Annotated in this window: 92 protein-coding genes, 1 other RNA gene and 4 pseudogenes (1 of these 97 running past the window's edge); 39 read left to right on the forward strand and 58 right to left on the reverse strand. The window is 42.9% G+C overall.

Annotated features, from left to right (window positions below):
- Both prpC and prpB read right to left on the reverse strand, forming a co-directional pair.
- Positions 1-193, reverse strand: the 5' end (the start) of a protein-coding gene (gene prpC, locus KUG37_RS01925; RefSeq protein ID WP_216934202.1) for a 2-methylcitrate synthase. 947 nt of this gene lie to the left of the window's left edge; 193 of the gene's 1,140 nt are visible here — the first part of the coding sequence; the start codon lies at positions 191-193; the stop codon falls past the left edge of the window.
- Between the two features lie 4 nt (positions 194-197).
- Positions 198-1,082, reverse strand: a complete 885-nt coding sequence (prpB, locus tag KUG37_RS01930) for a methylisocitrate lyase (RefSeq protein ID WP_216934204.1) — start codon at positions 1,080-1,082, stop codon at positions 198-200.
- A 231-nt stretch (positions 1,083-1,313) separates the two neighbouring features.
- Between prpB and KUG37_RS01935 the strand changes: the two genes are divergently transcribed.
- Together KUG37_RS01935 and argF are read left to right on the forward strand one after the other, a co-directional pair.
- Positions 1,314-1,961 carry a TetR/AcrR family transcriptional regulator gene (locus tag KUG37_RS01935; protein WP_216934206.1) on the forward strand — a complete coding sequence of 216 codons (648 nt, stop codon included), beginning with the start codon at positions 1,314-1,316 and terminating at the stop codon, positions 1,959-1,961.
- Between the two features lie 112 nt (positions 1,962-2,073).
- Positions 2,074-2,994 (forward strand): ornithine carbamoyltransferase, encoded by a 921-nt coding sequence (gene argF / locus KUG37_RS01940; protein WP_216934208.1) that lies wholly within the window; start codon positions 2,074-2,076, stop codon positions 2,992-2,994.
- Positions 2,995-3,045: 51 nt separating this feature from the next.
- On the opposite strand, the gene KUG37_RS01945 is transcribed toward argF, so the two are convergent.
- Positions 3,046-4,338 (reverse strand): MFS transporter, encoded by a 1,293-nt coding sequence (locus KUG37_RS01945; RefSeq protein ID WP_216934210.1) that lies wholly within the window; start codon positions 4,336-4,338, stop codon positions 3,046-3,048.
- A 349-nt stretch (positions 4,339-4,687) separates the two neighbouring features.
- Between KUG37_RS01945 and KUG37_RS01950 the strand changes: the two genes are divergently transcribed.
- The gene (locus KUG37_RS01950; RefSeq protein WP_254202566.1) at positions 4,688-5,164 is read left to right on the forward strand and encodes a hypothetical protein; all 477 of its coding nucleotides are present in this window, start codon (positions 4,688-4,690) and stop codon (positions 5,162-5,164) included.
- Between the two features lie 97 nt (positions 5,165-5,261).
- Here KUG37_RS01950 and KUG37_RS01955 read toward each other — a convergent pair whose 3' ends face one another.
- The 7 genes from KUG37_RS01955 to rpiA form a co-directional block, all read right to left on the reverse strand.
- The gene (locus tag KUG37_RS01955; protein WP_216934213.1) at positions 5,262-5,615 is read right to left on the reverse strand and encodes a YnfA family protein; all 354 of its coding nucleotides are present in this window, start codon (positions 5,613-5,615) and stop codon (positions 5,262-5,264) included.
- A gap of 93 nt (positions 5,616-5,708) precedes the next feature.
- The gene (clpA, locus tag KUG37_RS01960; RefSeq protein WP_216934214.1) at positions 5,709-7,985 is read right to left on the reverse strand and encodes an ATP-dependent Clp protease ATP-binding subunit ClpA; all 2,277 of its coding nucleotides are present in this window, start codon (positions 7,983-7,985) and stop codon (positions 5,709-5,711) included.
- Between the two features lie 9 nt (positions 7,986-7,994).
- Positions 7,995-8,408 (reverse strand): ATP-dependent Clp protease adapter ClpS, encoded by a 414-nt coding sequence (gene clpS, locus KUG37_RS01965; RefSeq protein ID WP_216934216.1) that lies wholly within the window; start codon positions 8,406-8,408, stop codon positions 7,995-7,997.
- Positions 8,409-8,426: 18 nt separating this feature from the next.
- Positions 8,427-9,176: a DUF6776 family protein gene (locus tag KUG37_RS01970; protein WP_216934218.1), complete on the reverse strand. Its 750-nt coding sequence runs from the start codon at positions 9,174-9,176 to the stop codon at positions 8,427-8,429.
- Between the two features lie 77 nt (positions 9,177-9,253).
- Positions 9,254-10,309 carry an N-acetyl-gamma-glutamyl-phosphate reductase gene (gene argC, locus KUG37_RS01975; protein WP_216934220.1) on the reverse strand — a complete coding sequence of 352 codons (1,056 nt, stop codon included), beginning with the start codon at positions 10,307-10,309 and terminating at the stop codon, positions 9,254-9,256.
- Positions 10,310-10,498: 189 nt separating this feature from the next.
- On the reverse strand, positions 10,499-11,173 hold the full coding sequence (locus KUG37_RS01980; RefSeq protein WP_216934222.1) for a M48 family metallopeptidase: 675 nt from the start codon (positions 11,171-11,173) through the stop codon (positions 10,499-10,501).
- Positions 11,174-11,275: 102 nt separating this feature from the next.
- On the reverse strand, positions 11,276-11,947 hold the full coding sequence (gene rpiA / locus KUG37_RS01985) for a ribose-5-phosphate isomerase RpiA (RefSeq protein WP_216934224.1): 672 nt from the start codon (positions 11,945-11,947) through the stop codon (positions 11,276-11,278).
- Positions 11,948-12,051: 104 nt separating this feature from the next.
- Here rpiA and ilvA point away from each other — a divergent pair, with 104 nt between their 5' ends.
- From ilvA to KUG37_RS02000, 3 genes are all read left to right on the forward strand, one after another.
- Positions 12,052-13,590, forward strand: a complete 1,539-nt coding sequence (gene ilvA / locus KUG37_RS01990; protein WP_216934226.1) for a threonine ammonia-lyase, biosynthetic — start codon at positions 12,052-12,054, stop codon at positions 13,588-13,590.
- A 169-nt stretch (positions 13,591-13,759) separates the two neighbouring features.
- Positions 13,760-14,416: a TrkA family potassium uptake protein gene (locus tag KUG37_RS01995; protein ID WP_216934228.1), complete on the forward strand. Its 657-nt coding sequence runs from the start codon at positions 13,760-13,762 to the stop codon at positions 14,414-14,416.
- Positions 14,413-15,753, forward strand: a complete 1,341-nt coding sequence (locus KUG37_RS02000; protein ID WP_216934229.1) for a TrkH family potassium uptake protein — start codon at positions 14,413-14,415, stop codon at positions 15,751-15,753. The genes KUG37_RS01995 and KUG37_RS02000 overlap by 4 nt, the downstream gene beginning before the upstream one ends.
- 73 nt (positions 15,754-15,826) lie before the next feature.
- On the opposite strand, the gene KUG37_RS02005 is transcribed toward KUG37_RS02000, so the two are convergent.
- The 3 genes from KUG37_RS02005 to KUG37_RS02015 all read right to left on the reverse strand — a co-directional run bounded on the left by KUG37_RS02005 (position 15,827) and on the right by KUG37_RS02015 (position 20,548).
- Positions 15,827-16,969, reverse strand: a complete 1,143-nt coding sequence (locus KUG37_RS02005; protein WP_216940128.1) for a phospholipase A — start codon at positions 16,967-16,969, stop codon at positions 15,827-15,829.
- 21 nt (positions 16,970-16,990) lie between these two features.
- Complete coding sequence (locus KUG37_RS02010) at positions 16,991-19,930, reverse strand: insulinase family protein (RefSeq protein ID WP_216934233.1); 2,940 nt, start codon at positions 19,928-19,930, stop codon at positions 16,991-16,993.
- A 165-nt stretch (positions 19,931-20,095) separates the two neighbouring features.
- Positions 20,096-20,548: a GNAT family N-acetyltransferase gene (locus KUG37_RS02015; RefSeq protein ID WP_216934235.1), complete on the reverse strand. Its 453-nt coding sequence runs from the start codon at positions 20,546-20,548 to the stop codon at positions 20,096-20,098.
- A 279-nt stretch (positions 20,549-20,827) separates the two neighbouring features.
- Between KUG37_RS02015 and KUG37_RS02020 the strand changes: the two genes are divergently transcribed.
- From KUG37_RS02020 to KUG37_RS02030, 3 genes are read left to right on the forward strand one after another with little or no spacing between them, the layout of a single operon-like run.
- Positions 20,828-21,832, forward strand: a complete 1,005-nt coding sequence (locus KUG37_RS02020; protein WP_216934237.1) for an adenosine kinase — start codon at positions 20,828-20,830, stop codon at positions 21,830-21,832.
- A gap of 14 nt (positions 21,833-21,846) precedes the next feature.
- On the forward strand, positions 21,847-22,155 hold the full coding sequence (locus KUG37_RS02025) for a Rieske (2Fe-2S) protein (RefSeq protein ID WP_171486361.1): 309 nt from the start codon (positions 21,847-21,849) through the stop codon (positions 22,153-22,155).
- A gap of 20 nt (positions 22,156-22,175) precedes the next feature.
- Positions 22,176-22,790: an OB-fold-containig protein gene (locus tag KUG37_RS02030; protein ID WP_216934239.1), complete on the forward strand. Its 615-nt coding sequence runs from the start codon at positions 22,176-22,178 to the stop codon at positions 22,788-22,790.
- 61 nt (positions 22,791-22,851) lie between these two features.
- On the opposite strand, the gene KUG37_RS02035 is transcribed toward KUG37_RS02030, so the two are convergent.
- Together KUG37_RS02035 and KUG37_RS02040 are read right to left on the reverse strand one after the other, a co-directional pair.
- The gene (locus KUG37_RS02035; RefSeq protein ID WP_216934241.1) at positions 22,852-23,532 is read right to left on the reverse strand and encodes a YidB family protein; all 681 of its coding nucleotides are present in this window, start codon (positions 23,530-23,532) and stop codon (positions 22,852-22,854) included.
- Positions 23,533-23,637: 105 nt separating this feature from the next.
- Positions 23,638-24,108, reverse strand: coding sequence for a DUF6231 family protein (locus KUG37_RS02040; RefSeq protein ID WP_216934243.1), 471 nt, complete (start codon positions 24,106-24,108; stop codon positions 23,638-23,640).
- A 34-nt stretch (positions 24,109-24,142) separates the two neighbouring features.
- Between KUG37_RS02040 and KUG37_RS02045 the strand changes: the two genes are divergently transcribed.
- On the forward strand, positions 24,143-25,012 hold the full coding sequence (locus KUG37_RS02045; protein WP_216934245.1) for a DUF2797 domain-containing protein: 870 nt from the start codon (positions 24,143-24,145) through the stop codon (positions 25,010-25,012).
- Between the two features lie 61 nt (positions 25,013-25,073).
- On the opposite strand, the gene KUG37_RS02050 is transcribed toward KUG37_RS02045, so the two are convergent.
- The 3 genes from KUG37_RS02050 to KUG37_RS02060 form a co-directional block, all read right to left on the reverse strand.
- Positions 25,074-26,939, reverse strand: coding sequence for a SurA N-terminal domain-containing protein (locus tag KUG37_RS02050; RefSeq protein ID WP_216934247.1), 1,866 nt, complete (start codon positions 26,937-26,939; stop codon positions 25,074-25,076).
- A gap of 130 nt (positions 26,940-27,069) precedes the next feature.
- On the reverse strand, positions 27,070-27,342 hold the full coding sequence (locus tag KUG37_RS02055) for an HU family DNA-binding protein (protein ID WP_004786051.1): 273 nt from the start codon (positions 27,340-27,342) through the stop codon (positions 27,070-27,072).
- A 157-nt stretch (positions 27,343-27,499) separates the two neighbouring features.
- On the reverse strand, positions 27,500-27,979 hold the full coding sequence (locus tag KUG37_RS02060; protein WP_216934249.1) for a phasin family protein: 480 nt from the start codon (positions 27,977-27,979) through the stop codon (positions 27,500-27,502).
- 203 nt (positions 27,980-28,182) lie between these two features.
- Between KUG37_RS02060 and KUG37_RS02065 the strand changes: the two genes are divergently transcribed.
- The 8 genes from KUG37_RS02065 (at position 28,183) to fdx (ending at position 34,360) form a co-directional block, all read left to right on the forward strand.
- A complete protein-coding gene (locus KUG37_RS02065) occupies positions 28,183-28,833 on the forward strand; it encodes a hypothetical protein (RefSeq protein WP_216934252.1) in 651 nt (216 codons plus the stop codon).
- A 112-nt stretch (positions 28,834-28,945) separates the two neighbouring features.
- Positions 28,946-29,419, forward strand: a complete 474-nt coding sequence (locus tag KUG37_RS02070; protein WP_216934254.1) for an Rrf2 family transcriptional regulator — start codon at positions 28,946-28,948, stop codon at positions 29,417-29,419.
- A 1-nt stretch (position 29,420) separates the two neighbouring features.
- A complete protein-coding gene (locus tag KUG37_RS02075) occupies positions 29,421-30,638 on the forward strand; it encodes an IscS subfamily cysteine desulfurase (protein ID WP_216934256.1) in 1,218 nt (405 codons plus the stop codon).
- Positions 30,639-30,742: 104 nt separating this feature from the next.
- Entirely contained in the window at positions 30,743-31,129 is a 387-nt protein-coding gene (gene iscU, locus KUG37_RS02080; protein ID WP_005107158.1) for a Fe-S cluster assembly scaffold IscU, read from the forward strand.
- A gap of 34 nt (positions 31,130-31,163) precedes the next feature.
- Positions 31,164-31,484, forward strand: coding sequence for an iron-sulfur cluster assembly protein IscA (gene iscA, locus KUG37_RS02085; RefSeq protein ID WP_005107159.1), 321 nt, complete (start codon positions 31,164-31,166; stop codon positions 31,482-31,484).
- 103 nt (positions 31,485-31,587) lie between these two features.
- Positions 31,588-32,103: a Fe-S protein assembly co-chaperone HscB gene (hscB, locus tag KUG37_RS02090; RefSeq protein WP_216934258.1), complete on the forward strand. Its 516-nt coding sequence runs from the start codon at positions 31,588-31,590 to the stop codon at positions 32,101-32,103.
- 41 nt (positions 32,104-32,144) lie between these two features.
- Positions 32,145-34,004, forward strand: coding sequence for a Fe-S protein assembly chaperone HscA (hscA, locus tag KUG37_RS02095; protein WP_216934260.1), 1,860 nt, complete (start codon positions 32,145-32,147; stop codon positions 34,002-34,004).
- A 17-nt stretch (positions 34,005-34,021) separates the two neighbouring features.
- On the forward strand, positions 34,022-34,360 hold the full coding sequence (gene fdx, locus KUG37_RS02100) for an ISC system 2Fe-2S type ferredoxin (RefSeq protein ID WP_064096075.1): 339 nt from the start codon (positions 34,022-34,024) through the stop codon (positions 34,358-34,360).
- 90 nt (positions 34,361-34,450) lie between these two features.
- On the opposite strand, the gene KUG37_RS02105 is transcribed toward fdx, so the two are convergent.
- The 5 genes from KUG37_RS02105 to KUG37_RS02125 form a co-directional block, all read right to left on the reverse strand.
- The gene (locus tag KUG37_RS02105; protein WP_216934262.1) at positions 34,451-35,896 is read right to left on the reverse strand and encodes an adenylate/guanylate cyclase domain-containing protein; all 1,446 of its coding nucleotides are present in this window, start codon (positions 35,894-35,896) and stop codon (positions 34,451-34,453) included.
- Positions 35,897-35,954: 58 nt separating this feature from the next.
- Complete coding sequence (locus KUG37_RS02110) at positions 35,955-36,389, reverse strand: HIT domain-containing protein (RefSeq protein ID WP_216934263.1); 435 nt, start codon at positions 36,387-36,389, stop codon at positions 35,955-35,957.
- Positions 36,390-36,618: 229 nt separating this feature from the next.
- On the reverse strand, positions 36,619-40,077 hold the full coding sequence (mfd, locus tag KUG37_RS02115) for a transcription-repair coupling factor (protein WP_216934264.1): 3,459 nt from the start codon (positions 40,075-40,077) through the stop codon (positions 36,619-36,621).
- A 123-nt stretch (positions 40,078-40,200) separates the two neighbouring features.
- Positions 40,201-40,560 (reverse strand): hypothetical protein, encoded by a 360-nt coding sequence (locus KUG37_RS02120; RefSeq protein WP_216934265.1) that lies wholly within the window; start codon positions 40,558-40,560, stop codon positions 40,201-40,203.
- 134 nt (positions 40,561-40,694) lie between these two features.
- Complete coding sequence (locus KUG37_RS02125; protein ID WP_254202574.1) at positions 40,695-42,137, reverse strand: aspartate ammonia-lyase; 1,443 nt, start codon at positions 42,135-42,137, stop codon at positions 40,695-40,697.
- Positions 42,138-42,558: 421 nt separating this feature from the next.
- Here KUG37_RS02125 and KUG37_RS02130 point away from each other — a divergent pair.
- Positions 42,559-43,023 (forward strand): annotated as a pseudogene (locus tag KUG37_RS02130) (sodium:proline symporter); the annotation flags it as partial.
- A gap of 35 nt (positions 43,024-43,058) precedes the next feature.
- Positions 43,059-43,202, forward strand: a pseudogene (locus tag KUG37_RS02135) (ISNCY family transposase); the annotation flags it as partial.
- A gap of 64 nt (positions 43,203-43,266) precedes the next feature.
- Here KUG37_RS02135 and KUG37_RS02140 read toward each other — a convergent pair.
- Positions 43,267-43,434, reverse strand: a pseudogene (locus tag KUG37_RS02140) (Lrp/AsnC family transcriptional regulator); the annotation flags it as partial.
- Between the two features lie 118 nt (positions 43,435-43,552).
- Here KUG37_RS02140 and putA point away from each other — a divergent pair.
- From putA to KUG37_RS02160, 4 genes are all read left to right on the forward strand, one after another.
- Positions 43,553-47,308, forward strand: coding sequence for a trifunctional transcriptional regulator/proline dehydrogenase/L-glutamate gamma-semialdehyde dehydrogenase (gene putA, locus KUG37_RS02145; RefSeq protein ID WP_216935837.1), 3,756 nt, complete (start codon positions 43,553-43,555; stop codon positions 47,306-47,308).
- A gap of 184 nt (positions 47,309-47,492) precedes the next feature.
- A complete protein-coding gene (trmA, locus tag KUG37_RS02150; protein WP_216935839.1) occupies positions 47,493-48,575 on the forward strand; it encodes a tRNA (uridine(54)-C5)-methyltransferase TrmA in 1,083 nt (360 codons plus the stop codon).
- A 243-nt stretch (positions 48,576-48,818) separates the two neighbouring features.
- Positions 48,819-49,043, forward strand: coding sequence for a hypothetical protein (locus KUG37_RS02155; protein ID WP_216935841.1), 225 nt, complete (start codon positions 48,819-48,821; stop codon positions 49,041-49,043).
- A gap of 404 nt (positions 49,044-49,447) precedes the next feature.
- Entirely contained in the window at positions 49,448-50,008 is a 561-nt protein-coding gene (locus tag KUG37_RS02160) for a lecithin retinol acyltransferase family protein (RefSeq protein ID WP_216935843.1), read from the forward strand.
- Positions 50,009-50,090: 82 nt separating this feature from the next.
- Here the strand turns inward: KUG37_RS02160 and KUG37_RS02165 are convergent, their stop codons facing one another.
- Both KUG37_RS02165 and KUG37_RS02170 read right to left on the reverse strand, forming a co-directional pair.
- Positions 50,091-51,002, reverse strand: a complete 912-nt coding sequence (locus KUG37_RS02165; RefSeq protein ID WP_216935845.1) for a bestrophin family protein — start codon at positions 51,000-51,002, stop codon at positions 50,091-50,093.
- A gap of 69 nt (positions 51,003-51,071) precedes the next feature.
- A complete protein-coding gene (locus KUG37_RS02170) occupies positions 51,072-52,799 on the reverse strand; it encodes a glutamine--tRNA ligase/YqeY domain fusion protein (RefSeq protein WP_216935849.1) in 1,728 nt (575 codons plus the stop codon).
- A gap of 423 nt (positions 52,800-53,222) precedes the next feature.
- Here KUG37_RS02170 and KUG37_RS02175 point away from each other — a divergent pair, with 423 nt between their 5' ends.
- Positions 53,223-53,732 (forward strand): peptidylprolyl isomerase, encoded by a 510-nt coding sequence (locus KUG37_RS02175; protein WP_216935851.1) that lies wholly within the window; start codon positions 53,223-53,225, stop codon positions 53,730-53,732.
- Positions 53,733-53,821: 89 nt separating this feature from the next.
- Entirely contained in the window at positions 53,822-54,541 is a 720-nt protein-coding gene (locus tag KUG37_RS02180) for a UDP-2,3-diacylglucosamine diphosphatase (RefSeq protein ID WP_216935852.1), read from the forward strand.
- Between the two features lie 29 nt (positions 54,542-54,570).
- Here the strand turns inward: KUG37_RS02180 and KUG37_RS02185 are convergent, their stop codons facing one another.
- Positions 54,571-54,789, reverse strand: coding sequence for a transposase (locus KUG37_RS02185; protein WP_216935853.1), 219 nt, complete (start codon positions 54,787-54,789; stop codon positions 54,571-54,573).
- Positions 54,790-55,428: 639 nt separating this feature from the next.
- A complete protein-coding gene (gene hpaI / locus KUG37_RS02190) occupies positions 55,429-56,223 on the reverse strand; it encodes a 4-hydroxy-2-oxoheptanedioate aldolase (protein WP_216940129.1) in 795 nt (264 codons plus the stop codon).
- A 244-nt stretch (positions 56,224-56,467) separates the two neighbouring features.
- Here hpaI and nfsB point away from each other — a divergent pair, with 244 nt between their 5' ends.
- Complete coding sequence (nfsB, locus tag KUG37_RS02195; protein WP_216935855.1) at positions 56,468-57,121, forward strand: oxygen-insensitive NAD(P)H nitroreductase; 654 nt, start codon at positions 56,468-56,470, stop codon at positions 57,119-57,121.
- A gap of 104 nt (positions 57,122-57,225) precedes the next feature.
- Entirely contained in the window at positions 57,226-57,453 is a 228-nt protein-coding gene (locus KUG37_RS14665; RefSeq protein WP_254202567.1) for a hypothetical protein, read from the forward strand.
- Here the strand turns inward: KUG37_RS14665 and KUG37_RS02205 are convergent.
- The 4 genes from KUG37_RS02205 to KUG37_RS02220 all read right to left on the reverse strand — a co-directional run bounded on the left by KUG37_RS02205 (position 57,416) and on the right by KUG37_RS02220 (position 61,132).
- The gene (locus KUG37_RS02205; RefSeq protein ID WP_216935857.1) at positions 57,416-58,270 is read right to left on the reverse strand and encodes a DMT family transporter; all 855 of its coding nucleotides are present in this window, start codon (positions 58,268-58,270) and stop codon (positions 57,416-57,418) included. The two genes, KUG37_RS14665 and KUG37_RS02205, sit on opposite strands and share 38 nt — an antisense overlap.
- 85 nt (positions 58,271-58,355) lie before the next feature.
- On the reverse strand, positions 58,356-59,393 hold the full coding sequence (gene fba, locus KUG37_RS02210) for a class II fructose-bisphosphate aldolase (protein WP_216935860.1): 1,038 nt from the start codon (positions 59,391-59,393) through the stop codon (positions 58,356-58,358).
- 119 nt (positions 59,394-59,512) lie between these two features.
- Positions 59,513-59,791 (reverse strand): hypothetical protein, encoded by a 279-nt coding sequence (locus KUG37_RS02215; protein WP_216935862.1) that lies wholly within the window; start codon positions 59,789-59,791, stop codon positions 59,513-59,515.
- Between the two features lie 153 nt (positions 59,792-59,944).
- Complete coding sequence (locus KUG37_RS02220; protein ID WP_216935864.1) at positions 59,945-61,132, reverse strand: phosphoglycerate kinase; 1,188 nt, start codon at positions 61,130-61,132, stop codon at positions 59,945-59,947.
- 139 nt (positions 61,133-61,271) lie between these two features.
- On the opposite strand from KUG37_RS02220, the gene KUG37_RS02225 reads away from it, so the two are divergent.
- The 3 genes from KUG37_RS02225 to KUG37_RS02235 are packed head-to-tail and all read left to right on the forward strand — an operon-like array spanning position 61,272 to position 63,444.
- Positions 61,272-61,655: a DUF2237 family protein gene (locus KUG37_RS02225; RefSeq protein WP_004279857.1), complete on the forward strand. Its 384-nt coding sequence runs from the start codon at positions 61,272-61,274 to the stop codon at positions 61,653-61,655.
- Positions 61,655-62,248, forward strand: a complete 594-nt coding sequence (locus tag KUG37_RS02230) for a nucleoside triphosphate pyrophosphatase (protein ID WP_216935867.1) — start codon at positions 61,655-61,657, stop codon at positions 62,246-62,248. Before KUG37_RS02225 ends, KUG37_RS02230 begins: the two co-directional genes overlap by 1 nt.
- 26 nt (positions 62,249-62,274) lie before the next feature.
- On the forward strand, positions 62,275-63,444 hold the full coding sequence (locus KUG37_RS02235; protein WP_216935869.1) for a cupin domain-containing protein: 1,170 nt from the start codon (positions 62,275-62,277) through the stop codon (positions 63,442-63,444).
- An 84-nt stretch (positions 63,445-63,528) separates the two neighbouring features.
- Here the strand turns inward: KUG37_RS02235 and KUG37_RS14670 are convergent, their stop codons facing one another.
- From KUG37_RS14670 to KUG37_RS02255, 6 genes are all read right to left on the reverse strand, one after another.
- Positions 63,529-63,705 (reverse strand): hypothetical protein, encoded by a 177-nt coding sequence (locus tag KUG37_RS14670; RefSeq protein ID WP_254202568.1) that lies wholly within the window; start codon positions 63,703-63,705, stop codon positions 63,529-63,531.
- A 15-nt stretch (positions 63,706-63,720) separates the two neighbouring features.
- The gene (locus KUG37_RS14675) at positions 63,721-64,104 is read right to left on the reverse strand and encodes a hypothetical protein (RefSeq protein ID WP_254202569.1); all 384 of its coding nucleotides are present in this window, start codon (positions 64,102-64,104) and stop codon (positions 63,721-63,723) included.
- Positions 64,094-64,651: a hypothetical protein gene (locus tag KUG37_RS14680; RefSeq protein ID WP_254202570.1), complete on the reverse strand. Its 558-nt coding sequence runs from the start codon at positions 64,649-64,651 to the stop codon at positions 64,094-64,096. Before KUG37_RS14680 ends, KUG37_RS14675 begins: the two co-directional genes overlap by 11 nt.
- 298 nt (positions 64,652-64,949) lie before the next feature.
- Entirely contained in the window at positions 64,950-65,732 is a 783-nt protein-coding gene (locus KUG37_RS02245; RefSeq protein WP_216935871.1) for a glutathione S-transferase N-terminal domain-containing protein, read from the reverse strand.
- Positions 65,733-65,839: 107 nt separating this feature from the next.
- Positions 65,840-66,352, reverse strand: a complete 513-nt coding sequence (rraA, locus tag KUG37_RS02250) for a ribonuclease E activity regulator RraA (protein WP_216935873.1) — start codon at positions 66,350-66,352, stop codon at positions 65,840-65,842.
- 11 nt (positions 66,353-66,363) lie between these two features.
- Positions 66,364-67,029: an NAD(P)H-binding protein gene (locus KUG37_RS02255; RefSeq protein WP_216935875.1), complete on the reverse strand. Its 666-nt coding sequence runs from the start codon at positions 67,027-67,029 to the stop codon at positions 66,364-66,366.
- A gap of 214 nt (positions 67,030-67,243) precedes the next feature.
- On the opposite strand from KUG37_RS02255, the gene rpsT reads away from it, so the two are divergent.
- On the forward strand, positions 67,244-67,513 hold the full coding sequence (rpsT, locus tag KUG37_RS02260) for a 30S ribosomal protein S20 (RefSeq protein ID WP_216935878.1): 270 nt from the start codon (positions 67,244-67,246) through the stop codon (positions 67,511-67,513).
- A gap of 280 nt (positions 67,514-67,793) precedes the next feature.
- On the opposite strand, the gene KUG37_RS14805 is transcribed toward rpsT, so the two are convergent.
- From KUG37_RS14805 to KUG37_RS02280, 5 genes and pseudogenes are all read right to left on the reverse strand, one after another.
- Entirely contained in the window at positions 67,794-67,919 is a 126-nt protein-coding gene (locus KUG37_RS14805; RefSeq protein WP_302052324.1) for a hypothetical protein, read from the reverse strand.
- A gap of 239 nt (positions 67,920-68,158) precedes the next feature.
- A complete protein-coding gene (locus KUG37_RS02265; RefSeq protein ID WP_216935880.1) occupies positions 68,159-68,899 on the reverse strand; it encodes a phosphoglycerate mutase family protein in 741 nt (246 codons plus the stop codon).
- A gap of 60 nt (positions 68,900-68,959) precedes the next feature.
- Positions 68,960-69,811 carry a 3'(2'),5'-bisphosphate nucleotidase CysQ gene (locus tag KUG37_RS02270; RefSeq protein WP_216935882.1) on the reverse strand — a complete coding sequence of 284 codons (852 nt, stop codon included), beginning with the start codon at positions 69,809-69,811 and terminating at the stop codon, positions 68,960-68,962.
- A 375-nt stretch (positions 69,812-70,186) separates the two neighbouring features.
- Positions 70,187-70,518, reverse strand: a pseudogene (locus tag KUG37_RS02275) (hypothetical protein); the annotation flags it as partial.
- 68 nt (positions 70,519-70,586) lie between these two features.
- Positions 70,587-70,826, reverse strand: a complete 240-nt coding sequence (locus KUG37_RS02280; RefSeq protein ID WP_216935884.1) for a hypothetical protein — start codon at positions 70,824-70,826, stop codon at positions 70,587-70,589.
- An 801-nt stretch (positions 70,827-71,627) separates the two neighbouring features.
- Here KUG37_RS02280 and KUG37_RS02285 point away from each other — a divergent pair.
- From KUG37_RS02285 to KUG37_RS02300, 4 genes are all read left to right on the forward strand, one after another.
- Complete coding sequence (locus KUG37_RS02285; protein WP_216935886.1) at positions 71,628-72,302, forward strand: HAD-IA family hydrolase; 675 nt, start codon at positions 71,628-71,630, stop codon at positions 72,300-72,302.
- A complete protein-coding gene (locus KUG37_RS02290) occupies positions 72,295-72,735 on the forward strand; it encodes an RNA-binding S4 domain-containing protein (protein ID WP_216935888.1) in 441 nt (146 codons plus the stop codon). Before KUG37_RS02285 ends, KUG37_RS02290 begins: the two co-directional genes overlap by 8 nt.
- A gap of 145 nt (positions 72,736-72,880) precedes the next feature.
- Positions 72,881-73,918 carry a recombinase RecA gene (gene recA / locus KUG37_RS02295; RefSeq protein ID WP_216935889.1) on the forward strand — a complete coding sequence of 346 codons (1,038 nt, stop codon included), beginning with the start codon at positions 72,881-72,883 and terminating at the stop codon, positions 73,916-73,918.
- Between the two features lie 90 nt (positions 73,919-74,008).
- Positions 74,009-74,620 carry a regulatory protein RecX gene (locus KUG37_RS02300; protein WP_216935890.1) on the forward strand — a complete coding sequence of 204 codons (612 nt, stop codon included), beginning with the start codon at positions 74,009-74,011 and terminating at the stop codon, positions 74,618-74,620.
- 214 nt (positions 74,621-74,834) lie between these two features.
- Here the strand turns inward: KUG37_RS02300 and ffs are convergent.
- Positions 74,835-74,931, reverse strand: an RNA gene (gene ffs / locus KUG37_RS02305) — signal recognition particle sRNA small type.
- Positions 74,932-75,225: 294 nt separating this feature from the next.
- On the opposite strand from ffs, the gene KUG37_RS02310 reads away from it, so the two are divergent.
- Positions 75,226-76,023, forward strand: coding sequence for a YbgF trimerization domain-containing protein (locus KUG37_RS02310; protein ID WP_216935891.1), 798 nt, complete (start codon positions 75,226-75,228; stop codon positions 76,021-76,023).
- Positions 76,024-76,097: 74 nt separating this feature from the next.
- Here KUG37_RS02310 and lpxA read toward each other — a convergent pair whose 3' ends face one another.
- The 12 genes from lpxA to rimO all read right to left on the reverse strand — a co-directional run bounded on the left by lpxA (position 76,098) and on the right by rimO (position 88,541).
- Positions 76,098-76,886 carry an acyl-ACP--UDP-N-acetylglucosamine O-acyltransferase gene (gene lpxA, locus KUG37_RS02315; RefSeq protein WP_216935892.1) on the reverse strand — a complete coding sequence of 263 codons (789 nt, stop codon included), beginning with the start codon at positions 76,884-76,886 and terminating at the stop codon, positions 76,098-76,100.
- Positions 76,883-77,368 (reverse strand): 3-hydroxyacyl-ACP dehydratase FabZ, encoded by a 486-nt coding sequence (gene fabZ / locus KUG37_RS02320; RefSeq protein WP_216935911.1) that lies wholly within the window; start codon positions 77,366-77,368, stop codon positions 76,883-76,885. Before fabZ ends, lpxA begins: the two co-directional genes overlap by 4 nt.
- A 5-nt stretch (positions 77,369-77,373) precedes the next feature.
- Entirely contained in the window at positions 77,374-78,444 is a 1,071-nt protein-coding gene (gene lpxD, locus KUG37_RS02325; RefSeq protein WP_216935893.1) for a UDP-3-O-(3-hydroxymyristoyl)glucosamine N-acyltransferase, read from the reverse strand.
- Positions 78,445-78,447: 3 nt separating this feature from the next.
- Positions 78,448-78,945 carry an OmpH family outer membrane protein gene (locus KUG37_RS02330; RefSeq protein ID WP_216935895.1) on the reverse strand — a complete coding sequence of 166 codons (498 nt, stop codon included), beginning with the start codon at positions 78,943-78,945 and terminating at the stop codon, positions 78,448-78,450.
- A gap of 82 nt (positions 78,946-79,027) precedes the next feature.
- Positions 79,028-81,604 carry an outer membrane protein assembly factor BamA gene (gene bamA, locus KUG37_RS02335; RefSeq protein ID WP_216935897.1) on the reverse strand — a complete coding sequence of 859 codons (2,577 nt, stop codon included), beginning with the start codon at positions 81,602-81,604 and terminating at the stop codon, positions 79,028-79,030.
- 39 nt (positions 81,605-81,643) lie between these two features.
- The gene (gene rseP, locus KUG37_RS02340; RefSeq protein WP_216935899.1) at positions 81,644-82,999 is read right to left on the reverse strand and encodes an RIP metalloprotease RseP; all 1,356 of its coding nucleotides are present in this window, start codon (positions 82,997-82,999) and stop codon (positions 81,644-81,646) included.
- A 3-nt stretch (positions 83,000-83,002) separates the two neighbouring features.
- Positions 83,003-84,199: a 1-deoxy-D-xylulose-5-phosphate reductoisomerase gene (gene ispC, locus KUG37_RS02345; protein ID WP_216935900.1), complete on the reverse strand. Its 1,197-nt coding sequence runs from the start codon at positions 84,197-84,199 to the stop codon at positions 83,003-83,005.
- Positions 84,200-85,024 (reverse strand): phosphatidate cytidylyltransferase, encoded by an 825-nt coding sequence (locus tag KUG37_RS02350; RefSeq protein ID WP_216935901.1) that lies wholly within the window; start codon positions 85,022-85,024, stop codon positions 84,200-84,202.
- Between the two features lie 3 nt (positions 85,025-85,027).
- Positions 85,028-85,780, reverse strand: a complete 753-nt coding sequence (uppS, locus tag KUG37_RS02355) for a polyprenyl diphosphate synthase (RefSeq protein WP_216935902.1) — start codon at positions 85,778-85,780, stop codon at positions 85,028-85,030.
- Between the two features lie 7 nt (positions 85,781-85,787).
- Positions 85,788-86,342: a ribosome recycling factor gene (gene frr, locus KUG37_RS02360; protein WP_216935903.1), complete on the reverse strand. Its 555-nt coding sequence runs from the start codon at positions 86,340-86,342 to the stop codon at positions 85,788-85,790.
- 80 nt (positions 86,343-86,422) lie between these two features.
- Positions 86,423-87,151, reverse strand: a complete 729-nt coding sequence (gene pyrH, locus KUG37_RS02365; protein WP_216935904.1) for a UMP kinase — start codon at positions 87,149-87,151, stop codon at positions 86,423-86,425.
- Between the two features lie 46 nt (positions 87,152-87,197).
- The gene (gene rimO, locus KUG37_RS02370; RefSeq protein WP_216935905.1) at positions 87,198-88,541 is read right to left on the reverse strand and encodes a 30S ribosomal protein S12 methylthiotransferase RimO; all 1,344 of its coding nucleotides are present in this window, start codon (positions 88,539-88,541) and stop codon (positions 87,198-87,200) included.
- 341 nt (positions 88,542-88,882) lie between these two features.
- On the opposite strand from rimO, the gene glnL reads away from it, so the two are divergent.
- On the forward strand, positions 88,883-89,992 hold the full coding sequence (glnL, locus tag KUG37_RS02375) for a nitrogen regulation protein NR(II) (RefSeq protein WP_216935907.1): 1,110 nt from the start codon (positions 88,883-88,885) through the stop codon (positions 89,990-89,992).
- The gene (gene glnG / locus KUG37_RS02380; protein ID WP_216935908.1) at positions 89,979-91,454 is read left to right on the forward strand and encodes a nitrogen regulation protein NR(I); all 1,476 of its coding nucleotides are present in this window, start codon (positions 89,979-89,981) and stop codon (positions 91,452-91,454) included. The genes glnL and glnG overlap by 14 nt, the downstream gene beginning before the upstream one ends.
- A gap of 50 nt (positions 91,455-91,504) precedes the next feature.
- Here the strand turns inward: glnG and KUG37_RS02385 are convergent, their stop codons facing one another.
- Entirely contained in the window at positions 91,505-91,831 is a 327-nt protein-coding gene (locus KUG37_RS02385; RefSeq protein WP_216935909.1) for a hypothetical protein, read from the reverse strand.
- Positions 91,832-91,964: 133 nt separating this feature from the next.
- A complete protein-coding gene (gene mhpT / locus KUG37_RS02390; RefSeq protein ID WP_216935910.1) occupies positions 91,965-93,170 on the reverse strand; it encodes a 3-(3-hydroxy-phenyl)propionate transporter MhpT in 1,206 nt (401 codons plus the stop codon).
- Between the last annotated feature and the right edge of the window lie 434 nt (positions 93,171-93,604).

Below are 93,604 nucleotides of genomic sequence, written 5' to 3' on the forward strand. Positions count from 1 at the left end.
GCTCTGAAGTAGGCAATTCTCCAAAGAAAATCAGATAAGCGACTTCTTCAAACTGGCAATGTTCTGCCAGATCCTGCACGTCATAACCGCGATAGGTCAGACCTGCGCCACTTTTACCAACTGTTGAGAGTGAGGTTTTACCTGCCACTTGTCCACGCAATCCTGCGCCGGTGAGTACTTTTCCTTCAGCCATTTTTTTAATTCTCCTGTTTAAACAGTTTATCTAATGTGTCTTCGAAGCTGTGATAATCTAAAAATTCATAGAGTTCTTTGCGTTGCTGCATGAGATCCAGCACATTCACCTGAGTCCCGTGTTCGCGAACCGAACGCATCACTTCAAGGGCTGCTTTTTGCATAGCACGTGTCGCTGACAATGGATATAGCACCATGCCAATGCCCTGCTCCGCCAGTTCATCAACCGTATAATAAGGTGTATCACCAAATTCGGTAATATTCGCCAGAACTGGCACACCTACCGCATCGCAAACTGTACGGTACATAGTGATATCGGTCATCGCCTCAGCAAAAATTGCATCCGCGCCAGCTTCAACACAGGCACAAGCACGGTCGATCACCGCTTGCAGACCTTCTTTTTGTAGCGCATCGGTACGTGCCATCACCACGAAGTTTGAATCGGTTTTCGCATCTACAGCGGCTTTAATACGATCAACCATTTCCTGCTGCGATACGATTTCTTTATTTGGACGATGACCACAACGCTTTTGTGCCACCTGGTCTTCAATATGAACTGCAGCGACTCCTGCTGCTGTCATCTGTTTTATCGTGCGGGCAATGTTTAATGCCCCGCCCCAACCGGTATCGATATCAACCAATAAGGGTGTATCAACACGTTCTGTGATCCTGCGTACATCTTCAAGAACATTATCCAGACTGGTCATACCCAGGTCAGGCAAACCATAAGAATAGTTCGCGACACCTGCACCTGATAAATAAATGGCTTTATAACCGACTTGTTTGGCCATCATGGCAGCATAGGCATTTACCGTACCCATAATTTGCAATGGTTTCTCGACTTCAAGTGCTTGTCTAAATCTTAGACCTGCAGACATTTGTTCTGTCATCTTCCTTTTCCACAGTCTTGGCTATAATTATTGAATTTCGAGTATACTCATTTGGCTTGCTCATTCCATAACCCGATAGAACAAATACTCTAAAACTTTAGTCAAATTTTTAAGTTTTGCTTTACCTAATCCGGCAAATACTGCACTTATGCGGTGCGATTATGAAATATCTACATATATTTGCTATGATGGCGCTTCAATCTTTATTGACATGTTGATGTATTATCTCCTATGCAAGACCTCGCACTAGAACCGCTCGCCAAAGACCTGCCGCAGACCAAACGTGGCCATGAGCGCTGTATTGCACTGCTGAACAGTGCAACCGAGCTGTTTCTGGAACGTGGTTATGATGCTGTTTCTCTCGATGATATCGTTCAGCATGCTGGTGGTTCCAAAGCTTCCATTTATAAGTATTTTGGCAATAAAGAAGGCTTGTTTAAGGCCATCTGTGATTATCGTCGTATCAAGTTTTTCGAAGATATCAGTATTCCAATCGAACTGAGGGCACTGGATTTTCGTAGTTATTTGGTACACACGCTGCTCAATTTTTATCACCAGATCATGCAACCTGAAAATTCGGCCTTTATGCGTCTAGTCCTGGAACAGAGTCAGCGTAATCCAGAGCTCGCCCAGCATATTCACGAGCGTGGCCCGGTGCATGTGCAAAGTGCCATTGCAACGGCTTTAGAACAGGCCAATGCCCAAGGTTTATTGCATTGCGAGAATCCACAATATTCGGCCCAGCTATATTTTGGTATTTTGCGTAATCTGGAATGGCGCATCCTGATGGGAATTCCGGTACAGGAAGATGATCAGGAAATCGACAAATACATTAATTATTGTGTGGATCGCTTTTTAGACGGTCATCAAAAAGTCTAGTTTTTTTGCATTTTTCATTGCTTATAGTATATTAACCGATTCCGTATTTTTCTTAAACTAACCAACAACTGATTGTTGATCGAGTTTTTCGGCAATTATTGTGGAGTAACGAATGGCTCTCCGTCACTTTCTCACCTTACGCGATTTATCAACTTTAGAACTTAACCAGATTTTACAACGCGCAATAGAGCTTAAGCGCAAACAGCATAACAATGAAGTGTTCCAACCATTTGTTGGTAAAGTGATGGGCATGATTTTTGAGAAATCCAGTACCCGTACGCGTGTTTCGTTTGAAGCTGGCATGAGCCAGTTTGGTGGTAGCGCAATTTTCCTGTCTTCACGCGATACCCAGTTAGGTCGTGGTGAACCGATTGAAGATTCTGCACGCGTGATTTCAAGCATGCTGGATATCGTGATGATCCGTACTTTTGGTCATGATATCGTGGAACGTTTTGCATCTTACTCAAAAGTTCCGGTCATTAATGCTTTAACAGATGATCACCACCCTTGTCAGTTACTTGCTGACATGCAGACCTATGTAGAGCAACGTGGCTCAATCGAAGGTAAAACTGTTGCCTGGATTGGTGATGGCAACAATATGTGTAATTCTTATATTGAGGCTGCGCATATGTGGGGCTTTAATCTTAAAATTGCAGCGCCAAAGGGCTATGAGCCACAGGAAAGATTCCTGTCTGAATTTGCGCATTGTGTGGAACTGGTCCCTTCTGCTGAAGATGCAGCCGTGAATGCTGACCTGATCGTCACTGACGTGTGGGCAAGCATGGGCCAGGAAGAAGAACAGAAAATCCGTGAAAAAGCATTTGCAGATTATCAGGTAAACGAACGCCTGATGGATCTTGCGCATCCGGATTGTTTATTCATGCACTGTTTGCCTGCACATCGTGGAGAAGAAATTTCAGAAAATCTGCTTGACCATAAAAATGCCGTGGTTTGGGATGAAGCTGAAAATCGCCTGCACGCGCAAAAGGCCCTGGTTGAATTTCTGCTCAACGAAAACCTGAAAAAAGACTGATAATCTATAAAAAAGCACCTCCCTTGAGGTGCTTTTTTAATTTTCCACTTTTTAAAGATCATCCTTGAGATACGGGGCTTCTTTTGGAAGTTGCCAGCTGCAGAAGAAACATATAATCAGCATCACGGTCACATAGACAAAGAAACTGTTTTCTATTCCTGCTGCCTTAAACTGTAGTGCAATAGAGGGTGCCGAGCCACCAAAGACAGCATTCCCGACCGCATAAGAAAAACCCACCCCAAGAGCACGCACATAAGGCGGAAATAGTTCCGCTTTTACAATCCCGCTAATTGAGGTATATAAACTTAGTATCATCATTAGAAAAATCAGTAGAAGAGCCACAATAAATGGAGAGCTGCTGAAAGCCCGCATACCTAATACCATGACGGGATAAATCGTAATAGCCATCAGACTGCTAAACAGTAACATTGAATTTCTTCGTCCGATACGGTCTGACAGCATGCCAAAAAATGGCTGTGCGATCATGAGAATAAAGATTGATGCTGTCATAATCAGCGCTACAGCTTTGGCATCAATTCCAATATTTGTCAGATAAGTTTTTGAGTAGACAGTGATCACGTAGAAACTCAAAGAACCTGCTGAAGTCAAACCAACGACCAGCAAAAAAGTTTTCCAGTGGTTTCTAAATAGCTCTTTAAGTGTTCCAGATTCCTGCTTTTCACTATCTTTATGCGATAAGGTTTCTTCAAGCCGACTACGTGCAAGTAAAGAAGCAAGTGCAGCTAAACCACCTATAACAAAAGGAATTCGCCAGCCTCCATCTTGTAACTGCTGTTCTGTCATAATATTCAAAAAAATTACGCCTAACAAACTTGCTAAGAGTTGACCACCCGTTAAGGTCACATATTGAAAAGAAGAAAAGAATCCACGCTGGCCCTTGAGGCCGAGTTCACTCATATAGGTTGCGACTGCGCCATATTCCCCGCCTACAGACAAACCCTGTAGCAGACGTACGAGTAATAAGAGAAATGGTGCTATCACTCCGACCACTGCATAGGTAGGTAAGGCTGCAAATAGGAAAGAACTCAATGCCATTAAACAGATTGAAATAATCATAGATTTCTTTCGGCCATACTTATCAGCAATACGCCCAAATAACCAACTACCAATTGGACGCATGAAAAAACTGGCTGCAAATACCCCCCAAACATAAATTGCCTGAACAGAACTGTCCAAGTCGGGGGCAGTTAAGGCATGGGTAAAATACACTGCAAATACAGCATAAATATAGAAATCAAACCATTCGACCAGGTTCCCGGATGCCGCTCCCACGATACCTTTGATTCGTCCAATTTTTTCTTGTCTTGTATAAGTTGGGTTCAAAATATGACATCCTTATTTTAATTATTTGGATTAAAACTTTATAGGTGGTCGGAATACCTCTCCCTACACGCTCTTTCTTAAGAGGATTTGTCCAATCAAGAGTTATTACTTTTTATTGTAAATAAGTTACTCTAAATATAATCTTTGCAAAATTTTCAGACAAAATAATAAGTGTAATTTTTGATAAGTTTTTTGAAGCTAAACTATGAGAATTTTAATACTCATAGGGGAATATTGTTATTGAAACTTATCGCTTAGGTATTCGCTATGAAATTACAGTTGTGTGTTGATTCTATTCATGTCATGTTTCTATTTTCCCCATAAAACTAACGTAATTTCTGTGATTTATATGAAATATTATATTAAGCTACTCGGCATTTTAGGATTCGGTCTCAGTATCTTGGCTACAAATGTAAATGCTTCCGAATTTGACCAATATCTTCAAGAAAAAAATATTCTCGACAGCAAATTTAAAATTCAGAAAAAAGCTGAACTGAATGAGTTGCTCACAGTGCTCAGTGCAGAAGATTCCAGAACTTTACCTTTGCAGATCGATCAGAATACGATTATTGAACAATTACAGTTAAGTGCTAATAAAACCACGCTAAAAGGTATGATCACTACGCCCGATTTCAGCCAATTTGAAAAAGACCTGGGTCGTAAAGAAGTGATGACAGTAATTCGAAATAATCTTTTGAATAATTGTGAAATTTTCTTTGAACATCGCTACCAGATAGAAAACCCATACAAGGTCGAGCTAAATCTGAGCTCGCCAACACAAACCTATAAAACTGATATTTCCCAAAAAGATTGCAAATTGAAATAGTCTAAATACATAAGAAATCGGGTGTGATGCTATTACAGAGTTTTAAAAAAGGTAGCTATAGCTACCTTTTTTTGATGAATGTCGCTCTTATACCCTGTTAGCGCACCAGGCCTTGCGGCTGCAAAATAATAATCAGTGCGCCCAGGATGACCACCATCCCGCCCAGTAAATCCCAACGTGACAACGTCACTTGATCAACGAAGCGCAACCACATCAGTGCCGAAAAGATATAGATCCCGCCATAAGCGGCATAGATCCGTCCTGAAGCAGCCGGATGTAAGGTGAGTAACCAGACGAAAGCCGCCAAAGCCAGAACTGTCGGAATCCACAACCAGTGACTTTTTCCCTGATTTAAAATCAGGTATGGGAAATAACAGCCTAAAATTTCCATCAATGCCGTGACCAAAAACAGGCAAAAAGTGGTGAGCAACTTGGTAATTTGAATATCCATGATTTATCTTTTATATGAATGAGTATGCTTGTTTAAACAACACGATTACATGAAAAAACCCGTGCAAGCACGGGTTTTATTTTTTTATATAGATTAAGCTGGTTCAGCCGTCTGGTCTTCAAAGACTTCAAGTTTTAAGCCAACCGCTTTACCATTTTCTTTTTTCACCGATACTGAAACGTTACCACCATTTTCAGCCAGTTCTCCAAACAGGATCATTTCTGCCAATGGTTTTTTCAGGTGCTCCTGAATCAGACGCTGCATTGGGCGTGCACCCATTAAACGGTCATAGCCATGCTCGGACATCCATTCACGCGCACTCTGATCCACTTCCAGCATGACTTTTTTGTCATCCAGTTGTGCCTGAAGTTCGGTCAGGAATTTATCCACCACGTTTTCAATGATGCTGCTTGGCAATGCTTTGAACTGAATTACACCATCGAGACGGTTACGGAATTCTGGAGAGAAAGCTTTCTTCATCGCTTCCTGGTTATCATTGCTATTGTCCTGTTCCATAAAGCCAATGCTGACACGTGAAATACTTTCAGCGCCAATATTGGTGGTGAGAACCAGTACCACGTTACGGAAATCAGATTTACGTCCGTTATTATCAGTCAATGAACCATGATCCATAATCTGTAATAACAGGTTAAAGACATCCGGATGGGCTTTTTCGATCTCATCGAGCAACAGCACACAGTGCGGATTTTTGTGGATCGCATCGGTGAGCAAACCACCCTGATCAAAACCGACATAACCTGGAGGGGCACCAATCAGACGAGACACCGCGTGGCGTTCCATGTACTCGGACATATCGAAACGAACCAGCTCCACACCCATCTGTTTAGCGAGCTGCTTGGTCACTTCCGTTTTACCGACACCCGTTGGGCCAGCAAAAACAAAACTGCCCACAGGTTTATCTGGAGATTTCAAACCGGCACGTGACAATTTAATCGCCGATGCCAAGGCTTCAATAGCTTCATCCTGACCAAAAACCACACGTTTCAGATCACGCTCAAGATTTTCCAGCACACTCCTGTCATCTTTAGAGACAGTTTTCGGCGGAATACGGGCAATCTTGGAGACGATGTCTTCAATATTTTCCACAGTAATCAAACTGTCATCTTGTTCAGCTTTCAGGCGGCGCTGCGCACCGGCTTCATCAATAACGTCAATCGCTTTATCTGGCAAGAAACGGTCATTGATAAATTTCGCAGAAAGCTCTACTGCAGACACCAAAGCTTGATCGTCATATTGCACATGATGGAAATCTTCAAACTTCGATTTTAGTCCACGTAAGATATCAATTGTTTCAGAAATAGATGGCTCATTCACATCAATTTTCTGGAAACGGCGTGATAAAGCATGATCTTTCTCAAATACCTGACGGTATTCCTGGAAAGTGGTTGAACCAATGCAACGTAAAGTACCATTCGCCAACGCCGGCTTGATCAGATTTGATGCATCCATGGTACTACCCATACTGGAGCCTGCACCAATAATCATGTGAATTTCATCAATAAATAGCACCGCTTCAGGTTTCTTTTTCAGGGCATTTAAAAGCTGTTTCAAGCGTTTTTCAAAGTCACCACGGTATTTTGTTCCTGCAACCAACGCTCCAATATCCAAGCTGAAAATTTCAGCATTTTCCAATGGTTTTGGTGCTTTACCATTTACGATTAACCAGGCCAGACCTTCAGCAATTGAGGTCTTACCAACACCTGGATCACCTACAAGCAGCGGGTTGTTCTTACGACGGCGGCAAAGAATTTGCGCGGCACGCTCAATTTCTTTTTCACGACCAATCAGCGGATCAGTCTTGCCCTTTTGCGCTTCAATATTCAGGTTGGTCGTATAAAGTTCAAGTGGACCTGAACTTGCTGAAGATGCCGATTCACCATCGAGGTCTTCGATCTCTTCTTCAGATTGTACGTCTTCTTTACGCGTACCATGAGACAGGTACTGGGTCAGAGTCAGACGGTTAATTTGATGACGTTTTAGCAGATAGACTGCAAATGAGTCACGCTCAGAATACATGGCAACCAGAATATCGGCACCTTCTACAGTACGATCACCGCCACTTGATTGCACGTGAAAAATCGCGCGTTGCAAGATCCGGTCAAAGCTTTCTGTCGGGTGTGGTGCCTGATCACTATTTTCACCAAGTTTAGGGGTATGTTGTTCGACGTACTCTTCTAATTCCTTACGCAACACGATGATGTCCGCACCACATGCTTTGAGAGCATTCACGGCGGAATCATTGTCGAGTAAGGCTAACAATAAATGTTCTACGGTCAGGAACTCATGCCTCTTTTGACGAGCCATGCTGACAGCCAAACGTAGTGATACTTCTAATTGACGACTGAGCATGTAACCCCCTTAATCTTTAGGCTCTATTTGGCAAAGTAATGGATGACCTTGTGATCGAGCATAATTATTGACTTGGTTCGCTTTGGTCTCCGCAATGTCTCGAGGATAGACCCCAGCTACACCCTTTCCTTCATAATGTACAGTTAGCATTACTTGTGTAGCTTGGTCAAGATTCATTGCAAAGTATTGTTGTAAAATTTCAATTACAAACTCCATCGGCGTATAGTCGTCGTTCATTAAAACAACAGCATATAGCGGCGGGCGCTTCAGTTCGGGCGGTGCAGTCTGTACAGCCAAATCAGAATCACCCTCTTCAGAGGGTTCATTTGCTAAACGCGGGCTAATATGCCAATCAACAATTCCAGACTCAGAAAAAGAATTTTTGATATCACTTAAACACATTTGACGTTTATTGCTTGGCATAAGATTTATATTTCACACTTAATTTGCATTTGCTTCGGTTTTCGGAATTTCTGACAAAGAAGCAGACTGATTTTCTACTGCTTTGCCCTGTTCCCAGCTAAAACGACGAATCACAGGCTTGGCCCCGGTGAGACGCACTTCAATAAATTCTGGCGTAAAGCCTTTAGGCATGGTCCAGCGACCAGTCAAGCGCTCATAATTTTCAAAATTAAAGTTTTTGTCTTCCAGTGGTACCACCAGAATTTCAGTCCCTTTAATCAAGCGTAATTCCACACTGCCTGAGGCACGACTTTTACCTGGACTCACCTGAACCAGATCAATCTGATATTCAAAGGCATTTTCGGGTAAAGGCTTAATAGACAGGTTTTGAACTGCCAATGCCAAACCGCCACGCTGACGCAAGATCTCGCGATAAATAGTTCCTACACTTTCAGCCTGAACCTGTTCATCACGTGCCTTAATCATGGCCAGATACAGATCATTGGCATTACTGACGGCCAGATCACGCTCCTGAATTGCAGTATTCAAAGTCTTGTTCAATGTTTCCAGACTGGCTTTCTGAGTCTGTACTACATCGACCAGCTGCTCTGCATCTGCATCATAACCCGCCGCAGTCAAACCCTGACGATGTCCTACGGTATATCCAAGTACGCCACTACTTAAGATCAATACAGCCGCACCAATGACCAAGGGCGTATTGCCTTTCATAAATGATTTTTTTGCCCCGGGTTCCTGAGGAAGCGTCGTATTTGACTCGTTATTCAGCATTTTGATCTCTTGTTTGCTTTAATCAAGACACACATTTAAATCCAAATCTAAATGTGTGTGAAGCTCTAATACGTTTTTTATGGTAATAAACCAATATTATTTAAGCCAGCATCTTCAGCAAAACCAAACATCAGGTTCATGTTTTGTACGGCCTGACCTGCGGCACCTTTCACCAGATTGTCTTGTGCAACCAGTACAACCAGTTTCGTAGGCTGTGGCTTGTACAAGGCAATACGCAACTGGTTGGCGCCACGCACTGAACGAGTTTCAGGTGAACTGCCTGCCGGCATGACATCGACAAATGCTTCATTGGCATAGAACTGTTCATACAATGCCTGTAAATCTGCAGCTTGTCCTGTTTCGGTTAAATCGATGTAGATGGTCGACAACATACCACGAATCATTGGCACCAAATGCGGTACAAATAAAATATGATCAAAGACATTTTTTTGACCTGAAATATTTTCCAGTGCTTCGACAATTTCAGGGTGATGGCGATGGCCTGCTACACCATAAGCTTTAAAGTTATCGGCATTTTCAGAATAAATCATGCCCAGGCTGGCTTTACGCCCTGCACCTGATACACCAGATTTGGCATCGATAATAATGCTTTCAGGCTTCACTAATGCTTCAGCAGCTTTTAAAACTGGCGCCAGACCCAACTGAACTGTAGTTGGATAACAGCCCGGGTTCCCGATGACATTGGCTTTTTTAATTTCTTCACGATTCAATTCAGATAAACCGTAAACAGAATCTTTTAACAGTTCTGGACAAGCATGCTGCATGCCATACCATTTTTCAAACTGTTCAAGATCTTGTAAGCGGAAATCTGCAGCCAGATCGATTACTTTGGTATTTGCAGCCACAAGCTCTTCGGCATGTTTCATTGCGACACCGTGCGGAGTTGCAAAAAATACTACATCGCATGATTTCAATAAATCCAGACTTAAATCGGAAAATTTAAGATCGGTATGGCCGCGTAAGCTTGGGAACATGTCGTCGACACGACGCCCTGCTTCTGTACGTGATGTCAGTGCCTTCACTTGTACATTTGGGTGTCGCAGTAAAAGACGCAAAAGTTCAACGCCTGTATAACCTGTACCACCGACAATACCAACTGAAATCACGATCATTACCTCAAATATATGTTTCCTTTATGCTGCCTAGTATGACAGGAAGTTCAGGTTTTCTAAACCATTTCACTGGGGATTGCTGGTTTTTTAGTTGCAAGACTTTCTTAGATCAGCTTTGATTTTAAAATAACCGTATTGCTTAGGCTATTTTAAAAGGATAATCTTGCTATATTGAATACGGTTTTAGACTTACCACCAATACGGCAACGGCGTATTTTTCAGCATTTTACGATGCTGTTGGTAATGCTGATCATGTTTGGCGACTTCTGCCCAAAAGTACGGACTATGATCAAAATGTCGGGTATGTGCCAGTTCGTGCACAGTAACATAACGTGTTACTTCTTCTGGAAATAAAACCAAAGCACTATTCAGCATAATGTCATGTTTGGCAGAGCAACTACCCCATCGGGTTTTAGGCTGTCGAATGCTGCAGTTGTTAAAAGACAGATAACATTGCTGTGCGACAAGATTTAAATATAGCGGAAGCTGTTCTTTTGCGTAGGCGATTACAAAGGCTTTTAAATATTCTTCAGGATGTCGATCGCTGATCCATAACTGTAAATTCTCGCGATCAAAAATAAAGTTGTTTTTTTGGTTTTGATAATGAATATGAATAGGCGCTGTTAAATTAAATAGCTGTAGTTCACTGGGTAGCGTCCGGTCAATATTTTCGACTTTTTCCTGCTGAGATTGCCAAGTTTTGAGCAACCAGCTTTCAGATTGTTCAATAAAATGCTGTATCTGTTTTTTGCTGCAAAAAACTGGCGCTGTCAGGCGAATCTGGGTGGCATCAACGCGTAAACGCAAGCGAGTTGAACGAACATTGCGAGTGATTTGAATTTCGGGTAGGTCGGATAAGGTCATTATAGTTTTTTCAATTTTCCCCCCCTCTTTTTCAAAGAGGGGGTTTTAAAAGTCTCCCTTTAAGAAAGGGAGACTTAGAGGGTTTTTTTCTAGAAAGTTTAATTAAATCGCAGTACGCTCTTCAATTCCGTTATCAGTCGCGACAATTGCGATATCCGCTTTATTGATCGCAAAGATCCCATTACACACCACACCCGGAATGTCATTGATGGTCTTTTCAAGTTCAAGCGCATTCAGGATATTGAGGTTATACACATCTAAAATCACGTTACCGTTATCGGTCACCACACCTTCACGGTACGCAGGATCACCACCTAAAGCGACCAGTTTACGTGCCACGGCAGAACGTGCCATTGGAATGACTTCCACAGGAAGCGGGAAATCACGGCCCAACTGCTCTACCCATTTCGAGTCATCTACGATGCATACAAATTTCTTCGCAATTGAAGCAACGATTTTTTCACGTGTCAGCGCAGCGCCACCGCCTTTAATCATATGCATATGACGGTCGATTTCATCTGCACCGTCAACATAAGCATCTAGACCACCCACACTGTTCATATCTACAACTTCAATGCCCAGTTTTTTCAGGCGCTGTGCAGTCGCTTCAGAACTTGCAACCGCTGCTTCCAGCTGAAGCTCTGGTAAAAGGTCAATTAGAAAATTAACGGTACTACCTGTACCTACGCCTAAAATGCCCCCTTTCGGCAAGTGTTTTAAAGCCGCTTTGGCTGCAGCTTGCTTTTTCTCATCTTGGGTTGCATATAGACTCATGGCTTCACTCAACTATTTTGGACTTTTGCAGTATTTTCGAACCGCAAAGCCGTATGGTTTGTTACAATAAGCCCCTATTTTAAACTGTTAGATGGAAAATTAACATGCTGTCTCGTTTGGTTCGACAAATTTTACAAGCAACGGTCTACGATGTTGCAATCGAAACCCCACTCGAAGCAGCGCCACGAATTAGCGAGCGATTAAATAATAACATTCGCTTTAAACGTGAAGATCTCCAACCTGTCTTTTCCTTCAAATTACGCGGCGCCTATAACCGTATTAGTCAATTACCGAAATCACAAATGGAACGTGGCGTTATTACTGCTTCAGCCGGTAACCATGCACAAGGCGTGGCGCTTTCAGGCAAAAAGCTGGGTATTCGCGCGATTATTGTAATGCCAAAAACCACACCTGATATTAAGGTACAGGCAGTTAAACGTCTCGGTGGTGAAGTGGTTTTACATGGCGACTCATTTGATGTGGCCAATAAATATGCGATTCAACGTGCCCAAGAAGATGGTATGACCTTCATTCCGCCTTATGATGATGAACTGGTGATTGCTGGCCAAGGCACGATTGCCAATGAAATTCTGCGTCAATGGCGCGATGTGGATTATGTCTTTGTGGCTGTCGGCGGTGGTGGCCTGATCGCAGGTGTCGCAGCGTATTTAGGTGATGTTGCCCCACATGTTAAAGTCATTCCGGTAGAATACGACGAATCTGCCTGTTTAAAAGCAGCATTAGAAGCCAATGAACGTGTGATTCTTCTATCTGTTGGTCTATTTGCCGATGGTACAGCGGTGGCGCAAATTGGTGAAAAACCATTTGATGTGATCCGTTTGCAAAAGTCTGACAATTCTGGCCCAATTGTGGAACCGCATGTGGTGCTAGTGAATACTGATGAAGTCTGTGCCGCCATTAAAGATACCTATGATGAATGCCGCAGTATTGTCGAGCCATCTGGCGCCATGGCACTGGCCGGAATTAAAAAATACGTTGAAGAACATAAAATCGAAGGCAAAAATATTGTCTCGATTGTTTGCGGTGCCAACATGAACTTCGACCGCTTGCGTTATATCGCCGAACGTACCGAACTGGGTGAACGCAAAGAAGCGATTTTTGCCGTGACCATTCCGGAACAGAAAGGTTCGTTCCTCAAATTCTGCCGGGCTTTGCAAGGTCGTAATATTACTGAATTTAACTATCGTGCCAGCGACGTTTCTGCGGCTCAGGTCTTTGTCGGGATTAGCCTAAAAAATGGCGAGAAAGAACGTCAGGAAATTTATGAAACTTTAAAATTCCAGTATGACGTTGATGATCTTTCTGATGATGAAGTAGCGAAACTGCATATTCGCTACTTGATCGGTGGTCATGCCGATATTGAAAATGAACGTCTGTTCCGCGTGGAATTCCCCGAGCGTCCAGGTGCCCTATTGATGTTCCTGGAACGTCTTGGTCCAAATCATAACATTACCCTATTCCACTACCGTAACCACGGTGCGGCTGAAGGACGTGTTTTGGTGGGTCTTGAAGCGATCGATGCACAACAGAATCCGGATGGCTTGATTGAAACCCTCGAAACCATTACCTATCCTTATCAGGAAATTACTAATAACCTGGGTTATCAGCGTTTCCTGAAGTAATTTTTACAAATTTGAGACCGCCTTTCGAGGCGGTTTTTTTATGGCCAGATCGAAACAATCATGAGCACAAAATTTATATCATTCTTTCTCGCTGAATATCAGAGCAATCTTTAAGATATTCTCTTACACTAGAATAAATAAGCAATAAAAAAGAGTTAAGGAAATATCCATGGCATTATTTGCAGTCATCGGGCTTGGCAGTTTCGGTGCAACCGTGGCCACGCAGCTGATCAGTCTGAATCATGAAGTGATCGGGATCGATCTGAATAAAAAATATGTAGAAAATATTTCTGATCAACTGACTCATGCCGTCATTGCCGATGCAACCGATGAACATGTACTGGATGAGCTGAATATTCAACGCTGTGATGCTGCGGTCGTTGCAATTGGGGAGGATATTGAAGCCAGTATTCTGTGTGTATTGCATTTAAAAAATATGGGCGTCAAGAAAATTTGGGCAAAAGCCAAGTCCAAATCCCATCACATGATTCTGACCCATCTCAATGTTGAAAAAATCATTCACCCTGAAGAAGATATGGGCGTTCGGGTGGCCCAGTCATTAAGCTATCCGATGGTCAGTCGCTATATGGCGCTTGAGGATGATCACTATATTGTCAAAATTGAAATTCATGCTGAACAGCATGGTATGCCATTAAATCAATTGATGAAGCATGGGCCTGAAATTACTACTTTATTACATAAACGCGGATCTACACTGCAATATCACGTAGATGCCAATCAGATTCTTCAGAAAGGCGATATTCTTGTGGTTGAAGGATTATTAGAGCCTTTACGCCGCCTTTCTAAATACTTTAGACATCTATGAAAAGTTCTGACTTAAAGCAACACAGGACGATTAATCTCAGTCCTCCAAGCTTACTCGCTTTAGGATTTCTCGGATTAATTCTGATCGGTTCGCTGCTATTGATGCTGCCTATTGCACATCATGGGGAAATCAGCTGGCTAGACGCTATTTTTACAGCAACCTCGGCAGTCACCATTACCGGACTATCGGTGGTGAATGTCGGTGAGGCATATACGGTATTCGGACAGATCGTCATTATGTTTTTGTTGCAATGCGGTGGTTTGGGTTTTATGACTTTTGCCATTCTGGCAGTGATGAGTCTGGCACCAAAAATGGGACTAAAACAGCAAGTCATGGCGCAGGAATCCATCGGACAAACCAGTCTAAAAAAAGTCAGCTTTACCATCAAAGCCGTGTTTTTATATTCACTGTTTTTTGAAGCAATCGGCACGCTAATTCTGACCTTGTCCTGGCTCAAAGAATATCAGTTTAGCGATGCATTATTTTACGCGGCCTTTTATAGCGTTTCAGCTTTTAATAATGGTGGGTTTTCACTTTTCCCAAACAGCTTGATGGGTTTTTCCGGACAGTATTTAATTACTTTCACCATCAGCATGTTATATATCATTGGTGGTGTTGGCTTTTTGGTGTTGATGGATGTTAAAAAAAACAAGCGCTGGCGCAAGTTAAGTCCCAATAGCAAGCTGATCCTCTCTACGATTTTAGGTCTGAACCTGATTGCATTTATTGTAATCTGGCTATTAGAGGCGTCTAATCCACAAACTTTGGGTCTGATGAGTTTGGGTGATCAGGCCGTAAATGCCTGGTTTCATGCTACCGTTCCACGCTCTTCCGGCTTTCATAGTCTGCCAATGGAGCAAATGAGCGATGCATCCACTTTAGTGACCATGCTACTCATGTTTATTGGTGGCGGCTCTTTAAGTACGGCGGGCGGAATTAAAGTTGGTACTTTTATTATTGTGGTGATTAGCGTGATCAGTTTTTTAAGGCGCGAAGATGAAATCCGTCTGTTCAATCATTCTATTCCTGAAAAAACCACATTTAAGGCGCTGGCCGTGGTCTGTATTACAGCAGCACTAATCGCAATGGGTTTTATGAGCTTATTAATCCTGGAACCTGAGCATGAATTTCTGGATCTGTTGTTTGAAGCTGTGTCAGCAGCCTGTACCGTCGGCTTGTCTCGCGGTGTAACTGGGGAATTACAACCTGCCAGTTTGATCATTCTGATGTTGTTGATGTTCGCAGGTCGTCTAGGACCACTCACACTTGCTTATTTTATTGCGACTCCGAAAAAGAGCCGAATCAAACATCCGCCTTCGGAAATTCAGATTGGTTGATTTACCTATAAAAAAAACCATGCTTAAGGCATGGTTTTTTTTAGTTTAATTTAAAATGATTAAACTTGAAATCTTAGTACCAGTTCATCAATGAAACACCTAAACCTATATAAGTGGCACGGTGGTTATAATCAATCAGACTTTCTCCGTAGCCATCAAAAAGCTGGAACTGGCCACGCAAACGCCCACTGATCGGGAATGACCAGTCGAACTGTACTGCACCTCGGTTTTCATCTCCGCCTTTCAAGGTATGACGCAGCATCAAGGAAAAATCATGCTCGTTATAACGATAAAATGCGGTCATGTCACCACGGCCCATATAGTTTTTGATCTCGGGATTGTTATCGTCTTCACGTTTCTCTTCAAAGCGATACCAAGGACGAACCATCAAGGCAAAATTGTCTTTTTCAAAACCAAAATTCAGCATCACCCGGTTCCAACTGCGCGACAATGGATCAGAACGGCCATTGGACTGATGATTGAAAGTCAGGCCTAACATGCGCCAGTTCAGACCAAAAAGGTCATAATTGGTACGCAAAACAAAACTTGCTTCGGGTTCATAATTGGTTTCCCGAAACGGACGTGATTCTTCCGAGTTATACACCTGCCAACGTGAAGATTGGGTATAACCGAGCCAGATATCGCCATTATCTCCCAAGATGTTTTCAACGGCCTTAGTTTTTATAGATAACTGGAATTTTGCTTCGGTTGAAGTGAGATTCTGCTTCTCTGTCTCTGTATTATTAGGATTTTCACTGTTGGGTAATTCATTCTTGTTTGACGTCCAGAAACCTGGCATCAAATATACCGGCTGGTAAGCCCGGATGTTCCATGTGCCTAATTTACTGTCTGGTGACAGTTCCCAGCGACTATCCAGCAAGGACTGGTTTGGTGTCAGCTTAGATCCTTCAGAAATATAAATATTGGAAACAGTTTGTCCGATTTTTGCTTTCAAATTATCGGGTTCGGGTGCAAGCTCTACCGCAGCACGACGTTCAGAAACAATTTGAGGCATATCTGCGGGCTGTATTTTAAATAAAGCATCATAACAGGCCAAACGTTCTGCACTAGATTCAACAGCAGCACAAGCTTCAGCCGTTGCCGGGTTGGGGCTGTTTACTACTGTATTTTCTTCCGCATTCACTTGCGTCCCAACTGTACAGCCCAGCAATACGCTCAGCTGCAGAGTTGAGCGCTTAATTAAATTAAGCGCCATTCATTATCCTCATGTTTTTATTTATAGAACTTGTTGAATCACAAAGCCAAGCTGCTCAAGCGTTTCACGCTTTGCTACCGGTGCGACTACGGCCTTGGTCGCCTGCTGCTCGACCAGATAGGTCTGTGCAACACGTTTCAGGTCATCCAGCGTGACATGCAACAAACGTTCCCGAAGCTTTTTACGGAATGCCGGTGTGCGTTGATGCAGATAGGCATAACATGCAGTGATCGCTTCGCCCGCCGGTGAACCCGGTTTGTCCATGCTGGCGATCAGACCCAAGATTGCCTCTTCTAGCTGATGCGGCTGTTGTGGTGCATTGAGCAACCACTCGATACTGGCATCAAAGTCCTGGAAGGTTTCTGCCAGACGTGGATCACGATAGCTATAAAAACGGAATGAACAAGCATTACCGTCATAGCTGGCACCGCCACCATAAGCACCACCTTTTTCACGGATGGCACTGTGCAGGAAACCATTACGTAAATATCCAGCCAGCACCATCAGCGGTGCCGCATCAGGATGCGCCACTTCTACCGCCGGATAAGCCGCAGCACAGAACTGCACATTGGCCTGAACCAGCCAGGCCTCATCTTGATCATGTGTCAGTTTTTCTACTTCAGTCAGTTGCACTGGTGCAGAATCAACCGCAAGCTTGTCCCAGACATTCTGGATTTCTTCGATCAAGCTATCAGATTGCGGCTCTTCACAAACCAATAGGAACTGTTTTGGCGCTTGCAATAAGACACGATGAATCCGTTTTAACTCGTCAATCAGCAGATCATATTCAGCCGGATCTTTTTCAATCTTCGATACCAGTTCGATCAGCCAGTTCAATGCACCCAGACCGGTATTGTGATAATCACGCAATGCCAATGCACTATGCTGACGAGATGCAGACTGCATCGCATAACTATGTCCAGAACCGGAAACACGTGACTGCCAGCGTGTTTTACGCTGTTGCAACAGCTCAATGATTCGATCTTTCTCATCAAATCGCAGCTGTTCAAAGCCGATCTTTAACAGACGGATCGCATCGAGATGATTCACCAGTGATTTGGTGGTCAGTGTCAGCCAGGCAGTGATCTTGTTTTTGTCATCGACTTTAGAACGCATCGATGCGCCCATGCCCAGACCGCCACTCACCGCAGTTTGCAGTTGCTGGAACTCCAGATAGTCATATTCACCGGCACCCACTTCACCCATCAGGATTGAAAGCAGGTTGAAGTAGGGTGATTGCACCACTTCATCCGGAATACTGACTAGAACCTGTTGATAATAAATACCGTTGGTACCGGCATGATACAAATTCAACGGCGTATCGGTTTGATTCGAGATAATTTCACGCAACTGACCCTGCACAATCTGTAATTCCGCGGGTACATCTTCCAGACCAACTTTTGGCAATAAGTTTAAGTCATCAGGCGTATCCTGACGCACATTCAATGCTTCAGTCTGCGCAATAATTTCAGCTTTTTGCTCTTCAGTTAAATTCTTGCCAATTTCAGCCAGACGGGCTTTTTCATCGGCAGCTTCTTGTGCAGATTTGCTCGCATCTGGAACCAGCGTCAATTGCACACGATGTGGATTATCCAGCAAATACTCTTGAATGAGATTCGACAGCCACATTGGGTCTTGCAGTTCCTCTTTGACTGAAGCAATGGCAGAGTCTACATCCCAAACTTCGACCGGATCACGGTGATGAATCGCACTGCCCAAACCACTCAGGATCAGGCTCAGACCATACGGTGTACCATCGCCATTGATTTCACGCTGATGCAATTCAATTTGATGCAGAATCGCATCGACCATGTTCTGATCGACGGGTTTAGATGCTACATCTTCCAGAACCTTAAACACGCCATTTTTAAATTCTTCTGCATGTTCAGGATTTGAACCCTGCACTGCACAGTAGAAGGTCATTTCAAAATTAGTATCATCCACGCCCATAAATGGACCGGTCGACTGGGCATAGCCACAAGTTTCCAGATAATGACGCAGTGGCGATGCTGAGTCTTCTAGCAGAATTCCTTCGACCAAACGCATGCCTAAACGCAGTTTAATGTCGCTGGCTTCCGGCAATAACCATGACAGTACATGATAGGTTTTGTCCTGCAAATCTTCAGCATCCACCGCATAGCTGTCTGTAACAGTCAATGGTGCGGTCAAACGGGTTTCAGGTGTTGGATATAGCGTCTGACCTTTTTCAAATTTGGACAATGCCAGATTTTCAAACTGTTCTTGCAATTCAAATGCAGATTTATTACCAAAAGTCATGAAGACTGCATTGCTTGGATGATAATGTGACTTATAGAAATCAACTAACTCTTGGTAAGTCAGATCAGGAATATCTTTAGGATCACCACCAGAATTATAATGATAAGTCGTATGCGGATATAAATGATGCGCCAGCGTATGATACAGCTGGTCAGAAGGCGAACTCATCGCGCCTTTCATTTCATTAAAGACCACGCCTTTATAGACCGGCTCGCCATTTTCCAGCTCAATGCGAATGCCTTCCTGGGCAAAATCCAGCGGATTCAAATTGGCAGCGAATGCCGCGTCCATATAAACTTCGAGCAAGTTCTGGAAATCCTTGCTGTTTTGAGTCGCGAATGGATACGCAGTCCAGTCCGCCGCAGTAAAGGCATTCATGAAGGTATTCAGTGAACGGCGAATCATCAGGAAGAATGGATCGCGCACCGGGAACTTTTCTGAACCGCATAATGCGGTATGTTCCAGAATATGCGCTTCGCCTTTAGAGTCCATCGGCTGGGTACGAAACGCCACCAGAAAGACATTTTCATCGTGATTGGTCGCCAGGTGATAATGGGTGGCGCCAGTCACTTTATGTTTATATTCAGACACGAAAATGTCCAAAGCTTCAACATGTTGTTGACGTAACAACTGAAACGCAGGATGTACAGTTTGAGAAATGGTTTCAGTGACATCTACAGTCATGCGATCTCCTAATGCTTTAATTAAAATAACTAAGAGCATTATAGCTTTAGTTATTTGAATTATTCACGTTGAAAACCGAGGATTTTGATCGAATTAAGTAAACTTGGTCATTTGAAAATTAGATCATCAAATTTATGACCTGGATTCAGCTTAAGCCCTACAAGCTTAAGAGATCAGATATTTAAAATAGTTATAGCTTGGATTGTTTTCCACAAATACATAGTTCTGTTTTTGATAAAAGCTGGCTGCCAGCCGGGTATCGGTTTGCAAGCATAAAGCGGAATAGTGCGGACGTGCCAGTTGCTCCAGATAAGCCAGAAGCTGTTTACCCACCCCATGTAGCCGATATTTTGGATGTACATAGAAACGGCGCACACGACCAATCCGGTCTTCAATCCCATTGTCGCCCCATTGCTGGTTTAGGCCACCACAGGCAATCAGTTTTTTGCCATCATGCGCGACCAGTAAATGTTCATTGGCTTGGGAAAAACAGTTTTTACCAGTGCGATATTCTTCAATTAACTTATCCATCACATCCAAGCCTTCTTTACGCGCAAGTGTAGCCAGCGTTTCGACCTGATCAGGAAGCTGTTCGACTTTTACAATTTTAATATCCATATACGCACACTATATTTGAAATGGTTGGGAAGAATGATGTTCGCAGAGCGACTTTAAAGTATCATGCCGAGCGCGATATATCCTTATAAATAAAATTTGATACTTAAATCAATGCCACAGCACCATAGTGTATAAAAATAAGTCAAATCTTAGACCAAAGATAGTAACTGAACAAAATACAGCATTTTTGAAAAATATTTGAAAATGATTCAGCAAACTACAGCATTTCCGAGTGATAGTGTAAACTTGGTACTTTCATTTTTAATGTGATATTTGAACATGGCAAATGTTGATCTTTTTGCAATTGGTAATGCGCTGATTGACCAAGAATTTAAAGTTTCTGATGACTTTTTAACTGCACATCACTTGCAAAAAGGCACCATGCAACTTGCAGATGGTGAAACTCAGGCCACTCTTTATCAAAATCTCCAAGCGACTCAAGTTTACAAAGGCCAAGCTTCTGGGGGTTCAGCAGCCAACACTACCGTGGCATTTTCAGCATTGGGTGGTTCTGCATTTTATGGTTGCCGTGTCGGCAATGACAAACTGGGCCAAATCTATCTGAAAGGTTTAAATGATGCCGGTATTCAGACCACAACCCAATCGATCAGTGAAGGCGTAACAGGTACCTGTATGGTGCTGGTTAGCCCGGATTCTGAACGTACCATGCATACCTATTTGGGTATTACCGCTGAACTGACTGACCAACAAATTGATTTTAGTGCCCTAAATACCGCAAAATGGCTGTATATCGAAGGATATTTATCGACTTCGGATACTGCGCGTCAAGCCGTAAAACAGGCACGTGAAATTGCCCGCGCCAACGGAGTTAAAATTGCGTTAACTTTATCTGACCCGGCGATGGTGCAATATGCACGTGCTGGTCTGGATGAAATGATCGCCGATGGCGTTGATCTGCTGTTGTGTAACCAGCAAGAAGCCTTGATGTACACTGAAACTGACAACCTTGATGCCGCTTTGCTTAAACTGAAAACCTTAAGTCAGCACATTGTCATTACATTGTCAGCCGAAGGTGCACTGATTTCAGATCACGAAAACACCTTTAAGGTTCCTGGTCGCAAAGTAACTGCAGTCGACGCTAACGGTGCAGGTGATGCTTTTGCCGGGGCTTTCCTGTACGGAATGAATGCTAATTTAGGTCTTCAGGCTGCTGCCGAGCTGGCAATTCTTATTTCAAGCCAGGTGGTGTCACAATTTGGTCCACGCCTAATAGTTGAAGACTATGTGACATTATTACAAGACTTTCGAAAGGAATGTGTTTAATGTTTAAAATTTGCATGACCGAAGACATTCCAGAGCGCGAAGCACGCTCTTTTGAGCTTCCAGATGGAGATACTATCTTTATCACCCAGCGTGATGGCGCATTCTATGCCTATCAGAACCTGTGCCCACATTTACAGGTTGAACTGGAATTTCTGGAAAACCAGTTCCTGGATCGCGATCAGGAATTTATTGAATGTTCAACGCATGGTGCGCTGTTTCTGGTAGAAAGTGGTGAATGTATTTCTGGACCTTGCCAAGGTCAATCACTTGAAAAAGTAGAGATTACCGTGCATTCTGATGGCGGAATTTACCTCTCAGAATAAGACTAAAAACGGACTTCACCATGCCTACATTTTTTCTAGACTATAACCTGATGCCTTTTCATCTCAGTTTATTGGCGATTATTCTGTTCGGCGTGGTGAAAACCATTAGTTTCTATTTTGACTTGAGACCCAGCAAAATTTTACAAAAAATTTCACCTTATGATTTTCAGCAATTAGACCTATTGAATGTCAAATTCTCAAAAACCTTGATTGTGTTTTTCTTTTTAATGAACTTCAGCTTTGCTGGTTATGTTTTACAATTCCTGATCTATTCTCAGGAGTTTAAGTTTCTGCCCGCTTATTACCTCATTATTCCTGCTTTAATTATTGCGACTTTTTTTACGATTTTTATGATTCACTGTTTGGATCAGGTCATTCCACCCAAATATAAAAAGAACAATGTCAATTTGCTCGGCCGGCTGGCAACGATTTCAAGCGGCAATGCCCGCCCCGGTTTTTCGGCTCAGGCACGGGTTCGGGATGAGTATGGTCAACTGCATTATGTACAGGTAGAGCCTGAGTTTGGCGAACTGGGTTTTCAGTCGCAAATTATCCTGATTCGTATAAGAAAATCTCATTATATTGCCAAGAAAATCTGTAAATCTAATCAGCTATTTAGTCTGAATCTAGATTAAATTTCATATTATTTTTAGCATTAAAAATCCCGACAGATATCAGGATTTCTAATTTTTAGATTTATTTTTTGAGCAGCCCAGAAACCATATTTAATACATTTTGAATATCATTATTGGCTTCCTGCTTACTGGTCTGTTCACCTTGCGGGGTGAGAGAGTCAATAATCTGTGGCAATACCTGTGAAATCGCACTATATACATCCTGCTTAGGTGCATGAGTTTGCTGCGCTACTTCTTCAATTTCCTGTTCATCAAACAGGTTTTGCACCTGCTTCGGATCAACATTGGCATTTTCACCGGGACCGGTCGATACCCAATCATCAACCTGACTAGTAAGGCCCTGGCCTTTTAACTTGTCTAACGCACCCTGTAAACCGCCCTGTTTTTGAATCCAGGCCAGCACTAAAGGCAGCACAGCAATTAACAAGGTTTTGCCGGTAGAACCGCCCCCGAACCCTGAACGGGGTTGAGAAGTTCTTTGTCGAGTTGCACCACCGAGCTGACTCAAAACTGAACCTAAAATTGCACTCAGCCCATTTTGGCGTGTCTGCTGACTTGATTGATTTTGCTGACTTTGATTTTGCTGACTTTGATTTTGTTTATTCTGAGATTTATTCAAATGACCCAGTACAGATCCAAGAATATCTGCCAAGCCGCCTTGTTGTGAGGATTTCGGCTGAGACTGTCCGCCACCCAGTGCCTGCTTTGCTAATATGTCCACAATATTACTCAGGTTTGTCATGTCCTATATCCTATGTGCATCTTAGCTACAGGATACGGCCTGTCCTCACATTGTCTAGGCAGGATTGTGTTAATATTTGCAATCCAAGTTAAGTAGGTTTTTGGCTTACCAGCGAAATTTATTCCAGTTTTCCGGATTGGCCCAAAACTTGGAGTTAAACCAGTCTGGCACATGCTTATAGGTTAAAATATTAAATTGCCACAGCGCAAAATCCGCCTCATGTGTGCTCTTGTCAATCAGCTGCGTAAAGCCTAAAGCTCTCAATAATTTCTCGTTTTGCAGGCGACTGACTACCACCAAGCGTTTAGCAAACAAATCACGTAATTTCACCAGAATTTGACTCATCATCTGTTCAGACAAATATTCAGTTTCTGCGGTATCCAACATCACGACAGCCACGTCATAACGTTGCTGAAAAGGCAGATTTAAAAAGTCAGATACGCTAAAATAGTACCATTGAATAGATGGCTGAAACTGGACTTGGCTCAAGTCCTGCCCAATACAAATAGCAGTATGAATTGGCTGTTCCTGTGCGAAATCGTCTAGCATCGAAGTAATGACATTCTGCTCAGCCATAACTGCATCCTTATGATTTAAGTGAGTAATTTTTATGGAACTTCAGGGCATTTGTCATAAAATGCACGTCGGCCTCAAGGACCTTAGTGTAACTGATCAACAGATACAGCGGGCAAATGTTGAATATAAATTAATTTTAGATCGTGCAGAAATTGATCTTCCATTTAATTTAGGCCAAGAAATCGAGATTGAATGGACAGGTAATATTTACTGCGTGTCCTGTGGTAACAAAACCTCAAAATCATTCTCGCAAGGTCACTGTTTTAAATGTTTTAAAACTAATGCTTCATGTGATATGTGTATCATGAAGCCAGAGACTTGCCACTATCATTTAGGCACTTGCCGCGAAGATGAGTTTGCACAGAATGTCTGCTTTCAGCCGCACATTGTCTATTTGGCCAACTCCAGTGCATTAAAAGTCGGTATTACCCGTACCAGCCAAATGCCAACCCGCTGGCTTGATCAGGGTGCCACCCAAGCCCTGCCGATTATGAAAGTTGGCTCACGTCGTCTTTCTGGAAAGCTCGAGGTCATGTTTGGTACGCAGGTTGCCGATAAAACTGACTGGCGCAAGCTGCTCAAAGGTGAAGCAGAACCTCTCAATCTGATTGAAGTACGTGAGCAGTTGCTAGAAGAGTTTGCACCCAAAATTCAAAGCATTCGGGAAGAATTTAATCAGAATCTTGAATTTAATGAAAATATTGAAGTGCTTGATGAAGAATTGGCACGGGAGTTCATTTATCCGGTAGAACAATATCCGGAAAAGATTAAATCGCATAATCTGGATAAAACTCCCGTGATTCGTGGCAAATTACAGGGAATTAAAGGCCAGTATTTAATTCTAGATACCGGTGTGATCAATATGCGTAAATATACCGGTTATGAACTGATTATTCGTGCTTAAAACCTCATTTATCTAGAACATAAAAAACCAGCCCAAGGCTGGTTTTTTATTTAAGACTGTCTTATTTGATTTTTGCCTGAGATTTCAGGTAACGCGTATAGTCATCGAATTCTTGCTGACCACGAAGTTGCTGATATAACTTCACCAACTCACTACGTTGCTCTGCACTCAATACATCTACCGGGTTTTTCTTCACGTCTGATACCGCAACCACAACCAGCTCATTTGGCATTTTCGTTGTTGTCACTGACCAATGGCCTGCTTTTGGTGTCGGAAGACTAAACGCCGCACGCTGTACATCACGCTTTAGCAAACCTTCAGCACGTGTGTAGACACCCGCATCTTCAAAGATCAAATTACCTTTCGCCACTGCTGCAGCCGGTTTGGTTTTGTACTCATCCAAAGCTTTCTGAATTTTTGCTTTTGCCAAAGCCGCTGCTTTTTCTTCAATCAGCTGAGCCTTAACACGCGGTTTGGCTTCTGCCAGTGTTTGTTCGCCAGCTGCATGATAATTACGTACCTTGATCCAGGCTACATCACCATTGGCCAACTGAATGCTTGATGAAGCATTACGATCGCCATTTTTGACATCGTCATTAAACAGTTTGACTTTGAGGTTAGCATCGCTCAGCACCGGATCACGGGTCGAAAGTTTTACCCCTTGGGCTTTCTGGACTTGTACACCTTTGACTTCCTGTGTAACCACATCCAGAGAATCACTTCCTACCACCATATCATTCAGTGTATTGACCGTATCAGAGAATGCATTGGATTTTTTAGCAGCCAAGATTTCTTCAGACAAACGCGCTTTTTGTGATTCAAAAGAAGGAACCGCAACATCTGGCTTTTGTACAGAAATAATGTGGTATCCATAATCTGTTTTCACCGGTGCAGACACCTGCCCCGATTTTAAAGAACTAACAGCCTGGTCAAATGCAGCACCAAAGACACCTTCTTCATAGATGGCAAGTTCGCCACCTTTAGATTTGGATTCAGGATCTTCAGAATATTGTGCTGCAGCCTGAGCAAAAGTAGTGCCAGCTTTAATCTTTGCTTCAATGTCTGCCGCCAGTTTTTTTGCTTCAGCATCACTACGACTGTCCGCCGTAATTAAAATATGCTTCACCTCTGGTTTAACTGCCTGTTTTTGTGCCGCAACAAAGGCTGTATATGCTTCCTGAAGTTCAGCATCTGTAACCTCCAAACTCTGTGCTTGAATATCACTTGGCTTTAACACCACATAGTCGACATCCACGCTGGTCGGCTGTTTAAACAGGGTTTTGTGTTTTTCATAATACGCAGCAATTTCTGCATCAGTCACTTTGACATCTTTTTTATAGCTATCCAGATTAATGCTAGAAATATGAATATGACGTTGTTCAGTTTGCAAATCGGCAATCTGCTGCATTTCAACTGGGCTCACCAGTGGATAATCCAGGAATGTTGAAGACAGCATCTTCAACGCATGATCTGTACGTAAACTTTCGATCAAAGCGCGATTGGTCATGCCAATTGATTTCAGATAGTTTTCATATAAAGCATTAGAGAACTTGCCATCTTGCTGGAAAGTGGGCTGCTGGGCAATCATCTGTTCAATCTGCTCGTCACTCAGACTGATCCCTAAATTTTCAGCCTGTTGCAGCAATAACGTACGCGCAACCAGAGTATCCATGGCTTTTTGGTCAATGAAGCTTTGATTCAGTAAAGTTTCATCCCCATTGGCATAACTGAGATATTGTTCTTTAAATGATTTCGTCAGTGACTCTAATTCTTTTTGAGATATTTCAGTCCCGTTTACTGATTTTGCTGCATCAGAACTTCCACCGCTAAAATATCCTTCAATACCTACAAGTGCTAACGGGGTCAAAAACAGAATGAGCAAGACTTTGCCCAACCAACCCTTAATAACTTTACGAAAAGCTTCCATAAGTATTCCAATATTTTATTTGCAAAGGATTTTAACCGAAAATACCCATCGAATGAATGTGTTAATCATCACAATTAATTTTATCAATAAAAAACGCGCCCAATTAGGCGCGTTTCGTCGCTGGGTAAGCTTAAGCTACAGCGTCTTTTAAGCCTTTACCTGCTTTGAAACTAGGTACTTTGCTTGCTTTGATCTCAAGAGTAGCACCAGTTTGTGGGTTGCGGCCAGTACGTGCAGCGCGCTCTTTCACACCAAAAGTACCAAAACCCACTAAAGTTACTGTATCACCCGCTTTCAAAGCTTCAGTAACAGAAGCAATTGTAGCATCTAAAGCTTTACCTGCGTCAGCTTTAGATAATCCCCCTTTCTCTGCAATTGCATCAATTAATTCTGATTTATTCATGAAGATTACGTCCTCTTAATATCGTTTATTTAAGGTTCAAGAATTGGTTTAACATGCCATAACGCCTTTATAGCAATGCTTTAGGTATAAACGCAATACTTAAGAACCTCTTTTTTTTGAAAAAATATGCGAAAAAAACATTGAATAATAATTAAAGTCATTTTATTTGTGTTTTTTTCGACAATTCTTCTTTCATTTTTTCTTGTTCCGCGGTCAACTGATCAACTTTGGCATGCAACTGAAGGATTAAACGTTCCAAATATTGTACATCCTTCAGTGTGACTAATCCTATACGATTCAATGAGTGATGAACAGAGTTGTCAATTAATTTTTCCACTTTATCTTTGGTATCTGTGACCGACTCTTTGGCCTTTTCCGAAACCTTCTCTACAGTATGATCCGCAATATCTGCAGTTTTAGATTCCAGTTCTTCCCCCACTTTGACCAGCGAGTCAAACAGTTTATTGCCTTCTTCTTCTGCACGTGAAAATGCCCCCAGTCCAGCCAGCCAGATCTGTTTGGTGTATTTACGAAAATCAAGAACCGATTTGCGCTCCGAGGCGGATTTGGACTTGGCTTTCAGAGTTTTCTCATTCACAGCTTCAGCTGAGTCTTGTGCTGTTTGTGACTTGTCCATATGCACGGCTCCTGATTATTTTCTGCGCAATTATTATAAATTATTCTACAAAACCACTGCATAATAGCAAATTTAGTACTTGATAGATTTGGTAAACTGTTCTACAAAGCAATTTATTTCAAGTCTAATTTGATTTAACCCTGAAATCTCTTCACAGGCAGGAAGCTTTTTCACTTTATATTTCAGGTAAGGATTGGTTGTATATGAGCGAATCGCAACAAAGTCAAAATCAACCGCATTTGTTGCTTACGATGACGTTAATTGTTTTAGAAACAATATTTACCTTCATTCTCCAGCATGATCGTGTCGTTGCATTACAAGCCAAAAAGTTTGTAGATGAAAATATCTCTATTAAAATCAATAGCTATATTCCATATTTCGACTTTTATGTGCAATTCACCCCGAATGGACTGTTATTCGATCATAAAGCACCGGGCCGCATTGTAGACCTCGATGTACGCACAACACTCCCCGATCTGATTAAAATTTTTATTTTTGGCAACCGTCGTAGCATTCGCAGTATGCGTATTGATGGTCATCAGGTTTTGAAAGAGGAGTTTCGTGATCTATTAACCGTATTCAGCTTGCCAAAAGTATTAGCCGACTGGAGACACTTGCTATCCGATGCGCCGACAGATGAAGCAGAAATTATTGCCTCTAAAAAGCGTATTGCGCCACTTCTAAAGAAAATTGAAGAGCAGCGCTCGAAGATCAATACCTTGCAGGTAGAAGTCAAACAGTATAAAAACCGCCTGAAACGGATTGAGCGCCGTCAAAAGCGCATTAATATTGTTTTTGGAGTGAGTAGCATACTTTTGATTACGTTATTAGTGTATAATTGGCTGAGTATGTAAATCTTTCATTATGAAAAAATTAAATCCCACTAAGGTCTACTAAAAATAACTTGACTAATTTAGTCGGGATTCTTAAAATCGACACATCTAGTCTAACCATGTGTATCGAATCATGCGCTTAACCACTCGCGGTCGCTACGCTGTGACTGCTCTACTTGATCTAGCTTTGCAGCCTTCTGAAAAAACGATTACGCTCGCTGAAATTGCAGCACGTCAAACTATTTCTGTTGCTTATCTTGAGCAGTTATTTGCGAAACTCAAGCGCCATGGCTTAGTTTCAAGTGTTCGCGGAGCAAATGGTGGTTACCATTTAGCACGTAATGCAGATGAAATTACTGTGTTAGCAATTATTGAAGCCGTAAACGAAACCGTTGATGCGACTCGCTGTGACCATAAAGGCAACTGCCAAAATGGCGCGATGTGCTTGACTCATGATTTATGGCAGGAACTCTCCCACCACATTGCCGATTATTTAGCAAAAATCTCGCTTGCTGACCTGGTTGCACGTGACAATGTCCAAACCGTGTCATTACGCCAACATTCAGCACCCTTTGATTCAGCCCTTTTATCGGTTACAGGTATTTGACATGAAACGTCCGATTTATCTTGATTATGCAGCTACAACTCCGGTAGATCCCCAGGTTGCTGAACGTATGATGGAATGTTTAACATTCGAAGGTACCTTTGGTAATGCTGCATCTCGTTCACACGCATATGGTTGGCAAGCAGAAGAAAAAGTTGAATATGCACGTGAACAGGTTGCCAATTTAGTAAAAGCTGATCCACGTGAAATCGTATGGACTTCAGGTGCAACCGAGTCAGACAACCTTGCACTTAAAGGTGTGGCTCATTTCTATGCCTCTAAAGGCAAACATATCGTTACCTCTAAAATTGAACATAAAGCAGTTTTAGACACCTGTCGTGAGCTTGAATCTGAAGGTTTTGAAATTACCTATATTGAGCCACAGCCTCAGACCGGTTTAATTACCCCTGAAATGGTACAGGCAGCGATCCGTCCAGATACGATTCTTGTTTCCCTGATGATGGTAAACAATGAAATTGGCACTGTGACTGATGTTGCAGCGATTGGTGAAATCACTCGCGCTAACAAGATTTTCTTCCATGTCGATGCAGCTCAGGCGGCTGGTAAAGTTGAAATTGATCTTTCAACCTTAAAAGTAGACTTGATGAGCTTCTCTGCGCACAAAATCTATGGCCCTAAAGGTATTGGTGCCCTGTTTGTACGTCGTAGCCCGCGTGTACGCCTTAAAGCTGAAATGCATGGTGGTGGCCATGAACGTGGTATGCGTTCAGGTACCCTTGCGACGCATCAGATCGTGGGTATGGGTGAAGCTTTCGAACTTGCAGGTAAAAACCTGGAAGCTGAACAGGCCCGCTTACGTGTACTTCGCGACAAGCTGTGGAACGGTTTTCAAGACCTTGAACAAGTGTTCCTGAACGGCCATCCGACACAAAACGTAGCAAATTACCTAAACGTCAGTTTCAACTTCGTTGAAGGCGAATCACTGATGATGGCATTAAAAGATGCTGCAGTATCTTCAGGTTCGGCATGTACCTCTGCAACCCTGGAACCATCTTATGTACTTCGTGCATTGGGTCTTTCAGATGAGCTTGCACACAGTTCGATCCGCTTCAGCTTTGGTAAATACACCACTGAAGAAGATATCGATCACGTATTGACTATCACTAAAGCTGCTGTTGAGAAGTTACGTGAACTTTCTCCGCTTTGGGATATGTACAAGGAAGGTATCGACCTTTCTAAAGTTGAATGGGCTGAGCACTAATTTTTATCCTGAGATAGTGACGAATCAGTTGCTATCTCATTGAGAAAAGTTTTTCTACCCCCATATTTAATACTGAGGCTGACCCCGAGGTTTGGAGAAGCAACATGGCTTATAGCGAAAAAGTAATTGATCATTACGAAAACCCTCGTAATGTTGGCATTTTAGACAAAAATGCTGAAAACGTTGGTACTGGTATGGTTGGTGCGCCAGCATGTGGTGACGTGATGCGTTTACAGATTCAGGTAAACGATGAAGGCGTGATTGAAGAAGCACGTTTTAAAACTTATGGTTGTGGTTCAGCAATCGCGTCAAGTTCACTGGTGACTGAATGGCTCAAAGGTAAAACTTTGGATCAAGCACAAGCGATCAAGAACATTGATATTGCAACTGAACTTGCACTTCCACCAGTAAAAGTACACTGCTCTGTTCTTGCTGAAGATGCAATTAAAGCAGCTGTAGAAGACTACCGTAGCAAGAAAGTTAAAGCTTAATTGTTCCACGTTTTGAAATATTAACGGAGTTTTCATGATCCATTTAACTGAAAATGCTGCAACTCATATCAGCAATTATTTAAAAAATCGCGGTAAGGGTGAAGGCATTCGCGTTGGTGTGAAAACTTCAGGCTGTTCTGGTCTGGCTTATGTGCTTGAGTTCGTAGATGAAGTCGATGCACACGACCAAGCGTTTGAACAGTTTGGGGTGAAAGTATTCGTTGACCCGAAAAGTCTGGTTTATCTTGAAGGTATGGAGATGGACTATGTTAAAAACGGCTTGAATGAAGGCTTCGAATTTAACAACCCCAACAAAAAAGGCGAATGCGGTTGTGGTGAATCTTTCACTGTATAAACCCGAAAGTTATTCTCTTTTGACATTAAAACAGTGTGTTTCACACTGTTTTAATTGCATTTATACAGTTATTTTTGCCCATTAATTGCGGATCCCATCTCCCATGAATCATTTTGAGTTGTTCAATCTTCCTGTAGCACTCGATATTGATTTGGCGGCTTTAAAGAATGAATTCTTAAAGTTGCAGCAACAATATCACCCAGATAAAGCTGAAGACAAAGATCAGGCTCTGATTAAATCAAGTGATATCAATCAGGCATTTAAAGTTTTGTCAGCGGTCGATAGCCGTGCAGCGTATTTAATGTCTCTCAAGAAACAGGATTATCACTTAGATCAGTCGATCAGTGATTTTGAATTCTTGCAGGACGCTCTGGAAATTCGTGAACAACTTGATGATGCGACCTCTGCAGATGATTTGACTTCACTCAAAGTCGAAGTCCAGCAATGGATTGACGGCTTGGTTCGCGAGTTCAAAATTGATTATGCAGATGAAGACTGGGCTGAAGCACGCGATACAGTGCGTAAACTACGCTTCTTTGTTAAAGTCATGGCCGATATCGACAAAGTGGAAGACCGCTTCTTGGACGATGATAGCTTTGACCTTGATGATGATTTTTAATTTCCAATATTTAATATTTAACGTGCAAAGGATGTAACACTATGGCTCTCTTGCAAATTGCAGAACCAGGTCAATCAAGTGCACCACATGAACACCGCATTGCGATTGGTATCGATTTAGGCACCACCCACTCTTTGGTTGCCACGGTTCTTTCAGGTAAAGCCAAAGTACTTAATGACGAACAAGGTCGTGTGCTACTTCCTTCTATCGTGCATTATGCAGAACAACAGACTCAATACGGCAATGAAGCAGCACCTTTCATTATTACTGACCCAAAAAATACCATCGTTTCCGTAAAACGTTTTATGGGTCGTTCGAAAGCCGATATCAAATTCCAGCATCCCTATACATTGGTCGGTGAAGCCAATGAAATGCCGGCTTTTGAAACTGCACAAGGCCGTAAGACTCCGGTTGAGATTTCTGCAGAAATTTTAAAGCAGTTGAAAGACCGCGCTGAAGCAAGCCTGCAAAACCCGGTCAATGATGCAGTCATTACTGTTCCAGCGTATTTCGATGAAGCGCAGCGTCAGGCAACCCGTGATGCTGCCCAGCTTGCCGGCTTAAATGTTTTACGTTTATTGAATGAACCTACTGCAGCGGCTGTAGCCTACGGTCTCGATCAAGAAAGCAATTTGAGCACAGATCATAACTATGTGATCTATGATTTGGGTGGCGGCACTTTTGACGTTTCTATTTTGCGTTTCTCTCAAGGCGTATTTGAAGTTCTGGCAACCGGCGGCCACACTGCGCTCGGGGGTGATGACCTGGACCGCTTAATCCTGAAATGGGCCAAGAAACAGCTAAATATTGACACTTTGAATGATACTGAATATGCACATTTCATTGTCGCTGCGCGTAAAGCCAAAGAAGCTTTGTCTGATGCAGATTCGGTTCAACTCCAATTGCTCGATCAGGTGTTGACCCTTGACCGCCCGACTTTTGAAGAGATTATTAAAGTTGCTTTAGACAAAACCATCAGCGTCTGCAAACGTGTGATGCGTGATGCCAAGCTTGAACTGGATGACATTCAAAATGTAGTTCTGGTTGGTGGTTCAACCCGTTCTTATGCGGTACAAAAAGCAGTGCGTGAAGTGTTCAATCAAGAACCGCTATGCACCATTAACCCGGATGAAGTGGTGGCGATTGGCGCATCGATTACTGCGAACCAATTGATTGGCAACTCGACCGATGGTTCATTGTTATTGGACGTGACACCATTGTCTCTTGGTCTTGAAACCATGGGCGGACTGGTTGAGCGTTTAATTTCGCGCAATACTGCAATTCCAGTAGCTCGTCGTCAGGAATTTACTACTTATCAAGATGGCCAGACTGCCATGTTGATTCATGTCGTTCAAGGTGAACGAGATCTGGTTGAACATTGCCGTAGCTTGGGCCGTTTTGTGCTGCATGGTATCCCGCCAATGACTGCCGGTCAGGCGCGTATCGAAGTGACTTTCCAGGTCGATGCTGATGGCTTGCTGACTGTATCTGCAAAAGAAACCACCTCTGGTGTGACTGCACAAATCGATATCAAGCCATCTTATGGTTTATCTGGTGAAGATACTGAACGTCTGCTGCTAGACGCTTATAAGTTCGCTGAAGAAGACAAAAACCTTCGTCATTTGAATGAAACTAAAGTTGAAGCACAACGTGAGCTGGAAGCACTGGTTCAGGCACTCAAAGTGGATGCCGGTCTATTGACTGAAGATCAGCTTGCAGCACTGCAAACTGCGCAAGCACAACTGGGAACCGAACTTCAGGGTTCAGATATCAAAGCGATTGAATCCGCCGTTGAACAGCTTAAAATACACAGTGATGCTTTTGCAGCAGCACGCATGAACCAACATATTGATGCCGCTCTTAAGGGCACTAAACTCGACGACTGGTCAAACTCAAACTAATTTAAGGTAACGCGACTATGCCACGTATTAAAGTTCTTCCACATGCGCAGATTTGCCCCGAAGGTGCTGAGTTTGAAGTCGAACCAAATGCCAATCTTTGCGAAAGCTTGCTAAAAAATGGCATTAAAATTGAACATGCCTGCGATATGTCAGCAGCATGTACCACCTGTCATGTAGTGGTGCGCAAAGGTTTTGACAGCCTGGAAGAAATGGATGATGTTGAAGCCGACTTACTCGATCGTGCCTGGGGTCTAGAACCTGACTCACGTCTGTCTTGTCAGGTTAAACTGGATGGTGAAGATCTGGAAATTGAAATTCCAAAATACACGATTAACCATGCGTCAGAAAATCACTAAGATGTTCGTTGTACGCTAAATGAAAAACCACGCTCAGGCGTGGTTTTTTCTATTTGCATATAAACTTTTTAAAATAAATTCAGCTCAATTCTAAATATGTTCAATCACTTCATCTTCAAGCTTCAGTTTAACGATGCCCTGTGAGTTGGTCATTTTCTGCTGTGTTTCAATGCGTTTAATCATTTTTTCCAGCACCTGAATCAATTCAGGATATTCAAAGTTTTGCACTTCATCCATATTCAGCAATAAATGAAAGCCCTTATATTCATAATCGAACCAGCGCTGATACTCAATTTTCTGAGATGCATATTTTTCCATCACCTGCCAGGTTCGTACTGGTGTTTTAATGCCTTTCAGGAAAATCGGCTTTTTCGGCGCGCAAAGATAATCATCTTTGATCAAATTATGCGTATCTTCCGAAATCAGGATTTCATCGACTTCCGCTGCACTTTGCAAGCGCGCTGCCAGATTGGCATCACGTCCTACAATGGTATAGGCCATGCGATGTGTTGCCCCATAATTCCCTACGTGGCAATAACCGGTCGAAATCCCCATACGTATATGGAGTGGCGGATAACCCATTTTAATCCAGCGTTCACGCAGCAACTTCATTTGCTGACGCATTGCCAATGCCATTTCCATACAGTTCTTGGCATCCTGTTCCACGCCTTCAGAGTTCGGATCACCAAAGAAAATCAGGATCGCATCACCCATGAATTTATCGACAGTCGCTTCATAGTTTTTTGCGATTTCGGTCATATGCCGAAGATAATCATTCAACAGGAATGCCAAATCATCTGGAATCAGGGTTTCAGATAATTCTGTAAAACCCTGAATATCCGAGAAAAAAATCGTCAGCTTTTTACGTTTATATTCAATTTTGGCTTCAGATTCACCTTTCATAATGGATTGCCATAACTGCACGGGCGCATAGCGACTCAGTTGATTGGCAAATTCCATATAACGGTTCATCTGTTCGAAATAATGATCTTTCTTCTGGGTCATGTATTGCACACGACCACTTTGATAAAAACTACCGACACCGAAATAGGTAATCAGGCAGATAAAGCCTAAAACGGTCAGCTCACTGCTGGTCGGTTCAAAATAACTGTTAAAACCAAAGACCAGAATATTGGCCAGATAGAACAGCGTAATACCGATCAGGCTGGCCAGAGAAGCCATCATAAAGGAAATTTTATTACTGATTGCGGTATAGAGTACTGCGACCAAACCGAGTAAGGACAATACCAAGTCCAGATGTACCGCCGCTAAAACCACTGAAATGACAGTTACATCAATCAGAAACAGGACATTACGCCGGATGTGATAATCATGACGATAGATCAGCCAGCGAGACAGCTTGGGTATAATCAGCAAAACCAGCAACAAAAAAAATGGAACAAAAATCTGATACTGGGTATCCGGCTCAGTGTAATGAAAGACGACCAGAACCAAAGACAGCATGATATATCCCATCAGGCGATGGAAATACTCAAACTGATGGGGTTCTTTTTGAATCCAGTCGTCTAATTGCATTCACTCACTCCCTGAAGTCCGCAACTGTCCATGATTCTTGCAATGCCTTGTTAGCTGATTAGTCCATGCGCCAGTCAAATGGCATATCGCCCTGGCCACGTAAAGCCAGCATTAAGGTTTGACGCATATGTGCCAACACTTCACTGCTATAAGGAATAGCAGGTGTGCCCCAAACAGGCTTCGGCCATGCTACATCGTTCTGATAGCGGACCACATGATGAAAATGCAGTTGCGGCACCATATTCCCTAGCGCTGCTACGTTCATTTTATCTGCACGGAAAACACGTGCCAGCTGGCTTGATAACCAGCTCGACTCTCTTAAAAACTGCTCTTGGTCAGCTTGGCTCAATTCATATAATTCAGAGACACCCGGCACACGTGGAATCAGAATAAGCCAGGGAAATTGCATATCATTCATCAAACGACATGTTGACAAAGGAAAGTCGCCTACAAAAAAAGTATCTTGAGCAAGTTGTGGATGCAAACTAAACATATCTTTATAAATGATGCAAAATTAGAATGATGGCTAATACTACCATATCCAACTGAAGCTGAATATTGGAAGCAATGTGTTTAAAGACAAATTCTCATGATTTGTTGCAAAGCACATCACTACAATCACTCTAAACAATTCATTAAAAAAATCAAGCCTGTTATTCCTGCAATTTTCATCCGGAAATACCCTCCTAGCAGAATCTTCAGGCTGATTTAATCGAATAAAATCAGTGTAACTCTTTAAGCAGGCTGTCCAGTAAATCCAGAATAAACTGAATCCGTTTTTGATAATCTTCCAGCATGACCATCACTTTCAGACGTTGCCCCCCCTCCATACGGAAATAAGTCGGATGTTTCTGCATCATCTGGATAATCGTCATGGCCTGAACCGGGGTATCCGGGGCAAATTCAATATGTCCGCCCTGGCTACTGATATCAATTTTAGTAATGCCAAGCTGTTCGGCTTTCAGTCGAATCTGATGGACAGTAAATAACTGCTTGACGGGTTGTGGCGGTATGCCAAAACGGTCGATCAATTCCATCCGGATATTATCCAGTTTTTCCTGGGTATCGGTATTACTGATGCGTTTATAGAACAACAGACGCTGATGGACATCACCAAGATATTCGTCCGGAATTAATGCAGGCATATGCAGGGTAATTTCGGCAGTCAATGACAATGGTGCATCAAAGTTTGGCGTTTTGCCTTTTTGAATCGCTTTGGTGGCTTTTTCTAGCATTTCCATATACAGGCTATAACCAATCGCCTGCATCGAACCACTCTGCTGCTCACCCAGTAACTCACCTGCACCGCGAATTTCCAGATCTTCGGTTGCCAGCATAAAGCCGGCACCCAAGGTTGAGGCACGCTGAATTGCATCCAGACGTTTTTCTGCATCACCTTTTAAGGCTTTTAGAGACGGTACCATTAAATAGGCATAAGCTTGATGGTGTGAGCGTCCTACACGTCCGCGCAGCTGATGTAATTGTGCCAGTCCCAACTTGTCGGCACGTTCAATCAGAATGGTATTGGCATTCGGGACATCAATCCCGGTTTCAATAATGGTCGAACACACCAGAACATTGTATTCCTTGTGATAGAACTGCTGCATCACTTGTTCCAGTTCACGTTCACGCATCTGGCCATGCGCCACGATTACCCGGGCTTCCGGCACCAATGTCCGGATATGCTCTGCAGCACGATCAATCGTATCGACTTCATTATGCAGAAAATATACCTGACCACCACGCAGAAGTTCACGCAGAATCGCTTCTTTAATGGTGTCATCGCTATGTTCCTGCACAAAAGTTTTCACTGCAAGACGGCGTGCCGGCGGCGTGGCGATAATGGACAGATCACGCATGCTACTAAAGGCCATATTCAGCGTACGCGGAATTGGAGTAGCTGTCAGTGTCAGCATGTCGACATCGGCACGCATGGCCTTGATTCGTTCCTTGTCGCGCACACCAAAACGATGCTCTTCGTCGACAATCATCAGACCAAGATTTTTAAACTGGACATTTTCCTGCAAAATTTTATGCGTACCAATCACAATATCGACTTTTCCTTCAATCAGGTCGTCAATGGTCTTGGTATGTGCTTTGGAAGAACCAAAACGTGACAGGACTTCAATTCGAACCGGCCAGTCGGCAAAGCGGTCTTTGAATGAATCATAATGCTGTTGTGCCAACAAAGTGGTGGGTACCAGAATCGCGACCTGCCGGTTATTCTGTACCGCAACAAATGCAGCGCGCATCGCGACTTCTGTCTTCCCAAAGCCGACATCACCACACACCAGACGATCCATCGGTTTGGCCAACTGCATATCCTGCAGCGTAGCTTCAATGGCATTGGCCTGATCCGGTGTTTCTTCATAGGCAAAGCCACTGACAAATTGCATATACAGGCTTTGATCAACTTCAAAACTGATTCCCGGCTTGGAAAAACGCCGTGCCTGAATATGCAGCAACTCGGCGGCAACATCGTGAATCTGCTCCAGCGCTTTACGTTTGGCTTTATTCCAGGCATCTGTACCGAGTTTATGCAAGGGTGCCAGATCTGGATCACCACCACTATACCGGCTGATTAAGTGCAGATTGGTCACCGGCACATAGACTTTGGCGGCATCCGCATAATCCAATTGCAAGAATTCGTGATCCTGATCATCAATACTTAAGGTGACCAGACCGGCATAACGCCCAACCCCATAATCGATATGCACCACAGGCGCACCCATGGTCAGTTCAGTCAAACTGCGGATCAGAAACTCTTCTGAAACTTCCTGTTGACGCTTGCGACGGCGCTGTACCACCCGGTGTTCATACAGCTGATTTTCAGAAATGACGCTGATACGATCAGTCAATACCAGACCGCGCTCTAAAGGCGCATTGGTAATTGCAATCGCGTGCAGGGACTGGACAAAACTATCAAAATTTTCAACCGTTGGGATATCACCCAGACTTGGCCTTAATGCATCTTTGAGGCTTTCTCGGCGCCCAGCACTTTCAGCCACCAGCAGTACCGGATGATTGGCCTGATCAATATATTTTTTGACCTCATGAAACGGTTTTTCACGTTTTGGATCGACTGGCAGACGCGGTGGCAACTGGGTATCGAGGTTCAATACCCCGGCTTTTTGGTCAAAAGGCGTTTGTGCAGCAATAATCCGCGCAAACTGATTTAGCTGCTCCAGCACCTGATTGGTCTGAAAGAACAGGCTTTCTGGCGGCAGAATCGGCTGATCAATATTGTGGCGACGATCTTCATAACGGCGCACCACATCTTGCCAGAACTGGCTCAGACTCTCTTCCAGGGCCTTGTCTGTAATGACAATGCCATTCTTGGGTAAGTACGAAATGAGTGAAATTTGGCCTTTCATCGCCTCAGCGCTGAAAAACAACGGCAAATAAAATTCGATTCCCGGCGAAACGATACCATCCATCACATCCTGATAGATCGGGTTCTTCTTTGGATTAGCAGTCGGGAAAAATTCAGCATAACGGTCACGGAAGGTGGCACGGCCTTCCTTGAGCGGAAATTCCTGTGCAGGCAACACGGTAAACTGCTGCAAACTTTGCGTGGTGCGCTGAGTTTCAGAATCGAAAAATTTCAGGGTTTCAATTTCATCATCAAACAGGTCGATCCGAATCGGCGCTTCCTGCCCCGATGCATAAATATCCATGATGCTGCCGCGTACCGCAAATTCACCCGGATCATAAACGGTATCGACCAAATGATAACCGGCCTGAATCAGCTTTTTCTTTTGCTGTTCCAGGTCAAATTTCTGCCCTACACGAATATCGAAATGCTCCCCCAGAATCCACGAGGTAGGTGCCACACGCTGCGCCAAGGTTGAAGCGGACAGCAACAGCACGCCAGTTTTTGGCATATTTGATAAAATGGCCAGACGTTCCGAGACAATATCCTGATGTGGGGAGAGACGGTCATAAGGCAAGATTTCCCAATCTGGAAAAATCGTGGGTTTAATCCCGTAAAATTCCAGTTCACTTTCCAGTTGACCCAAATGCTGGTTATTACGTGCAATCACAATAAGCAAGCGCGATTGCTGCTGCACGATTTCTTTGAGTAATAATGCTGTTGAGGAACCTTGCAGATTGCCTAACCAGCGTTTCTCGCCTGCTTTGAGCTGTGGTAAATTGAGTTGGGAAATTTCTTGCTGGAACATGGATATAGCTTTAAAGTCTAAATAACCTGAGGCTTATACTAGCACGATGATCTCAGGATATTTTGTTATTTTTATGCAGTCTTGCTACATCCATATGCTTCAATTTCAAGCCACTTTTTCAGCTCATTTTTGATCACGCAGAAAGTTACGATAATAATCATTTAACTTCTTGAGGATCATTTTAAATTGCAGCAGGTTCTCTTCGGTATTTCCTAAAGTCGCATTAAACCGCTGATGGGCAATTTCCAGATCAATTTTTTCATTGATCAGCATCGCAGTGTCGTATAAGGCTTTTAAATCATCAAACTGTTTTAACCGGCGATTCGACAAGTACTCTAACCGTGCACTCAACTCCTGATTCAGATAAATACCATCGATAATATAACCTGTATCTTCTGCATACTGGATATTCTGCTCCTCTAGATATAGCTGTGCAGCAGTCGGTTTATTACTTTTAAATAATGCGCTAATTTTATCAAACATCGCGATTTACCCAGCCAAATGTAATTCAGGCTCTAGTCTAGAGTAAAATACCTTAGATCCACATATCGAACCTGAGGCAAATTATCAAAATAGCAGCGATTCGCTGTGTCAGACGTTTTAACAGTTAGGGTGACTTAAGAAACCTGTTCGAGCTGACTCTCTGCTGCAGGAATTTCAGACACCAGATTTTCAAAAGCAAAGATTGCTTCTAATTGTATTGCAGTCAATAAGCCCAGCTCCAACACTACTTCTGGCACGGTTTTATTTTCACGCATACATTGTTTGCCGATTTCATCACATTTGGCATGTCCCAGAATCGGTTCAAGTAAAGTCACGATGCCCACACTGCGCATGACCGAACTTAAACAAACCTGCTCGTTGGCTTGAATGCCAGCAATACATTTTTGATTCAGGGTTTGCATGCCTTGGGTCAACAACTGAATGGATTCATTCATCGCAACGGCAATTACAGGTTCCATGACATTCAGTTGTAACTGCCCGGCTTCCGCAGCCATGGTGATGGTTAAATCATTACCGATCACACGGAAGGCAATCTGATTCACAACTTCCGGAATCACCGGATTGACTTTTGCCGGCATGATCGAAGAACCTGCCTGTAATTCGGGCAAGCGAATTTCAGCCAGGCCTGTACGCGGACCCGAACTAAGCAAGCGCAAGTCATTACAGATTTTGGACAGTTTTACCGCCAGACGCTTTAAACTGCTCGACAAGATAATAAAGACACCACAATCGCTGGTGGCCTCGACATAATCTTCTGCACCTTTTAAAGGCAGACCCGTTAGCCGTGCCAAGGTTTCAACCACCCGCTTGGCATAGCCCGGTGGCGTATTTACACCGGTACCAATAGCTGTTGCCCCCAAATTGACTTCCAGCAATAACCGTCGCATCTGCCCAATCAGCTTCAGGTCTTCTTTTAATAAGGTCGCAAAAGCCCGGAATTCCTGTTCCATGGTCATCGGAACCGCATCTTGTAGCTGGGTACGCCCCATCTTGATGACATATTTAAATTCAGCAGCTTTATAATCTATACAGTCAATCAATGCTTTAAGCACGCCCAGTAATTCGTCCAGACTGTTATAGGTGGCCAGACGTAAAGCCGTGGGATAGACATCATTGGTCGATTGTGATGTATTGACATGATCATTCGGATGCAGAATGTGATAATCACCTTTCTGATAGCCTGACAGTTCAAGGGCAATATTGGCGATCACCTCATTGGCATTCATATTGATTGATGTTCCTGCACCGCCCTGATAAGGATCCAGTGGAAATGCGGCTTGCCAGTCTTGAGGATGTTGAATCAATTCATCACAGGCTTTTTGAATGGCATCACTGCTCTGCTCTGATATTTTTTGAAAATGCAGATTGGCCTGTGCCGAGGCCTTTTTTACCTGAGCCAAAGCACGAATAAAATGCTGTTGTTGCCCCACAGCCAATCCGGAAATCTTAAAATTTTCTATGGCACGTAAAGTATGAATCCCATAATAGCTATGCAACGGGATTTGTTTCTCCCCCAATAAATCACGTTCAATGCGGGTCGGTTCGATTTGAAGCATATTGTTCACTAAAAATACTCTTGGCGATGCACCGGATTTGGTGTGATCTCAATATGAGCAAATAAATACGGGGCGAATAGGAAGACTTTAACCTAGAATTGCTACGTTTTATTACCAGTACAGTAAAGTTGTGAGTTTTGTAAGACTGTGTAAATAAAAAGCTAAAATTCAGATATTTTAATTAATTTATTTAGAATTTCATTTTTTTCCTTTAATCCGACGCCATTTCATCTTTTGTCCGCTCACCTTATTTATGGTTCAGTTTCAGTGAACTGGCACGCTATTTACAATAGGCACACATAATAGCTGTGTAATTATTACAGAGTGTAATTTTTAAACCCTGCTTGAATCACTGCCTTGCGAGCTCAGCACAAAAAATTATCTTGGACGATGATTTCCATATTTACAGGATGCCCCGCCTATGACTTATTTAAATCCCACCCTGATTACCTTCATGTTTTATATTATCGCCATGATTGCAATCGGTTTATATGCTTACCGTGCAACCTCCAATTTTGACGAATATATTCTAGGTGGACGGAGTCTAGGCAGTGGGGTAACTGCATTTCGGCTGGTGCATCCGACATGAGTGGCTGGCTGCTAATGGGCCTTTCTGGCGCCATTTACCTGTCTGGCCTATCAGAAGCCTGGATTGCCATCGGTTTAATTATCGGAGCCTGGCTAAACTGGTTACTGGTGGTAGGCCGACTGCGTGCCCATACCGGATATCAGAACAATGCCCTGACCTTGCCTGATTATTTCACCAGCCGTTTTTTGTGACCGTAAACGCATTTTACGAGTCTTGTCTGCCTTGGTGATTCTGGTGTTCTTTGCGATTTATTGTGCTTCAGGCATCGTCGCAGGAGCACGTCTGTTTGAAAACCTATGATGATTTTGTGTCTGGCGGCGCAGTGGCTACCGATGGCGCATATTCAGCAACAGCATGAAGAATTGGAGAAACAGAATAAACGTTCCCGGGCCAAGAAAAGTATGCTGAGTCGTAAAGCTCAAAAGACCATTATTGAGCAAAGGAATTTAAATCCTGTGCTTGACTCTTGTGGTTAAAAACAGGACATTTTAAATGGTTTATCGCATAGACATTTAAATTGGTGAATAACCACTATTGTAAGCCCAAAATAAAACCTTCTTGGGTCAGCTTTTGTACACGTGCCAAGGCAGCTGTAGGCGACAGATTGACCAGTTCAGCCAGTTTGATATTGGACAACTTGGCACCGGATTGAAATAAATCCAGGATACGAATATCTATACGATCAAGGTTCAAATAAGGGCTCTGCATTAGAATTATTCTCTAAAAAAAGCAAAAACTATAGTGAGATATTCGTCAAATATTCTGAGAATATAGATTAAAACTCATTTACCTTAAAGAACTGATTGACGCAGTACAGGAAGTCACTATGCCAACCACTCCCCACCCAGATTCATCTTTATATGCGGTCAAGCAAGCAAATTATATTGCTGACTTTAAAAATAAAAACCAGTATGAAGAACGTATCAATACCGCATGGCATCGCGCTGAAACTGAATGCATCGAAGAGTTATTGGCTCATAGTGAAATTTCTTCCAAGATGACTGACAAAATTCAAGCGCTTGCCTTTGATCTTGCGCATTCCTTACGCGAACGAAAAAGCTCAAGTGGTAAGGCCGGCATCGTACAGGGTTTATTGCAGGAATTTTCCTTATCCTCTCAGGAAGGCATTGCCCTGATGTGTCTGGCAGAAGCCTTACTGCGAATTCCGGACAAGGCCACACGTGACCTGCTCATTCGTGACAAAATCAATCAAGGCAACTGGAAAGAACACTTGGGGCAGAGCCAGCTGATGTTTGTGAATGCTGCAGCCTGGGGACTGATGCTGACCGGCAAGCTGATGGAAACCCCGCAGCAAAAAAGCCTGTCTAGCCTGTTGACTGGTCTTTTGGCACGCAGTGGCCGTGGGATTATCCGTAAAGCCGTCGATGTTGCCATGCGCATGATGGGCGAGCAGTTTGTCACAGGTAAAACCATTGATGAAGCGCTAAAAAATGCGGAACCACTGGAAGAAAAAGGCTTCCGTTATTCCTATGACATGCTGGGTGAAGCAGCCCTGACCGATCCGGATGCTGAACGCTATTATCAGGACTATCAGCAGGCGATTCATGCCATTGGCCAAGCCTCGCAGGATAAAAACGTCTATGACGGCCCTGGAATTTCAATCAAACTGTCTGCGCTGCATCCACGTTATCAGCGTTCACAAATGGATCGTGTACATAATCAACTCTATGCAAAAATACTGAAACTCGCGGTCTTGGCCAAGCAATACAATATGGGTTTAAATATTGATGCTGAAGAAAGCGATCGCCTTGAAATTTCACTGGAACTGTTAGAACGTCTCTGCTTTGAGCCACAATTGCAGGGCTGGAAAGGCATTGGCTTTGTGATTCAGGCCTATCAAAAACGCTGCTTCTATGTAGTGGATTACATCATTGATCTGGCGAAACGCAGTCAGAAACGTCTGATGATTCGGCTGGTCAAAGGCGCGTATTGGGACAGTGAAATCAAAAAAGCCCAAATTGACGGAATGTCGGATTATCCAGTATTTACCCGTAAGGTACACACCGATCTGTCCTATATCGCTTGTGCCCGTAAGCTGTTAGCTGAACCGGATTACATTTACCCGCAATTTGCCACGCATAATGCGCAAACGGTGGCCACGATTTATCAACTGGCGCAACCTGAACAGTATTATACCGGACAATATGAGTTCCAATGCCTGCATGGCATGGGTGAACCGCTGTATGAAAATGTGGTTGGCGACTCTTCGCAAAATAGACTGGGTGTGCCCTGCCGGATCTATGCCCCAGTCGGCAATCATGAAACTTTGCTGGCTTATCTGGTGCGGCGTTTACTGGAAAATGGTGCCAATACATCATTTGTAAATCGCATTGCCGACAAAACCCTGAAAACTGAAGATCTGATTGAGAATCCACAGCAAACAATTTTAAAGGCTTCAAAACAGGAAGGTGTGATGGGTGCCAAACATCCTCATATTCCTTATCCTAAATATCTCTATGCTGATATACGACTGAACTCATCCGGACTCGATCTGGCCAATGATGCTGAACTCGGTATTTTAAATGAAGTCGCATCTCGTCTGGCGACGACCCAATTTCAGGCAGCTGCCATGGGAACAGCGTTTACAGTTACCGATACAAGCAACGCAGTACAAATTATTAATCCGGCACAACATCAGGATATAGTCGGTACTGTTTATGAAGCGACGAAGGAACAGGCTGAAACTGCCTTAACCCAAGCGGTTAATGCACACAGTTTCTGGATCAATCTGTCTAAAAATGAACGGGCAGCCTGTCTGAATAAAGCCGCGGAGCTGATGGAGCAGCGCTTACTGACACTGATGGTGATTCTGTCTCGTGAGGCCGGTAAAACTTATGCCAATGCCATTGCTGAGGTGCGTGAAGCGGTTGATTTCCTGCGCTATTATGCAGCTCAAATTTTGGATCTACCTGATGATGTACAAATTCAGCCTTTGGGTACCGTGCTGTGTATCAGTCCATGGAACTTTCCGTTGGCGATTTTTACCGGTCAGATTTCAGCAGCGCTGGTCGCGGGCAATACCGTAATTGCGAAACCGGCTGAACAAACGCCGCTTATTGCAGCACAAGCCGTCCAGATTTTATGGGAAGCAGGCATTCCGCAAGATGTATTACAGCTCTTGCCGGGCCGTGGTGAAACTATTGGTGCACAACTCAGTGCGGATTCGCGCATTCAGGGCATCATCTTTACCGGTTCAACCGAGGTCGCTCAGATTCTGCAAAAAACGGTAGCGGAACGTCTGAACCAATTTGGAAAAAGCGTCACCCTGATTGCTGAAACCGGCGGTCAAAATGCCATGATCGTGGATTCATCAGCTCTGACCGAACAGGTGGTACTCGATGTCATGAACTCCGCTTATGACAGTGCCGGTCAACGCTGTTCTGCCCTGCGTGTGCTCTGTGTGCAAGAAGATAATCTTGACGCAGTCCGTACTATGCTCAAAGGTGCCATGCAGCAGTTACGTGTCGGCAATCCGGCCCTACTTAAAACTGATATTGGTCCAGTGATTGATGCGGAGGCCCAGCAAAACATTCAAAAGCATATTGAGCAGATGCGCAGCAAGGGTCATAAAGTCCATCAGTTAATGTTTAATCAAGATGGGACCGAGTTAGCGCAAGGAACCTTCATTCCTCCAACCCTCATTGAACTACCGAATCTAGATGATCTACAGCGTGAAGTCTTTGGCCCGGTACTGCATCTGAGCAGCTATAGATATGGCGAACTGGAACAGTTATTAGAGCAGATCAACAGCAAAGGTTATGGCCTGACCATGGGCTTACATACACGTATTGACGAAACCATGCAAACCGTAATTTCACGAGCAGAAGTCGGCAACCTGTATATCAACCGCAATATTGTCGGTGCTGTGGTTGGTGTACAGCCATTTGGTGGTGAAGGCCTGTCTGGTACTGGCCCGAAAGCCGGGGGGCCGCTTTATATCTACCGCTTAATGCATCAGGTTTCCGAGAAGAAACTGGCTCAACCTTATGCAGCTCAAGCAGGTCAAGTCGCTGCTAAAAACCCGGTGATGCAGGAATTTGAAGGTTGGGTAACTAAAACCTTTCCAGCATTAACTTTAAAAGCACCTCTCCAGATTGCGACTGGTCAAAGCTTTAACTTGCAAGGCCCAACCGGTGAAGAAAACCAGTACATGATCTTGCCACGTGAATACGTTCTATCTTTAGCGCACACGGAGCAAGACCAGATTCAGCAAATCCAAGCCATTTTATCGGTCGGCAGTCGTCCTGCGGTACTGGCAGACAATCGCTTTATTCTAAAATATCTACCAACGATGCCGGTCGCTGTCAGCAAGCAGTTCAACGTGATCCGGGATATTGAAACAGGTGCGTTTGATGCTGTACTACATCATGGTGATACTGCTGAACTGATTGATTTGCAAAAACGCATCGCGGCCCGAAAAGGTCCCATTGTAGGAATTATGCATCTAAATTCGGGCAATGACGATATTCCGGTGGAACGATTGGTGATTGAACGTGCCATCAGTATCAATACGGCGGCAGCCGGTGGTAATGCCAGTCTAATGACGATGAGTAATCTATAAATTAATACAATCACCCCAGCATTTATCTATTAATTATTTCCTCTTTATGGCCAAATTTTTCTCCTCAGAGGGTTTAGTCTTTTTTATGCAGTTTTTAAAGCCGTTCAGCCACAATAGGCTTAGGCAGATCAGCAATTTTTTGCTACCATTTGCGCTTTAAAATATTTGCGATTTCTTACTGCATATGACTTCATCTTATCAGCAACAATTAGATGCCAAAATTGAACGCATCAGCGCTCAGTTTGCCGAATATCAACCACCTGCCTTAGAAGTATTCCAGTCTCCTGAAAAATATTTCCGCATGCGTGCTGAATTTCGGATCTGGCATACTGATGATGATCTATTTTATGCCATGTTCGAACGTGATGAGAACAACAATAAAAAAGTCATTCGTATTGATGAATTTCCAATTGCGGACCGCAGTATTAATGTCTTGATGCCCCAATTGCTTGCAGCATTCAAGACAGATGCCAATCTGGGTCATCGCCTGTTTGAAGTACATTTTCTGGCGACCTTAAGTGGTCAGGTTCTGGTTTCCCTTATTTATCACCGTAAACTCGATGAAAGCTGGGAACCTGCGGCAAAAGCTCTAGCGGAAAAACTCAACATCAAACTGATTGGCCGCAGCCGTGGCCAGAAATTTGTGCTGTCTGATGAATATGTGGTGGAAGAGCTGTCTGTATTCGATCGTCGCTATAAATATAAGCAGATTGAAAGCAGCTTTACCCAGCCAAATGCACAAGTCTGTCAAAAAATGCTGGAATGGGCATGCGATGCAGCGGAACAATCAGATAAAGATTTGCTTGAATTGTACTGTGGTAACGGCAACTTCACCCTGCCGCTTTCAACCAAATTCCGCCGTGTTTTGGCCACTGAATTAGCCAAATCTTCAGTCTATGCAGCTGAGTGGAATATTGAACAGAACCAGATTGAAAATATTCAAGTTGCGCGCCTGTCTGCTGAAGAGTTTACCCAAGCTTATAATGGCGAACGTGTTTTCCGTCGTCTGCAAGAAGCCAAGATCGATATTGCGACTTATGATTTTGACACGGTATTTGTTGATCCACCACGTGCCGGAATTGATAGTGAAACACTGAAACTGTTGCAGCGCTTCCAGCGTATTATTTACATTTCTTGTAATCCAGATACTTTATATGACAATCTGAAACAGTTATCTCAAACCCATAAAATCAGCAAATTCGCCATGTTTGACCAATTTCCGTATACGCACCATGTTGAGACCGGTGTCTTGCTGGAAAAAGTATAAAGAATTTGTTTCAATTTATTATATTGTTACAATAATTGAGCTTTTTAAAGTTCCATTATTTATATTAAATATCATTGATTTATCAATGATATTTAACTTGTACAGCAAGAAATATCGTTAGACCTCGGGGCTTCAATCGGAAATTTTCAAGACCAACTGCTGCTTTTATCACATAGGCCCTATTGCTTTATTTATTTAATTGGCTATATTTCATTCTATGTTAGGTTGTTGTATGAAGGCTCTATGAGTTTTTGGCAAAAGTTGTTTTCTAATGAACAGCACAATGAACACAAGAATCAGATTGCTTGTGTTGAAAATGATTTCTCTTGCAAGACAAATGAACAGCTTCTTGAAGCTTTGTCTAAAGCGACTGATGAGGAGTTTATTATCGGAATCAAGAAAGTTCTTGTATCACGCGGTTACAGCCGTAAAGAATTGAATGAACTTCAACACCTACCGCTGCAGTAATCAGCCAAGGTTCTAGCCTAGTAAAAAAAGCACTTGTATCCACAAGTGCTTTTTTTATGTCTATAGAATTGCAGTCATTAAACAGTCTATTTAATTTTATGAGTCCATCTCTTTACAGATCTAGAAAGAGAAATCCGCTCAAAGCTAGAGACAATCCATACAACAATAAAAATCGATCCAACTCCTATCAGGGTAGTCTAAAAAATCAGATATATAGCTTAGGCTATTTGTATTGCTTTAAGACCCTTCTACTCTTTTCGTCTTCATAAATTTTTATGCAGTGAACATAACTCAGTAGACCACCTTCATCTTTAGGCCAACTCAAGCAAAGCATCGATTAATTTACGAAAACACAGTACACTTCATATTAAAATACAACGGTTTTTAAATGGCTTTATCTTTATATGCAACACACTAAACGGTTTCCCATAGGTGCCCATCTTATGGTTAAACATTTCGGCTACACCCATCACGGAATTTATGCTGGACGCGGTCGTGTGATTCATTATTCTGGCTTTGCGCATTTATTCAAGAAACGCCCCATTGAAATAACGTCTATTGAAAAATTTAGTCATGGCAAACCGCTTCATGTGCAACATTATGAATCGCCAAAATATCAAGGTCGCAAAGTGGTACGTCGTATGCGTTCCAGAATGCATGAAAATAACTATCATCTGATTATTAATAATTGCGAGCATCTATGTACTTGGGCGATTACCGGAGTGGAAAGCAGCCCGCAAGTGATTTATATGATGAATCGCCTGACCACGATTGGTTATATCAGCTCGATGATCAGTGTCATGAACAGCATGTTCCTGACACTGACCACGACCAGTTTTGCATTGGCGCTATACATCAAGAAAAAGCTAAGAGATAAAGCCAATCAGCGTTTGCAACAATACCGTGAGTTGCAAGATCAGGCTAAAACTAAAGTGTCAGACCTGAGCAACCTCAAACCTCGTTAATTGAACAACCAATATGACGATGATTTTTTATTATTCAGAAATTTTGAGTCTGTGTTTAAATTTTTATGCTGTAAATAGCAGATCAGGTTAAATAGCCTTTTCTGGCTTGAATCGCCTCAGGTAGTGCTTTACCTAAAGAGCTTAGAGTTTCCCGCTCTACCAGTCGCACAATTGAATCTAGCGGCAGGTCGTTGTCTTGCAGACCAAAAGGCTCCTCTAGCTCCGCACTGAGCTCATCCAGACCTAAGAGCATATAAGCAATCAACCCAACCAGAATCGGCGTCCACAGGCCTAAATTCGCTTGCAAACTAAAAGGCAGGATAAAGCAAAAAGAATAGACTGCACGATGCAATAGCACCGAATAAGAAAATGGCAATGGCGTAGACAGGATTCGGTCACAGCCGGCCTGAATATCGCCCAAGGCTACCGTATGCTGATTCAGACTATTATAAATAATATCGCTGATCTTGCCCTGCTTATACTGTTGTACCAGCTCTTTTTGCATCTGTTCCAGCACCCATTGTGAGGAATTGATTTGCCCGGGTAATTGGTCAAATGACTGGGGCTCAAAACCGGTAGTGGCTCTATAAACCTGAATGCTGGATGCTTGCTGTCTGAGCCGATCACGTAATAAATGGGTAAACAGCATCATGCGATACAGCAAAATTTCACGTGTTTTCGCATCCAGCACATGGCTGTCCCGGCATAAATGGCGCGTAGTGGCAATCAGCGCACCCCAGAGCTTACGCCCTTCCCACCAGCGATCATAGCAGGCCGTATTTCTAAAACTCAGAAAGATCGAAAGGATTACCCCGAAGATGGTAAAGCCAATTGCGGGAACAGCAGGAAAGCTAACAAAATGTGCCCGGCTCAAATAAACCAGCAAACTGGAAATGAAGACCACTAATACCAATGCTGGCAGTACCTTAGGCAGAATCGTTCCCTGCCAAGCAAACAGTAAACCCAAACTATTATTCTTATCACGCACAATCATAGAATTTTCCCTGCTGTATTGAAAAAGCCCAACCAGAGTTGGGCTTTTAACATTCTGAACTACATCAGCTTATTTACCTGGCTTAAAGCTGTCCTTAAGATCCAGGATACGGTTGAATACCGGTTTTTCGCTCGAATGATCGTATTGATCTGCTACAAAATAGCCTTCACGCTCAAACTGGAAACGATCTTCCGGCCGAGCTTGTGCCAATGCAGGCTCAATTACGGCCTGAACTACCTTTAATGATTCAGGGTTCAGGTTGGCCAGGAAGTCATCGCCCACTTCAGGGTCAGACTCAGTAAACAGACGGTCGTAAATACGTACTTCGGCAGGAACGCCCTTAGTCGCAGATACCCAGTGAATCACGCCTTTCACCTTACGGCCTTCCGGATTTTTGCCTAAAGTTTCAGGATCAATCGAACATTTCAGTTCTATCACTTCGCCATTTTTATCTTTAATGACTTCGTCGCATTTGATCACATAGGCATGACGCAAACGCACTTCACCGCCTGGAATCAAGCGTTTAAAGCCTTTTGGCGGCTCTTCTTCAAAGTCTTTACGGTCAATATACAGCTCGGTCGTTAATGGAATCACACGCTCGCCCATATCCACATTTGGATGACGCGAATGAGTCAGGTCCATATCGGCTGGCAAATTGGTTAAAGTCACTTTGAGTGGATTTAACACGGCCATACCACGCGCTGCAGTATTTTCCAAAGACTGGCGAATACAGTATTCCAGCATGGCGACATCAACAATACTGCCATCAACCTTCGACACACCGACACGCTGACAGAAATCACGCAGACCTTCAGGGGTGAAACCACGGCGACGCATACCGACTACAGTTGGCATACGCGGATCATCCCAACCCTGAACATAGCCACCTTCAACCAGTTTACGCAGTTTACGTTTTGAGGTGATGGTGTAATCCACGTTCAAACGGCTAGATTCGTACTGACGTGGCACTGATGGCGATTTAACTTTTGCTATTACCCAGTCATAGAACGGACGATGATCCTGAAATTCCAAGGTACACAGTGAATGCGTAACGCCTTCAATCGCATCAGATAATGGATGCGCATAGTCATACATTGGATAAATTTTCCATTTATCACCAGTCTGATGATGTTCAGAATGCAAAATACGATACAGAATCGGATCACGCATATGTACGTTTGGTGACGTCATATCGATCTTGGCACGTAGAACCGCCTGACCTTCCGCATATTCACCGCTACGCATTTTCTCAAAACGTTCGAGGTTTTCCGCAACCGTTGCATCACGTTGTGGCGAGTTTTTACCCGGCTCAACAAAATTACCGCGATTTAAACGGATTTCTTCAGGTGTTTGCAAATCCACATAGGCATCACCCTGTTCAATCAGCTGAACAGCCCATATATAGAGTTGATCAAAATAGCCTGATGCATAACGAGGCTCACCATTCCAGTGAAAACCTAACCATTTCACATCATTGGCAATACCATCCACATATTCCTGCTCTTCAGCATCCGGATTGGTATCGTCAAAACGCAGGTTACACAAACCTTTAAATTCTTCAGCAATACCGAAGTTCAAGCAGATTGCTTTTACATGGCCAATATGTAAATAGCCATTCGGCTCAGGCGGAAAACGTGTCACCACCTGTTGAGTACGACCAGCAGCTAAATCATCGGTAATGACCTGACGTACAAAGTCCAAGCCAGGTTGTTGTTCTTGCTGCTGCACTGAGTCGACTGCATTGTTCTTTTGGGTCGGGTTCTCGGGCAGAGATGTCACAACATCATTTGGCTTCATGATCAATCATTCACTTCTAAAGTTAAAAAGGGATTAACAAATATTCAATCGCACAAGTTGCACGTATATTCATTATCAAAGTTCCTTAGTTTAACTATAGGTGATTAATCTCTCAACCGCTAACTTACGGTATTTGATTTCAATTCACTCACTTTAAAAATTGAAAATACAATATGCTGCCCAAAACCAAAATATCAACGCGTTACTCAGCCATAAATTATTAGATTCATGTCTATCCAAAATATAATGCTCTGTCTGGCAGCATTTGAAATGCCTTAATAAATCAACGTATAAATAAGGTATTATTTTTATGCTTTTAACAAAGAAAATAATGTTTTTACTTGCCTAGTCGATTGTAGTTTGCTTATGCTTCACTCATTCAGAAAAAACCATGGCACTCGTCCATGATCAGGAGATTACACAATGAGTTTTCCTCAAGTCGAATTAAACACCAATAAAGGTCGTATAGTTCTTGAACTCAATGCTGAAAAAGCACCTAAAACTGTAGCTAACTTTTTAGAATATGTACGTGACGGTTTTTATGACGGCGTAATTTTCCACCGTGTGATCGATGGTTTCATGATCCAAGGTGGCGGTATGGATGAAAACTTCAAAGAAAAAGCAACACGTGATGCGATCGAAAACGAAGCAGACAACGGCTTGACCAATGAAGAAGGCACGATTGCAATGGCGCGTACCCAAGCACCACATTCTGCTTCTGCTCAGTTCTTCATTAACGTGAAAAACAACGCATTCCTGAACCATACAGGTAAAACAGCTCAGGGTTGGGGCTATGCTGTATTTGGTAAAGTGGTTGAAGGTATGGACGTTGTGAACGAAATCAAAAACGTGCGTACGGGCAATCGTGGCTACCACTCTGACGTTCCACTAGAGAACGTTGTAATTGAATCTGCAAAAATCATTTCTGAGTAATTAATCTCCCTAAATTCCTCTTTACAAAAGAGGGACTTTCCTCCCTTTGTTAAAGGGAGGTTAGGAGGGATTTAAAAAAGGAAAAATTTGTGACCTATCTGTTTATCTCAGATTTACATTTGTCACCTGATCACCCTCGACTTGTTCGGGGGTTTTTAGATTTATTAAGTGAATATCAGGATCAAAATACCCGATTGTATATTCTGGGTGACTGGTTCAATGCCTGGCTCGGCGATGACTATACAGCTCCGTGGCTGGACGAAATTGTCGCTGCTTTAAAACAGTTTACTCAGGCTGGCAATCAGATCTATTTTCAGGCTGGCAATAGGGATTTTGTTCTCGGAAGTAAATTTTTAGCTCAATTTGGCGGCCAGCTTCTGCCGGATATAGATCAACTGACTATTGCTGGAACAAATTATCGCCTCGAACATGGCGATGCACTCTGTACAGATGACATCTCTTATCAACGCTTTAAAAAAATTATTCGTCATCCGTGGCTTTTAGGCTTCTTAAGAAAAACCCCACTTTCATTTCGCACTCGCTTGGCCGATCATTTTCGTCAGCAAAGTCATCAAGCGCAACAGTTTAAAAGTTATGAAATCATGGACGTCAATTCGCAGGCAGTTGAGCTAGCATTAACAGACGTAGATGTGCTGATCCACGGCCATACGCATCGTGCTGCCATACATCAGTTAGGTCAGAAGAAAAGAATTGTACTAGGGGATTGGAAAGAAGACAGCGCAGAGATTTTAGAAATTCAGCAAGATCAAGATCTTGAAACCCTAAAACTAAAAAAGTGGCGATATTAATCAGCCACTTTTTTACTAAATCTTTATACTTAACATAAACGATAAAGCTGGTTTACACCGGTATAGAAACTTCTACCATCAAGATTAAACAGGATTTCTTCACCAGTTTGTAGCTGGATCATTTTTCCAACTTCCACCCAAATAAAACCATCATGGGTGTTTTGTTTGCGTTTTAACGGTACCAATTTAACATTAATTTCACCACCATTTACTGCAGTGGCGACTTTCCATTCATTTAATATATTCAAAATATTTACTCATAATATGAGCTTTTTGTGACAGTTACAAAGAGATTAATAAAACCAAATTTGTATAATAATTCTGTAGTTACTAGATGTTATTCAAGCTAAAATGCTTGAACCAAAAGTGAATCACAATTAGCTAAAAATAATAAAAGCGAGAACTATACTCGCTCGAAGTGTTCCCACTATACACTCTATTTCCGAGGAAAGCAAATATACATTGTCATTACAAACAACAATGTGACTTATTTTTTAAACCATTATTTTGCAAGTTTTATAAGCGTGACTATCTACGATAGATATAACCCGATTTTAAATATTTTACAATAAAGATCATAGACATTAAGCTTAGCACCAAGAATAGAAAGTTCCATTCTCCTGTTTTCTGATAATTCACAATAAAAACAACACTAGTTAAAACTGCAAATAGAATATGAATAATGAAAAAAGCCTTCTGTGCTCGTTGCTGTCTTTGCTGGCGCTTATTCTCTAAAATGCTTTGCTTTTCTTGTAAAAATTGTTCCGCTTCCTGGAGGTTCATTATCGTCTTCTTATGTCTGAATGAATACATTATCCTAAAACCTCCCTGATTAAAAATAAACCAGAAAAGTCTATTTAACCTATTCATTCAGATCTACTTTATGATTAATAGCCGCCTGGCGAGTCAATAACATTTACATCCGTTTTATATTTTCCTAGCAGCTCACGTAATGAGTTCATCAAAACGCTGGTATCGACTCCCACTGCGACAAATTCAGTGCCGAGTTCCAGATATTTTTGAGTCACGTCATATTGGGTCGATAGAATTCCGGCAGCCTTACCTGAAGCACGAATCCGTTGAATCGCATCTACGACTGCTGCTTGTACTTGCGGATGATTTGGATCACCTTGAAAGCCCATGGTAGCAGACAAATCTACAGCACCAATAAATACCCCATCAATCCCGTCGATTTGGAGAATAGCGTCTAGATTTTTCAGCCCCGTCACTGATTCAATCTGGATGAGCAAACAGATTTCCTCATGTGCCGTCTGATAATAATTCGGAATGCTGTTCCAGCGAGTAGCACGTGCCAGCGCAGCGCCCACGCCACGAATCCCTTCAGGTGGATAACGCACTGCTTTAACCATCAATTCGGCCTGTTCGACGGTTTCTATCATCGGAATCAGCAGTGTTTGTGCACCAATATCAAGGAGCTGCTTGATCAGTTGCACACTGCCAATTGGCGGACGCACCACAGCCTGCGAGGGATATGCAGCAATACTTTGCAGTTGCGACAAGGTGGTTCTCAAATCACTCGGCGCATGTTCACCGTCAATCAGCAACCAGTCATATCCGGCATTTGCTGCAATCTCGGTGCCGTACGCATCCGCCAGTCCAATCCATAAGCCAATTTGCTGCTGGGTTTTAAGTTTGTGTTTAAAATAGTTGGTAACTTGCATCCGCTAACCTATTTGCACGTTGCTGGCGATGCCTCTTATTAAACGCTTCTCGCTTAAAAGTGCCAATAGACAAAAACTGGATTTTAATATGATTTAACTCTAAGTTTTGCCTGAATCTGGCTCAGGCTCATTTTAGAACAGGTTTTGCCTGATACTTTTTTTCTTGTAATAATCTGTGGATATGAAAAATGTATATATTTAAAACCTCTACCCGCTGTTTATTTATAAAGATTGGAGTCCATTAATGGATTTACTCAAGATCACCCAGACCCGCTATACCACTAAAGCCTATGATCCTAGCAAGAAAATCCCCGCAGATCAGTTTGAACGCCTATTGGAAATTTTGCGTCTTGCACCCTCTTCGATCAATATTCAGCCCTGGCATTTTTTTATTGCCGATCATGATGCAGCCAAACAGCGTCTTGCCAAAGCTTTGGTCGGTACTTATGCCTACAATGCCCCCAAAGTTCTGGATTCTTCACATACTATTCTATTCTGTACCAAAGCCGATATTAATGAGTTACATCTGGAAAAATTATTGAACCGCGATGATCTCAGTGGCCGTTTTAAAGATGAATCAGCCAAAGAAGGTCAGAAAAACACCCGTGCAGGTTATATTCATTATTATCGGAATGAAAAAGGTGATATTCAGCGCTGGGCTGAAAACCAGACCTTTATAGCACTTGGCCAGATGCTCCTGGCTGCCGGAATTGAAGGTATAGATGCCACACCGATTGGCGGTTTTGATGAAGATATTATCCGTGAAGAATTACAGCTTGCAGAACAGGGTTTGATCCCTTCTGTATTGCTGACTTTAGGCTATCGCAGTGAAAATGACTTCAATGCCAAACTGCCTAAATCCCGCCTTTCCGCCGAAGATATTTTCACCAAACTGTAAGGATTTTATGCTATAAAAGGGGCCAAGCGCCCTTTCCATATCAATTCGGGCCTATTTTTTCTTTATTTAATTACCACCCACTAAAATAATAATAGAGGCTATCTATGTCGCTCCTTACATCCAAATCCCTGAAATTTGAATGCCCCCATTGCGATAAAATTTATCTCCAGCATTATAAAGATCAACAGCATCGTTACCCGCATTGTCCAGACTGCCAACAGGCGGGTTTACTGCTTGGACTGGCCGAAGCAGAAGACCTGCTGCGACATCCGATTGAATTTGCATCTTCCTATGTTAAGCAGACATTGCATAAGCTAGGCAAATCACACTAGTCAACCCTAGCAGCAATCCCATGGTACTTGCAGGTTTCAGTCGCTCTTTAAAGAAGACCAGACCTGCAATTACACCAAAAACCACCACCAGAATATTCATGCCGGCAAAAACGATCGCAGGTGAATCCTTGAGCAGCATATGGGCTTTGACATAAAAAGCAATATTGGCAAAATTCAGGACACCTAATAACAGACCAGAGCCTATATTCTGCATCGAACCCAAACTTTTATACTTAAGCAACAGATAGCCCATTGAAATAACCAGGGCGCAGACAAACATCAAATTCAGCGCAACGGTGAATTGTAAACCCAGGCTGGTCGTATATTTCAGCAATACATCAATCAGCGCATAACCGACCCAGACCAAGCCCAGATACAACATGCCCTGACTGCCCTGTCCCGCACTTTGCCGATGTGAAAACAGGATGCACAGCACTGCACCAATACCCAAGGCGATACCGAGTATTTTCAGCTGATTAAACTGTTCCTGAAAAATAAAATAAGCAGCAGCAAGCGACAAAACTACAGAAAGTCGCTGGGCAATTTCTGTTTTTAAAATACCGGCAGTTTGCAAAGCCTTGGCCAGAAACAGGAATACACTGGGAAGTAAAATCCCAAGGGCTAGAATGAGTAGCCAAGGGGTCTGGGTCATTGAAATATGCTGAATATCAGGCTTGAACCAGAAAAAGCACAATAGACTGGCTGTCGCATAATTCCAGCTAATCATGTGGATCGGGCTCAGACCCTTGTTTTTAGCGACTTTTAATAATATTGATACCGCAACACTACATAGTGCTGCTGCAAAAATCAGTTCCATATGCTGCTCTTATTCTTGATCTTTATTTGTTTACAAAAAAGCCCACAATCGCTGTGGGCTTTTTTTATAAATGATTCACTGGGAATTATTTATAGTATGACACCATTTTCTCTAGAGAAATTGGGCGAATCTTGTCTGCATTACCAGCAGTACCAAATGCTTCGTAACGATCTACACAGATTTGCTTCATCGCATCTACAGTTGCGCTGAAGAATTTACGTGGATCGAATTCGCTTGGTTTTTCTGCCATCATACGACGCATTGCACCGGTAGACGCTAAACGCAGGTCTGTATCGATGTTGATCTTGCGCACACCGTGTTTGATCGCTTCAACCAGCTGTTCAACCGGAACACCGTAAGTTTCCTTGATGTCGCCGCCATACTGGTTAATTACTGCCAGCCACTCTTGTGGTACAGAGCTTGAACCGTGCATAACCAGATGCGTATTCGGAAGTGCTGCATGAATTTCTTTAATGCGGTCAATTGCCAGAATATCACCTGTAGGTGGACGCGTGAACTTGTACGCACCGTGTGAAGTACCTACTGCAATCGCAAGCGCATCCACATTGGTATCAGCAACGAAGCTACGTGCTTCTTCAACTGAAGTCAGAAGTTGAGAATGGTCTAGTACACCTTCTGCGCCTACGCCATCCTCTTCACCTGCCATACCTGTTTCAAGGCTACCCAAACAGCCGATTTCACCTTCTACAGACACGCCACATGCATGTGCCATTTGAACTGTACGGCGAGTCACATCAACATTATATTCATATGATGTTGGCGTTTTACCATCTTCACCAAGTGAACCATCCATCATGACCGATGAAAAGCCCAACTGGATTGAACGTTGGCAAATGTCAGGGCTGGTTCCGTGGTCTTGGTGCATTACCACTGGAATATGTGGCCATTCTTCAATTGCAGCCAAAATCAGGTGACGCAAGAACGGAGCCCCTGCATATTTACGCGCACCCGCAGATGCTTGTACGATAACAGGTGAATTGGTTGCATCTGCTGCAAGCATAATTGCACGCATTTGTTCTAAGTTGTTTACGTTAAATGCTGGTACGCCGTAAGCATGTTCGCCGGCGTGATCCAAGAGCTGGCGCAATGAAATAAGAGCCATAATATCCTCCCAGTGAATGCCACATATTCTACATGCTCAAAGGTTTCAATTCAGCAACAAATAACACTATTTAAAAAAAATCCCTGCTTTTGCAGGGATTTTGTATCGCATGAACATGATTAAGGTGCTACAGGTTCTGAAGTCGCGGCGACTGACTTGTCTGCAGTCGCTTCATCTGCAGGTGCATTGGCAATTTCAGCTGGAATATCAGTATTTTTTTCATCCAAAACTGGCTGGTCAATGGCATCAATTGCCGCTTGCTGTTCCGGACTTACCTTTTGATCCGCGATTGCTGTAGATTTTTCTGCTTCCGCAACTGGTGCGCTTTCCTGTTTTGTACAAGCAGTGAGTGCCAGAGAGGCTGCCAATAATACTGCGACAGTGAGCTGTTTTTTCATCACGTGATCTCGTCATTTGGTGATTTAATATCTGCATCTTATGACAGATTTATTGCATTTTAATGACGAAGCCATGAATGACGATTGATCTCTTTCAACAAAATGACATAAAAAAAGCTGGCACTAGGCCAGCTTTTAGCTGAAGACATGCAATTAAGCACGTTCCAGGAGCACAGCAACTGCAGGAAGTGTTTTACCTTCAACGAATTCAAGGAATGCACCACCACCAGTCGAGATATAGCCAATTTTGTCAGCCACTTCGTATTTATCAATCGCAGCAAGTGTGTCACCACCGCCCGCAATCGAGAAACCTTCCGATTCAGCAATCGCTAAAGATAAAGTCTTGGTGCCTTCACCGAATTGATCCACTTCAAATACGCCCACCGGACCATTCCAAAGAATTGTTTTAGAGGTTTTTAAAATTTCTGCAAAGGCTTTCGCAGTTTCTGGACCTACATCCAGAATCATGTCGTTATCAGCAACATCAGCAACGTTTTTTACAGTTGCTTTCGCAGTAGCCAATGAACCGAGGAAATCCTCAAAATTGATTTCAGAGGCATCAGCAACGACCACGTCAGTTGGAAGCGGGACTGATACTTTTGCAGCAATGGCTTTTGCTGTGTCGATCAAATCTTTTTCACAGAGTGACTTGCCGACGTTATAACCTGCCGCAGCAAGGAAAGTATTGGCAATACCACCACCGACGATCAATTGATCACAGATGTCCGAGAGTGAAGTTAATACGTCTAGTTTAGTAGACACCTTAGAACCCGCAACAATCGCCACCATTGGCTTTTCTGGAGTTTTTAACGCACGACCCAGCGCATCAAGTTCAGCAGCCAGTAAAGGACCTGCAGCCGCGACTTTCGCTAAACGCGCCACACCTTCAGTTGATGCTTCTGCACGGTGGGCTGTACCAAAGGCATCCATCACAAATACGTCACACAGCGCTGCATATTTCGCTGCAAGTTCAGGGTTGTTTTTCTTTTCACCCACGTTAAAACGGCAGTTTTCAAGTAGAACCACTTGACCCGGCTGAACTTCAACGCCCTCTAGATAGTCTGTGAACAGCTTCACTTCCTGACCCAAGGCTTCTGTTAGATAAGCAGCAACAGGTGCAAGAGACTGTTCAGCTTTAGGCTCACCTTCAACTGGACGACCAAGGTGAGAATACACCATTACTGCAGCACCTTTTTCAAGTGCTGTTTTAATGGTTGGCAATGCTGCACGAAGACGCGCATCGCTGGTGATCACACCATTTTTAACAGGAACGTTTAAATCTTCACGGATCAGAACACGTTTACCTGCTAAATCGAGGTCAGTCATACGCTGAAAGTTCATGTAGAGCTCACTTTATAGATATTAAAACCAGCCGATTTTAAATGATTATGCAGAAAAAGGTTAGCATCTTTTGCAGAAAACATTATGAATGCCAAAGTTTTGTTATGATAGAAAAAAGCCTCTTTCAGATTCAGTGCCTATGTCGATACATCCTGATCCCAATCTTAACCGTTTGAACGTGTTAGGTGAGCCTTTGTCGAGCTGCTGCTTCGATCCGATTACCGGTTATTTCCGAAATGGCTTTTGCCATACTGCCACCACTGATTTAGGGCAGCATACGGTATGCGCGCAAATGACTTCAGAATTTCTGAATTTTTCCCAAAAAGTCGGCAATGACCTGATTACACCTTTGCCAGAGCTGGACTTCCCTGGCCTGCAACCTGGCGATTTCTGGTGTATCTGTGTGACACGCTGGGTAGAAGCCTATGAAGCAGGTCAGGCGCCACCAATCAAGCTGCAAGCCTGCCACAAAGCCGTCCTTGCTTATGTACCTTTAAATATTCTTGAGGAATATGCTGTCTAATGAATTCTGTACAGATTATCTTGGCATCATCCAGTCAAACCCGCAAAGCACTGATGGATCGTCTGCATATTGATTACATTTCCATGGTACCGGACATCGATGAATCTCCTCGCGGAGAAAATCACGCAGATGATCTGGCACAACGCCTGGCTTTCGAGAAAGCCAGATATATTGCCGAACAAAATCCTGAAGCGATTGTGATTGGTTCGGATCAGGTGGCATGGCGTGAAGGTGCGCCGGATATTTTTATGGGTAAACCCTTAACGACTGAAAAAGCCATTCGCCAGCTACAAGCCAACTCGGACAAGATTGTCTATTTCAGTACAGCACTCAGTGTGCAGCAACTGTCGACGGGTTTCGAACAAAGTCTGGTTGAACACTATAAAGTCAAGTTTCGTAAACTTTCTCAGGCAGAAATTGAGCGCTATATTGATATTGAACAACCCTTGCATTGTGCTGGCAGTTTCAAATGTGAAAGCCTCGGCATCAGTCTGTTTGAAGAAATGATCGGTCAAGACCAAACCACATTGATGGGTATGCCGATGATCAAACTCTGTAATATTCTTCGTGAATTGAAAATTTTAGTTCCTTAATCTCCCCTTAATTCAGGCTGTAATCTATGTCTCAACCTTTAGATGTTTTAGGCGGAATCACCGCTGAACAATTCCTGAGTGAATACTGGCAAAAAAAACCATTACTGGTTCGTAATGCGATGCCTGAAATCGCCAGTTTGCTTGAGCCTAATGACGTGCTGGAGCTTGCCCTTGAAGAGCATGTCAGCGCACGTTTAATCAAGCAAAAAGACCGTGATCCGAATCAGTGGAGCGTCAAATCGTCACCTTTAATTAAGGCTGATTTCCAGAAAATGCCCAAGCTTTGGACGCTTTTGGTTCAGGCCGTGGATCATTATTCATTTGACCTGTCCGCACTTTGGAAAAAATTCCCGTTTATCCCACAATGGCGTCGCGATGACATCATGGTGTCTTATGCACCGCAAGGCGGCTCAGTGGGCAAACATTTCGATTTCTATGATGTGTTTCTGGTACAGGGCTATGGTCATCGTCGCTGGCAGCTCGGGCAAATGTGTGATGCTGAAACTGCTTTCGTTCCGGGCCAACCACTTAAGTTACTGCCTGAAATTGATGTCAACTTTGATGAAGTGCTAGCCCCTGGTGATTTGCTCTATGTACCGCCTGGTCTGGCTCATTACGGCGTGGCTGAAGATGACTGCCTGACTTACTCGTTCGGTTTCCGTATGCCGAATATCAGTGACATGATGGATCGTGTCGGAGATAAATTCTCTGAAAATGAAGCATTGCGTAACCCGCTGCACGATATCATCCGTGATCAAGTCGGTGTCATCGGTGAAGTGAGCAGCAATGAGCTGGAATATCTGAAAGAACGCATCATGCAACAACTGCATAATTCCAATGTTCTGGAAGATGCCATCATGAGCCTGATGTCAGAGCCGAAATATCCTGAAAACCTGCCTGAAGCAGAAGAAATCGGTACGGGTGATCTCGAAGAAGCACTCGATCAAGGTTATAGCCTGATGCTCGAACCTGCTTCGCGTCTGCTCTACACTGAAACAGACGGTGACGTTCTGTTCTGGGCCAATGGTGAAGGCGTCTGTATTTCTGAAGAATTTACTGCCAAACTCAAGCAGCTTGCAGATGGTGAAGCCCTGTTATTTGATGAAAACTTCGCTGATGAAGATATTCTGGAAGACGTGGCTGCATTACTGAACGATGCCGTATTGATGCTGGTTCCACCGGCTGACGACGAGTAATCTTTGAACAGCTCTCATTAAGCGATAATTTCAAGAGGATCATATGATCCTCTTTTTATTTTCATATACTGGGAGTCAAGTCAATTAAGGTTTATATAGCTCCAGTACAACGTAAATAACTGTATTTTCTTGCTCAGATTCAATCTGAAATAATCCCCGCATACGCTCAACCCGAATTTTCATGCTACGCATTCCTATACTCAGGCCATTTTTTTGCACCATTTCAGCATCGAAGCCAATGCCATTATCATGAATGCTCAAAATGAGCTGATTCGGCTAGGAATATTCCAGACTGACTTTCACCTGACTGGGCTTAATGATATTGGTCAGACTTTCTTCGACCACCCGAATCAGAGTCAAACACTGTAATGCGGTCGGCTCACGCTGCCAGACTTTTGGAAATGGCCATTTAACCTCAATCTCCATTTCTTCCATAAGCTGGGTAAAGCGATAACGTACCGGTGCAATCCAGAGTACCGGCGTGTCCGGGATTTTATTTTCAATAGATGAGCCACTCTCTATGATTTGCCTGAGATCATCTCTGAGCAATTTCAGCATGGAAAGAAGCTGCTGTTTAGAAACAGTTTCGCTGCTTTGATCCACCAGAATCATGGAACGGACAATAGATCCTCCCAGCCCGTCATGCAAATCATGTGACATGATTAATCCGCTCTTGCAGACGAACATCCGCCAGCTCCAGCCTATGTTTGTCGTTCAGACTTTTATTCAGGTCGGCGTTGACCTGCAGGACTTTACGTTCTAACCGCGTATTAAATTTTTCGATTTTTTTGGCCATACGATTCAATCGTGTCCCTAAAATCAGCACTACGAACAGAATCATAATTGGTGAGGTATAGGGGGATAATGGTGAAAAATCACTAATTTTAGTCTGACTGAGCATGGCCAGATCAACTCCGACCAACAATAAAATTCTCCACAGACATAATACCAGGAAAATATATTCGCCATTTCGCGTCTCTGCCGCCTGATAAGTCACATAAAATACACTGATGACAAATAACAGCACATAGCAAACAAAGGCCAGCGAAAGCACCCAACCCAGCTGATTCAAGGCACTCAGACCAATCAGCAGCATGAATCTCAGACTCACCGGAATCAAGCCTTGTTCCAGGCACTTGATTTTTCGTTTTAGGAACCGTAGCAGAAACAGGCAGAAGCAATGAGTATTAGCAATAAAAAACATCATATTGGCTTTGCTTGCCGCAATGCTGGACTGAAAAGAAAAACTCTCTGTGGTCAGCACAACAAGTGCTGAAAAACTGCCCCTGGTGCTGTCATAAGCACGGCCCTTATTATTATGTCCCCTTGAAGATTAAAACATAACCAATTAAACAATAAATATCATGATTTTTTTATAATATGGATGTTTTGATCAGCGAAACGTACTTGCTTCTGTCTGGCACAAAATAGATAAAAAAATGCCATCTGTTCATGTGATGGCACGTCTATATAGAAAATTTTAAAATTTAAACAGGATTTATATTTTAAGCAGCGCCGTATTGCTGTTTTAGATATTTCACAATCTCAGCCGATTCAAACATGCTCACGCCAGTATTTGGATCGACCAGATAAGGAACCTGAATATTATTTCCCATCATTTCAAACAAATGTTCACGTTTACCACCCGGTAGTGGTTCATATTTTCCCGGCTTTAAACGTAGTTTGGCTAGTCCATAATCCTGCCAGCGCTCTTTGGCGACATTGTGGAAAATAAATGGAAGCTCCAACTCACTCAGAACAGCACGCACAATTCGACTATAAGGACTGGCTTCAAAACCCCATAACTCTAACAGCTGTTCTGGTGCCGGACGATCAAGCAGCCTTTTATTGATCCAGACTCCGCGTGCACCATTGATTATTGTTCCGGCAAAAGCAGCAACTGGAATCTCTGGATAATTTGCATATTTCTTTGGTGTTTTGCCACTTTGACCATAGTGCTTGAATAGATGATGGATAATATCCTGCGACTCATACATCTGATGGCCTGTATTTTCATCTACTAAAAATGGAAAACGAGTCTTGCCGCCCAACTGCTTTACGACCGAACGATATTTTGTACCGCCCTTAGGGCATGGATAAACTTCATAATCCAGATTGAGCAAGGTCAACACCTCACGTACCCGACGGCAAAAAGGTGAACCTTCAAACTCATAGAGCTTGATTGATTTTTCAGGCTGATTGGGAAACGGTGTTCCGACCATGCCGCGCCCACCTTGAGCAACAGAAGAGGCTAAAGCTTGTGCGACTTTGATTTGATGACCCAGCATATTCTTTTCCTGTTTTTTGTTTTATATAATCGAAAGACAGAATCTAAGCCTTCTGTCTTTCAGGGTACAGATTAGTTTTGTTGTTATTCTTTAATACAAAAATGAGCCTATTCAGCGACTAATGCTGTTTTAGACATTAAAATACCATTATTGTCTGCATAGACATACTCACCAGAATTAAAGGTCACCCCACCAAAACAGAGCGTGATATCCACTTCACCCACACCTTTGCGATTACTCTTTTGTGGAATAGCAGCCAATGCATGCACGCCTAGATCTAATTCAGCGATTGCGTCGATATCACGAACACAACCATAAATAATCACGCCATTCCAGTGATTTTTCACGGCTGATTCTGCAATCAGATCACCCATCAAGGCACAGCGCATTGATGCACCGCCATCTACGACCAATACCTTGCCTGTTCCATCTGTGGCCAATAATTCTTTAACCCGCGAGTTATCTTCAAAACACTTCACTGTCACAATCTGACCAGCAAAGGTTTTACGCGCACCGTAGCTCTTGAAAAATTTACCGTCCAGGCAAGGTGTCAGCACCTGAAGCTCTAGATCTGGATGATCATCTAATAAGTCACAGGTGACAAATGCTGCTGTAGACACGGTATTTCCCCTCATTTCATTTTTTGTATGCGTAAATTATCATAAATTTCAAATTTTACCGTCTGAGTTAGCGCGGCCTCGACCATAGTATGAGCCACCTGTTCGGCTGTCACTGGCTTATAGGCAAAACCATCCGGAATAAAACGCGACACTTTATGGTAAACCTTCTGCGCGATATCTTCTAATAAGCGCTGCTCTGGACGCTCACCAATTAATAGTGAGGGTCGAATCAGGCTGATTCTGTCCAACGTCAATGTTTGCACGTATTCTTCCAGCTCACCTTTGACCCGGTTATAGTAAAAATGAGACTGTGAATCGGCACCCATCGCACTTAGCAGCAGGTAATGGGCAGAAGTTTGCTGTAATAGCTCTGCAAAGTGGGCATTTATGGTATAGTCAATACTATAAAATGCCTGTTTGGATCCGGCTTTTTTCATGGTGCTGCCCAGGCAGCTAAAACCATGGCTATGCTTGCTGACATCCTGATCATTTAACATCAGGAAATCTTCTAGTACCAGTTGTTGAACTTTATCCAAAGCATCCAGATCATTTTGATGTTTTCTGACCACTGCAGTAATCTGCTGGCAAGTCGGCTCATCTTGCAAACGTTTTATCAGTTGTTTTCCCACCAGGCCGGTGGCACCTATCACGATGGGATGAGTCAATAATTTAGTCATTTTTTATACGATCTCCTAGGTGGAATACTAATCTAACGTTTTCTTTAGAATTTTTCTGCATCTAAAATGTTGTCAAAGCATGTCAAGACTTGACTTCGGTGCTTAGTTTAATCAAAATATGGCACTTGTTTACGGGCTGGTGATAATTCCTCTGATGTTGGTTTTCAGTTGAGTTTCAGCCCGCCCAGACCAATCTATTTCAAGGAGTGCACGAGTGGCAAACTCTGCTCAAGCTAAAAAACGTGCTCGTCAAAACGTTAAAGCACGCAAACACAACGCAAGCTTGCGTTCTATGGTTCGTACCTATCTTAAACGTACATTAGCTGCTATCGGCACTAATGACTATGTTGTTGCTACTGAAGCGTACAAAACGCTTGTTCCAGTAATCGACCGCATGGCTGACAAAGGCATCATCCATAAAAACAAAGCAGCTCGTCACAAGAGCCGCTTGAATGCGCAAGTTAAAGCATTAGCTTCTAACTGATCGCAAATAAAAAAAGCCCTTTTTAGGGCTTTTTTTATGCCTGAAATTTGACGACACTAGAAAAAATATAATAATTTATTCAGAATAAATATTCAGTTTAAATATCCATTAAAGGTTGATTTTTGGTAAAAATTATTTAAAAAGCGTTATAGACATACTTGCACACTTCTATTTTAAGCTTCTTATTCGTACTGCTGGGCTTACACCCATCCTACAATAGTGAGACAGAGCAATTATTAAATAAAAGCTTCAGTCCTTTACTCTCAATCACTTTTTTATATTACCGATCTTTATCCATAGAGGATGGCGAAGTGGTTTTATCCTGTTTCGCATTGTCAGAGTCCCGTTTTTGGCATGCGGTTAAACCCAAAATCGCGATCAGGCTAAATACTGTAATAATTTTCATGATTTTTTCTCAAAACGAACATTTCCATATTTATTAAGCATAAATAATTTTTAGCGTTACATTATTGAACTTTCACCCTATAAATGTAAAAAATGCTATTTTAAAATTTATCTTTAAAATTTTAGACTCACTTTGATTGAATGATCAATATGAAAGATCACCACCTTTATAAATTTTCTATCTGAAAATAAAAAACTCAATTGCTGCGAACAATTGAGTTTTGGATAAAGCAATTTGAGTTAGGAAGTCTGGGACCGCTTAAAATCAGCAATATCCAGCTCATGTACTTCCCCTCGCCAAATCCATTTCAGTTTGGACTCTAAAAATACATCTCCCTCGAACCAGACAAACAGACCTTCCATCATTTTTGGCCAGTCATCCCGGCTGACGTCCTGACGTCCTGACATCACCGCTATCATGGCGGCTAGAATAGTATCGTGACTGACTGCCAGACTTAAGCCATATTTATTTTGTGGATGGGTGTTGTAAATCAGTTCCAGCACATCTACTACGCCATGAATTGGCTGTTTCATCCCCGGCAAGGCATTATTGACAAAACTGTTAATAAAACCGAGCGCACCCTGCTTGGCAAAATAAGGGCCGGCTTTTTGCATATCCAGTACAAAGCTGCCAGGCTCCACCAGAAGCCCCTGTTCGATAATTTCAATGGAATGGGTATTTTGCTCAGGGGTGACTGCATCGGCCCCCTCAATCATTAGGGCAGCAGTATCAATACAACGCTGGATCGGACTCGAAATACAGTGATGAATCATGCGATCCGTCTGATCAGCCAGATAAGCGCCCCATTCCTGCGCCAGATCCCGCCCCTGACTGGTCAGTTGCAGGTCATAACCCGCCAACCCCTGACCCGGCACCTCCTCACGAATCGAATGTCGTGTGAATAAGGTGACAGGCGTCTGTACATCGGGCAATAAATCAATTGCACTCAACATACTCGGTGGAAGCAGTTTCAGGGACACGTTACAGCCAACTAGATTAATAATAGGTTAATCACCACTATAACACGCTCAGAATTTTGCTCAATGCTCGGCCTGCATGTCAGACACCGCCTGCAATGCAATAATTTTCATCTCATTATTCTTATAAGCAATGAATCCGCCATTCAGCAAGGTATCACGATGATTATAAATAAATGGACGGCCCTCTAAATCGACCAGGCCACCACCAATCCGTTCGAGCATACATTGACCAGCGCTGGTATCCCATTCCGAAGTCGGATGGAAGCGTGGATAGATATCCACCTGATCTTCCAGCATCATGCAAAATTTATAGGCACTGCCCGCTTTAAATTCAGTGTAATCAGTCAGCTTGGCCAGACTTTGCAAATACTCGGCATATTTCGGTTTTTGCTGGCTACTCTGGCTCAACCCAACAGCAACCATTTTAGATGTGGCAGGCCTTTCATAAACAAACCATGTCATGGTTTGAATATCATATTTAAACGGCAAGCCCTGCTCTGGACAGAAATAAATCAGTTGCTGCTCTGGAACTGCCAATATGGCAAAAGTAGTCAAACTGCTTCTAACCAGACTTAAATTAATGGTAAATTCAGGCCGCTGGTGCAGAAACTCTTTCGTGCCATCTAAAGGGTCCAGTAACCAGAATTCTGACCATGAGCGGCGTTCATGATCCTGCCCTTCTTCGGACAATAAAGGCAAGTTTGAAATCTCTGCCAAAGCCTGGGTCAGATAAGTATTGACCCGAAAATCTGCCTGAGTCACCGGAGAATTATCATTTTTTTTGATGACATCAAAAGCTGCACCAGAACAGTAACGCTGATATTCTTCTCGCAAAATTTCACAGGCGTGCGTCAAAATGGGCACAAACTGCAAAATCATCGGATCTTGGGGTGCTGCTGTTGCTTTAAACATAGAAAACCTAAATATGTCAAAATACTATGAAAAACCCACTATAATTTTTGATATGGATAGTTATAGTTCCAAGTGATTAATTTAGATATATTTTTTCTTTAATATTTAATTTTATAAATATTTATGTACACATTCAAAAACATATCTCATTCATTATAAGTAAAAAGTCCTCACTTGGAGAACTTTGCTACAATTTCAATTATAGCCGTATGCTGGTGCTTACAACCTACCTACTTTCGTCGATCATCGACCATCACCTGTAACACTTATTTAGCTTGCCAAATTGTAATTTCAGTAAATCCGGACAAAGTGTTCTAAGGTTTGCCAGTATTGACTGCTGACACCCCATCGTCATCAAAGCAATGTGGATATAAAATCATTATGCGGTGCAACCATATAGTCTACAACTTCACTGGCGGATAAGGTCGGATAATCAAGCTGCGCAAGGTTTTTGCTGTGGGTCTGAGTATTGCGTGCTGTAATGACATGCTTTCGTTTTAATTGTGCCTGAATATCTGGTGTCACAAATTCAACGGCTTTCCCCAGTTTTTCAGCATCTGATAAATTGCGCCAGTTTTATATATCCTGTTTGATCAAAGACTTCATCGCATCTTTAATACGCTGTTCAATCTGCTGTGCTTCTTGCCGATTCAAGGATACTTTGCCCAATGCCTTGGCTACGGCGCGGCCTTGCATTGATCTTTTATAATAAAAATGCCCAGATAATTTCCATCATCCGAGCATTAAGAAAAATATAGTTGGTTGGCTAAGAAAATTAATGCATTCCTAAATCAGTAATAGCGATAATCTTAATATCTCCTTTCAAATCAAGATGGCTAATAACTTCTTTAGAAATTTGGTCTAAATCAGTTCCACCATGATCTGCCATTCCAACAGAAGCATTTTGCAGCTCTACTGTCTTAATCTCACCATCCTGAATATAAGCAATTAAATGTGTTGGTTGAGGACCTGATGGTATTCCTAGATTAACAACACTTTGAAAATCAGCATCCATTTTTATTCCTTACAATTTAATCAATGTGTTTCTTATTTAATCGTAGAAAATGGAACAAAACAATTGAATGACCTTTATTGATTATTATCCAAATTGTAAAGCTTAACCAATTGCTGTCTGTGCTGCCAAAGTATCTTCTTGCGCCTGACGTGCTTCAACGTCTAGTAGATACGTCTACTTATACGCGGATAAACCTGCAACTCAAAGGCCCAATAATCATCCTTATAAGAAAACTTTATGAATAGCAACCGTATTAAACCAAAGATCGCCAATGTCTTTGACTGTGAGCTGTTGCAGCTAGTCGCTTTTCCCCTTTCAATTTAAGCTTCATAGGGTCCTTGCCTTGATCGAGCTCAGCTTTATCTTTATGCAACTGTACCCAGGCATTTTTTAAACTGAGTAAGGGAGAAGTTCCTAAATGCTTTTGGCCTTAGCGCCAAAACAAAAGCGATATTGAAAGACAATCTTGCCTTTAGATACAAGTAGTCGAACTGACAGACTATCCCGATCTGTCACCACCTCAACTTTTTCATGCGGTTTTCCATTGTTGGATTATAGCCAGCTATCACTTAAAGCTATTTAAATTTTCCAGTCCAAATGCTCTATACTTTGTACATATTCAAGCAGAGCGAAACTATGTATACACATATGTACATATTTTTTTCTTGAAAGGTAAATGACTTTGTTGAACTTTGAAATTATTTGATTGTCGTTCAAAATCGCGAAACTTGAGTAATTCCATTGAATCTAAAGCTTTTCTCTATGCTTTGTTGAACTTTGAAAAACTTTGGAGAATCTTGAATGCAAAGACCGACTATAATTTTCGATATGGATGGTACTTTACTTGATCTTGCCTACGACGATTTCATCTGGAATGAGTTATTGCCGGTGCGTTATGCTGCAACTCATGGCTGTAGTCTGGAACACAGCCAGGCAACACTCTATGCATTCTATCAGGAACATAATCATACCTTAAACTGGTACTCCTCCCGCTTCTGGACGGCTAAAGTCGGAGTCGATGTTCTGGCAATGCAAATTGAATATAAAGATAAAGTCGCCTTACGCCCTCATTGTCTAGAATTACTGGATTATCTTAAAAATAATGGCTACCCGATCTGGCTGGCCACCAATGCCGACTGTGACGGTCTGGCCTTTAAATTGGATCACTTAAATTTAAAAGATTATTTTAATGTCATTGTCAGCTCCGAAACGATTGGACATGCCAAAGAGTGCGTTGAATTCTGGCAAGGTCTGTATGCCATGCATCCATTTGATCCCGCAAATGCTTATTTTATCGATGATACTGAAAAAGTCCTGAATGGCGCCAAAGCTTACGGGATTCAAAACCTGTTGAGCATTCAGCAACCCTCTTCGGCCAAAGTCGCACGCGAGACTTGCAATTACCCGATGCTGCACCAATTAACAGACTTAATCACTCATTTAAATCAGACTGAGGTAGAAAAAAAATATGCGTAAATCGTCTTTACCCGAAGGTGCGGTAGGCATGCGTATAGACAAATGGCTCTGGACAGCACGGTTTTTTAAAACCCGCTCCATTGCTAAACATGCCATTGAAGGTGGTAAAGTCCATCACAATGGTGAACGCGTCAAAGTATCACGCGAAGTCCGTATCGGCATGGAACTGACGATTCAGCAAGGTATAGACAAGAAAACTGTACTGATCAAGGCGCTTTCTGACGTTCGCGGCCCTGCGCCAGTTGCGCAAACACTGTATGAAGAAACCGAGGTCAGTATTGCCCGTCGGGAATTGCTTGCATCACAAAGAAAGTTGCATAATCTAGCTCGTCCCGACCATCGTCCAAATAAGAAAGATCGTCGTGACATCAGTAAATTTAAAAATGAAAATAGTCAGAGTTTTGATCAGTCTTGGTCATATAATGACGATTAAATTTAAGCGTCAGAATATGTCGTACATGCTCTGGCATTTATAGAACACTTGGGAAAATTCTGTCACTATACACCTGTGGAACGAAGCTCTAATTTAAGACATCCACTTGAGTATTAATTAAGTGACATCGTATTGAGGTTGTAAGATGGATGATAATAAAAGCAAGGCGCTTAACGCTGCCTTAAGCCAAATTGAAAAACAGTTTGGTAAGAATTCAGTAATGCGCCTTGGTGACAATACCGTTCAGGCGATTGAAGTGATTTCGACAGGTTCGATTCAGCTTGATATTGCACTGGGTATTGGTGGTCTACCTAAGGGTCGTATCGTAGAGATCTATGGTCCTGAATCTTCAGGTAAAACCACGATGACTCTACAAGCTATTGCAGAATGTCAAAAAGCCGGCGGCACATGTGCTTTTATCGATGCAGAGCATGCACTTGACCCGCAATATGCACGCAAACTGGGTGTAGATATCGACAACCTGCTGGTCTCACAACCCGATCACGGTGAACAGGCACTCGAAATCGCGGACATGCTGGTACGTTCTGGCGCGGTTGATATGATCGTGGTCGATTCCGTGGCTGCCCTGACCCCTCGTGCGGAAATTGAAGGCGAAATGGGTGACTCGCATATGGGTCTACAAGCCCGTTTGATGAGCCAGGCACTGCGTAAAATCACCGGTAATGCCAAGCGTTCAAACTGTATGGTCATCTTCATTAACCAGATTCGTATGAAAATTGGTGTGATGTTCGGTAGCCCAGAAACCACGACTGGTGGTAATGCATTGAAGTTCTATGCGTCTGTACGTTTAGACATCCGTCGTATTGGTCAGGTCAAAGAAGGTGACGAGATTGTTGGTTCTGAAACCAAAGTCAAAGTCGTGAAAAATAAAATGGCACCTCCATTTAGAGAAGCTTTATTCCAGATCTTGTATGGCAAGGGCGTGAACCACTTAGGTGAATTGATCGACTTGGGCGTACAACAAGAAATCATACAAAAAGCCGGTGCGTGGTATTCATACCAAGGCGATAAGATCGGCCAAGGTAAAAACAATACCATTCGCTATCTCGAAGAGCATAAAGAGATGGCGCAGACGATTGAAAAACTGATTCGTGAACAGCTGTTAAGTAAAGCCGTGATCGTTGAAGAAGATGATAAAGAAGCTGATCTTTTAGATGCCTAAGCGATTATATGCTTAGACTTTAAACGTGAAGACACAGCGCCCTACGGGGCGTTTTGTTATTATGGGGAGGTGATAAAATGCGAGAGAAAAATGTCAGAGGCAAAATTCAGCAAACTGCTCGATTATGAAACTTTAAAACAGCAATTTGGCGATGCTGACGATCAATCGACCCGGCACAATACCGCAAAACCGGCACCGGCTTTCGATCCGGAAGAGCGCCTGTTTGATACTTCTAGTGATGATAAGAAAAAACCGGGACTAAGTGGCTCCCGTTTGCGTTCTTATGCCTTTGCCGTACTGACCCGTAAGGAATATGCCAAAGCCGAACTGATCGAGAAACTGTGCCTGTATGCAGAGGATCGCAATGAAGTGCTGGAGTTAGTCGATGAGTTATCACGTGAGAACTATCAAAGTGATCAGCGTGTGGCCGAAACCATGCTGTCGAGCCAAAAGCGTAAAGGCAAAGGCCCCAATCAAATTAAAATGAAATTAAAAAACAAGAAAATTGATACGGCTTTAATTGCAGAAGAGCTGAAAGACACAGATTGGGCGCAACAGGCCTATGAACTCAAAGTCAAAAAATATGGTACCGAAGTCACTAAAGACCCGAAGCTCAAAGCCAAACAGATCCGTTTTTTAATGTATCGTGGTTTTGAGATGGACACAATTATCAAGGCGATTAACCGTAAAGCAGATGATTGATTCTTCACTTCTTTGAAGACCTTAATGCACTAGGCGTAGTGGATATTGAATTTCGTATGGTTCGGCAAATACGCTGAAGCACAAAATAGAATATTCATAAACTAAATTACTAAAATAAGATGCTGCTGTTTGAGGACATTGGGGGTAAATTAGATCGGAGAAGAGAAAACTGTAAATTTGCTTTATTTTTATTATATGAAAAATATGGTGGCAGCCCTACCAGCAAAGCTCCGGCACATCATAGTTCTATTACCGTTGCTACCTTCCGGTCCTGGCGGGGTTCATAGAGTACAATTGCGAAGTAACCAGCAGGGCTACCATTACAAAAACAGAGTATAGAGATTTTTAATCAAGTTGCAAGCCTTGTTTCCCAAAATATCCCATCAAGCTATCCATTTGATTATTTTAAAAACAATATTGATATTTCTGCTGATTTTTAAATGATCTTCACAATCAATCCATCAATACTCAGATTCACATGATCTTTGTAAAACCTTGTTGCATTTTCTAAAAATGCCGTTTTTAATGTGTGCAATGTATATGAATGATCTACTTCGAAAAGATGAACAGCGGATCCGCATCTCACAACGAATTATGGAAATTTTATGATGTTTAAAAAGACCGTATTGTGTGCAGTGACAGCACTCTTTACCACACCTCTATTTGCTAATATTCCCATTGAATCACGGGGCTTAAGCCAGGCTACTACTCAAGCTGCCGTAAATACCCCACTGGCAATTGGGGCGAGTACAACTCCAGAAGTTCAAACCAATACCAGCTGGCAGATTATGCAAAAGAACCAGCAACTCGAAAATGACCTGCGGATTTTACGCGGTAAAATGGAAGAACAGGAAAATGAGATTGAACGGCTTAAAAACGAACTGACCAATCGCTATGCCGATCTCGATCAGCGCCTGGAACTGTTACAGCAAAAAATTGAACCTGCTGAAGACAATCCAACGGAGGAAAACCCAAAGGATACTGCACCCAGTCTAAATTCAAATGAAATAAACACAGCGAGCAGCGGCCAGCAGCCTACCGAGCTAGAAAAAGCCGCTTATACCGTAGCTTTAGATGCTTATAAAAATGGTGGTGCAGCCAAAGCCATTGCGCCCATGCAAAACTTTATTAAAAACAATCCGAATAGTGTGTATATCAGCAATGCCTATTTCTGGCTGGCTGAATTTAATCTGGCTATCGATCCACCAAATTTTAATGAAGCAAAACGTAATTATACCATTGTGGCAGATCGTTATCCGAAATCGACCCGTGCTTCTCGTGCACTCTATCAACTGCATAATATCAGCAAGGATGTAGAGAAAAAACCGGCAATTGCCACCCAGTACAAAAACAGATTACTGAGCAATTATCCCCAATCAGAAGAAGCTAAATTTTTTAAATAATGACGCTTTAAAGAACGGCATGCCCAAGCAATAAAAAAGACACCTTAAGGTGTCTTTTTTATTGCTTCAAATATTTAGCGCACAATGCCGCGCTTCGACTGCTCAAGAGAGTCAATCAAACGCTGCACCTCAGTCACTTCCGGCAAAATTTCTGTACGGATTCGCTCGATTGCTTCCTGAGTGGTTAAACCTGATTTATAAATCAGTTTAAAGGCATCACGTAAACCATTAATCACGGTCTTCGACCAGCCTTTACGACGCATGCCTTCAATATTCATGGCAAATGCATGTGCAGGATTACCTGAAACCATCACATAGGCCGGTACATCTTTCAAAATCAGCGACGCCCCGCCAATCATGCTATAAGAGTCAATCTTGCAGAATTGATGAATCCCTGAGTTTCCGCCGATGACGACATAGTCCCCGACATGGACGTGCCCAGCGATACCGACGTTATTGGCGAAGATATTATGATCTCCGATCACACAGTCATGTGCGACATGTGTGTTCACCATCAGCAAGTTATGGCTACCAATTTTGGTCAGCCCTTGATCCTGAACCGTACCACGATGCAAACTGCAATGTTCACGGATTTTATTGTGATCGCCAATCTCAAGCCAGGTTTCTTCACCAGCGTATTTAAGATCTTGACAAATTTCACCTACACTGGCGAACTGGAAAATTTCATTATATTCACCTATACGCGTATAGCCACCCACCACCACGTGTGAATGAAGTTTACTACCCGCACCAATAGTGACATTTGGCCCAATAATACAATATGGGCCAATTTCTACATCAGCAGCGATAATTGCTGATGCGTCAATAATGGCAGCTGGATGAATAAGGGGATTATTGCTCATGCCTGCTCGACTTTTTGATGCGAAACCATAATTTCCGCGGTTGTTGCGACGACGCCATCTACAGTGGCAATACAATTATATTTGTAAATGCCCCGCTTTTGCATCACTAATTCAGATTTTAAAACTAATTGGTCACCTGCAACCACCTGTTTTTTAAATCTTACTTTCTCCGCACCGGCAAACAGGAACAAAGAACCTTCACCTGGAACTTCGTTATTCATCACAAAACCCAAAATCCCTGAGATTTGTGCCAGTGCTTCAACAATCAGCACACCCGGCATAATTGGATAATTCGGAAAATGGCCTTGTAAAAACTCTTCATTAATTGAGACGTTTTTATAACCAACAATGCCATTATCGGTAATCTCAACGACGCGATCAACCAATAAAAATGGGTAACGATGGGGCAAATATTCACGAATCTTTTGAATATTCATTGGCAATTCAGGCTTCGTGAATGTAGGCAAATTCGACTCTGTCATCATAATTATTTACGCAACTTAACTGTTGATTCAATGGACTCAATCTGAGATTGCATATGATCTAGTCGTTTGATCACCTGGGTCAATGGCACATCTGCTAATTGTCTGAGGCGAACCACGGTACGTTTCCATTTATTATTTTCAAACAGACCAATTCCGGATGAATATTTTCCAGCTTCAGAAATATTATTTGTCACCATTGACATTCCGGTCAACGTCACATTATCGGCAATATTCAAGTGCCCAGAAATCGCTGAGGCACCCCCGACGGTGCAGTTTTTGCCAATCGATGTACTTCCTGCTACTGCGGTTTTTGCAGCTATCGCTGTATGTGCACCGATTTTAACGTTATGTGCGATTTGCACAAGATTATCAATGATAACACCCTGTTGCAAAATCGTATCGTCCAATGCGCCACGGTCTACGCTACAATTCGATCCGATACGTACATCATCTGCAATGCGCACAGAACCCAGTTGCGCAATACGGTGCCATTTGCCTTGATAAGGTGCAAAGCCGAATCCCTCACCGCCAATGACGGTATTGGCATGAATACGCACCCGATTACCAATTTTTGCTGCGCCGGTAAGTGTCACATGCGAATCAATGAAACAGTCCTGACCGATTTCCACATCATCATCGATATGTACGTGAGATAGAACAATACTGTTTGCACCTACAACACAATGCTCTCCAATCACCACATAGTGGCCAATATAGGCATCGTCGGCAACAATTGCGGAAGGATGAATCTGGGCCGTGCTTTCAATACCGCGACGGGTGTGTTTTTTCTCAAACACATGGGTCAGGATGGCAAAAGCCAGATAGGGATTCGCAACGACAATAAAGTTCTGCTGTGAAGTTAATTGCTGTTTAAGTTCAGGACTAACAATTAAAGCACCTGCCTGACTTTGACTAGCCAGCTCTACATATTTGTCGGCATTGACAAATGCCAAGTCCTGCGATGTCGCATGTGCAAGACTGGCTAATCCTCTTAAACGTAAATCTGACTGACCTATGCACTCGCCCTGAACTAGGCGAGCGAGATCAGCTAACTGAAGCTGTTGATGATTCATTGATTACTTAATTGCATTAACCTTTTGAATCATTTTATCAGTTAAATCATATTTAGCATCATAAGCCAGCGCTGAATTTTTATTTAAAATCACATCCAGGTTATTTTCTTTACGTAACTGCTCAGCAATTAACTTGACGCGTGCATCAAATATGGTGCGAATCTGTTTAATTGAACCCTGGACACTATTCTGCACAGATTGCTGGAGCTGGTTTAATTCCTGAAACTTGGTCTGATACTGGGCAGACATTTGCTGTTTTTCTGCATCAGTCAATTTTGTATTCGACTGGGCACGTTGCTGTAAAGCTTCCAGTTCCTTGCTCAGCTGTTCAATCTTGGTGGTTTGTGGCTGAATTTTTTGCTGGAATACCGTATTTTGCTGTTTTAGGTAAGCACTTCCTTCCACTACACGCTCCAGATCGATTACCCCAATACCAGCCGCTTGAGTTATAGGTGCAATACTTGCCAAAGTCAGGCTCATTGCCATGATCATTTTTTTCATATTCTTACTCATTCAAAAAAATTTGCTCATAAAGCCTTTAAACTTCATGAGCAAAATCTATATTCAGGATTACCTGAGATTCTTAGAAAGTACGTCCAATTTCAAACTGGATATTTTTGGTTTCATCACCGTCTTTTTTATTTAACGGATAAGCATAGCTTAGTGACAATGGTCCAATCATGGTAATCCAGGTAAATCCTGCACCTACGCTATAACGCATATTATCCACATCAAAACCGAAGTTGTCCTTACAGTACTGCTTGGCATTTACCCGACCAACCTGATTATTAACATAGATATCACCGCGTGGTATATCACACTGTGTATCAAACACTTGCGCACCTTCAGCAAACAGTACCGGACGAACCTGACGTGCCCAGTCTCCCTTGAACGGGATAGGAAGCACCAGTTCAGTACCGAACTGTATTAAAGCATTACCACCGACTTCTTCAGGGTCTGAATCCTGTTGATTCGTTTCACTATACGTTACTCCTGGATATCTAGGCCCCAGTGTACTGTTATCATAGCCACGAACTGAGCCAAAACCACCTGCAAAGAAATTCTTATAGAATGGCAGATCATTACCATAACCCAACTTGCCATAACCGCGCAGGATAAAATCTTTACCTAGCGGGAAGAATGCCTGAGCATCATAAGTCAGTTTTTGGTATTCCACATCACTGCCTGGCAATGCGACTTCACCATTGATTCGATGTGACATACCCCGTGTCGGGAACATCGGGCGGTTTAAGGTATTATAAGACCATCCCAAATTCAAATTGTAGGTTAAGAAGTCACCTTTGAACTGGTCATCAAAATCGACCAAATCCGCTGCCTGACGGTTGGCATCCAGACACTTGTCTTTTACGTCATACCCCTGTGGTGGAGTGGTTGGTCTTGGTCTGCCATCCAGTGCATCTAAATCTGCCTGAGAATACAGATAAGCTGTACACACGTCAGTACGACGATTAGTTGCCTTACCCCCATTCGCTAACAGATAGTCACGTACATAGGTAGAGACATATGGACCAGTTGTTACTTCAGTCTGGTCAATATTCAACCCCAGGCTGACACTCTGGTTTTCATCAATTGGATAACCAAAGTTGATTCCACCACCCAAACTGTCTGTTACATAGTTGTTGACGTTATAGTCATCATCCAGCTTGGTTTTACGATAATAAAGATTATAACCGCGACGTACACCATCAATCGTAAAGTACGGGTCCATCACACTCAGGTTATAGTAATCCTGCGTTTCAGAACGTGATAAATCGATCGATACACTATTACCGGTACCCAGGAAGTTTGTCTGGCTTAAACCGGCCTGGAATGTGACACCACCACTTTGCGAGAAACCTACAGCCAGAGTACTGGTACCTGAATGCTGTTCTTCGACTGCGACATTCAGATCTATCTGATCCGGTGAACCAGGAATACGCACAGGCTTAATATCTACAGTTTTAAAGAACCCGGTACGCTCCAGACGGACTTTGGACAGGTCAATCTTTTCATTGCTTGCCAATGCACTTTCCATTTGGCGCATTTCACGACGCAATACTTCATCGGCTGTTTTATTGTTGCCAGTAAAATTAATACGTCGTACCGTGACTTGCTGACCCGGATTGATATAGTAATTCAGATCAACCAGTTTGGTTTCATTGTTAATTTGAGGAACGACATTGACTTCGGCATAGTAATAGCCTGCATTACCATACTTACGTAACAATAACTGTTTGACCCCATTTACCTTTTCCTGAGAATAGATTTCGCCTTCTTTAAACAGCTGCAAGGCTTGTAATTCTTCAGTTTGATAAAGCGCATCACCCAAATATTTAGTTTTGCCAAATTTAAACTGTTCACCTTCATCCACAGCAACTTCGATAAAGACATTCTTTTTATCTTCACTCAAGTTAAGACTGGAATTGGTGATATTGAAATTGATATAACCGCGATTAAGATACATGGCACGCAAAGCTTCAAGGCTTGCCGCCATCTTTTCACGTGCATAACGGTCATTGCGTGAAATGACCGAGCTCCAGCCACTTTCTTTTACTGCAAAAGCCTGCTTGATATCAGATTCTTTAAATACGGTATTACCAATAATATTGATATCGAAAACTTTGGCTGCTTTACCTTCAACAAAATCAATCAGCAGTTCAACCCGGTTATTTGGTCGAGGCGTTGTGGTAACCGTAATATCGGCATCATAACGACCTTGCTGCATGTATTGCTGTTCAAGTTCAGTTTCAATGGTTTGTAGCGCTGATTTCTTCAGCACTTCACCTTCAGCCAGACCCATTTTTTTCAGGCCGTCTTCAAGTGCTTCCTTAGGAATCAGCTTATTGCCTTTCAATTCGATTTTCGAAATAACCGGGCGCTCAACCACCTGGAAAACCAGAGTATTACCTTGCTGAACGGCTTTAATATCATCAAACAGACCTGATGCATACAAGCTACGAATTGCATTGGCAATGATTGGATCATTGACCCGATCACCACTGTTAATCGGCACTAGGCCATACACATTATCAGGAGTTAAACGTACTAATCCATCAAATTTTATATCTTGTACAATGAATTCATCTGCTGCATATACTTGTTGTGCTACTGCCATTGCACTAACGAGTGCCAGAGGCATAAATAAATGTGTGTGCTGCATGCCAGTCTTTTCCGCTGTTAATTTATTCCATCTACGTTGTTATAAACGCATAAAATCATTAAATAATGCCAGAAGCATCATACTGCCGAGCAGTACCATACCAATTTTTAACCCAACCAATTGTATTTGTTCGGAAACAGGTTTACCACGAATTAATTCAACAAAATAGTAAACCAGATGTCCGCCATCAAGCATTGGAATAGGCAATAGATTTAATATTCCTAAACTTACACTCATTAGAGCCATAAAGGAAATAAAAGTTTCCCAACCCATTTCTGCGCTTTGTCCTGCCACCTTAGCAATGGTAATTGGACCCGATAAATTATCCAGACCAATCAAGCCACGCACCATTTTGACAATCGAGTTCAGAATCATTGAAGATAAATGTGCTGTTTTATCAAATGCCATGACCAGTGCTTCACCGGGCGTATAATGAATGGTCTGTTTATATTCTGCAGGAATGTTAATTTTACCCGGATCACTTTGTACACCCAGCATACCGGTTACATTGCCCATATTGTCACGTTTACCTTGCGGCATGACTTCAAGCTGAACGATCTGGTTTTCACGTAGCACATCTATTTTGAGCAATTTTTCTGGAGATGCCTGTACCACCTGCACTACATCAAACCAGTCTTTCATCTGCACACCATCAATGGCCAGAATCTTGTCACCCTCTTTCAAACCTTGACGGATGGCTGCACCACCTTCACTCAGTTTACTGATCACAGCCGGAATTTCAGGTCGATAAGGCAAGAAGCCCAGACTTTCCAGTAGAGACTGACTCTGATCTTTTAAATAATTTTGAATGGGTAACTGGAACAGTTTATTTTCACCTGCGCGGTCTGCCTGAATAGACACCACGCCAGTTTCACCAACACGATCCACCAAGGCATAACTGAGTTTTTCCCAAGTTTCCACCGGAGTGCCGTCCACCGCAACAATTTTGTCACCCGGCTGCATTTGAACGGTTGCAGCTGGCGTATCTGGTAAAACTTTACCCACACGGGTATTCAGCTGTTCCTGAGCCGGTAAAAACAAGACCCAGAATAACAGCACTGCAAAAATCAGATTGATCAATGGACCCGCTGCCACAATGGCGATCCGCTTCCACGGATGCTGACGGTTGAAAGCTTTGGGCAAGTCTTCTTCAGCGACATTACCTTCCCGCTCATCCAGCATCTTGACATAACCACCCAAAGGCAAGGCAGACAATTGATACTGAATTCCGGATTTTTTTGAGGTCCATTTTAATAAGGTCGGTCCAAAACCAATGGAATAGACCAATACTTTAACGCCCAGTTTACGCGCCACAATATAGTGACCAAACTCATGAATCGCAATTAAGGGACCGAGTAGCAGGATTGCGGCTGCAATAATAAACAAGGCGTTCATGTTTTAACTTCCTTTATTCACAACATACTGCTGTGACAAACCTCGTGCCATTTGATCTGCTTGCAAGATAGCCTCCAGATCATGTGCAGGTTGATTGTCCATCTGATTCAGGACATATTCAACTACCTGAGGAATTTGGGTAAATCTGATCTGTTGATTTAAAAATGCAGCGACCGCAATTTCATTGGCCGCATTTAAAATCGTAGGTGCAATTCCGCCACTCTGCATGGCCTGACGGGCAAGTTTTAATGCAGGGAAACGGAGCATATCCGGTTCTTGAAAATCGAGCTGTGAATGCGTAAACAGATCCAGTGGAGCCACATGCGTACTAATACGCTCAGGCCATGCCAATGCATGTGCAATAGGCGTGCCCATATCCGGATTACCCATTTGTGCCAAAGTCGAACCATCTACATATTGAACCATGGAGTGAATAATACTCTGTGGATGCACAACAACTGTAACAAATTGTTCTTGAACTGCAAACAAGTGACATGCTTCGATCAATTCTAAACCTTTATTCATTAAGGTAGCAGAATCGACTGAAATTTTTTGTCCCATGGACCAATTGGGATGCTTGCAAGCCTGCGCAGGTGTGACCTCTTCAAGTTGCTGAATGCTGTGATTCAGAAACGGCCCCCCCGATGCGGTCAACAGAATCTGCGATACGCCCAGTTTTGGTTTGCCATGACGCTCTGCTTCAAAATAATGCTGTGGCAGACACTGAAAAATCGCGTTATGTTCGGAATCGACAGGAAGCAATAAGGCCCCATGATCGCGCGCTGCCTGCATCATGATGTCACCCGACATCACCAGAGCTTCTTTATTGGCTAACAGTACGCGTTTACCCGCTTTCACTGCAGCCAATGTCGGTAACAAGCCTGCCGCACCCACAATTGCCGCCATGACGATATCAACATCAGCGTGTTCAGCCACAGCAATTAAACCAGCTTCATCTTGCAGAATTTCAATATCAGATAAATGATGTTGCTGAAGCAGTTTTGAAAGCTCATCTACTTTTTCAGCCGGCACCACCGCCACTTTAGGACGGTATTGTCGGCAAATTTCGACCAGCTCTGCAATGCGACTTTGCGCGGTCACAGCAAAAACTGAGTATGCTTCAGGATGTCGCTGCAAGATTTTTAAAGTACTTTGACCGATGGAACCTGTAGCACCCAGTATACAAACTGCTTGTGACATTTATAAATCTACACCAATAAGTTTTAAAACAGCCATACCTGCTGCAAAGATCGGGGCTGCAGCAAGCAAAGAATCGATACGATCCAGCACTCCGCCATGGCCTGGCAAAATGCGACCTGAATCCTTAATACCGGCACGACGCTTGATCATGGATTCAAACAGGTCACCTAGTACTGAACTAAATACGGTAATCACTGATAAAATCAGGAATAACGTCAGTTCTAGCCAGCTCATATCCAGATAAAGCAAGGCGACCGCCGTCACGATCAGCATTGAGGTAACAATACCGCCATAAAGCCCTTCTACAGACTTGTTAGGACTGACATTCGGTGCCAGTTTTTTCTTGCCGAATTTACGACCAACAAAATACGCACCACTGTCTGCGCCCCATACCAGTAAAAACAGGTACATCAGCCACCATGGTGAACTTTGCCAGACAGAGAAAATTGCAGTAACCGCAGCGGAGATTAATACTACACCGATACCGTTCAGACTGGCATTGTACCAGCCATCATATTCAGGATAGTTTTTCACCCAGTAAATACTGAGCAACCAGGTAATAATAGAGGCTACCCATAACAATAAGGCGACTTCAGCAAAATACAATGCCAAAGCAGAGAGTGCCAGAGTAAGCACCCCATATCCCCATGCAACAGGATTGATGACATGTTTAAATTTTCGCGGCATGAGTTTAAACCACTCATAACCGGCCACCCCAGCAGCAACAACCATCAATACAAACATTGGATAATGTGATTCGGTAGCAAACATACAACTGAGTACGACTGCTACCAGCACCAATGCGGTTATAATCCGCTCAAACATGTATTAATTCTCAAGTTTTTCCTGATGAATCTGCTCTGATGTTTTACCAAAACGACGTTCACGCCCACCAAATACGGCAAGTGCATCATCAAATTCTTCAACGGTAAATTCTGGCCATAGCGTCTCAGTGAAATAAAGCTCTGCATAAGCTGCCTGCCATAACAGGAAATTCGACAGACGGAAGTCTCCACCCGTACGAATCAGCAGATCAACTGCAGGTAAGTCACCGAGGCTGACATATTGACCAAATACATCAGTATTAATTGCATCAAGATCTAATTTATTTGTTAAAACATCGCTGGCAATTTGCTGTGCAGCTTGTGCCATATCCCACATACCACCATAACTGACTGCAATAGTGAGTGTCATACTATTGAAATTAGCAGTCCTTTGTTCGGCTTGCAACATGAGTGCCTGCAATTCAGCGGACAAACGGCTACGATCACCGATAAAGCGTAAGGCAATATTGAATTTTTCCATGCGGGGTAACTGTTCATGAATGGTGTCGACCAGCAGTTTCATGAGCAATTCGACTTCAAACTGCGGACGATTCCAGTTCTCACTGGAAAAGGCAAATACTGTTAAAGCCTGGATATTTCTTTTTTTACAGTGTTCAACAATCGGATCCAGAACCGTTTTCCCTTCACGGTGTCCATCACCTTTCTGCATCTGATTTTTTTTAGCAAAACGATTGTTGCCATCCATAATGATGGCAACATGTTTCGGAAGACGGGGGTTTTCTTCAGCAGCGGTCATCGATGAATTAGACCTTCATCAATTCAGCTTCTTTCGCAGCCAAGCGTTTGTCAACTTCAGCAACAAATTTGTCGGTAATTTTCTGAATTTCATCAGAAGCACGACGCTCTTCATCTTCAGAAATTTCTTTTTCTTTCAACAATGCTTTGATATCACCCAATACATCACGGCGAATGTTACGGATTGCTACTTTTGCATTTTCTGCTTCAGTACGGGCAACTTTCTGCATGTCACGACGCGTTTCTTCAGTCAATGCGGCCATAGGTACACGAATCGTATCTGAAGTGATTGGGTTTAGACCCAAGTCTGACTCACGAATGGCTTTATCAATTGCAGCAACCATTGAACGTTCGAAAGGTTGAACAATAAGCGTGCGTGAATCTTCAGCGCCCACGTTTGCCACCTGGTTCAATGGAACGTCTGAACCATAGTAAGAAACCATCACGTTATTTAAAATTGATGGATGTGCACGACCGGTACGAACTTTTGCAAAACCATGCTCTAGAGATTCTAGAGTTTTGTTCATACGGTCTTCGCTGTCTTTTTTAAGATCGTTAATCATATGATCTTCCTTACTTAATTCTTTAAAAGAGGTTATTGCTAAATTAGCGTGTAGTATAAAGTGCTTTGGTGCTCACGTCATTAATTGGTAACGTGAGTCCCTTCTTTTTCACCCATAACAACGGAAAGCAATGCACCAGATTTATTCATATCGAATACTTGTAGCGGTACATTATGGTCACGGCATAAACAGATCGCGGTTAAATCCATCACACCCAGCTTTTCGTCCAGTATCTGGTCGAAAGTCAAGGTGTCATATTTAACTGCATCTTCATATTTACTTGGATCTTTATTATATACGCCATCAACTTTGGTCGCTTTCAAAATCAAGTCTGATTCGATTTCGATACCACGTAAACAGGCAGCTGTATCTGTAGTAAAGAACGGATTACCTGTACCGGCAACGAATACGCAGACTTCACCCTGAGTCAGGTGACGGATTGCATCACGGCTCGAATAAGCCTCAACCACAGCACCAATTGGCAATGCAGACATTAAACGGGTTTTAATATTACGGCGTACCAATGCATCACGCAGTGCCAGACCGTTCATTACTGTTGCCAGCATACCCATCTGATCGCCAGTTACACGGCCAACCAGACCATCTTTTTGTAGCTGGCTACCGCGATACAGGTTACCACCACCCACAACAATACCTACTTGTACGCCTAAACCCACAAGGTGCGCAATAGAAAGTGACATTTGATCGAGCACTGGTGCATCGATTCCCATGTCTTTATTGCCTGCCAGTGCTTCACCAGAAAGCTTCAACAGGATGCGACCAAAGCGTGGCTTTTTAGAATCCAACATTATCAAACTCCAAATTATTCAATTTAAATTTTTTTAATTCAAAATCTTAAGCAGACTTGATTGAAATGAGTTTTGCATACAGATCGTATTCATCTGCATCGGTAATCTCGACTTCAAGCAAATCCCCTGCCTTAATAACGCTTTTATCGATATCTTCAACAAAAACATTACCATCAATTTCAGGTGCATCTGCATAAGAACGTGCAACCGCCACTGGGAACTCTTCTTCCAGGTCATCCACCAGTACAGTCATGGTCTGACCGATACGCTTTTGGAGTTTGACTGCCGAGATTTCTTGCTGAACCTGCATGAAACGCTCATAACGCTCTTGTTTAATTTCTTCAGGAACGTGGTCTGGCAAATCATTTGCTGTCGCACCTTCAACTGGGGAATAAGTGAAACAACCTACGCGATCAAGCTGGGCTTGCTTGAGCCAGTCGAGCAGCATCTGGAAGTCTTCTTCGGTTTCACCTGGGAAGCCCACCACAAATGTTGAACGGAGCACCAGATCAGGACATTTCTCACGCCAGATTTTCAAACGCTCCAGTGTGTTTTCACTGTGTGCAGGTCGTTTCATCAGTTTGAGAATTTTTGGACTCGCGTGCTGGAATGGAATATCCAGATAAGGCAGAATTTTGCCTTGTGCCATCAGGTCAATTACAGCATCCACATGCGGATACGGGTAAACATAGTGCAAACGCACCCAGATTCCCAACTGACCTAATGCTTCACACATGTCATAGAATTTGGTTTTAATCGGCTGGCCGTTCCAGAAATCCAGCTTGTATTTCGTGTCCAGACCATAAGCAGAAGTATCTTGGGAGATTACGAGTACTTCTTTTACACCGGCACGTTTCAGCGCTGCAGCTTCTTCTAGCACAGAACCGACTGGACGGGAAACTAAATCGCCACGCATGCTTGGAATAATACAGAAAGTACAACGATGGTTACAGCCTTCAGATATTTTTAAATAAGCATAATGTTTTGGCGTCAGGCGAATGCCTTGCTCTGGAACCAGATCAATAAATGGATTGTGTTTTGGCGGTTGAGGCACGTATTGATGAACCGCATCCATAACATCTTTATATGCCGCTGCACCTGTCACTTTCAGGACATTGGGATGCATTTGGCGAATCTTGTCTTCGTCTTTACCTAGACAGCCTGTTACGATGACACGACCATTCGCGCTCATCGCCTCACCAATCGCATCGAGCGATTCTTGCACTGCAGATTCAATGAAACCACAGGTATTTACTACCACTAAATCAGCACCGTCATAATCCGAAGCGACGTCATAACCTTCAGTCTTCAACTGGGTTAAAATACGTTCAGAATCTACCAATGCCTTAGGACAACCTAAAGATACAAAACCGACTTTGGGGGACTTCATGAATTTTCGCTCTACTAGAATGCGCGTATTGTATGTCTTTTCGCATCATAAAAATAGTTGAAAACCCGACTCTTTGCATCATGCACTAAAATATTGCCATAAAATATTCAAGATACTCACCTCCGCACCAAAATGAATCATTTTAGATTTACAGCCTCAATTTAATCCGCTATACCTAAGATGAATCGTGTCGCTGTGGCACATTTCTGCATTTCATAGCAACAAATAAACTTTAGTCATAAAAGTTGGCGTGCATCTTGCATCAAATCAGGACTTAAAATTGATTAAATTGCTTTATGAAGATGCCATTGCGCCATTTTAATACAGGAACAAACCCGCGAATGGATCAGCCAATTCCGATCGACTATCGTGTTTTAGTGGACAATATGACCACGTGTATCTTATTGGTAGATCGTGATCTTAATATTTATTATCTTAACTCTGCCTGCGAAGCCTTATTTGATGTGAGCTTATTCCGCGCTAGTGGCAGTCCGGCACTCGGCCTTCTACAACACCCGGCCGATGAGTTTAATACTGAAGAAGCACTGAACAACACCTTAAGCACAGGCCAACCCTATACCCGCCGTGAAGCAACGCTGATTGTCAATTTCAAGGATATTCATGTCGATTACACGGTTTCTCAACTGAATCTGGGCAAGCCTTATCACCCACTGTTGTTAATCGAGCTCAACCCTCGCGATCGCATGCTCAAAATTTCGCGTGAAGAGAACCTGATTCAGCAACATCAAGTGGCTCGTCAACTGATTCGCGGTGTCGCGCACGAAATTAAAAATCCACTCGGTGGAATTCGCGGTGCAACGCAACTTCTGGCCCGCAGCCTGAATGATCCACAATACAAAGAATTTACCGACATTATTATTAGCGAAGTGGATCGACTTCGAAATCTGGCCGACACCATGCTCGGTTCGCGTCACCTGCCAAGCTATGAGCTGGTCAATGTACATGAACCGCTAGAACGTGTGCGTTCCCTCATCGTCAATCAAACCAAAAAGAAAATCAAGATTACCCGGGATTATGACTTGTCCTTACCCGAAGTTCTGGCAGACCGCGACCAATTAATTCAAGTCATTTTGAATGTTTGCGCCAATGCAGTACAGGCCATGACTGAAAACAAGGAGTTTTTTGTCGAACAGCAACCTGAACTAATTTTAAGAACCCGGATTCAACGTCTCTTTACTATTAACGGGGTGATTCACCGCTCTGTAGTCCGTATTGATATTGAAGACAATGGACCGGGTGTACCGGAAGAGATTGTCGAATCGGTGTTTTATCCACTTGTGACCAGCCGTGCCAAAGGTACCGGACTTGGTCTCAGTATTGCTCAAAATATTATTCATCAGCACAACGGCATGATCGAGTGCCAGTCTGTTGCTGGAAAAACAATCTTTAGCTTATATTTACCTTGGGAGTCGAATCATGTCGCGAAATAAGATATGGGTCATTGATGACGATCGTGCCATGCGTTGGGTACTAGAAAAAACCTTTAAAGAAGAAGGCCTCGACGTTACCAGTTTTGAAGAAGCACAATCTGCGCTGGATCAGCTCAGTGTCGATGCACCAGATGTGATTCTGACCGATATTCGTATGCCGGGTATTGATGGACTCACCTTCCTGGGCAAGGTCAAACACAGTTATCCTGACCTGCCTGTCATTATTATGACGGCACATTCAGATCTGGAATCTGCTGTATCAAGTTATCAAACCGGTGCTTTTGAATATCTACCTAAGCCTTTTGATATTGATGAAGCGCTGGCGCTGGTGAATCGTGCGATTTTACATATCACCAAGCTGCAACAACAAGAATCAGCAAAAGTTGCTCCGCCGATTCAATCCACAGAGATTATCGGCGAATCTCCTGCGATGCAGGAAGTGTTTCGCGCCATTGGGCGTCTAGCGCAATCGCATATTACTGTACTCATTAATGGTGAGTCCGGCACAGGGAAAGAATTGGTGGCACATGCCTTGCACCGCCATTCACCGCGTAGTGCAAAGCCATTTATTGCACTGAATATGGCGGCAATTCCAAAAGACCTGATCGAAACTGAACTCTTCGGGCATGAGAAAGGTGCATTTACCGGTGCCAACACCCAACGTCAGGGTCGTTTTGAACAGGCCAACGGCGGCACGCTGTTTTTAGATGAAATTGGCGATATGCCATTTGAAACCCAGACCCGTTTACTGCGTGTCCTGGCAGACGGCGAGTTTTACCGTGTTGGTGGCCACATTCCAGTTAAGGTCGATGTGCGTATTGTTGCAGCAACTCATCAGGACTTAGAAAAACTGGTCCATGAGGGTCGCTTCCGTGAAGACTTGTATCACCGACTGAATGTGATTCGTATTCATATTCCAAAGCTGGCACATCGTAGTGAAGACATTCCGATGTTGGCGCAGCATTTTCTGGCGCGCGCCGGAAAGGAACTTGGGGTAAATCCAAAGATTCTGCGTCCTGAAACGCAGGAATATATGCAGAAATTGCCATGGCAAGGCAATGTACGCCAACTGGAAAATACCTGTCGTTGGCTGACAGTGATGATCACAGGTCGCGAAGTCTATCCAGAAGATCTACCACCTGAGCTGAAACAGATTCCAATTCATCAGCAGGATCCGGGTGCACCAATTCCAACGCTTAACCAGATTGCACCGCATCACTGGGATGAATTGCTGGGTCAATGGGCGATGCAAAAACTAAAAAACGGTGAAATGAAACTTCTGGATGTTGCCACTCCGATGTTTGAACGTACCTTGATTAATGCAGCCTTACAACAAACTCGTGGCCGTAAGCGTCATGCCGCAGAGCTTTTAGGTTGGGGCCGCAATACCCTCACCCGCAAGCTCAAAGAACTGGGCATGGACACCACTGACGATGAAGTCGAAGAAGAAATAGAAAGCTGATCTTTCCATATAAAAAAGCGCCCACGGGCGCTTTTTTTATTAATGATGATTTAGGCAGTAAAACCCACATAGCGGAAATACCCTTCTATGCCCAGATCAGATTTATAAATCAGATAATCCGGATAAGTGGCCTGGGTGATTTCATCCAGCATATTCACCTGATCATCATTGGCATGCAGGTCATCTACAGAACGTGGCATGCTGTGCTCGAATTCATCAGCCATATATTCAAAGCCAATATCCATGGCAATAAATAAGGTATGTTCACAGGGTTGCACATACTGCTCTTCAGCCCAGTCAATCACACTGTGCTGGCAATGGGGACAGGCAATATTATCGGTGGCCTGAATCGAGAGTGGAATAATTTGATAAGCCATATAAAAATCAGTCTGTTTGCTATTCGGATATTTTAGCAAATTTCCTCTATCAGCTCCGCTAAATAAAACGCCAAGCAATAAAAAAGGAAATCCTCAGATTCCCTTTTTAATATTAACAGATCTCAATGATAGACTACTTATGCGCAGCCTTATAACGCGATAGCGCTGTTACTGCCACTGCCGATACCACGACGGCTGGCAAACTTGCCATCAAGATACCCGTGGTGCCTAAACCTAAGGCCAGAATCTTCCCGGTCAATAATGGACCCGTCATCGCCCCTAAACGACCGAGAGAAATTGCACTACCCACACCAGTCACTTTGCCCGCGCCTGAATAAAAAATCGGTGAGATTCCATATAGAATAGATTGACCGCCTGTAGAGAAAATCCCACCCATAACCCCAGCCAAAATCAATAGCGGAATAGAAGTTGTAGTGAATAGCAACACCAAGGCAACAAACAAACCACTATAAATAATGGCTGCCATTTGCCAGAGCTTCAAACGGTCCAATAAATAACCCAGACTCAAGGTTCCAATGACCGCGCCTACCTGGAACACCAACATCACCAAAAATGCCTGCTGCTTCTGCAAACCTTGCTCCATGAGCAAGTTAGGCAACCAGCTAATCAGAATATAATTGATCATTAAGGTAAAAAAGAAACCGACCCAAAGAGGTAATGTATTTTTATACTGTTGCTGCCTGAACAACACCTCAGCCATTCCCGGTACAGCTTCACCAGATAGCTGCACATCTGCAGTCACTTTAGGCTTATCTTTAAGAATAAATACCATTAATGGAATCAGTGCTATCGGTGTTAATCCCCCAATCAAGAATAAGGTTTGCCATTGAATCTCAGGAAGCAACATGGCCAGACCGGCAACAAAAATAGCGCCTACAGGCAAACCACAATACATCAGGCTATTTAACTGACCACGATTGGCTTCAGTTGCTTCATCACCAACGACTGAAATCATGGTCGGCATTGCTGCACCCAAACCAAGACCGGTAAAGAAACGCGCTGCATATAAAACTTCAATGCTTGGTGCAATCGCCGTTAAGGACATGAACACACCAAAAATGGCCACAGATAGCATCAGGACTTTCTTCTGTCCTAAATAATCTGCGACCCGTCCGCCAAAGAATGCACCAAACAGCATTCCGAAGACACCCAGACTAAACACATAGCCCATTTGAACCTGATCCAAACTAAAGCTTGCTGCAAGTCCTTTCGCTGCGATTCCAGGGGCTTGAAGATCGAAACCCTCAAAAAATGCGACCCAGAAACATAAGAATATGGTTAATATTTTTTGAGCTTTTCCGCTGTATGGCTGCGCCATGACTGATCTCCATCAATAATTTACAAACCGTTTAATCATCTGACGATCTGTTCCACTATTTTTAACCTAATCCTGATAGAGAAATAGCACGACAATAGTCGGGTTTAAGCGCAGCAACATATATAAATATCAGCCAAATCAGACCTAAAACATTGTATTTTTAGATCTATTACATCTTAATAATTTTAATAGTATTTATTTATCAATAATTTAATCTAATAGTAGTTATTTTTAATTCAACCATAGTCAGAATCTATACCAGAATCCAGGCCAATAAAAAGCCCGCTCAATGCGGGCTTTTTAACTTCTTAGATTCTCAAATGAAGTGCAACAGAGATTAAATTATTGGAAAGAAGCAAGATGAGCTAGCATTTTGCTTCCGACCGACCAAAGTCAAAGTTGCATCATGAACTATACTCACCTTACCCAAGAAG

This window comes from Acinetobacter sp. BY419, from assembly GCF_019038395.1.
In the GTDB taxonomy this organism is placed as follows: Bacteria; Pseudomonadota; Gammaproteobacteria; order Pseudomonadales; family Moraxellaceae; genus Acinetobacter.

What these genes read in the sequence shown, in the direction of transcription:
- uppS (WP_216935902.1), bottom strand. Translation starts at nt 85,780, where the DNA reads ATGACCGCTGCTGAAGAAAACCCCCGTCTTCCGAAACATGTTGCCATC.
- lpxD (WP_216935893.1), bottom strand. Translation starts at nt 78,444, where the DNA reads ATGAATCATCAACAGCTTCAGTTAGCTGATCTCGCTCGCCTAGTTCAG.
- ispC (WP_216935900.1), bottom strand. Translation starts at nt 84,199, where the DNA reads ATGTCACAAGCAGTTTGTATACTGGGTGCTACAGGTTCCATCGGTCAA.
- KUG37_RS02010 (WP_216934233.1), bottom strand. Translation starts at nt 19,930, where the DNA reads ATGACTGTAGATGTCACTGAAACCATTTCTCAAACTGTACATCCTGCG.
- KUG37_RS02235 (WP_216935869.1), top strand. Translation starts at nt 62,275, where the DNA reads ATGTCTCAACCTTTAGATGTTTTAGGCGGAATCACCGCTGAACAATTC.
- KUG37_RS02255 (WP_216935875.1), bottom strand. Translation starts at nt 67,029, where the DNA reads ATGACTAAATTATTGACTCATCCCATCGTGATAGGTGCCACCGGCCTG.
- lpxA (WP_216935892.1), bottom strand. Translation starts at nt 76,886, where the DNA reads ATGAGCAATAATCCCCTTATTCATCCAGCTGCCATTATTGACGCATCA.
- KUG37_RS02025 (WP_171486361.1), top strand. Translation starts at nt 21,847, where the DNA reads ATGACCGAAGACATTCCAGAGCGCGAAGCACGCTCTTTTGAGCTTCCA.
- KUG37_RS02120 (WP_216934265.1), bottom strand. Translation starts at nt 40,560, where the DNA reads ATGTTTGATAAAATTAGCGCATTATTTAAAAGTAATAAACCGACTGCT.
- fabZ (WP_216935911.1), bottom strand. Translation starts at nt 77,368, where the DNA reads ATGACAGAGTCGAATTTGCCTACATTCACGAAGCCTGAATTGCCAATG.
- KUG37_RS01935 (WP_216934206.1), top strand. Translation starts at nt 1,314, where the DNA reads ATGCAAGACCTCGCACTAGAACCGCTCGCCAAAGACCTGCCGCAGACC.
- bamA (WP_216935897.1), bottom strand. Translation starts at nt 81,604, where the DNA reads ATGCAGCACACACATTTATTTATGCCTCTGGCACTCGTTAGTGCAATG.
- rseP (WP_216935899.1), bottom strand. Translation starts at nt 82,999, where the DNA reads ATGAACGCCTTGTTTATTATTGCAGCCGCAATCCTGCTACTCGGTCCC.
- fba (WP_216935860.1), bottom strand. Translation starts at nt 59,393, where the DNA reads ATGGCTCTTATTTCATTGCGCCAGCTCTTGGATCACGCCGGCGAACAT.
- argC (WP_216934220.1), bottom strand. Translation starts at nt 10,309, where the DNA reads ATGATCGTGATTTCAGTTGGTATTGTCGGTGGTACAGGTTATACAGGC.
- KUG37_RS02110 (WP_216934263.1), bottom strand. Translation starts at nt 36,389, where the DNA reads ATGTTTAGTTTGCATCCACAACTTGCTCAAGATACTTTTTTTGTAGGC.
- KUG37_RS02245 (WP_216935871.1), bottom strand. Translation starts at nt 65,732, where the DNA reads ATGCTGGGTCATCAAATCAAAGTCGCACAAGCTTTAGCCTCTTCTGTT.
- fdx (WP_064096075.1), top strand. Translation starts at nt 34,022, where the DNA reads ATGCCACGTATTAAAGTTCTTCCACATGCGCAGATTTGCCCCGAAGGT.
- KUG37_RS02215 (WP_216935862.1), bottom strand. Translation starts at nt 59,791, where the DNA reads ATGAAAAAACAGCTCACTGTCGCAGTATTATTGGCAGCCTCTCTGGCA.
- KUG37_RS02125 (WP_254202574.1), bottom strand. Translation starts at nt 42,137, where the DNA reads ATGCTTCAAATCGAACCGACCCGCATTGAACGTGATTTATTGGGGGAG.
- mfd (WP_216934264.1), bottom strand. Translation starts at nt 40,077, where the DNA reads ATGTTCCAGCAAGAAATTTCCCAACTCAATTTACCACAGCTCAAAGCA.
- KUG37_RS01950 (WP_254202566.1), top strand. Translation starts at nt 4,688, where the DNA reads ATGAAATATTATATTAAGCTACTCGGCATTTTAGGATTCGGTCTCAGT.
- putA (WP_216935837.1), top strand. Translation starts at nt 43,553, where the DNA reads ATGCCAACCACTCCCCACCCAGATTCATCTTTATATGCGGTCAAGCAA.
- recA (WP_216935889.1), top strand. Translation starts at nt 72,881, where the DNA reads ATGGATGATAATAAAAGCAAGGCGCTTAACGCTGCCTTAAGCCAAATT.
- KUG37_RS02280 (WP_216935884.1), bottom strand. Translation starts at nt 70,826, where the DNA reads ATGGATGCTGATTTTCAAAGTGTTGTTAATCTAGGAATACCATCAGGT.
- KUG37_RS02020 (WP_216934237.1), top strand. Translation starts at nt 20,828, where the DNA reads ATGGCAAATGTTGATCTTTTTGCAATTGGTAATGCGCTGATTGACCAA.
- nfsB (WP_216935855.1), top strand. Translation starts at nt 56,468, where the DNA reads ATGGATTTACTCAAGATCACCCAGACCCGCTATACCACTAAAGCCTAT.
- KUG37_RS14665 (WP_254202567.1), top strand. Translation starts at nt 57,226, where the DNA reads ATGTCGCTCCTTACATCCAAATCCCTGAAATTTGAATGCCCCCATTGC.
- pyrH (WP_216935904.1), bottom strand. Translation starts at nt 87,151, where the DNA reads ATGTTGGATTCTAAAAAGCCACGCTTTGGTCGCATCCTGTTGAAGCTT.
- KUG37_RS02035 (WP_216934241.1), bottom strand. Translation starts at nt 23,532, where the DNA reads ATGACAAACCTGAGTAATATTGTGGACATATTAGCAAAGCAGGCACTG.
- KUG37_RS02030 (WP_216934239.1), top strand. Translation starts at nt 22,176, where the DNA reads ATGCCTACATTTTTTCTAGACTATAACCTGATGCCTTTTCATCTCAGT.
- KUG37_RS14675 (WP_254202569.1), bottom strand. Translation starts at nt 64,104, where the DNA reads ATGTCACATGATTTGCATGACGGGCTGGGAGGATCTATTGTCCGTTCC.
- KUG37_RS02160 (WP_216935843.1), top strand. Translation starts at nt 49,448, where the DNA reads ATGCAACACACTAAACGGTTTCCCATAGGTGCCCATCTTATGGTTAAA.
- KUG37_RS02220 (WP_216935864.1), bottom strand. Translation starts at nt 61,132, where the DNA reads ATGAACTTTCAGCGTATGACTGACCTCGATTTAGCAGGTAAACGTGTT.
- KUG37_RS02230 (WP_216935867.1), top strand. Translation starts at nt 61,655, where the DNA reads ATGAATTCTGTACAGATTATCTTGGCATCATCCAGTCAAACCCGCAAA.
- KUG37_RS02045 (WP_216934245.1), top strand. Translation starts at nt 24,143, where the DNA reads ATGGAACTTCAGGGCATTTGTCATAAAATGCACGTCGGCCTCAAGGAC.
- KUG37_RS02290 (WP_216935888.1), top strand. Translation starts at nt 72,295, where the DNA reads ATGCGTAAATCGTCTTTACCCGAAGGTGCGGTAGGCATGCGTATAGAC.
- ilvA (WP_216934226.1), top strand. Translation starts at nt 12,052, where the DNA reads ATGCTGTCTCGTTTGGTTCGACAAATTTTACAAGCAACGGTCTACGAT.
- KUG37_RS02205 (WP_216935857.1), bottom strand. Translation starts at nt 58,270, where the DNA reads ATGGAACTGATTTTTGCAGCAGCACTATGTAGTGTTGCGGTATCAATA.
- KUG37_RS01955 (WP_216934213.1), bottom strand. Translation starts at nt 5,615, where the DNA reads ATGGATATTCAAATTACCAAGTTGCTCACCACTTTTTGCCTGTTTTTG.
- KUG37_RS02270 (WP_216935882.1), bottom strand. Translation starts at nt 69,811, where the DNA reads ATGTTTAAAGCAACAGCAGCACCCCAAGATCCGATGATTTTGCAGTTT.
- iscA (WP_005107159.1), top strand. Translation starts at nt 31,164, where the DNA reads ATGATCCATTTAACTGAAAATGCTGCAACTCATATCAGCAATTATTTA.
- hpaI (WP_216940129.1), bottom strand. Translation starts at nt 56,223, where the DNA reads ATGCAAGTTACCAACTATTTTAAACACAAACTTAAAACCCAGCAGCAA.
- rimO (WP_216935905.1), bottom strand. Translation starts at nt 88,541, where the DNA reads ATGAAGTCCCCCAAAGTCGGTTTTGTATCTTTAGGTTGTCCTAAGGCA.
- KUG37_RS02055 (WP_004786051.1), bottom strand. Translation starts at nt 27,342, where the DNA reads ATGAATAAATCAGAATTAATTGATGCAATTGCAGAGAAAGGGGGATTA.
- KUG37_RS02105 (WP_216934262.1), bottom strand. Translation starts at nt 35,896, where the DNA reads ATGCAATTAGACGACTGGATTCAAAAAGAACCCCATCAGTTTGAGTAT.
- prpB (WP_216934204.1), bottom strand. Translation starts at nt 1,082, where the DNA reads ATGACAGAACAAATGTCTGCAGGTCTAAGATTTAGACAAGCACTTGAA.
- KUG37_RS02065 (WP_216934252.1), top strand. Translation starts at nt 28,183, where the DNA reads ATGAGCGAATCGCAACAAAGTCAAAATCAACCGCATTTGTTGCTTACG.
- iscU (WP_005107158.1), top strand. Translation starts at nt 30,743, where the DNA reads ATGGCTTATAGCGAAAAAGTAATTGATCATTACGAAAACCCTCGTAAT.
- KUG37_RS02060 (WP_216934249.1), bottom strand. Translation starts at nt 27,979, where the DNA reads ATGGACAAGTCACAAACAGCACAAGACTCAGCTGAAGCTGTGAATGAG.
- KUG37_RS02385 (WP_216935909.1), bottom strand. Translation starts at nt 91,831, where the DNA reads ATGGCTTATCAAATTATTCCACTCTCGATTCAGGCCACCGATAATATT.
- KUG37_RS02310 (WP_216935891.1), top strand. Translation starts at nt 75,226, where the DNA reads ATGATGTTTAAAAAGACCGTATTGTGTGCAGTGACAGCACTCTTTACC.
- KUG37_RS02165 (WP_216935845.1), bottom strand. Translation starts at nt 51,002, where the DNA reads ATGATTGTGCGTGATAAGAATAATAGTTTGGGTTTACTGTTTGCTTGG.
- KUG37_RS02000 (WP_216934229.1), top strand. Translation starts at nt 14,413, where the DNA reads ATGAAAAGTTCTGACTTAAAGCAACACAGGACGATTAATCTCAGTCCT.
- KUG37_RS02005 (WP_216940128.1), bottom strand. Translation starts at nt 16,969, where the DNA reads ATGGCGCTTAATTTAATTAAGCGCTCAACTCTGCAGCTGAGCGTATTG.
- KUG37_RS02040 (WP_216934243.1), bottom strand. Translation starts at nt 24,108, where the DNA reads ATGGCTGAGCAGAATGTCATTACTTCGATGCTAGACGATTTCGCACAG.
- KUG37_RS02170 (WP_216935849.1), bottom strand. Translation starts at nt 52,799, where the DNA reads ATGAAGCCAAATGATGTTGTGACATCTCTGCCCGAGAACCCGACCCAA.
- KUG37_RS02155 (WP_216935841.1), top strand. Translation starts at nt 48,819, where the DNA reads ATGAGTTTTTGGCAAAAGTTGTTTTCTAATGAACAGCACAATGAACAC.
- clpA (WP_216934214.1), bottom strand. Translation starts at nt 7,985, where the DNA reads ATGCTCAGTCGTCAATTAGAAGTATCACTACGTTTGGCTGTCAGCATG.
- KUG37_RS02175 (WP_216935851.1), top strand. Translation starts at nt 53,223, where the DNA reads ATGAGTTTTCCTCAAGTCGAATTAAACACCAATAAAGGTCGTATAGTT.
- trmA (WP_216935839.1), top strand. Translation starts at nt 47,493, where the DNA reads ATGACTTCATCTTATCAGCAACAATTAGATGCCAAAATTGAACGCATC.
- KUG37_RS01970 (WP_216934218.1), bottom strand. Translation starts at nt 9,176, where the DNA reads ATGCTGAATAACGAGTCAAATACGACGCTTCCTCAGGAACCCGGGGCA.
- mhpT (WP_216935910.1), bottom strand. Translation starts at nt 93,170, where the DNA reads ATGGCGCAGCCATACAGCGGAAAAGCTCAAAAAATATTAACCATATTC.
- KUG37_RS02350 (WP_216935901.1), bottom strand. Translation starts at nt 85,024, where the DNA reads ATGTTTGAGCGGATTATAACCGCATTGGTGCTGGTAGCAGTCGTACTC.
- KUG37_RS01995 (WP_216934228.1), top strand. Translation starts at nt 13,760, where the DNA reads ATGGCATTATTTGCAGTCATCGGGCTTGGCAGTTTCGGTGCAACCGTG.
- hscB (WP_216934258.1), top strand. Translation starts at nt 31,588, where the DNA reads ATGAATCATTTTGAGTTGTTCAATCTTCCTGTAGCACTCGATATTGAT.
- KUG37_RS01980 (WP_216934222.1), bottom strand. Translation starts at nt 11,173, where the DNA reads ATGACCTTATCCGACCTACCCGAAATTCAAATCACTCGCAATGTTCGT.
- KUG37_RS02285 (WP_216935886.1), top strand. Translation starts at nt 71,628, where the DNA reads ATGCAAAGACCGACTATAATTTTCGATATGGATGGTACTTTACTTGAT.
- KUG37_RS02330 (WP_216935895.1), bottom strand. Translation starts at nt 78,945, where the DNA reads ATGAAAAAAATGATCATGGCAATGAGCCTGACTTTGGCAAGTATTGCA.
- KUG37_RS02075 (WP_216934256.1), top strand. Translation starts at nt 29,421, where the DNA reads ATGAAACGTCCGATTTATCTTGATTATGCAGCTACAACTCCGGTAGAT.
- KUG37_RS02300 (WP_216935890.1), top strand. Translation starts at nt 74,009, where the DNA reads ATGTCAGAGGCAAAATTCAGCAAACTGCTCGATTATGAAACTTTAAAA.
- KUG37_RS14680 (WP_254202570.1), bottom strand. Translation starts at nt 64,651, where the DNA reads ATGATGTTTTTTATTGCTAATACTCATTGCTTCTGCCTGTTTCTGCTA.
- rpiA (WP_216934224.1), bottom strand. Translation starts at nt 11,947, where the DNA reads ATGAGTCTATATGCAACCCAAGATGAGAAAAAGCAAGCTGCAGCCAAA.
- KUG37_RS02070 (WP_216934254.1), top strand. Translation starts at nt 28,946, where the DNA reads ATGCGCTTAACCACTCGCGGTCGCTACGCTGTGACTGCTCTACTTGAT.
- KUG37_RS02225 (WP_004279857.1), top strand. Translation starts at nt 61,272, where the DNA reads ATGTCGATACATCCTGATCCCAATCTTAACCGTTTGAACGTGTTAGGT.
- frr (WP_216935903.1), bottom strand. Translation starts at nt 86,342, where the DNA reads ATGATTAACGATCTTAAAAAAGACAGCGAAGACCGTATGAACAAAACT.
- KUG37_RS02050 (WP_216934247.1), bottom strand. Translation starts at nt 26,939, where the DNA reads ATGGAAGCTTTTCGTAAAGTTATTAAGGGTTGGTTGGGCAAAGTCTTG.
- KUG37_RS02015 (WP_216934235.1), bottom strand. Translation starts at nt 20,548, where the DNA reads ATGGATATTAAAATTGTAAAAGTCGAACAGCTTCCTGATCAGGTCGAA.
- clpS (WP_216934216.1), bottom strand. Translation starts at nt 8,408, where the DNA reads ATGCCAAGCAATAAACGTCAAATGTGTTTAAGTGATATCAAAAATTCT.
- glnG (WP_216935908.1), top strand. Translation starts at nt 89,979, where the DNA reads ATGTCGCGAAATAAGATATGGGTCATTGATGACGATCGTGCCATGCGT.
- hscA (WP_216934260.1), top strand. Translation starts at nt 32,145, where the DNA reads ATGGCTCTCTTGCAAATTGCAGAACCAGGTCAATCAAGTGCACCACAT.
- glnL (WP_216935907.1), top strand. Translation starts at nt 88,883, where the DNA reads ATGGATCAGCCAATTCCGATCGACTATCGTGTTTTAGTGGACAATATG.
- KUG37_RS14805 (WP_302052324.1), bottom strand. Translation starts at nt 67,919, where the DNA reads ATGAAAATTATTACAGTATTTAGCCTGATCGCGATTTTGGGTTTAACC.
- argF (WP_216934208.1), top strand. Translation starts at nt 2,074, where the DNA reads ATGGCTCTCCGTCACTTTCTCACCTTACGCGATTTATCAACTTTAGAA.